The following is a 112,337-nucleotide window of genomic DNA, read 5'->3' on the forward strand; positions in this document are numbered from 1 at the left end:
GCCACATCTACCTGACCGTGGGGAACTGAGGAAGACCATGGGACAGAAAATCCATCCGACCGGCTTCCGTCTGCCTGTCACCCGCGCCTGGTCGTCGCGCTGGTACGCGAACAACCGCAACTTCGCCGGCATGCTGGCTGAAGACCTGGATGTTCGCGAGTACCTCAAGGCCAAGCTCAAGAATGCTGCGGTTTCCCGCATCCTGATCGAGCGCCCCGCCAAGAACGCCCGCATCACGATCTACTCCGCTCGTCCGGGCGTGGTGATCGGCAAGAAGGGCGAGGACATCGAGAACCTGAAGGCCGAACTGACCAAGCGTCTGGGCGTGCCGGTGGCCGTGAACATCGAAGAAGTGCGCAAGCCTGAGGTCGATGCTCAGCTGATCGCCGACTCGATCACCCAGCAGCTGGAAAAGCGCATCATGTTCCGCCGCGCCATGAAGCGTGCGATGCAGAACGCGATGCGTCTGGGCGCTCAGGGCATCAAGATCATGTCCGCCGGTCGTCTGAACGGCATCGAAATCGCCCGTACCGAGTGGTATCGCGAAGGCCGCGTGCCCCTTCACACCCTGAAGGCCGACATCGACTATGGCTTCTCTGAAGCCAAGACGACCTACGGCGTGATCGGCGTGAAGGTGTGGGTCTACCGTGGTGACCGCCTGGCCAATGGCGAGGCGCCGGTGATCAAGTCCGAGGGTCAGGAAGACGACCGCCGCAACCGTCGCGGTCCGCGTCCTGGTGCTCCCGCTGGCCGTGGCCGTCCGGCCGGTGAGCGTGGCGCTCCGCGTGGCGACAAGCCTGCCGCTCCTGGTGCCGCGCCCCGCGTGCGCAAGGCCGTGCCGGCTGAAGGCAAAGGAGAATAAGCATGTTGCAACCCAATCGTCGCAAGTTCCGCAAGGAACAGAAGGGCCGCAACACTGGCGTGGCCACCCGCGGCGCTCAGGTGTCGTTTGGTGAGTTCGGTCTGAAGGCGACCGAGCGCGGTCGTCTGACCGCCCGCCAGATCGAGGCCGCACGTCGTGCGATCTCGCGTCACATCAAGCGTGGCGGCCGGATCTTCATCCGCATCTTCCCGGACAAGCCGATCTCCCAGAAGCCTGCTGAAGTCCGTATGGGTAACGGTAAGGGCAACCCCGAGTACTACGTGGCTGAGATCCAGCCGGGCAAGGTGCTCTACGAGATCAATGGCGTGCCGGAAGCCCTGGCCCGTGAGGCGTTCACGCTGGCCGCTGCCAAGCTGCCCCTGCGTTGCACCTTCGTGGCTCGCCAGATCGGCGCCTGAAGGAAGGACACACCATGAAAGCATCTGAACTGCGCGCCAAGGATGTGGCGGCCCTCGAAAAGGAAGTCACCGACCTCCTGAAGGCCCACTTCAAGCTGCGCATGCAAAAGGGCACCCAGCAACTGGCCGATTCGTCGCAGCTGGGCAAGACCCGCCGTGACATCGCTCGCGTCAAGACCATCCTGGCCGAGAAGAAGAAGGGAGCTGCGTGATGACCGACGCTCAACAACCCGCGAAGAACCGTCGCACCCTGATTGGCCGCGTTGTCAGCGACAAACGCGCCAAGACGGTGACTGTGCTGGTCGAAAACCGCGTCAAGCACGCTCTGTACGGCAAGTTCGTGGCGCAGTCCCGCAAGTACCACGCGCACGACGAGAACGGTGAATTCAAGATGGGTGACACCGTCGAGATCGCCGAGAGCCGTCCGCTGTCCAAGACCAAGAACTGGGTGGTCACCCGTCTGGTCGAGAAGGCCCGCCTGGTCTGATCCCCGGAACCCCCCTCCCGCGGAGGGGCTTACCGCGTACTCCTCACGGCAAGAAGCCGGACGCCAGACACTGGCGCCCGGCTTTTTTCATTCCGGCCAGCGGCCCCCCCGGGCGGGGTCGTGGCCTTTCATCAAGGAACTTTCCAATGTGGCAGGTGGGTGATCGTCTCCCCGAAGTGGTGCTGACCGAGTTCATCGACGAAGGCGGTGAAGGCTGCCCGGTCGGGCCGCAGGCCGTGGGCCTGGTCGAGGCTGCGGCGGGCAAGCGGGTCGTGATCGTGGGCGTTCCGGGGGCTTTCACGCCGACGTGTTCGGCCAAGCACCTGCCCGGTTATGTCGAGCTGGCCTCGGCGCTGCGCGCCGCGGGTGTAGACGAGGTGTGGTGTGTGGCCGTCAATGATGCCTTCGTCATGGGGGCCTGGGGTCGTGAGCAGAGGGTAGCCGGTGCGGTGCGAATGCTCGCTGACGGCTCTGCCGACTTCGCGCGTGCGGCCGGCCTGACCCTTGACTTGGCCGCACGGGGTCTGGGGCTGCGGTGTCAGCGCTTTGCGGCCATCGTCCAAGATGGGGTCCTGCTCGACCTGGCGGTGGAGCCTGCAGGGCAACTGGGCGTGTCCACGGCGGCTTCGGTGCTGGAGCGGGTGAAGGCTTTGAAGGCCTGACACTTGACACGCCGCACTGCGGCGGGTGATACTGGCAAGCTTCGCCGGATTAGCCGGTCGAGGATGGCTTTCGGGGTCCGCAAGGTCCGATGCCTGCGCCTCGACTGGCGTTCGGTTTCTGCCCAAGCAGTCGTGTGCGCAAGCAAGCGACTGGCGGGCCCAAGACTGACCGCTGATGCCTGCCGTGGGGTGGGGTCAGAGGGAGCAAGTTGGGGAATTGACATGATCCAAATGCAATCGCGGCTTGACGTCGCGGACAACACCGGCGCGAAGTCCGTCATGTGCATCAAGGTGCTCGGCGGTTCCAAGCGTCGTTACGCCGGCATCGGCGACATCATCAAGGTCAGCATCAAAGAAGCTGCGCCGCGTGGCCGCGTCAAAAAAGGCGAGGTCTACAGCGCGGTTGTCGTGCGCACTGCCAAGGGCGTGCGTCGGCAGGATGGCTCGCTGGTCAAGTTTGATGGCAATGCGGCTGTGCTGCTCAACAGCAAGCTCGAGCCCATCGGCACTCGTATCTTCGGCCCGGTGACGCGTGAACTGCGTTCCGAGCGTTTCATGAAGATCGTGTCGCTGGCGCCGGAAGTGCTCTGACCTGGCGCGCAGAAGCTAAAGGAAACGCGATGAACAAGATTCGCAAGGGCGATCAGGTCGTGGTGCTTGCCGGTCGCGACAAAGGCAAGCGTGGCACGGTGTCGGCTCGTATCGACGCCGACCATGTGGTCGTTGATGGCGTGAACGTGGTCAAGAAGCACGTCAAGCCGAACCCCCTCAAGGGCACCACGGGTGGTGTGGTCGACAAGACCATGCCGATCCACCAGTCCAATATCGCCATCTGGAATGGCGCCACGGGCAAGGCGGATCGCGTGGGTGTGAAGGTGCAGGCCGACGGCAAGAAGGTCCGCGTCTTCAAGTCCACCGGTGAAGAGATCAAGGCCTGAGGGGTGCATCGATGACTGAAGTGCAAAAGGCTGCCGTCACGGCGCGTCTGCAGGCTTACTACCAGGAAAAGGTGGTTCCCGACATGATGGCCAAGTTTGGCTACAAGTCGGTGATGGAAGTGCCTCGTCTGGTGAAGATCACCCTGAACATGGGTGTGAGCGAAGCCGTGGCAGACAAGAAGGTCATGGACCACGCTGTGGGCGACCTGACCAAGATCGCCGGTCAAAAGCCCGTGGTCACCAAGAGCCGCAAGGCCATCGCGGGTTTCAAGATCCGCGAGAACGTGCCCATCGGCTGCATGGTGACCCTGCGCGGCGCCCGCATGTTTGAATTCCTGGACCGTTTCGTGACCGTGGCCCTGCCGCGTGTGCGTGACTTCCGCGGTATCTCCGGCCGTTCGTTCGATGGTCGTGGCAACTACAACATCGGCGTCAAGGAACAGATCATCTTCCCGGAAATCGAGTACGACAAGATCGACGCGATCCGTGGCATGAACATTTCCTTCACGACCAGCGCCAAGACCGACGAAGAGTGCAAGGCCCTGCTGGCGGCCTTCCGCTTCCCGTTCAAGAACTGAGGTGAGCCGTGGCAAAAGTTTCTCTGAAGCAACGCGAAGAAAAGCGCGAAAAGCTGGTTGCCAAGTACGCCAAGAAGTACGCGGAGCTGAAGGCGATCATCGACAACGCCAAGAAGTCTGATGAAGAGCGCTATGCGGCCCGTCTGGAGCTGCAGCAGCTGCCCCGCAATGCCAACCCGACCCGTCTGCGCAACCGTTGCGAACTGACCGGTCGCCCCCGTGGCACCTTCCGCACCTTCGGCCTGGCTCGCGGCAAGATCCGTGACCTCGCCTTCAAGGGTGACATCCCTGGCGTGATCAAGGCCAGCTGGTAATCAAGGCGAATTGGAGAAGACGCTATGAGCATGAGTGATCCCATCGCCGACATGCTGACCCGCATCCGCAATGCCCAGGCTGTTGAGAAGGCGACCGTGTCGGTTCCTTCCTCGAAGCTGAAGCTGGCGATTGCGCAAGTTCTGAAGGACGAAGGCTATATCGACGCTTTCGCCGTGAAGAACGAGGGTGGCAAGGCTGAGCTCGAGATCTCCCTGAAGTATTACGCGGGTCGTCCGGTGATCGAGCGCATCGAGCGCGTGAGCCGCCCCGGCCTGCGCATCTACCGTGGCTGCGGCGCCATTCCTCAGGTCATGAATGGCCTGGGCGTGGCCATCGTCACCACGCCCAAGGGCGTGATGACCGACCGCAAGGCCCGCGCTGCCGGTGTCGGCGGCGAAGTCCTGTGCTACGTCGCGTAAGCGGAAGGAGTCGAGTCAATGTCCCGCGTTGGAAAATTGCCGGTCTCCGTCCCGCAAGGCGTGGATGTGAAGATCGTGGATGACCAGATCACTGTCAAGGGTGCCAATGGCTCCCTGAGCCGTGTGATCAACCCGCTGGTGACCGTTCAGGTCGACGGCGGCAAGGTGCAGGTGGCCCCGGTCAACGAAACCGCTGAGGCTGATGCCATGAGCGGCACCATGCGCGCGCTGCTGGCCAACATGGTCAATGGTGTGAGCAAGGGCTTCGAGCGCAAGCTGAACCTGGTGGGCGTGGGTTTCCGTGCCCAGGCTCAAGGTCAGAAGCTCAACCTGCAGATCGGTTTCTCTCACCCTGTGGTCAAGGAAATGCCCGCCGGCATCACCGTGACGACGCCTACCCAGACCGAGATCCTGGTCAAGGGCGCTGATCGGCAGGTGGTGGGCCAGGTGGCTGCGGAGATCCGCGCCTTCCGTCCGCCCGAGCCGTACAAGGGCAAGGGGATCCGCTACGCCGATGAGCGTGTGGTCCTCAAGGAAACCAAGAAGAAGTAAGGGGCGACAACATGCTGAACAAGAAAGAACAGCGTCTGCGTCGTTCGCGTCAGACGCGCGAGCGCATCGCCAAGCAAGGCGTCGCCCGTCTGACCGTCTTCCGTTCCAACCTGCACATCTACGCCAGCGTGATTTCTGGCTGTGGCGCCAAGGTGCTGGCAACGGCATCTACGGCCGAGAAGGAAGTGCGCGAAACCCTGTCCGGCAAGGGCGGCAATGCCGCCGCTGCCGTGGTGGTGGGCAAGCGCATCGCCGAGAAGGCCAAGGCTGCTGGTGTCGAGAAGGTGGCTTTCGACCGTGCTGGCTTTGCCTATCACGGCCGTGTCAAGGCTCTGGCAGACGCAGCCCGCGAAGCGGGTCTGCAGTTCTGATGGCTGCGCTTTAAAGGACTACAGAAATGGCAAAGCTTCAAGCGCGCGCCCAGGCCGAGGGCAATGACGACGGCCTGAAGGAAAAGATGATTGCCGTGAACCGCGTCACCAAGGTGGTGAAGGGCGGTCGCACCCTGAGCTTCGCGGCTCTGACGGTGGTCGGCGATGGCGATGGTCGCATCGGCATGGGTAAGGGCAAGGCCAAGGAAGTGCCGGTTTCGGTGCAGAAGGCCATGGACTCCGCACGCCGCAACATGTTCAAGGTCAGCCTGAAGAACGGCACCATCCACCACCGCGTGGTGGGTGAGCACGGTGCTGCCCGCGTGCTGATGATGCCGGCCCCCGCGGGTACTGGCATCATCGCCGGCGGCCCGATGCGCGCCGTCTTCGAGGTGATGGGCATCACGGACATCGTGGCTAAGAGCCATGGTTCCACCAATGCCTACAACATGGTCCGCGCCACGCTGGACGCCCTGAAGCACTGCTCGACCCCCGCCGAGATCGCTGCCAAGCGCGGCAAGTCGGTGGAAGAGCTGTTCAGCTGAGCCGCACGGGAGAGACACGATGACTGATGCCAAGAAGACCTTGACGGTCAAGCTGGTTCGGAGCCCGATCGGCTGCAAGGATTCCCACCGCGCCACCGTGCGTGGCCTGGGCCTGCGCAAGCTCAACAGCCAGAGCGTGCTGGAGGACACTCCGGCTGTCCGCGGCATGATCAACAAGATCGCCTACCTGGTGCAGGTGCTCTGAGCGCCGCATCGACGAGGAATCGAAACATGCAACTCAATTCCATCAAGCCGGCCGACGGTTCCAAGCACGCCAAGCGTCGCGTGGGCCGTGGCATCGGTTCGGGTCTGGGCAAGACCTGCGGCCGTGGCCACAAGGGTCAGAAGTCGCGTGCGGGTGGCTACCACAAGGTGGGCTTCGAAGGCGGTCAGATGCCGCTGCAGCGTCGCCTGCCCAAGCGTGGCTTCAAGTCCGCTCAACTGAAGTTTGCGGCCGAGGTGACTCTGGCTGAGCTCCAGCTGCTGGAAGCCGCCGAAATCGACGTGTCCCTGCTGAAGGCCGCTGGCCTGGTCAAGCAGCTGGCCAAGTCGGTGAAGGTGATCAAGTCCGGTGAACTGACCAAGGCAGTGGTGCTCAAGGGCATCGGCGCCACGGCCGGTGCCAAGGCTGCCATCGAGGCGGCCGGCGGCTCGCTGGCCTGAGTCTGACGACCCAACGAAGAACACGTTCTCTCGTGGCAAGCACTCCTTCTCAACTCGCCAAGTCGGGCAAGTTCGGCGACCTTCAGAGGCGGCTGGTCTTCCTGCTGCTTGCGCTGGTGGTCTACCGTATTGGTGCCCACATCCCGGTCCCCGGGATCAATCCGCAGCAGCTGCAGTCTCTGTTCGAGAGCCAGCAGGGCGGCATCCTGAACCTGTTCAACATGTTCTCGGGTGGCGCCATGTCGCGCTTCGCGGTCTTCGCGCTGGGCATCACGCCATACATCTCGGCGTCGATCATCATGCAGCTGATGAGCTACGTGGTGCCGAGCCTGGAAGCGTTGAAGAAGGAGGGTGAGTCCGGGCGTCGCAAGATCACCCAGTACACCCGTTACGGAACACTCGCGTTGGCCATCTTCCAGTCGCTGGGCATTGCCTTGGCACTGGAGAGTTCGGCCGGTCTCGTGCTCAGTCCCGGGCTTGGCTTTCGCCTGACGGCGGTGGTCAGCTTGGTGGCAGGTACGATGTTCCTGATGTGGCTCGGCGAGCAGATCACTGAACGTGGTTTGGGCAACGGGATCTCGATCCTGATCTTCAGTGGTATCGCGGCTGGTTTGCCGACGGCCATCGGTGGTCTGTTCGAGCTGGTGCGCACCGGCGCCATGAGCATCATCGCCTGTCTGTTCATCATCGCTCTGGTGGTGGGTGTGACTTATGCGGTGGTCTTTGTGGAGCGGGGCCAGCGCAAGATCTTGGTGAACTACGCCAAGCGTCAGGTGGGCAACCGGGTGTACGGTGGGCAGTCGTCCCACCTGCCTCTGAAGCTCAACATGTCGGGCGTGATTCCACCGATCTTTGCGTCGTCGATCATCCTGTTGCCGGCAACGGTCGTGGGCTGGTTTGCCACCGGTGAAGGCATGCGCTGGCTGAAGGACATCTCGTCGGCCTTGTCGCCTGGGCAACCGATCTACGTGATGCTGTACGCCGCGATGATCGTGTTCTTCTGCTTCTTCTACACCGCCCTGGTGTTCAACAGCCGGGAAACGGCTGAGAACCTGAAGAAGAGCGGGGCGTTCATTCCTGGCATCCGTCCGGGGGAGAACACGGCCCGTCACATCGACAAGATCCTGGCGCGGCTGACGCTGGCGGGCGCGGTCTACATCACCTTGGTGTGTCTGCTTCCCGAGTTCCTGGTGCTCAAGTACAACGTTCCGTTCTATTTCGGTGGGACGTCGCTCTTGATCATCGTGGTGGTCACCATGGACTTCTGGGCCCAGGTCCAGTCCTACGTGATGAGCCAGCAGTACGAGTCGCTGCTGAAGAAGGCGAACTTCAAGGGTTGAGCGTGGGCCGCTGCCTCCGGGCGTCGTCCTCAAGAGTTTGAAACAGTGATGCATCCGTTGCCTGGTCGGCGGGTGCGGTCCGGCCTCTTCCGGGAGACCGGTGATAGAAGAGGTCTAGGAGAAGATCATGAAAGTCGCAGCATCTGTGAAGAAGATGTGCCGCAATTGCAAGATCATCCGCCGCAACGGCGTCGTGCGGGTGATTTGCACCGACCCGCGTCACAAGCAACGGCAAGGCTGATCGGCCTGTACTGACAGCGCATCCGAGGAAGCAACATGGCACGTATTGCTGGTATCAACATTCCGCCGCACAAGCACGCGGAGATCGGTCTGACCTACATCTACGGCATTGGCCGCACCACCGCACAGAAGATCTGTGACGCCGTGGGCATCCCTTGCTCCAAGAAGGTCAAGGACCTGACCGACTCGGATCTGGAAAAGATCCGGGAAGAAGTGGGCAAGCTCACCATCGAAGGCGATCTGCGCCGCGAGCAGTCCATCAACATCAAGCGTCTGATGGACCTGGGCTGCTACCGCGGCTTCCGCCATCGTCGTGGCCTGCCGATGCGCGGCCAGCGCACCCGCACCAATGCCCGCACCCGCAAGGGTCCGCGCAAGGGCGCCGCGGCGCTGAAGAAGTAAGCAGCGGTCTGCAACTGTCTTAGAGTCTCAAAAATGGCCAAAGCACCTGCCAACTCCGCTGCACGTCGCGTCAGCAAGAAGGTCCGCAAGAACGTTGCCGATGGCATCGCGCACGTTCACGCGTCCTTCAACAACACCATCATCACGATCACCGATCGTCAAGGTGGCGCTCTGTCCTGGGCCTCTTCGGGTGGCCAGGGCTTCAAGGGTTCCCGCAAGTCCACGCCTTTCGCTGCCCAGGTGGCTGCTGAAGTGGCGGGTCGTGCCGCCCAAGAGCAGGGCATCAAGAACCTGGACGTCCGGATCAAGGGCCCCGGCCCTGGTCGTGAATCGTCGGTGCGCGCCCTGGCTTCGCTGGGCATCCGCATCACCTCGATCTCTGATGTGACGCCGGTGCCGCACAACGGCTGCCGTCCGCAAAAGCGTCGTCGCATCTGATGTTGTGCGAACACCGTAAGGTGTTCGTATAATCGAGAGTTCTGCTGCCGGCAACGCGCACGCGTGTTGCCGGCTTGTTTCATCACACAAGCCCACCGTTGGTCGCCGCGTGTGCGGACGCCAACCTGTGGCGGGTTTCGGAGTGCCCAAGCGAGGCATGTCCGGGGCGTGCCGCCACAGTCCAACCTGAGGAAAGAACGTGGCACGTTACCTGGGCCCCAAGGCCAAACTGTCCCGCCGCGAAGGCACCGACCTGTTCCTGAAGAGCGCCCGTCGCGCCATCTCGGACAAGGCCAAGTTCGACACCAAGCCGGGCCAGCATGGCCGTACTTCCGGTGCACGCACCTCTGACTTCGGTCTGCAGTTGCGCGAAAAGCAGAAGGTCAAGCGCATGTATGGCGTGCTGGAGCGTCAGTTCCGCCGCTACTTTGCTGAGGCCGACCGTCGCAAGGGCAGCACTGGCGCCAACCTGCTGACGATCCTCGAATCGCGTCTGGACAACGTGGTCTACCGCATGGGCTTCGGCTCCACCCGCGCTGAAGCACGTCAGCTCGTGTCGCACAAGGCCCTGACCGTGAACGGTCAAGTGGTGAACATCCCTTCCTTCCAGGTGAAGGCGGGTGACGTGGTGGCTGTGCGTGAGAAGGCCAAGAAGCAGACCCGTATCGCTGAAGCGCTGAAGCTGGCCGAATCCATCGGTCTGCCGGCCTGGGTGCAGGTCGACGCGAGCAAGCTTGAAGGCGTCTTCAAGAAGGCTCCGGACCGCGATGAATTCGGTGCCGAGATCAACGAGTCGCTGATCGTCGAACTGTACTCGCGTTGATGACGAGGGGGCCCTCTGGGCATCCCTTTCAGATTCTCCCGCTGCGGCATGCCGGTTCCGCAGCGGGTTTTCGCTTTCCGGCGTGGTCCGTCAGCCTTATCGGTGTAACGAGCCGAGGGTATTGAGAGGAACAGGACTTACATGCAAACCAATCTGCTGAAACCCAAGGCAATCGTGGCCGAGCCCCTGGGCGGGCATCGCGCCAAGGTGACGCTGGAGCCGTTCGAGCGTGGCTACGGCCATACGCTGGGCAACGCGCTGCGCCGGGTCCTCCTGTCGTCGATGGTGGGCTATGCCCCGACGGAAGTGACGATCGCGGGTGTGCTGCACGAGTACTCCACCGTGGATGGGGTGGCGGAAGATGTGGTTCACATCATGCTCAATCTCAAGGGCGTGGTGTTCCGTCTCCACAACCGCGACGAGGTGACCCTCGTGCTGCGCAAGGAAGGCGAAGGCGCGGTCACGGCGGCTGACATCCAGACGCCTCATGACGTCGAGATTGTCAATCCCGAGCATGTGATTGCCCACCTGGCCCAGGGTGGCAAGCTCGACATGCAGATCAAGGTCGAAAAGGGTCGTGGTTATGTGCCTGGCAATATGCGGCGCTACGGCGATGAGCCCACCAAAGCCATCGGCCGCATCGTGCTGGACGCCTCCTTTTCCCCGGTCAAGCGCGTGAGCTATGCGGTAGAAAATGCTCGCGTGGAGCAGCGTACCGATCTGGACAAGCTGGTGATGGAGATCGAGACCAACGGTGCGATCTCTCCGGAGGAGGCCATTCGCGCCTCCGCCAAGATCCTGGTGGAGCAGCTGGCTGTCTTCGCGCAGCTCGATGCCGGCGAAATCATCGACATCACCTCTGGCAGCAGCGGTGGCAAGGGCGCCAGCGGTGCGGTCTTTGATCCGATCCTGCTGCGTCCGGTGGACGAGCTCGAGCTGACCGTGCGCTCCGCCAACTGCCTGAAGGCTGAGAACATCTATTACATCGGCGATCTGATTCAGCGCACCGAGACCGAGCTGCTGAAGACGCCGAACCTGGGCCGCAAGTCGCTCAACGAGATCAAGGAAGTGCTTGCTTCCCGCGGTCTGACGCTGGGTGCGCGGCTGGAGAACTGGCCGCCTCAAGGCCTGGACAAGCGCTGAGCTTGTCCTGGAGCGCGGGGTGACCCGCCTCCGGTGCAACCGCCAGTACCTGATACGGCTGGCGGTATGAAACAAGGAAAGAAAGGAAAGCACCATGCGTCATCGTCACGGTCTGCGTAAGCTGAACCGCACCTCTGAGCACCGCGCCGCCATGCTGCGCAACATGTCCGTGTCCCTGCTGCAGCACGAGGCCATCAAGACCACCGTGCCCAAGGCCAAGGAACTGCGTCGCGTCGTCGAGCCCCTCATCACCCTGGCCAAGGTGGATTCCGTGGCCAACCGTCGTCTGGCTTTTGCCCGCCTGCGTGACCGCGATGTGGTCACCAAGCTCTTCAATGAGCTTGGCAAGCGCTATGCCGAGCGTCCGGGCGGCTACACCCGCATCCTGAAGATGGGTTTCCGTGTTGGCGACAACGCGCCCATGGCTTTTGTCGAGCTGGTGGACCGCGCGGAGGCTGTTGAGGCCCCCGCTGAGGCTGCTGCCGAATAATTTTGAAAAATGTGTCGACAGGTGCTTGACGAAGCCTCTAAATCGACACATAATAGAATTCTTCTGTCGCGGGGTGGAGCAGTCTGGTAGCTCGTTGGGCTCATAACCCAAAGGTCGCAGGTTCAAATCCTGCCCCCGCAACCAAGGATCTAAAAAAACCGCGCGCCGCGCGGTTTTTTTTCGTCCCTACGGTGCGTACCGCGCGAACGCGGGCCTCGGATAGCCGCATCTGCTGCGTTCACGGACAGGTCCTCAGCGCCTGCCGGCGCTGTGAATGTGGCGCGGCGGCGGTCCGCTTCGCATCCGCATATTGACCCCGCTGGGGCCGGCGCCTCGCCGGGTTGTGCCGATGTGGCGGCTGGGCTCCTAGAATGGCGCCCCGGTGTGCGGGCTCACAGCTTCCCGTCTCCGTATGCGCCCGGCGTGGGCGCGATTGTCTAGAGGTGATTCAGTGTTCATTTCCAATGCCTATGCCCAGTCCGCGGACGCCGCAGCCGCGGGCCCCATGGGGACCCTCGGTAGCCTGCTGCCGCTGGTGCTGATGTTCGTGGTGCTCTACTTCATCATGATCCGGCCCCAGATGAAGCGGCAGAAGGAGCACAAGGCCATGGTGGATGCCCTGGCCAAGGGAGATGAGGTGGTGGTGGCGGGCGGCCTGCTGGGCCGTATCGCCAAGGTGTCCGAGTCCGTGCTGCACGTCGAGGTGGCCAAGGACGTAGAGATCCAGGTGCAACGCGCCTCGGTGGTCCAGGTGTTGCCAAAGGGCACGCTGAAGTAAATCCGATGGGGCTTGCGAGCCCCTTTTTCACGTTTCGTCCTGCGAAGGTCCAGCCGCTGGCGCGGTGGGTGGCTTCATGAATCGATATCCGCTCTGGAAATACCTGCTGCTGTTGTGCAGTCTGGTGGTGGGCCTGGTCTATTCCCTGCCCAATCTGTTTGGTGAGGCGCCTGCGGTGCAGGTGTCCAGTGGCAAGGTGACTGTAAAAGTGGATGCTGGGTTGCGCGACCGCGTCGAGGCGGCGTTGGCGGCCCAGGGCATTGAAGCGGTCTACGTGCAACTCGATGGGCAGTCGGTGCGCGCCCGTTTTGCGGACACCGACACCCAGATCAAGGCCAAGGATGCGATCGCCAAGGCGATCAACCCTGATGCGGCCGATCCGGCCTACATCGTGGCGCTCAACCTGGTGCCGCGCTCTCCAGCCTGGCTGGCGGCGTTGCATGCCCAACCGATGTTTCTGGGACTCGACCTGCGGGGTGGGGTGCACTTTCTGATGCAGGTGGACATGAAGTCCGCGCTCACCAAGCGGGCTGAGAGCGTGGCCGGTGATGTGCGCGCGACGCTTCGCGACAAGAACATCCGCCATGCCGGCATCCAGCGCGATGGTGAGCAGGTGCAGATTGCCTTCCGGGAGGTGGCGGTGCGTGAGCAGGCGCTCACCTTGCTGCGTGACGTGCAGCCGGACATGGTCTGGACCCCCGGTACGAATGGCCAAGGCGACCCGTCGCTGGTGGGCGCCCTCTCGCCTCAGGCGGCCGTGCGCGTGCAAGAGGCCGCGCTCAAGCAGAACATCACCACGCTGCATAACCGCGTCAATGAGCTCGGCGTCGCTGAGCCGGTGATTCAGCAGCAGGGCCTGGACCGTGTGGTGGTGCAACTGCCAGGGGTGCAGGACACGGCCAAGGCCAAGGACATCATTGGCCGTACCGCGACGTTGGAGATCCGCTTGGTGGATGATTCCGCCGAAGCTGCTGCGGCAGCGGTGGGCGGGGCACCGGTGCCGTTTGGCACGGAGCGCTATGTGGAGCGCGGGGGTGGACCGCTGATCGTCAAGCGCCAGGTGGTGCTCACGGGTGAGAACCTCACCGATGCCCAGGCAGGTTTTGACGACCACCAGCAGCCGGCGGTTCATTTGACGCTGGACGCCAAGGGGGCGCGGATCTTCCGCGACGTGACCCGCGAGAACATCAACAAGCGCATGGCCATCCTGCTTTTTGAGAAGGGCAAGGGTGAGGTGGTCACTGCGCCGGTGATCCGAGCCGAGATCGGTGGCGGCCGGGTGCAGATCTCCGGGCGGATGACCACCCAGGAGGCGAACGACCAGGCGCTGCTGCTGCGTGCCGGCTCACTGGCCGCGCCGATGGAGATCATCGAGGAGCGCACCATCGGTCCGAGCCTGGGTGCGGAGAACATCGCCAAAGGCTTCAACAGCGTGATCTGGGGCTTTGCCGCCATCGCGGTGTTCATGTGCGTCTACTACGCCTTGTTCGGCCTTTTCTCCACGCTGGCCCTGGGCTTCAACCTGCTGCTGTTGGTGGCGGTGCTGTCTATGCTGCAGGCCACCCTGTCGCTGCCCGGCATCGCGGCCATCGCGCTGGCCCTGGGCATGGCAATTGACGCCAATGTGCTGATCAATGAACGGGTGCGCGAGGAGCTGCGCGTAGGGGCCAGCCCGCAGGCGGCCATCCATGCCGGCTATGAGCGCGCCTGGGCCACGATTCTCGACTCCAACATCACCACGCTGATCGCGGGCGTGGCCTTGCTGGCTTTCGGGTCTGGTCCCATCAAGGGTTTTGCGGTGGTGCATTGCCTGGGCATCCTCACCTCCATGTTCTCGGCGGTGATGTTCTCGCGCGGTCTCGTCAACCTCTGGTATGGCCAGCGTCGCAAGCTCAAGTCGGTGTCCATCGGGCAGGTCTGGCGCCCTGTCGACACGCCTGCGCCGTGAGTCCTGTCGGGGCACGTCCGCAGCTTCAACCCATCTAGAGTTGGTTCATGGAATTTTTCCGCATCCGTCGCGACATTCCGTTCATGCGCCACGCCCTGGTGTTCAACGCCATCTCGGCGTTGACCTTTGTGGCGGCCGTGTTCTTCCTGGTCACCCGTGGCCTGCATTTCTCCATCGAGTTCACCGGCGGCACGGTGCTCGAAGTGGCCTACGCCGAGTCTGCTGACCTGGAAAAGGTCCGGCAGACCGTCGAGGCCATGAACCTGGGCGAGGTCCAGGTGCAGAACTTCGGCACCTCGCGGGACGTGCTCATCCGCATGCCGGTGCGGGCCGGCCAAAAGCAGTCCGAGTTGGCGGGGCAGGTGTTCGGCCAGCTCTGCACTGCGGAGCAGGGTCAGGTGCAGGTGCGGCAGGAGACCACCGCGCAAGGGGAATCCATTTCCCGACCCGCCTGCCTGAAGGAGGCTCAGGAGCCGCTGCGCCTGTCCCGCACCGAGTTTGTCGGTCCGTCGGTGGGCGAGGAACTCGCGCTGGACGGCGCCAAGGCCCTCGCCTTTGTCGTGATCGGCATCATGGTGTATTTGGCGATCCGCTTCGAATGGAAGTTCGCGGTGGCCGCCATCGTCGCCAACCTGCACGATGTGATCATCATCCTGGGGTTTTTCGCCTTCTTTCAGTGGGAGTTCTCGCTGTCGGTGCTGGCGGCGGTGTTGGCCGTGCTGGGTTATTCGGTCAACGAGTCGGTGGTGATCTTTGACCGGATCCGTGAGGCCTTCCGCAAATACCGCAAGCTCAGCACGACGGAGGTGATTGACCACGCCATCACCTCGACGATGAGCCGCACGGTCATCACCCACGGATCCACGCAGATGATGGTGCTGTCCATGCTGCTTTTCGGCGGTCCGACCCTGCATTACTTTGCTGTGGCGTTGACCATCGGCATCCTGTTTGGCATCTACTCGTCCGTGTTCGTGGCTGCGGCGATCGCCATGTGGCTGGGGGTGCGCCGCGAGGACCTGATCAAGGGGGGTGTGCCCACCCGGGACAAGGACGACCCGTCCGATCCCAACGCGGGCGCGGTGGTGTAGTCGGCAGCGCCTTCCCTGGCCCGGCTGAATCCGACGCTCCAACAGGAATCTTCGCCACATGCCCCCTAACGCCTCCCGCCCCCAGGCCGCTGCGCAGCATTTGGTGGACCAGGCCCGCTCTTGGTTCGTGGAGCAGTTCCTGACGGATCTGGAGGCGCTTCGCGACCAGGCGCTGGAAGCCCTGCACACTTTGGTGGGCCAGCCCGCCGAGCGTGGCGTGGCCCAGCAGCGGCAGGATGCCTTGCGGGAGATGACCCAGAACGGTGATCGCTGGCCGGAACGGGTGCGCCAGGCCATCCGCGCCTGGCCGGAGCGCGGTGCGGGTGCTGCCACCGGTTCCTCGCTCAGTGTGTTGAGTCAGGGCGACGGGCAGTACGAGCTGGTGGACGATGACACCATCCAACGCACCATCCTGACCTCCCGCCTGTCCTTGGCCCTGCTCGATCAGGCGACCTGGGAGTTTGCCGACCTGCGTGCGCGGGTGACGCAACCGTTGGGGCAGTCGGATCTGGATGCGGAGGACATCTTTCGCCCGCAGGTCCTGGCCCGCTGTCTGTTGTGGGGCTGGACCGAGTCCGATTTGCCGCTGAGTCTCTGGCGCGCCCTGGAAGCGCCGATGCACAAGGCCTGTGCGGGGCATGCCCAGCGCTGCTACCAATCCACCAATCGGTGGATCGTGGAGAACGGCGGACTCCAGGAGATCGACCTGCGGGCCTTCATTCGCCGTGCTGACGGCGGGGGGCCGGCTTCCGCGGCGGCGCCGGCACCGCAGGCCCCTGCGGCGGAGGCACCGCCCGAGACGACGCACGCAGCGCCGGCTCCGAGCAGCGGCTTGGCCGTGGCCGGTGGGGTCATGGGGGGACTGGCGATGGCGGGCGCCGTCCCGTCAGGGGCGCCGGGGGCGGCCTTGCCGGGTGGCGGCGCGGCGGAGGCCGTTGGAGAAGCGTCCGCTTCGGGCCCCGGTGGAGAGCGATCGCCGGGTGGCCTGCAAGGCCTGGGGGCGGCGCTGGGCGCCTTGATCACGCGGGCTTGGCCCGCCTCGCTCTCGGCGCGGGGCGCCGCAGGGCGCGCTGGCCGTGGTGCAAGCACGGGCGCCGCGGGTGGTGCCAGTGAGGGCGGTGCAGGCGCTGAGGCATTTGGCGGGTGGGCGGGCCCGGGTGGAGAAGGCGGTGGACCGGGCTCAACCGGTGGCGGACGTTCGGGCGGCGGCTTGGGTGGCATCGTGCTGCCGGCGCGCTGGGCGGCCGCGGCTGCGGCGCACCTGACGCCGGGTCAGGCCCAGGCCATGGGGGAAGAGACCCGGATGATGACCCGGCAGCCGGATCCCGCCTCCATGCCGGGCGAATTGGTGGTGCAGCACCTGAGTGACCTGGTGGAGCGTCAGGTCCCCGGCTTCCGGGACGGAGGGGAAAAGGCCGGTAAGGCGCCTTCCCAGCGCCTGGTGCGGGCCATGGCGCAGGTGCAGCAGCGCCTGGAGCAGCAGGCCACGCAGCCCATGGACCAGGCGGACCCCGTCGGTCCCATGGTGCGGGAGTTTGCCGAGCAGACCCGGGCGCTCAAGCAGGCGGCGGAGTCGCCCAACGAGCGGGCCACCATCGAGCTGGTGGCCCTGATGTTCCAGAACATCCTGACCGAGGAGCGCATTCCGCCGACGATCCGCATCTGGTTTGCCCGGCTGCAGATGCCCACGCTGCGTGTGGCCTTGGCGGAGCCCGAGTTCTTCACCAGCACCGAGCATCCCGCACGGCGCCTGATCGACCGCATGGGCGGCTGTGTCATGGGCTTCGAGGGTGGCGGGCAGGTGATTGGAGCGCCCCTGGAGGCGGAGATCCGTCGTATCGTGCAGGTCATCGAGGCCTTCCCGGACACGGGACGGCGGGTGTTCAAGACGGTGCTCAAGGAGTTTGAGCGCTTTCTCGAGAAGTACTTTCGCGAGCAGAACGAGGCGTCGCGGGCGGGCGTTTCACTGGCGCAGCAGATTGAGCAGCGTGAAACCCTGGCCATCCAGTACACGATCGAGCTGCGCAAGATGCTGGCGGACGTGCCTGCGCCGGACGAGGTGCGGGACTTCATGTTCCACGTCTGGGCGGATGTGCTGGCCACGCATGCGGTCCGCCAGGGGCCGCAGAGCGACGATGTGCGACGGGCGCGTGATCTGGCCTTGGACCTGATCAGCCTGTCGGCTTCCAAGACCATGGTGGCGGAGCGCGAGGAGATGGTGCGCAAGGTGCCGGGGGTGTTGGCGGGCTTGCGTCATGGCATGGCCCTCGCCGGTTTGGACAGGGAGCGGCAGACCCAGGTGGTGGAGACGCTGACCGAAACCCTCGCCACCGCCTTCAGCGCCCGTGCGCCCAGCCTGGGGGCGGATCAGTTGGAGCAGCTCAAGCATCGCCTGGCCACCATCGAAGACTTGTTGCCCGATGAGGGCCTGGACCTGGACGACAGCTGGGTGCTAGACGAGGCCAGCCACCAGCAGGAAGGTCTGGAGATCGTCGCTGACGGCGGCTCCATGCCCGCGCCGGCCCAGATCAAGATGGCGGCGGAGCTGGAGCTGGGCAGTGGCTTCCAGCTCCAGTACAAGGGCCGGCGTGATTTTGTCCGGCTGGCTTGGCAGGGCATGCACCGGCAGCTCAGCCTGTTCGTCACCACACAGGGTTTGTGCCTGCTGTTCCAGAAGGCCCGGTTGGCGGCCTACCTGCAGGCCGGTCTGCTGGTGCCGACCGAGGATGAACCCCTCACCGCCAGCGCCTCGCGGCGCGCCATGCATCAGTTGCAGGCGCATCCGGAGCGCTTGGTGCAGTGATCGGCCGCGGTGTGATTGGGCGCGGTGCGCCGGGAAGGCGCAGGCCGCCCCAGTCTCAGTGGAACAGCCTATCCTCAGGCGAGACAAACAGCTCGTCCAGCACCAGGGAATCGGGTTCCTTGCCCAGGCTCCAAAACACCATCAGCACGATGACCTTGAAGTCCTCCAGACTGATGGGATGGATGCCGATGGCGCTGGCCCGGTCGATGACCAGTTCCCGCATGGCGGGCGAGAGCACCCCGGCGGATTCCAGGAAGCACAGGAAGCCCACTGACGCTTCGCCCAGCAGCTCCTGCTCCTGAGGCAGGTAGACCCGCATGCTGGGGCGTGCGCTGGACGGCTCGTCCACCAGCTCGCGCTGGGCGGACAGGTCCCGCAGCCAGCTCAGGGCTTCTCGGATTTCCTCGGCCTCGAAACCGACGGCAGACAGCTTTCTGGCCAGCTGGACGTCATCCGGGCAGGCCTCCGGCCGCCAGTAGTTCTCGTACAGATAGACCAGCACATCAAACATGCGGGGGACTATACCCGAGGCCTTCCCGCGCGCCGGCGGGGTGGGCGTGCCCCCAAGCCGCGTGCGGTGCGCCCGGCGCGTCAGCCTGCGCGGACCACCCGGCCATCCTCGTGGCGGCACAGGTGCCCTTCCAGCTCCAGTGTCAGCAGCTCGACGAGCAACTCGGCGGCTGGCCGGCCGGAGCGCAGGCAGAGGGTGTCCAGGTCCACGGGGTCATGACCCACCCATTGCAGCAGGTCCTGGGCGGCCGGCGGCGCGGCGTCCATGGCTGGCGCTGTGGAGCGTGCCACGTCTGGCGCACGGCCGCTCCAGCCCAGGTTGTCCAGCACCTCGGCAGGGTCCTCCACCAGCAAGGCGCCTTGCTTGATGAGCTGGTGACAGCCACGGGACTGCGGGTTGTGGATGGACCCCGGGATGGCCATGACGTCGCGGTTGGCCTCCAGAGCCAGCCGGGCCGTGATCAGCGAGCCGCTCTGGAGGTCCGCTTCGACCACCAGGGTGCCCAGGCTCAGCCCGGCGATGATGCGGTTGCGCCGGGGGAAATGCGGAGCCAGGGGTGGCGCGCCCGGCGGCAATTCACTCAGCAGCAGGCCGTCTGCGGCGATCTGGTGGGCCAGTGGTTTGTGGCGCGCGGGGTAGACGCGGTCCAGGCCTGTGCCGACGACCGCGATGGTGGGGGCGCCACCGGTGGCTTGTCCGGCCAGGGCGCCTTCATGGGCGGCCGCGTCGATGCCCAGTGCCAAACCCGAGACGATGGTGATGCCGGCCTCGGAGAGGGCCTTGGCGAAACGGTGCGCCGTCTCTTTGCCGGCCGGCGTGCAACGGCGCGAGCCGACGATCGCCAGGCAAGGGGTGGCGAGCGCGGGCAGGGCGCCCTGGGCGAACAGCAGGGGCGGTGCGTCAGGGCTCTGGCGCAGCAACTCCGGGTAGGTGGCCTCGTCCCAGCCCAGCACATGGCGTTGGGTGGGAGCGCCGTCGAGCCACTGCTGAATGCGCTTCAACCGCGTGCCCAGGTCCTCTTGCGTTGCCCTCAGGCCACGGGTGGCGGCAGGTCCCGCCAACTCCAGCAAGGTGGCCTCAGGGGCTTGCAGCGCTGCCTCGGCCGAACCCAGGGCCTGTACCAGGCGGCGGGCGGTGGCCGCCCCGACGCTCGGCGCCCCCAGCAGCCGCAGCCAAGCCAGCAGCGTGGCGGGCGTCATGCCGTCCCGGCGCTCAGGGTTGGCTGAAGGTGTCGCCTGGCGACACAGGTTGCTGGACGTTGACGATCAGGGCGTAGGACATCTTGCGGAACACCCGGAAGACGAACAGCAGACCGTGTTTCTCATGGGGCACCACCACCTGGGCCCGGTCTTCAGAGGTGCGGTCGGTCCATTTGGCGCCCGCACGCCACAGGCTCAGCACGTGGCCGCGTTCCAGGCCGTGTTCGGTACCGCGGTTGAGCGTCACGATCTGGTTCTGGCCTGCAGTCAAGGCGTCCCCATAGATGCCGACCACCTTGCCGGAGAGCGGTTGATTCGGCGCATGGGGCATATAGCCTTCCAGATCGCGCGCAGGCTGTGGTGCCAGACGATCGCCGACGCCGGCCTCCTCGCGCAGATAGGTCACCGAAATGGTGGAGGGAATCACCACCGATTGCTTGCCTCCCTGCTGCGAGTCGCCCTGGGCGATGACTTCGGCTGAGCCGACGTAGCGGGCCTCATAGCCGAGCAGCTCCCGGGTGTCGGGGTCCAGCAAGGGGCGCGCCTCACGGTACAGGGACCAGTTGCGGGCCTTGTCCACGGCGCCGCGCACGTAGGCGCTTTCGCCCCGGGAGACCATCATGCGCCCGGCCTGGGTGGCCACGATGCGGGGGGCCTGCTCCATTTGGTCGGCCTCGAGGATGACGGCCTCATTCAGGAAGGGACCGATCAGCCGCAGCGACACGGCGGCCACGGCCTCCTCGGCCAGCGCGCTCTCACGCACCCGCGGGCCCAGTGTGCGGGTCTGGGTGTCCTGGGACATCCCGGCCCCCACCGGGCGCGCCACGGCCAGTCGGGCCATGCCGTCGGCCTTGATGAGGACCAGGTGCTGACCGGGGTAGATCAGGTGGGGGTTGCGGATCTGCTCCAGGTTCATGCCCCACAGCTCGGGCCACCGCCAAGGAGAGCGCAGAAACAGTTTGGAGATGTCCCAAAGCGTGTCGCCGCGCTTGACTGTGTAGCTGTCGGGCGCGTCTGGCGCGAGTTCGGACAGGGGCACCCCCGCGGTCGCTACGCGTTGGGCCGTGTCCCGTTGTGCCGTTGTGACGGGGAAATCGGTGGCGCCGGCCTGGGCAGGCAGCAGGGCGGCAGACATCAGCAAGCCCCAGCCCAGGGCAAGACGGGCGGTGCAGACGGAGGGAACAGGACGCATCAGCAGGATCTCCGGGACGCCGGGGGGGCAATGCAGTGGTGCAACAATCCGGGGCGGTGCCGGAGGCTGGGAGTCCGGTGAAGGAATGTGTCCAGCCTCAACCGGACGCACCTCAGGGGCCGAACCTAGAAAATGCAGGAAATTCTGCCCCTAAACCCTTGATGCCGCAAACAAACTGCGCGCTTCAAAATGTACCGAACGGACCGCCGGCGGCCCCGGGCGTTGTGCCCGGTCCACAGCGGTCATGTCCAGCGCTCCCACGTCGCCCGTCTGCCCATGGCCCTGCTTCCCATCCTCCGCTATCCCGATCCCCGTCTGCACACCGTGGCCACTCCCGTGGCGGAGGTGGATGATGCCGTCCGTCGCTTGGTCGACGACATGCTGGAGACCATGTACGAGGCCGAGGGCGTGGGCCTGGCCGCCACGCAGGTCAACGTCCACCAGCGCGTCATCGTCATGGACACCTCCGAGGACCGCAAGCAGCCCAAGGTGCTGATCAATCCCGAGTTGGTGGCGACCAGTGCCGAGACGCGGCGCGGTGATGAAGGTTGCCTGTCGGTGCCGACGATCTATGACGAGGTCGAGCGCCATGTCCGTGTCACGGTCCGCGCGCTGGGTCGTGACGGTCAGCCCTACCAGTTTGAGGCCGAGGGCCTGGAGGCGGTGTGCGTGCAGCACGAGATGGACCACCTTGCCGGCAAGGTGTTCGTCGAGTACCTCAGTCCCCTCAAGCGTGAGCGCATCAAGACCAAGATGCTCAAGAAGACCCGAGAAGAGCAGCCGCGTCGGCGCTGAGCGGGGGTGAACATGCACGCACCTGATGCCTTGCCGGCCCTGTCCGCCCCGCTGCGCGTCGGTTTTGCCGGCACGCCCGAGTTCGCGGCCGTGGCCCTGCAGGCCCTGCTGGAGGCCGGCTTCACCGTCCCCTTGGTGCTGACCCAACCCGATCGGCCTGCCGGGCGGGGCATGAAGCTCAGCCCGTCGCCGGTCAAGCAGCTGGCGCTCTCCCGGGGGATTGCCGTGAGCCAGCCTCGCAGCCTCCGCCTGGATGGCCGCTGGCCCGAGGAGGCGGCATGCGGCCGCGAGGCCCTGGAGGCTGCCGGCTGTGATGTGCTGGTGGTGGCTGCCTACGGGCTCATCCTGCCGGCCTGGGTGCTGACGCATCCCCGGCTCGGCTGCCTCAACATCCACGCCTCGCTGCTGCCGCGCTGGCGGGGGGCCGCGCCCATCCACCGGGCCATCGAGGCCGGTGACGAGCGTACGGGCATCGCCATCATGCAGATGGATGAGGGCCTGGACACCGGGGCGGTCATCACCGCCGAGACGCAGCCCATCGGGCCGCAGGACACCACCGCCAGCCTGCACGACCGGCTTGCCGCCCAAGGGGGCAGGCTGATCGTGTCCGTGCTGCAGCGTGCGGCCCAAGGCCAGCCATTGGCGGCCCAGCCACAGCCGGCGCAAGGCGTGTGCTATGCCCACAAGATCGAGAAGGGCGAGGCGCACATCGACTGGCGTCTGCCGGCCGACCAGCTCGAGCGTCGGGTCCGTGCCTTTGATCCCTTTCCCGGCGCGTCCTTTGCCTGCCGCGGCGAGGTGGTCAAGGTCTGGCAGGCGCGTGTGCTGCCCGGGGTGGGCGCTGAGCCGGGCACCGTGGTGCAGGCCGAAGCCGGGACCGTCGTGGTGGCCTGCGGGTCGGGCGCATTGGCCCTGGAGACGGTGCAGCGGCCGGGAGGCCGGCGCATGCCGGTCCAGGCCTGGCTGCACGCCCTGGAGCAGGGGGGGGCCGCCCTGCGGGGCGAATGCCTGACGGGGGCTTGAAACTTCCCGGCCGGGGTGCCATCTCAAGGGGGGCGGGCGTCCGCTGGCGTCTGCGCCTGATTTGGAAGGAACGCTGATGTTCAACCTCATGAAGACCGCCGTGCTGATGGCGGGCATCACCGCCTTGTTTATGGCCCTGGGGTCCCTGCTCGGCGGCCAGACCGGCATGGTGCTGGCGTTGGTGGTGGCGCTGGGCATGAACTTCTTCAGCTACTGGTTCTCCGACCAGATGGTGCTGAAGATGTACAACGCCCAGGAGGTGGATGCGCAGAGTGCCCCCCAGTTCCACCGCATGGTGGCGGATCTGGCGCAGCGCGCCGAGCTGCCCATGCCGCGCGTCTACATCATTGACGAAGCGGCGCCCAATGCCTTCGCCACCGGCCGCAACCCCACGCATGCGGCCGTGGCCGCCACCACGGGCCTGCTGCGCGCCCTCAGCGAACGTGAGGTCCGGGGCGTGATGGCCCATGAACTGGCCCATGTGAAGCACCGTGACATCCTCATCTCGACCATCAGCGCCACCATGGCCGGTGCCATTGGCATGCTGGCCAACTTCGGCATGATGTTCAGCGCGCGTGACAGCGAGGGCCGGCCCACCAACCCCATCGCCGGTTTGTTGGTGGCGCTGCTGGCGCCGCTGGCCGCCAGCCTCATCCAGATGGCCATCAGCCGTGCCCGTGAGTTCGAAGCCGACCGCGGCGGCGCGGAGATCTCCGGCGACCCGGCGGCCCTGGCCTCGGCCCTGCAAAAGATCCAGCGCCTGGCGCAGGGGTTGCCGCTCGAAGCCGCGGAGCGGCATCCCGAGACGGCACAGATGATGATCATGAATCCGCTGTCGGGAGGTGGCCTGCGTGGGCTGTTCTCCACCCACCCGGCCACGGAGGAGCGCGTGGCCCGTCTGCAGGCCATGGCCTACGGGCCGCGGGGCTGAACAGCACGCGGCGACGGTGCGCCGCGCTCAAGCCGAGCACCGCGGCGGCCGATATCCGCGCATGGCCTCCCGTTCCGTTTCCGATCCTCCCGTTGTGCCTGGGCCCGGGGCCGGCGTTCCTGCCGGCTGGCGCCGGGGGGCCGCCTGGGCGGCGGGCCTGACTCTGGCGCTGGGACTGGCAGGCTGCGACATGCTGGGCATCGACACCCCCGAAAAGAAGCAGGCGGATGGCAAGGCCATCGGTGCCGCTTGCCGCCATGCCGGCCGCGCGATCGAGGACTGCTACACCCTCAATGCCAAGGGCGACAAGGCCGCCATCTACGCCGGCTGGCGTGAGATGGACGACTACATGCGCGAGAACAAGATCGAGCCGGTCGCACCGGTCATCAAGCCCGAGGACCTGCTGCCCAAGCCCAAGCCCCCCAAGCCCAAGGCCAAGCCCAAGCCTGAGGCCGCCGAAGGTGGAGCCGTGGAAGGCGGCGCCGACGGTGCGGCGCAAGACGAGGGCGCCAGCAAGCGCGCCAAGCCCACGCACTGAAGGCGCGCCGAGGCGCCCCCGGCAGGGCGAGGGCGCTCCACGGTGGTCCCCGTAGGACAATGGCGGAATGCGTGTTTTCCCGCCCGACTGGCGAGACCCCCACTTCCGCCTCGGGGCCCGTGACATGGCGCCCGCCGCCCTGGGCATCGGCGCCTGGGGGCTGGTCACCGGGGTGGCCATGGTCAAGAGCGGCCTGGGCCTGTGGCTCTCGCTGTGGATGAGTCTGGTGGTCTATGCGGGCAGTGCCCAGCTGGCCTCGCTGCCCCTGATCGCCACGGGCGCGCCGCTTTGGGTGATCTGGGCCACCTCTGCCTGCGTCAACCTGCGGTTTGTGATCTTCAGCGCAGGTTGGCGTCCGTACCTGGCCCCGCTGCCGCGTGGGCAGCGCCTGCTGCTGTCCTACCTGACCACCGACCTCAACAACGTGGTGTTCATGCGGCGCTTTCCGGCCCCGGTGCCGGCGCCGGAGCAGGTGCCCTACCTCTGGGGCGGCGTGCTGACCAACTGGGTGGCCTGGCAGCTGATGTCGGTCCTCGGCATCGTGCTGGCCGATGTCATCCCCACTGCCTGGGGCCTGGGCTTTGCCGGCACCCTGGCCCTGCTGGGCCTCACCGGGTCCTTGCTGTCCAGCCGTGCCACCTGGATTGCGGCCATGGTGGCCGCCTGTGCCTCGGTGGCCGCCTACGCGCTGCCGCTCAAGCTCAACATCGTGGTGGCCATTGCCGCCGCCCTGGCCGTGGGGGTGCTCATGGAGCACCTGCCCGGCCCCGGTCGCCCACCGGCCGGCACGGACGTCTGACCTTTTCTGTCCATGGCCACTTCCGACCCCTGGCTTGCTGCCCTGGCCATCGCCGGCATGGCGGTGATCACCCTGCTGACCCGTGCCTTCTTCCTGCTGCCGGAGCGCGAGCTGCCCATTCCCGCCTGGCTGCGCGAGGCCCTGCGCTACGCCCCGATGGCGGCCCTGGTGGCGGTGGTCGCCCCCGAGATCGTGCTCACCCAGGGGCAGTTCCTGCCCACCTGGCAGGACGCCAAGCTGTATGCGGCGGCGGCCGGTGCCCTCTGGTTCTGGTGGCGGCGGGGCATCCTGGGCACCATCGTCTGTGGCACGCTGGTGTTGCTGGGCCTGCGCCTGGGCCTGGGCTGGTGAGCCCCCGCGGCCCCGCCGGCCGCGAACCCTGAAATTCCTTCCAAACCACTGCAAGAGAGACGACAGACATGAACGTGATCCGCTTCTCCGACCTCATCGCCCAGGGCCAGGTGGCCGGCAAGCGCGTTTTCATCCGCGCCGACCTGAACGTGCCGCAAGATGACGCTGGCCACATCACCGAAGACACCCGTGTGCGTGCCTCCGCCCCGTGCGTGAAGATGGCCCTGGACGCCGGTGCTGCCGTGATGGTCACCAGCCACCTGGGCCGCCCGACCGAGGGTGAGTTCAAGCCCGAGGACACCCTGGCCCCTGTGGCCGCACGCCTGGGCGAACTGCTGGGCCGCGAGGTCAAGCTGGTGCAGAACTGGGTGGACGGCGTGGACGTGGCGCCCGGCGAAGTGGTGCTGCTCGAGAACTGCCGCGTCAACAAGGGCGAGAAGAAGAACAAGGAAGACCTGGCCCGCAAGATGGCCGCCCTGTGCGACATCTTCGTGCACGACGCCTTCGGCACCGCCCACCGCGCCGAAGCCTCCACCTACGGCATTGCCCAATTCGCTCCGGTGGCCTGCGCCGGCCCGTTGCTGGCCGCCGAGATCGACGCCATCTCCAAGGCCCTGGCCAACCCCAAGCGCCCGCTGGTGGCCATCGTGGCCGGCTCCAAGGTGAGCACCAAGCTGACCATCCTGCAATCGCTGTCCAAGAACGTGGACGGCCTGATCGTGGGCGGTGGCATCGCCAACACCTTCATGCTGGCCGCCGGCCTGAAGATCGGCAAGAGCCTGGCCGAGCCGGACCTAGTGGCAGAGGCCAAGGCCGTGATCGAAGCCATGGCTGCCCGTGGCGCGGCCGTGCCCATCCCGGTGGATGTGGTCTGCGCCAAGACCTTTGCCGCCGACGCCCCGGCCACCGTCAAGGCCGCCACCGAGGTGGCCGACGACGACCTGATCCTGGACATTGGCCCGCAAACCGCCGCCCAGCTGGCCGAGCAGCTCAAGGCCGCCGGCACCATCGTCTGGAACGGCCCGGTGGGCGTGTTCGAGTTCGACGCCTTTGCCCACGGCACCGAAACCCTGGCCCGCGCCATCGCCGAATCGGAGGCCTTCAGCATCGCCGGCGGCGGCGACACCCTGGCGGCCATCGCCAAGTACGGCATCGAGAAGCAGGTGGGCTACATCTCCACCGGCGGCGGCGCCTTCCTGGAAGTGCTGGAAGGCAAGACCCTGCCGGCCTTCGAGATCCTGAGCCAGCGCGCCGCCGGCTGATCGTCTGCCCCCATATGGGGCACCAGGCTGGTGCCACCCCGGGCTGGCACCGGTCGGCCGGGGTGTTTGCACCGCCCTGGCGCGGCCCGGTTCCGGGCTGCGCACCACGCTGGCGTGGCTGAAAAGCCGCTGAACATCGGTCCATGCAAGTTTTGCATGGTGCGCAAAGTTCCCACGATGCGGAAGAGGCGGCGAAGTAACCTCGCCGTCCCTTCTCATCCACGCGACCTTCGCCGCCATGTCCCTGCACGACCTCACCCCCGCCGAACAGGCCCTGCGCGACGCCGCGCTGGAGTACCACCGCGCCCCCACGCGCGGCAAGATCGCGGTCACCCCGACCAAGCCCCTGTCCAACCAGCGCGACCTGAGCCTGGCCTACTCGCCCGGCGTGGCCTACGCCTGCCTGGCCATCGAGCAGGATCCGTCCAAGGCCGCCGATTACACCAGCCGCGCCAACCTGGTGGGTGTGGTGACCAACGGCACCGCCGTGCTGGGCCTGGGCAATATCGGCCCCCTGGCCGGCAAGCCGGTGATGGAAGGCAAGGGCTGCCTGTTCAAGAAGTTCGCCGGTGTGGACGTGTTCGACATCGAGCTGGCCGAGAACGATCCGGACAAGCTGGTCGAGATCATTGCCGCCATGGAGCCCACGCTGGGCGGCGTGAACCTGGAGGACATCAAAGCGCCCGAGTGCTTCTACATCGAGAAGAAGCTGCGCGAGCGCATGAACATTCCCGTGTTCCACGACGACCAGCACGGCACCGCCATCATCTCCAGCGCCGCCCTGATCAATGGCCTGGAACTGGTGGGCAAGCAGATCGGTGAGGTCAAGGTGGCCGTGTCGGGCGCTGGTGCGGCCGCCATTGCCTGCCTGGACCTGATGGTCAGCCTGGGTGTGAAGGTGGAGAACGTCTTCGTCTGCGACTCCAAGGGCCTGATCCAGAGCGAGCGCGCCGACGCGCTGGCCGGCAAGCTCGATGAATCCAAGCAGCGCTATTGCCAGAAGACCGCCGGCCGCACCCTGGCCGACGCGGTGAACGGCGCCGACGTGTTCCTGGGCTGCTCCACCGCCGGCGTGCTGACCGGCGAGATGGTCAAGACCATGGCCCGCCAGCCCATCATCTTGGCGTTGGCCAACCCCGAGCCCGAGATCCGTCCCGAACTGGCCAAGGCCGCGCGTCCGGACTGCATCATCGCCACCGGCCGCTCGGACTACCCGAACCAGGTCAACAACGTCCTGTGCTTCCCGTACATCTTCCGCGGGGCGCTGGATTGCGGCGCCACCCGCATCACCGAGGCCATGAAGGTGGCCTGCGTGTACGAGATCGCCGCGCTGGCCAAGGCTGAGGCCTCGGACGAGGTGGCCGCCGCCTACGCCGGCAAGGACCTGAAGTTCGGGCCGGACTACCTGATCCCGACCCCCTTTGACGCGCGGCTGATCCTGCGCATTGCCCCGGCCGTGGCCAAGGCCGCCGCGGAGAGCGGCGTGGCCACCCGACCCATTGCCGACCTGGAGGCCTACCGCCAGAGCCTGGGCACCTATGTCTACCAGACCGGCATGTTCATGCGGCCGGTCTTTGCCGCCGCCAAGGCCCAGCCCGCCCGCGTGATCTACGCCGAAGGTGAGGATGAGCGCGTGCTGCGCGCCGTGCAGGCGGTGCTGGACGAAGGCCTGGCCAAGCCCATCCTGGTGGGTCGCCCCGAGGTCATCGCCATGCGCACCGAGCGTGCCGGCCTGCGCCTGAAGCCGGGCGTGGACTTCGAGGTCGTCAACCCCGAGGACGATCCGCGCTTCCGCGAGTGCTGGGAAACCTACCACGGCATCATGGGCCGCGACGGCGTCTCGCCCGAGGCCGCCAAGGCCGCGGTGCGCCGCTCCACCACGCTGATCTCCACGCTGCTGCTCAAGCAGGGCCATGCCGACGCCATGCTGTGCGGCCTGCACGGCCGCTTTGACACGCACTTCGACTATGTGGAGCGGGTCATCGGCAAGAAGGCCGGCGCCGCCACCATGGCCACCATGAACGCGCTGATGCTGGAGCAGCACACCCTGTTCATCGCCGACACCTTCGTCAACGAGGTGCCCAGTGCCGAGGAACTGGCCGAGATCGCGCTGATGGCCGCCGACGAAGTGCGCCGATTTGGCGTGCCGCCCAAGGTGGCTTTCCTGAGCCACTCCATGTTCGGCTCCTCCAGCCGCCCCAGCGCCAAGCGCATGCGCGCCGCCCGCGACCTGTTCGTGCAGCGGGCCCCGGACATCGAGTGCGACGGCGAGATGCACGGGGATGCCGCGCTGTCGGAGTCCATCCGCACCGCCATCCTGCCCGAGACCTCGCTCAAGGGCTCGGCCAACCTGCTGGTGCTGCCCAACATCGACGCCGCGAACATCCTGTTCAACGTGCTGAAGGTCACCGGCGGCCACAACGTGACGGTGGGCCCCATCCTCTTGGGAGCGGCCAAGCCGGCGCACATCCTCACGCCCTCGGCCACCATGCGCCGAGTGGTCAACATGACCGCACTGGCTGTGGCCGACGCCGCCGCCGCCCGCAAGGCCTGAGCGGCCGCGCGTCCCGGCGCGCCCCCTGGGGGTCGCCGGGCGCGGGCAGCATGGGCGATGTGGCGCGATGTGATGCGGTCCTTGCCAGCCGCGTCCCTACAATCGCGGATTGCCCTCCAACCGGCCCCCGCTGCGGGGGCCCGACCCGCGTCCCGACATGACTGCCGCCCTGCACGAAAGCTCCCTCCACACCCTGCCCCTGCTGGCCCGCGGCAAGGTGCGTGACAACTACGCCGTCGGTGAGGACCGCCTCCTCATGATCGCCAGCGACCGGCTGTCGGCCTTCGACGTGGTCATGGGCGAGCCCATTCCCGGCAAGGGCGCGCTGCTGACCAAGATGGCGCTGTTCTGGTTCGACAAGCTGGGCCATGTGGTGCCCAACCACCTCACGGGTGAGGACCCGCTGTCCGTGGTGGCCGAGGACGAGAAGGCCCAGGTGCGCGACCGTGCCATGCTGGTCAAGCGCCTCAAGCCCTTGCCGGTTGAGGCCGTGGTGCGCGGCTACCTGGCCGGCTCCGGCTGGAAGGAATACCAGGAGAGCCAATCGGTGTGCGGCGAGGCCCTGCCCGCCGGCCTGAAGAACGCCTCCAAGCTGCCGGCCCCCATCTTCACCCCGGCCACCAAGGCCGAGATGGGCGAGCACGACGAGAACATCTCCTTTGCCCGCATGGGCGACATCGTTGGCACCGAGCTGGCCGAGAAGGTGCGCGAGGTGTCCATCCGCCTCTACACCGAGGCCGCCGCCTTCGCCCTGACCAAGGGCATCATCATCGCCGACACCAAGTTTGAGTTCGGCCTGGACGAGGCCGGCACGCTCACCCTGATGGACGAGGTGCTGACGCCGGATTCCTCGCGCTACTGGCCCGTGGAAGGCTACCAAGAAGGCCTCAACCCGCCCAGTTACGACAAGCAGTTCGTGCGCGACTGGCTGGAGCAGGCCACGGTGGACGGCCAGCCCTGGGGCAAGACCGCGCCGGCCCCGGCCCTGCCGGCCGACGTGGTGGAGCGCACCGCCCAGAAGTACCGCGAAGCGCTGGACCGCCTGACGGCCTGAGTCGTAGCCGCAGGCAAGGAGCCGGAGCATGGCCTTCCGTCTGATCGAGCGCCTGGACCAGGACATCGTCCATTGCACCGATCCTGAAACGCAGGAGTGCCTCAAGGCCGAGCGGGCCGGGGCCCTGGCCCGGCACGGCCTGATCCAGGAGGCGCGCTTTGCGCTCTCCGGCGTGCGCACCCAGAACCAGCGACTGCGCTCGACCCGCGTGGCCACCTGGATCGCGCTGGTCGAAGGCCTCATCCAGCACTCCGACACCCTTTCGCCCGAGGCAGCGGACAAGTTCCAGCGGGCGGTGGACCTGGCGGTGCAGGCGGCAGAGCCGGGGCTGCAGGCCCTGGCGCTGGCCTGGCTGGCCACCGTCAACTTCAACCGCTCCGAACTGGTGGACATGGCCCGCCAGCTCAGCCAGGCCGTGGCGCTGGCGCCGCTGGACCACCACGCCGCCTGGGCCCGCATCGGGCTGGTCCTGGCCGACACCTGCCGCTTCGCCGGTGCCGATGACCTTTCGCGCCAGTGGTACCAGCGGGCGCGGCTGGCCGCAGGACACCAGGGCGATGCCTCCATGATGGGCGCGCTGTTGCACAACTTCGCCACCATGCGCGCCGCCCGTATCGGCCTGCAGGATGCCTTCGGGCAGGCTGACGCCGAAGAGGCGCGGCTGGCGCTGGTGGAGGCCGAGTCCTCGGGCAACTACGACGACAGTTCAGGCTCCCAGGCCCTGACCGCCATGCTGCCCCTGCTGCGTGCGCAACTGCTGGTGGTGCTGCGCCGCCACGATGAGGCGGTTTCGCTCTTTGGCGCCCACCTGGCGGTGGCGCGCGCCGAGGGCATGGCGCACCGGGAAGCCCGTTTCTTGGCGGATCGGGCCTGGTGCCATGCCAACACCCTGCGCCAGCATGACGCCGTGCGCGACGCCCAGGCTGCTGTGCGGCTGCTGCCCGAGCTGCTGGACGCCGACGACCAGGCCGCCGTCCACGGCCGTCTGGCCCAGACCTGGACCCGGCTGGGCCGCCCGGAACTGGCCGCGGAGCAGCAGCCGCAGGCCCAGGCCGCACTGGCCGAGCACCAAGCTCAGCAGGCGCGCCTGCGCAGCATCCTGGAGCGTGCGGGCCTGGGCCGGCCGCCCATGCCGCCTGTGGCGGCCCGTCCCGCCCTGCGTCCGGTCGCCTGAGCGGGTGCCGGGCGGTTGGCGCCGCTGTCGCCCTCACGCTTCCTGTGGAGGTGAGAGGCGCCAGTCGACGCCCTGCGCCTCAGCGCGTCAGCTGTTCCAGACCATCGACAGCTTGCGGCGGTAGCTGTCCAGCACCGGATCGCTGGGGGCCACCGCGGCCTTGCCGGTCAGCTCGAGCTTGCCCTTGCCCGGCTCTTCGGCGGCGGGCTTGGGCGCCGGTTTGGTCATCAGTTCCAGGATGGCCACATAGGTCTTGCGCGCGGCCTGCTCGTTCCAGGCCTTGTCGCGCATGAGGATCTCCAGCAGCTCGTCCATGGCCTCGGTCAGCTGGCCGGCCATGAACAGGCACTGGGCCTTCTCGAAGCGGGCGGCAAAGTCGCGCCGGTTGGTGGCGATGGCGGCCTCCAGCTCGGCCAGCGGGCGGGCCTGCAGGCTGGCCTCCGCGGCCTTGAGCCAATGCTCGATCGCGGCATAGCGGCTGTCGGCCAGCGCGCGTGCAGCCACCTGGCCAAAGGCGGCGCGGGCTTGTGCCACGCGGGCCGGCTCGGTGCGGGCCAGGCCCAGCAGCACCTTCAGGTAATCGAGCCAGGCCACGTCGCTGGAAGGGTCGGCCTCCACCGCGGCGGCGAGCTTGTCCACCGCGTCCTGGGGATCGGCGCCCTCGGCGACCTGCGCCTCGACTTCTTCCACGGCCTCCTCGGCCGCCTGCTCCGCCGGGCCGGTCACATGCTTGGCCAGGAATTCGCGGATCTGGGACTCGGGGATCGCGCCGACAAAACCGTCCACCGGCTGGCCCTGCGAGAACATCACGCAGAACGGGATGGAGCGCACGCCGAACATCTGGCTGAGCTGGCCGGCGATCTCGGGTTGCTCGTCGCTGTTGAGCTTGGCCAGGCGGAAGGCGCCGGCGTACTCGGTCTCCAGCTTCTCCAGGATGGGGCCCAGGCTCTTGCAGGGGCCGCACCAGGGGGCCCAGATGTCCAGCAGCACGGGCTGCTGCAGAGAGGCTTCGATCAGCTCGGCTTGCAGGTTCTGCAGGGTGATGTCGATCATGGCGGGAAGGCGAAGGGGAGGTCGATCACCCGGGCCGCCGCCCTGTGGGGGGCTGCGGCCGGGAGGGGTCGGCAGGGGCGCCGCCGACGGGCAACATGCCCGCAAGACGCTGCGGCCTAAAATCACACCCTTTGTGATCCGGAGTCCGCACGTCGTGAACAGCGCCTCGCCCGTGGTCGGCATCGTCATGGGTTCTTCCAGCGATTGGGAGACCATGAAAGCCGCTGCCCAGATTCTCGCCGAGTTCGGCGTGCCGCATGAGGCGCGCGTCGTCTCCGCGCACCGCATGCCGGACGATATGTTTGCCTACGCCGAAGCGGCCCAGAGCCGCGGTCTGACGGCCATCATCGCCGGGGCGGGGGGCGCCGCCCACCTGCCCGGCATGCTGGCGGCCAAGACCGTGGTGCCGGTGCTGGGCGTGCCGGTGGCCAGCCGGCATCTGCAGGGGGTGGATTCGCTGCACTCCATCGTCCAGATGCCCAAGGGCATTCCTGTGGCCACCTTCGCCATCGGGGTGGCGGGTGCCGCCAATGCGGCACTGTTTGCCGTGGCCATGCTGGCCACCCGTGACGAGGCCCTGCGCCAGCAGCTCGAGGCCTACCGTGCCCGCCAGACCGAGGTGGCGCGCGGCATGAGCGCCGACCTGACATGAGCGCCCATCCCGACACCCGCCGGCCCCTGCTGCCGGGCGAGGCCACCCTGGGCGTGATGGGGGGCGGCCAGCTCGGCCGCATGTTCGTGCACGCCGCCCAGACCCTGGGCTTTCGCACGGTGGTCCTCGATCCCGACGCCACCAGCCCGGCCGGCCTGGTGGCCCATGAGCACATCGCCACCGGCTACGAGGACGCCGACGGCCTGCGACGCCTGGCCGCCGTGGCCGATGCGGTGACCACCGAGTTCGAGAACGTGCCGGCCCAGGCCCTGCTGGCCCTGGCCGAACACCGCCCGGTGGCGCCGGGCGGCGCCGCCGTCGCCGTGTGCCAGGACCGTGCCGCGGAGAAGGCCCACATCCAGGCGGCTGGCGTGCCCTGCGCCCCGCATGCGGTCATCGCCACCGCCCACGACCTGGCGGCCGTGCCCGATGCGCTGCTGCCCGGCATCCTCAAGACCGCCCGCATGGGCTATGACGGCAAGGGCCAGGTCCGGGTGGCCGACCGTGCTGAATTGGCCACGGCCTGGGCTGCGCTGCAGCAGGTCACCTGCGTGCTGGAGAAGCGCTTGCCGCTGCTGCAGGAGCTCAGCGTCATCGTGGCCCGCGGCGCCGATGGCCAGCTGGTGAATTTCCCTGTGCAGCAGAACCTGCACCGCGACGGCATCCTGGCGGTCACCCAGGTGCCGGCGCCGGACGTGGCGCCAGCCTTGGCCGAGGAGGCGGTGCAATGCGCCGGCCGGATCGCGGCCGAGATGGGCTATGTCGGCGTGCTGTGCGTGGAGTTCTTCGTGGTGGCCGATCCGGCCGACGCGACGGCTGCGCGCCTGGTGGCCAACGAGATGGCGCCCCGGCCCCATAACTCGGGCCATTACAGCCTGGATGCTTGCGACCTGTCGCAGTTCGACCTGCAGGTGCGCGCCATGGCCGGCTTGCCGCTGGTGGCGCCGCGCCTGCACTCGCCCACCGTCATGCTCAACCTGCTGGGCGACCTGTGGGGCGACGGCCGTGCGCCGGGCCGCACCCCCGACTGGGCCGCGGTGATGGCCTTGCCGGGGGCGCACCTGCACCTGTACGGCAAGGCCAGTGCCCGGCCGGGCCGCAAGATGGGCCACCTGACCCTCAGCGGCGCCACCGCCGAGCAGGTGCGCGAGACCGCCTTGCGGGCCTGTGCGCTGCTGGGCCTGCCGGCCTTCTGAACCCGGTCCGCGCCGCATGACCATCCGTCCCGGAACCGATCCCGCCGCCCTGCATGAGGCGGCCCAGCACCTGGCACGGGGGGAGCTGGTGGCCTTTCCCACCGAAACCGTCTACGGCCTGGGTGCCCGTGCCGATGACGACGCTGCCGTGGCCGCGGTGTACGCCACCAAGGGCCGTCCCGCCGACCACCCGCTGATCGTGCATGTGCCCGATGTGGACAGCGCCCGGCGGTTCGCCGCGGTCTGGCCCGAGCGGGTGCAGCGCCTGGTCCAGGCTTTCTGGCCCGGTCCGGTGACCGTCATCGTCCCGAGGGCGCCGGACATGGGGGCCGCCGCCGCGGGCGGGCAGGACAGCATTGGTCTGCGCTGTCCCGCCCATCCGGTGGCTCAGGCCCTGCTGCGGGAGGCCGCCGCCCTGGGGGTGCCCGGCGTGGCTGCCCCCAGTGCCAACCGCTTCGGACGGGTCAGCCCCACCTGCGCCGCCCATGTGCTGGACGAGTTCGGCCCCGCCGTGCCGGTGCTCGACGGTGGCGAGTGTGAAGTCGGCATCGAGTCGGCCATCATCGACTGCAGCCGCGACCGCGCCGTGCTGCTGCGCCCCGGCGCCCTCAGCCGCCTGCACCTGGCGGCGGCCTTGGGGGAGCCGCTGGCCGACCGCGATGCGCAGGCGCCCCGGGCCTCGGGCACGCTGGAGTCGCACTATGCGCCCCGGGCGCGGGTACGCCTGATGTCCGCCGCCATGCTGGCGCAGGCCCTGTCGGTGCTGGGCCAGACCGCGGGCTCGCCACCGGTGGGCGTCTACGCCCGCACTGTCACCCCCGCCGCCGGCCTGCCCTGGCGGGTGATGCCGACCGATCCGGCCGGCGCCGCCCACGACCTGTTCGCCGGCCTGCGCCATCTGGACGACCAGGGCGTGCCGCTGATCTGGGTCGAAACCCCACCCGCCGATCCCGCGTGGGAAGGGGTGCTGGACCGCTTGCAGCGGGCCGCCGCCTGACCCCGCCACGCCTCCCACCTCCTCCGTTCCTGGAGACCTGATGTCCTCTTTCCTTTCCAGACGCGCCCTCGGCCTGGGTGGCCTGCTGCTCAGCCTGGTGCTGGCCCTGGCGGCCTGTGGCGGCAGCGTGTCCCGACTCGACCCCTTCGTGGCCGAGCGCATGATCGTCTTCGGGGACGAGCTGAGCCTGCTGGACGATGGCCTGAGCACCGGCAACGCCTCGCAGTACGGCCTCAATGCCGTGTCCAGCGCCGACAGCGCCACCATCAGCTGCAACGACAACGGCGGTGGCCGGCGCCGGCTGTGGGTGCAGGCGCTGGCCGACTATTACGGCCTGGTCTTCGCCCCCTGCAACCCCTCGGGCCTGCGTGCCAGCCAACTCAAGGCCTTCATGCGTGCGGGCTACGGTGCCACCGTCGCGTCCGTCGCCCTGCAGATCAAGGGCTTCCGCGAGGACCTCTACGGCGGCTTCGGCGCCCAGGACATGGTCACCGTGCTGGCTGGCCTGCACGACGTGATGCAGGTCTACGGCGACAACGACAGCTACCCCAATGACGCGGCCAAGCTGGCCGAGGTGCGGGCCCGGGGTGAGCAGCTGGGGGCACTGGTCAACGGCATCATCGACGAGGGGCCGCGGGTCATCGTCAGCCAGATCCTGGACGTGGGACTGACCCCCTACGCCCAGTCCCTGGGCAATGCCGAGGCCAAGCGCCTGACCGCCCTGACCAATGCTTTCAACGATGGTCTGCGGCTGACGGTGCGCAACGATGGCACCAAGATCGGCCTGGTGGAGATGGACACCATCGCCCGCTCGGCCCACCAGAACAGCGCCTACAACCACGTGGACCTGGCCTGTGACGAGGACCACCGCAGCAACCCCGAGGAGGCGCTGACCGGTGCCGACCAGGGCGGCTCCCTGCTGGGTTGCACCACCCAGACCCTGACCAGCGACGGCGCCGCCACCACCCACCTGTGGGCCGATGCGCTGCACCCCAATGTGTACATGATCTCGTACACGCTGGGCCTGGCGGCCGTTTCCCGGGCGCGTAACAACCCCTTCTGAGCCGGGCCCGGCGGGCCGTGGCTCAGCGCGCTGCGGCCTGGCCGCCGTCTGGCGGCGTGGCCGCGCGCTCACCCGCCGGCCCCAGGGCCCAGCGGGTCACGGCCTCCAGCACCGGGCGCGTCGGGACGGTGCCCTCGTGCTGCAGTTGCGCCACCACCACCCGCCAGCCTGTCGGCGACTGCACATAGCCGGCCACCGCAGCCACATCGCGCAGGCTGCCGGTCTTGAGTCGGGCCAGACCGGGTGGCAGGTCCCAGCGGCGCACCGTGCCGTCCAGGCCCGAGGCCGGCAGCGAAGCCAGGAATTCCGGCTGCCAAGGCCGGTGCCACAGACCCTGCAGCAGGCGCCCCAGCTGGGCCGCACTCAGGCGGGTGTCGCGTGACAGGCCCGAGCCGTTGTCCACCACCACCCCTTCGGCGCCGCCCGCACCCAGCTGGGCGCGCAACCAGCGTTCCAGGCCCGCGCGAGCGCCGGCCGGCGTGGCCGGCGGCCCGTCGGCCTGCAGGGCCACGGTCAGGGCCAGCTGCTCGGCCATCACGTTGTTGCTGAATTTGTTGATGTCGCGCACCACCTGGCCCAGGGGCGGCGACTCCACCTCGGCCAGCACCTGATGGGGGCCGTCCGGCAGCGGCGCCTCCTTGAATTCCCCTTCATGCCGGCCACCCAGTTCGGCCCACAGGCCGGCGATCAGCCGGGCATCAAAGCGCTGCGGCGCGGCATAGGCCACCGGCCACTGGCGCTCGCCGCAGGCCGCGGGGTAGCCGCCCGCAAAGCTCAGGCGCTCTGGCAGGTCCAGCCGGGCCTTCAGTCCGGCGCGCCAGTCCTCGCACGGCGTCCGGTTGAGCAGTGGCACCTGGCGGTCCACCTGCCAGCCGGCCAGCGGCGCGTCGGCCAGGACCTCGGCCACGCCGCGCTCGGCGTCGGGCACAAAGCTCAGCAGCACCGAGCGCTGGTTGAGCATCAGCGCGTCCGGTCGGACGTTGTAGGGGCGGCTGGCCTCGCCGTCAAAGCCGTCGGCCCGCGGGTCGATCTGGGCAAAGGCGCTGCGGTCCAGGTAGAAGGGGCCGCGCAGGGTGCGCAGCCCGCGTTGGCGCAGGCGGCGCAGCAGCAGCCACAGCCGCTCCAGCACCAGGGTGGGATCGCCGCTGCCGCGCAGGCCGATCCAGCCGTCGAAAACATCCCCCTTCAGCCGGCCTTGGCCCAGGCAGCGTGTGGTCCAGGTGAAGGCGGGGCCGAGCTGGTCGAGCGCCTGGGCGGTGCTCACCAGCTTGAACAGCGAGGCCGGGTTGCGTGCCTGGTGCTCTCCCCAGGCCAGGCTGGGCGCGCCGCCCTCGGCGGGTGCGACCCACACCGCCAGGGCGGATTCGGGCAGGCGGGCCTGGGCCAGCGCGGCGCGCACACCCGCGGGCAGGGGAGAGGACGGGGCGGCTGCCGCCTGGGCCCAGGCCGGCAGTGGCCGCACGGCCAGCAGCGGCCCGCCCAGGCAGCCGGCCAGCCAGCGGCGGCGGGGCAGGGCAGGGGGCATGCCGGGATGATGGCACGGCTACACTCCAGCCCCTATGGTCCAGCCCCTGCAGACCCCTGACGCTCCCTGCCTGCTGGCCCTGGATTCCGCCACCGAGCCGCTGGCCCTCGCCCTGGTGACGGGCGGGCAGTTGCGCTGCCGCGAGACCGCCGGCGGGCCCCAGGCCTCTTCCCAGCTCATACCCGCCGTGCAGGCGCTCATGGCCGAAGCCGGTTGCCACTGGTCCGACCTCCAGGGCGTGGTGGTGGGCCGCGGCCCCGGCGCCTTCACCGGCCTGCGCTCGGCCTTGGCCGTGGCCCAGGGACTGGCCCTGGGCCTGTCCTTGCCGGTGCTCACCGTCGACAGCCTGCTGCTGGTGGCCGAGGCCGCGCGCGCCGCCCTGGCGCCGGAGGCGGACGACCCCGCACCGGCCGACGAGGTGGGGCAGGGGCGGCTGTTCTGGGCCCTGGCCGACGCCCGCATGGGGGAGGTCTACGCGGCGGCCTACCGCTGGCAAGGGGCGGTTGGGGGTTGGCAGGAGACGGTGGCGCCCTTCCTGGGATCGCCCGATGCCGTGGTGCGGGCCGTGCGGCAAGCCGGCGCCGCGCCCGTGCTGGCGGGCTCGGCCCTGCCGCTGTTGGCGGACCTCACCACCGACCTGCCGGCCGTGCTGCCCGGCGCCTGGGTGCCGCATGCCTTGGGCGCGCGGGCGCCAGCCCTGGCCCGCCTGGCGCGTCAACGCTGGTCCCCCGAGGCGGCCGGTCCGCCTGAGCAGGCCCTGCCGCTCTACCTGCGGGACAAGGTGGCCCTGACCATGGCCGAGCGCGCCGGGGCCGTGCGATGAATCCCGCCTGCGGTGTGCCGGTGGTTTGCCGGCCCATGACCCTGGCCGACCTGCCCGCGGTGCTCGCGCTGGAGGCGCGTGCCCACGCCTGGCCCTGGCGGCCCGGCCATTTCAGTGACTCGCTGGCGGCCGGTCATGAAGCCTGGGTCATGGAGGAGGCTGCGGGCCTGCTGGGCTACTACGTGGCCATGTCCGGGGTGGATGAGGCACACCTGCTCAACATCACCGTGGACCCGGCGCGCCAGCGCCAAGGGTGGGGCCGCCGGCTGCTGGCCCACCTGGCCGACCGCTGCCGTGCGCTGCGGGCGGCCTGCCTGTGGCTGGAGGTGCGCGAAGGCAATCGGCCGGCGCGTGCCCTCTACGAGGCCTGGGGCTTCGAGTCGGTGGGCGTGCGGCGGCATTACTACCCGGCGGCATCGGGTCCCCGTGAGCATGCCTGTGTGATGCGCTGGCCGCTGCCCGCCGGCGAGGTGGGCGCATGAACGCACCGCTGCGCCTGTCGCCCGAGCAGGCCCGCTGTCTGCAGGCCATGGGCCTGGGTTGGCCCCAGACGGTGTTGCTGGGGCGGGCCACGCCCGCGGTCGCCCCAGCACTGGCGCCGGCCGCCGCGGGCCCGGCGCCGTCCGCATCGTCCGCGCCTGCAGCACAGGCGCCGGTGCCCCCACCGATCCGCCCACCGGCGCACTCGCTGCAGCCGCGCACCCCGCAGGCGCCGGAGCGTCCTGCCGCCGTGGTGCAGGTCGAGGCGGTGCGTTCGCCAGCACCGGCGGCCCCGGCGGCCCCGGAGGCACCCGACCTGGGGTCGCGGCCGTCCTCGGCCCTGTCGGGTCTGGACTGGCCGGCGCTGGAGGCGGCGGTGGCCGGCTGCGAGCGCTGCGGCCTGTGCCGCAGCCGCCGCCAGACCGTGTTTGGCGCCGGCGTGCGCCAGGCGAGCTGGATGCTGGTGGGCGAGGCCCCTGGCGAACAGGAGGATTTGCGCGGCGAGCCCTTCGTCGGGCCCGCCGGCGCCCTGCTGGACGCCATGCTGGCCAGCATCGGCCGCTCTCGCGAGGCCGACGCCGGCCAGCCGGTGTACATCGCCAACACCCTGAAGTGCCGCCCGCCGGGCAACCGCAACCCCACGCCCGAGGAGCTGGCGCAGTGCCGGCCCTATCTGGATCGGCAGATCGAGCTGGTCGCCCCGCGTCTGATCTTGGCGCTGGGCCGCTTTGCCGCCCAGGCCGTGCTGGGGGTGGACGAGCCCATCGGCAAGCTGCGTGGGCGGGTGCACCGGCGCGGCCAGACCCCGGTCATCGTCAGTTACCACCCGTCCTACCTGCTGCGCCAGCCCGGCGAGAAAGCCAAGGCCTGGGAAGACCTGTGCCTGGCCGCCGCCCAGGATCCGCAGGGCGACTGAAGGAGTCACGCAAGGATGGAGACGATCAAGGCCCTGGTGGCCGTGCTGGTGACCCTGTCGGTGGTCATGCTGCTGGCACCGGCCTGGTTTCCCACCCTGATCTCGCGCGACGACGCCCGCCGGCTCTTCCGCCTGATGGCGTTGACGCTGTGCGCGGCTTTCCTGCTGCCCAATTTCTGGGCCTTCATCCTGGCCATGTGCATGCTCGTGAAGATCCACGACAAGCCGCACGTCTCGGTGGAGGAGCGGGACACCTGGCGCCTGCAGATGTTCATGGCCCTGGTCTTCTCGGTGTCCTGCATGCCGGTGGAGGTCCCGACCTTCGGCATCGTGGGCCAGTTGATTTCGCTGAGCCACCAGAACTGCCTGGTCCTTCTGCTGTTGTTCATGGGGGGCAGCGAGCCGCGGCCGCCCATCCCCACGCGCGAGTCCCGCGCCTTCTGGCTGTTCCTGTGGCTCTACCTGGGCGGTTCGCTGGCCATCGAGGTGGTGGTGCTCGGCTACGAACTGACCTGGCTGCTGCGGTCCCTGGCGGGGCACTTCGTCAACGAGGTGGCCTTTCTGCTGCTCATCCTGCGCTACCACCACAGCCGCGAGCATCTGGTGCGGGTGCTCACCGTCCTGGCGGTGGTGGGGGTGTGGCTGGGGGTGCTGGCGGTGGCGGAATTCCTGCTGTCCTGGTCCATGCACCGTGTGGCGATCTTCCGCTGGGGCCTGTTCTGGCGCCTGGCCAGTGACCTGGAGCGGGATGGTTTTCTGCGGGCCAAGGGCACCATGGGCCAGCCACTGGCGCTGGCGGGGCTGTCGCTGGTCCTGTCCCCCTTGGCCGCAGGTCTGCGCCATGTCGTGAAGGCGCGGCTGCATCAGGTGGCGTCCCTGGTGGGGGGCAACCTGGCCATGCTCATGGCCAGCCTGTCCCGCGGTGGCATGCTGATCATGGGGGGGCAGGTCCTGCTGCAGGGCTGGCTGGGTCGGCACCGCTGGCGCAACGTCTTCCTGATCAGCCTGGCCGCGCTGGTTTCGGCGGTGGGGCTGGCGGCGGTGTCCACTTCGTTCCAGCGCACGTTTGCCCGCCTGCTGGGGCAGGCCGATGCCGAAGAAGTGCGCGATTACCGCGAGATGCTGCTGGAGAGCGGCATGGCCCTGGTCCAGCAGAGTCCCTGGACCGGTGTGCCCAATTTCATGACCCAGCTGGAGCACCTGCGCCAGGGCGAGGGCATCATCGACCTGGTCAACACCTACCTGGCCATTTCGCTGAGCTACGGCATGCCGGTGGCCCTGTGCTTCCTGCTGATGACCGTCAGCCTGATGGTGTCCTTGTGGCGGCTGCGCAGCCGCCAGGGCGAGGACGGCGGCTACCGGGCGGTCACCGACGGGCTGCTGCTGGGCCTGCTGGGCCTGGCGGTGTTCCTGTACTTCATGAGCTACATGAACATGATGCAGTCGCTGCTCTTCATTTCCCTGGGGCTGGGGGTGGGCTGGATCCGTGCGCAGGGCGTGCCGCCTCCCGCCAAGCCCCGTGCGGACGACGGCGGCCTGAGGGACCGTTTCCACACCTGGTGAAGGACCGCTCCATGTCTTCTGCGTCTTCTCGACGCCCCGTGGGGCCGGCCTGGGCCCTGGCGCCCCTGTTTCTGCTGCTGGCGGCTCCCGCCGTCCAGGCCCAATGGCGGCTGGGCGCCAGCTACGGCCTCACCCGCACGGATAACTACTACAAGCAGCCGGACGCCCAGGCCGCCACCGTGCAGCAGGTGCAGCTCGACACCGGCCTGACCCTGCGCCAGGGCCGGCATGGCCTGGACCTGGGCGTGCAGGCCGGCCACCAGCGGGTGAGCCTGGGGGGGCAGGGCCTGCCCACCGTTGGCGGACAGGTCCACTGGACCTGGACCGCCCCGGGGGGCTGGTCCGGCGCGGTGGGCTGGACCCAACGCCAGTCCCGCTACGAGCCGCAGGCCAGCCAGACCGTGGTGGACCAGGACAGCGTGGTGACCAGCCGCAGCACCCAGGCCAGCCTGACCTGGGGCGCCGACCGGCTGCTGCAGGCCAGCCTGTCGGGCAGCCAGGGCAGCACCGCCTACGACCGGGCCAGCCTGTCCGGGCAGAACACCGAGGTGAGGGCACTCTCCCTGGCCCTGCGTGGCCGGTTGGGCAGTGACACCACCCTGAGCCTCACCCCGGGCACCACCTGGAACCGCAGTCCGGCCAGCGGGCAGGAGACCCGGGTGCAGGCCCTGAACCTCGCCCTGGCCTGGGGAGGCAGCGCCTGGATCTCCGGCAACGCCTCGCTGGGGCGTACGCTCAGCGAGCTCCAGCCCCAGGGCACCGAGGCCCGCAGCCGCGTGGGGGGGCTGGGCCTGACGCTCAAGCCTTCCGCGCGCCTGACCTCCAGCCTGCAGTGGTCCCGTCAGGTGGCGGTCAACGCCCTGGCACCGGCCAGCACCACCGGCACCGAGGTCACCACCGACTACCAGCGTGCCTCCCTCACCCAGAACCGTTCGGCCAGCGTGGATTGGCAGCTGGGCCATGCCTTGGGCCTGAGCTTGTCCACCCAGCGTGCGGACGTCTCCCCGCTGGAGGGGGACCGGCTCACGGTCCCCTACCGGCAGACCCGCCACAGCCTGGGTGCCCAGTGGGGCATTGGCCGGCAGGGCCGGCTGCAGTGCAGCCTGGCCGACGTCGCCACGACATCCAGCGCTGCCACCGCGCGCGTCTACGACGAACGCCTCACCCAATGCTCCCTGGGGTGGCAACTCCGCTGACACGCGCAGCGCGGACAATCTCCCGCAGCACCAACACCACCCGGGCCCTGCAGTGCCCGGTCGAGGACAGACAGCATGAAGATCACGGTCATCGGAACCGGCTATGTGGGCCTGGTCACGGGCGCTTGCCTGGCGGAGATGGGCAACCACGTCCTGTGCCTGGATGTGGACCCGCGCAAGATCGAGATCCTCCTGGGCGGCGGCATTCCCATCCACGAGCCGGGCCTGCTGGAGATCGTGCGCCGCAACGCCCAGGCCGGGCGCCTGGAGTTCACCACCGACATCCCGCGCAGCGTGGCCCATGGCACGCTGCAGTTCATCGCCGTGGGCACCCCGCCCGACGAGGACGGCTCGGCCGACCTGCAGTACGTGCTGGCCGCCGCCCGCAACATCGGCCGCCTGATGACCGACTACAAGGTCGTCATCGACAAGAGCACCGTCCCCGTGGGCACTGCCGACAAGGTCCGCGCCGCGGTGCGCGACGAGCTTGAACGCCGCGGCCTGGGCGACACCGCCTTCTCCGTGGTCTCCAACCCCGAGTTCCTCAAGGAAGGGGCGGCGGTGGCCGACTTCACCCGTCCCGACCGTGTCGTGGTGGGGGTGGACGACGGCGACGACCGCGCCGCCATGCTCATGCGCTCGCTCTACGCGCCTTTCGTGCGCAACCGTGACCGCCTGCTGGTCATGGACATCAAGAGCGCCGAGTTCACCAAGTACGCCGCCAACGCCATGCTGGCCACGCGCATCAGCTTCATGAACGAACTCTCGCGCCTGGCCGAGCGCCTGGGGGCGGACATCGAGGCCGTGCGCATCGGCATCGGCTCGGACCCGCGCATCGGCACTCACTTCCTGTACGCCGGCGCCGGCTACGGGGGCAGCTGCTTTCCCAAGGACGTCAAGGCCCTGGCCCGCACCGCGGCCGAGGCCGGCCTGCCCAGCCAGATGATGGGGGCCGTGGAAGCCGTCAACGAGGCGCAGAAGCTGGTGCTGGCCGCCAAGGTTGTCGCCGCCTACGGCGAGGACCTGCGCGGGCGCACCTTTGCCGTGTGGGGCCTGGCCTTCAAGCCCAACACCGACGACATGCGCGAAGCCCCCAGCCGCGTGCTGCTGGCCGAGCTGGTGCGCCGCGGCGCTCGGGTGCAGGCCTACGACCCGGTGGCCGCCGAGGAAGCTGCCCGGGTGCTGGCCCTGGACCTGGGCCAGCACCCGGCCCAGGCCGGCATCCACTTTGCCGCCTCGGCCCAGGAGGCCCTGGCCGGTGCCGACGCCCTGGTCATCGTCACCGAGTGGAAGGAATTCCGCACCCCGGACTTCGAGCAGCTGGCGGCGCGCCTGGCTGACCGCCGGGTCTTCGATGGCCGCAACCTCTATGAGCCGGCCATGATGAAGAGCTTTGGCCTGCGCTATGAGTCCATTGGCCGCCCGGCGGTCTGAGCCTGCCCGCCATGCGGCCGCCGCCCTCACCCGTGGACCAGGGCCTGGCCCCTGCCGCGCCGGACGACCTCCGCGGCTGGCCGGCCTTGGCTGCGGCCCGGCACCAGCAGCAGGCACGGGTGCCTTTCTGGGTGGGGGGGCCGGAGGAGGCCCGTCCTGTCCTGGCCGGCTCGGTGGCCCGGGCCGACCTGCCGGCCCTGGCCGACTGGCCGGCGCTCCTGGCGCTGACGCCCGAAGGGGTCCACCTGCGTTGCCCGGCCGCGGACCGCGACCCGGAGCTGGCGCGGCTGCACCAGGCCCTGCGCCAGCAGGGCCGGATCCGCGCCTGGCGTGACGAGCCTTATCCGCTGCTGGCCGAAGACGGCCGCCATCTGGCGGTGATCGAGCGCGCCGCGGCCCGCTTCTGGGGCGCCATCACCTTTGGCGTGCACTGCAACGGCTACGTGGCCGGCCCCGACGGGCGTCCCACCGGCCTGTGGATCGCCCGGCGTGCCGACCACAAGCCCACCGACCCCGGCCGGCTGGACAACCTGGTGGGTGGCGGCGTGCCCCTGGGCCAGACCCCCCGGCAGGCCCTGTGCCGCGAGGCCTGGGAGGAGGCCGGGCTGCGGACCGAGGAGCTGGTGGGCTTGCGCGCGGGCAGCGTGCTCTCGCTGACCTGCGACCTGCCCGAAGGTTTGCAGCGCGAGTGGCTCCATGTGTACGACCTGGCGCTGCCGGCGGGCCGAGAGCCCTGCAACCAGGACGGCGAGGTGGCCTGGCACCGCCTGATGCCGGTGGCCCAGGCCTTGGCCCTGGCCGCCGCCGGCGAGTTGACAGTGGACGCCAGCCTGGCCACCCTGGACTTCGCCCTGCGCCACGGCCTGTTGGCGGCAGACGCGGCGGCCCCTTTGGCCGCAGCCCTGGCGGCGCTGCGGGTGCCCCCCGAGGCGGCGGCCCGCGTGGATCCGCCGGTGGGGAAATGATTATTCAAAGTTCCTGAAGGGTTGACTTCAATCAACCTGAACTGCCACGGCTTGCAGGCCCCGCACACTGGCGGCATTGCAGATTCCACACCGGCTGTCGCCGGCAGAGAAGCCCGATGGCCACCTCATTCAAAACCACCGAACGCTACACCGGCACCGCTATCGCGCTGCATTGGGTGCTGGCCCTCCTGATCATCGGGGCGTTCGGCATGGGCCTCTACATGACCGACCTGCCCATGTCGCTGCAGCGCGTGAAGCTCTACAACTGGCACAAGTGGGCGGGCGTGTGCATCCTGGCGCTGTCGGTCCTGCGCCTGCTCTGGCGCCTGACCCACCGTCCGCCGGCCGACGTGCCCGGCCCGCGCTGGCAGCAATGGGCCGCGCATGCGGTGCACCATGGCCTGTATGCGCTGTTCTTCGCGGTGCCGCTGGCGGGCTGGGCCTACTCCTCGGCCGCCGGTTTTCCCATCGTGCTGTTCGGCCAGATTCCGCTGCCGGACCTGGTGTCTCCCGACAAGGCCCTGGCCGAACTGATCAAGCCCTGGCACGAGCGCCTGGCCTGGCTGATGGCCCTGCTGGTCCTGGCCCACATCGGCGCCGCCCTCAAGCACCATTTCATTGACCGCGACGGCCTGCTCCACCGCATGCGTCCGGGCCGCGGCTGAAGCCGGGTCCGGTGGCGCCGTCCCCACTGTTTGCCTCCACAGGAGTTACGCCATGTCGCTGATCCACAAGTTCTCCGCCGCCGCGCTGGCGCTGGCTGCCTTTCCCGTGCTGGCCGCCGATCCGGTGGTCGTGCCCACCGGCAGCGAGCTCACCTTCACCGCCCGCCAGATGGGCGTGCCGCTGGAGGGCCGCTTCAAGCAGTGGAGCGCCCAGCTGGCCTTTGACCCCAAGAAGCCCGAGGCCGGCAAGGTCGCCTTCACCCTGCAGATGGGCAGCGCCAGCTTCGGCGCCAAGGAGACCGATGCCGAAGTGCCCAAGGCCGAGTGGTTCAACGTCGCGCGCTTTCCCACCGCCACGTTCCAGTCCAGCGCCATCAAGGGCCTGGGTGGCGGCAAGTTCGAGGTCAGCGGCAAGCTCGCCATCAAGGGCAGCACCCGCGATGTGGTGGTGCCCGTGGCCCTGACCCAGTCCGGCGGCCAGACCACCGCCACCGGCAGCTTCGCCCTCAAGCGCCTGGACTTCAAGATCGGTGAAGGCGAGTGGACCGACACCTCCATCGTCGCCAACGACGTCACCGTCAAGTTCCGCCTGGCCATCACCGGCATGGCGCCGCTGTGAGGCGGCCCGGGCCGCATTCCGTTCCCCTTCCTCCCCACCCCGTTCCCTGATTTCTTAGGAGCCTCACCATGTCCTTCGCCAAGCTGTTCGCCGTCGCCGCCCTGGCTGCCTCTGTCGCCGCCCCGGCCCTGGCCGCCCCGGTCACCTACAACATCGACCCGACGCACACCTTCCCGCGCTTCTCCTACAACCACCTGGGCATGTCCACCCAGCTGAGCAAGTTCAACAAAGTCACCGGCACCGTGGTGTACGACGCCGCCGCCAAGACCGGCGCGGTGGACGTGACCATCGACATGACCTCGGTGGACACCGGCTCCACCGTGTTCAACGGCCACATCCAGGGCGAGGACTTCCTGGACACCGCCAAGTTCCCGACCGCCACCTTCAAGTCCACCAAGGTGGTCTTCGAGGGTGACAAGCCCGCGGCCATCGAAGGCAACCTGACGATCAAGGGCGTGACCAAGCCCGTCACCCTGAAGGTCAGCCACTTCGTCAGCCAGGCCCACCCGATGATGAAGGTGCCTGCCATCGGCGCCGACGCCGCCACCGTCATCAAGCGCACCGAGTTCAACGCCGGCAAGTACGCCCCCTACGTGGGCGACGAGGTGACCATCTCCCTGTCGCTGGAAGCGGTGTCGCCCGCCAAGTGAGCCATGGCGGGCCTGGGGCCCGCCCGCCATCGCGGCCAGCCGCCTGGCCGCGCGCCGCAAAAAAGGGGACCATCTGGTCCCCTTTGTCCTTGGGTCGCGAGCCGGTCTGTCCGGCCGTCCGTGCTCAGGACTTGGCCACCAGCTCGAAGTGCTCCACCGCCGGCGGGGCGGCGAAGAACGGGCCCACGATGGCGCGCCATTCGGCGAAGGCCGGGGACTGGCGGAAGCCCACCGTGTGGTCCTCCAGCGTGTCCCAGAAGATCTGCAGCACGTAGCGCTCGGGGCTTTCGATGCCCTTGTTCACCTTGAAGCCGCGAAAGCCCTGGGCGTGGGCGATCACGGTGTTCAGGCCACGCTGGATGGCCTCGTCGAAGGCGGCCTGCTGGCCCGGCTGGATGCGGATGTCGGCGAGTTCGAGGATCATGTTTCGCTCATGGAGGGGGAGGGGGCGGCGCCCGGTGGGAGCGGGCGCCGGGCGGGCAGTGTGCCACCAGGCCACGGCCTGACAGCTTCATGCCATGGGGGCCGCCTATGATCGCGCCCGCGACCGGCAGGGTGGCGGGCCGACCGGCCCGCGCACCGCAGCGCCGGCCACGGACTGACCTGGAACCCACACCATGACCCGACCCGACGACTGGCGCCGCGACCACGAGGTTGGCGGCCAGAGCGACCTGCCGCCCGCCACCCACGACACCACCCGAGTGGACGACCTGCGCATCGGCGCGGTGCGTCCGCTCATCTCGCCGGCCCTGCTGCTGGACGAGCTGCCCGCGCCCGAGGCCTCCCAGGCGCTGGTGGAGCAGGCCCGCAGCGCGATGTCGCGCATCCTGCACGGCCAGGACGACCGGCTGATCGTGGTGGTGGGGCCCTGCTCCATCCACGACCATGCCCAGGCCATGGACTACGCCCGCCGCTTGAAGGTGGAGGCCGACGCCCTGGCCGGCGAGCTGCTGGTGGTCATGCGGGTGTACTTCGAGAAACCGCGCACCACCGTGGGCTGGAAGGGCTACATCAACGACCCGCGCCTGGACGGCAGCTTCCGCATCAACGAGGGCCTGCGCAAGGCCCGCGAGCTGCTGCTGGACGTGACCTCGCTGGGCCTGCCCACGGCCACCGAATTCCTGGACTTGCTCAGCCCGCAATACGTGGCCGACCTCATCGCCTGGGGCGCCATCGGTGCGCGTACCACCGAGAGCCAGAGCCACCGCCAGCTGGCCTCCGGCCTGTCTTGCCCGGTGGGTTTCAAGAACGGCACCGACGGTGGTGTGAAGGTGGCGGCCGACGCCATCGTCGCCGCCCAGGCGCCGCATGCCTTCATGGGCATGACCAAGATGGGCCAGGCGGCCATCTTCGAGACCCGCGGCAATGCCGACTGCCACGTCATCTTGCGCGGCGGCAAGGCCCCCAACTACAGCGCGGCCGATGTGCAGGCCGCCTGCGCGGCGCTGGCCAAGTCAGGCCTGCGCGAGCAGGTGATGATCGACTTCTCGCATGCCAACTCCGAGAAGCAGCACCGTCGCCAGCTGGCGGTGGGGGCCGACGTGGCGGGACAGATCGCCGGCGGCGAGCACCGCATCACCGGCGTGATGATCGAGAGCCACCTCAGCGAAGGCCGCCAGGACCTGGTGGCCGGTCAGCGCCCGGCCTACGGCGTGTCCGTCACCGACGCCTGCATCGGCTGGGAGGACACCGCCGGCCTGCTGCGGCAGCTGGCGCAGGCCGTCGCCGCCCGCCGCCGCTGAGGCCCTGGCGGGGACGCCGCCCCGGCGCCTCACAGCGGCGCCGGCTGGGCGGCCTGCTCGTCGAACAGCGAGGGGCGGAACATCGCCTCCCCGGGCCGGGCCCAGTCCTCCATGGCCCACAGGCCCAGCTTGAGGGCCGACATGGGCTTGGCGAACAGATGGCCCTGCATCTCCTGGCAGCCCAGGGCCAGCAGGGCGTGGCGCTGGCCCTCGGTCTCCACGCCTTCGGCCACCACGCGCAGCTCCAGGGCGTGGGCCATGCGCACGATGGCGTCCACCACCGCGCGGGCGTCCGGGCTGTGCTCGATGTCCAAGAACAGCGCCCGGTCGATCTTGATCTGGGCGATGTCAAGCCGGCGCAGCAGCGAGAAGTTGCAGTAGCCCATGCCGAAGTCGTCGATAGCCAGCTTCACCCCGGTGGCCGCCAGCCGGCGCATGCGCTCCAGCGACTGCTCGTCCATCAGCGCCGTCTCGACGATCTCCAGGGTCAGCTGCGCCGGGTCGATGCCCTGCTGCTCCACCGTCTGGCGCACCAGCGTGTGCAGGTCCCCCTGCTGCAGTTGCAGGGCGGAGACGTTGATGGACAGCCGCATGCGCAGGCCCTGCGTGCGCCAGCGCCGCAGCTGGCCGCAGGCCTGCTGCACCACCCAGCGCGCCAGCCGCCCCGACAGCCCGGCCTGCTCGGCCAGCGGCAGGAAGGTGGCGGGCATCACCAGGCCGCGCTGCGGATGGTTCCAGCGCAGCAGCGCCTCGGCCCCGGTGATCTGGCCACTGCGGCCGTCCACCTTGGGCTGGTAGACCAGCTCCAGCTCGTCTTGCTCCACGGCGCTCATCAGGTCCTGGCGCAGGTCGAACTGCTCGCGGCCTTCCGGGTCCATGCCCGGCTCGTAGAACATGTAGCCATGGCCGCCCTGGCGTTTGGTGGCGTACATGGCGGCGTCGGCCGCGGCCACCAGGCGGCGTCCGGGCACCATGTCCGGACTGATGGCGATGCCGATGGAGCAGCCCAGGGTGGCGGTGCCGCCGGCGGCCAGGCGGTAGGGCTGGCCGATCAGGTCCATGAGTTGGCGGGCGGTGGCCGCGGCCCCGGCCCGCCCGCCGGGCGACTCCGCCAGCAGCAGGAACTCGTCGCCGCCGATGCGCGCCACCTCGTCGCCCACCTTGCGCAGGCCGCGCAGGCGCCGTCCCATCTCGCGCAGCAGCGCGTCGCCGGTGGCGTGGCCGTAGGTGTCGTTGACCGGCTTGAAACCGTCCAGGTCGATGAACATCACCGCCACATGGCCCTGGCGCGCTTCGGCCCGGCTCAGGGCCTGCAGCAGCCGCTCCTCAAACCAGGCGCGGTTGGGCAGGCCGGTGAGCGGGTCGAGCTGGGCGTTCTCCTGCAGGCGGCGCTTGGCCTCGCCCAGCGAGCGTTGGGTGACGGCCAGCTGGTGGTCCAGGCGCAGCTGGTGGCGCGCGGCGCCGGCCATCAGCCACAGGCTCAGCAGGGCCAGGCCCAGGCCGGCGGCGCTGGCCAGGCGCTCGGTGCCGCTGCTGGCCAGTGCCGCGGCCGGGGCCAGGGCGGTGCACAGGCCCAGCGCCAGGCACTGGGCCAGCACCAGGGGCAGGGCCTGCAGCGCATCGGCCCAGCCGCGGGTGGCCGGGTGGCGCATCAGCCCCAGGGACAGGCCCCAGCCCAGCAGCTGCAGCGCCCACACCCCCGCCAGCAAGCCCAGCCCGGGCGCCTGCCCGCCGTGGCCCACCGCCGCGGCGGCGGTCCAGAGCGTGGCCATCACCACGGCCTCCCAGGCGGTCTGGCGCCAGGCCGGCGCGGCCGGCAGCGCGGCCAGGGGCAGCAGCCACAGCACGGCCACGCCCAGGCCGGCCACCCCGGCGGCGGCCAGACCGCTGCCCGGCGTCAGGCCGTCCAGGCCGGTCAGCGTCAGCAGCCAGGCGCTGGTGGACAGGCTCAGGCCCACGGTGAGCCCCAGGCCCTGGGCCCATTCCCAGCGTCGTCGGGTATCGGTCTGCCCCAGCTGCTGGGCGCCGGAGTGCACCAGGCTCAGGGTGAGCCAGGCCAGGCTGGCCGCCAGCACGGCGGCCAGCCCCCAGCTCAGCAGGTGGAGTAGGGGCGGCAGGGGCAGGGCGGCATTGGACATGGCCCCTGGGCTATCGGCGCCGCAGGGCGCCGGCTTGAGCCCGCTGCGCCCGGCGGCTCAGTGCAGGGTCGGCACGACATCGCCCAGGTGGGCGTAGCGGGCCACCAGCTCGGCCAGGCCTTCCTGGTCGTCGGCCTGCGCCAGGTCCAGCGCGGCGTGGTGGAAGGCCTCGGCCACCGCCCCGCTCATGTAAAGCGAGTGGTAGGTCTGGCGGTGGTGGATCTCGAACCCCAGGGGCGCCGACGGACCGGCCGCATCGCCGGCGGGTCCGTCGGCCAGGTCGATCTGCAGGACCAGGTAGGGGCCGGATTCGCAGAACAGACGCATGACACGACTCCTTCAAACGGAAGGAGCAGGTGGGGATGCGGGCCGGACCTTTCAAGGCCCGGCCGGGCCGGCGTCAGGCCATCACGCTCAGGGCGCTGCTGCGCTCGCCGTCATGGGTGCTGGCGCTGGCGGAGGTGCCGCCATAGGCCTGTTCCAGGGCCTGCTGCAGCTGGCTGATGAACTCGCCCAGCTCGCTCTGGCTGAGCTGGCCGCTGGCGTCGCTGTCGATCTGGTCGAACAGCGCTTGCAGCGCGTCCTCGCTGTCCCCGCTGCTGGCGCTGTCGCCGGACGGCGGCTCCCCGGGGGGCGGCCCCGGCGGCGGGCCCTGGGGCCGCTCCGCCTCGAAGGCGCTGATTTCCTCGCTGGCCAGGCTGCCGTCGCCGTCGCTGTCCACGGCCTGGAACAGGGCCTGCGCCTGCGCATCGGCGCCGTCCAGGCCGAACTCCTCGCCGCTGACGGTGCCGTCGCCGTCGCTGTCCAAGTCGCCCAGCGCCGGCGGCCCGGAGGCCGCCAGGCCCTGGGTGCTCTGGCCCAGGCCCCAGGCCGCCGGAGGCGGCCCGGGCGGGGGCTCGGGCGGGCTGCCGCGGGCCGCCCCGGTGCTGCTGCTGGACGAGGCGGTTTCACCGTCCACCGCGAAGTTGGCCGTGGTGGCCCCCGTCGCGCTGGTGGCGCTGGAGGCGGTGGAGGCGCCCCGCTGCGATTGGGTCAGGCTCCACAAGGCGGCCGCCAGGCCGCCGCCGCTGCTGCTGGATACGTGCATGCTCAACTCCCCGGGCGGGCGCAGGAGGGGCCGGCCCTCGGGCCCGCCACGCGGCCGGACCCCACCCCATGCCACCGTCCGCGCAGCCCAGAGACTAGGCCGATGGCTCAGGGTCAACCCGTACTGGAAGCCCGCCACCGGCCCGCAGATCGTGCCCGGGTACACCGGGCAGCAACATTGCCGCGCCGTGTGTGACGCCTGCCGCACCCTGGCCGCGCCCTGCTCAGCGCCGGAAGCGTCCGCCCTCGTCCACGATGGCCAGGTCGGCGTAGTCCAGGCCGCTGTGGTCGGTGGGGCTGAAGCTCACCTCCAGGCCGCCAATGTCCACGGCGCGGAAGGTCTCCAGCGCCGCGCGCAGCGCTTCGCGCGTGGGCGACTTGCCGGCGCGGCGCAGGCCCTCCACCAGCACCTTGGCCGCGGCAAAGCCCTCGACCATGGCGGGGGTGAGCTCGCCCTGCCCCCCCTGGGCCTTGAGCAGGTCGCGCGCCTCCTTGATCATCAGGCTGGCCATGGACCGCTCATAGGGGAACACCTGGGCCACCACCATGCCGCGCGCATGCTCGCCCAGGCTTTTGATGAAACCGGCCGAGGCGTTGTTGGACAGCGTCACCCCCTGCGCCTTGGAGCCCGCGGCGCGCAGCTGCTTCATGCCGTCGGCCACCATGGCGCCCGAGCCGATGAAGAACACCGCCTGCGCGTCGGTCTTCACCACCTTGGCGATGACGGGCGCCAGGTCCGGCTTGTCGCGGTTGAACTTCTCATGCGCCACCGGCTTGCGGCCCACGGCCTCAAAACCGCGCATGGCGCCGGTGGCCGCGTCCTCGCCAAAGCTGTCGTCCACCTGGACCAGGGCCACGCGCTCCACGCCCAGCAGGCTCAGGTGGCGGATGGCGCGCTCGGCCTCGCGCTGGTAGCTGGCGCGCACGTTGAACACCCAGGGGTGGACCGGCTGGTGCAGCGCCATGGCGCCGGTGGACGGGCCCACCAGCGGCACCTTGGCCTGCGCCAGCAGCGGCAGGATGGCCTGGGTGTGGGGCGTGCCGCGGGTCAGGAACAAGGCGGTCACCCCCTGGTCGATCAGCTGCCGGGCGTTTTCGGCGGCCAGGGCGGGCTGGAACTTGTCGTCCAGCGAGACCAGCTCCACGGTCTGGCCGTTCACCCCGCCGGCGCGGTTGACCGCGTCCAGGTAGAGCTTGGCCCCGTCGGTGGTCTCCTTGACACCTGCCGCCACCGCGCCCGAGAAGCCGGCCGTCTGGCCGATGCGGATCTGGGCGGCGGCCGGCAGGCCGGCCAGCAAGGCCAGGCCCAGCAGGCTCAGGCGCGTCAACCGGCCCAGGCCGGTGTGCAGGGGTCTCGTCAGCATCGTGTCTCCTCAAGGATGGGACGGACCCATTCTGGCCAGCGCAGCCCGCGCCGGCGTCCGCGTTGACGCGGATGGGGGCAACCCTGAGTGCCGGGCGGGGCTTGCCGGCCGGTGCCGCCCCGGGGGCGGGCCCGCCGTGCCAACATAGCCGGTTCCCCCGCGCTCCACCCCCAGCAGAGACACGCACGCCATGTCCTCCGGCCTCATCCACATCCGCGGCGCCCGCCAGCACAACCTCAAGAACCTCGACCTGGACCTTCGCACCGGCGAGCTGACGGTGGTCACCGGGCCCAGCGGCTCGGGCAAGTCCAGCCTGGTGTTTGACACGCTGTATGCCGAAGGCCAGCGGCGCTACGTGGAGACCTTCAGCGCCTACGCCCGGCAGTTCCTGGACCGCATGGACCGGCCGGCGGTGGATCAGGTGGACGGCGTGCCGCCGGCCATCGCCATCGACCAGACCAACCCGGTGCGCACCAGCCGCTCCACCGTGGGGACGATGACGGAGCTGAACGACCACCTCAAGCTGCTCTACGCCCGCGCCGCCCAGCTGTTTGACCGGCAGACCGCACTGCCGGTGCGCCACGACACGCCCGACACCATTGCCGACGATCTGCGGGCCCGTGCCGAGGCCGTGGGGGACCCGCGCCTGGTCCTCACCTTCCCGGTGGAATTGCCGGCCAACACCACGCCCGAGCAGCTGGCGCAGTGGCTGGAGGCCAGCGGTTTCTCGCGGGTGCAGGCCGAGCGCGAGCACGAAGGCAAGAAGCTGCTGGACGTGGTGGCTGACCGTTTCCGCCTGGGCGGCGCCGAGCGCGCACGGCTGATGGAGGCCATTGAGCTGTCGCTCAAGCGCGGCGGCGGCCGCATGACGGTCTATGCCCTGCAAGAGGCCGGCGAGCCGCTGCTGTGGCGCTACTCCACCGGCCTGCACTGCCCCGAGAGCGACCTGCGCTACGGCGAGCCGCAGCCGGCGTTGTTCAGCTTCAACTCCGCCTACGGCGCCTGCGAGACCTGCCGCGGCTTTGGCCGGGTGATCGGGGTGGACTTCGGCCTGGTGATCCCGGACGAGCGCAAGACCCTGCGCAACGGCGCCATCAAGCCACTGCAGACCCCGGCCTGGAAAGAATGCCAGGACGACCTGATCAAGTACGCCGGCGAGGCCGGCATCCCGCGTGACACCGCCTGGAGCCAGCTGAGCGCCGAGCACCGCCACTGGGTGCTGGAGGGCTCACCCCACTGGAGTGGCAACTGGAACAAGCAGTGGTACGGCGTGCGCCGTTTCTTCGAGTACCTGGAGAGCAAGGCCTACAAGATGCACATCCGCGTGCTCTTGTCCAAGTACCGCAGCTACACCGAATGCCCATCCTGCCGCGGCGCGCGGCTCAAGACCGAGGCGCTGCAGTGGCGCCTGGGCAGCCAGGCCAATGCCGACGCGGTGCTGCCGCCCGCGCAGCGCTTCCTGCCCCAGGGCGTGGACTGGAGCCGCGCCCAGCTGGAGGCGCTGCCGGGCCTGTCGCTGCACGACCTGATGCAGCTGCCCATCGAGCGCCTGCGCCGCTTCTTTGCCGAGCTGAGCCTGCCCGACCACCTGCGTGATGAAGCCTTCAAGCTGCTGCTCGAAGAAGTGCAGCACCGCCTGAAGTACCTGTGCGACGTGGGCCTGGGCTACCTGACGCTGGACCGCCAGAGCCGCACCCTCAGCGGCGGCGAGGTGCAGCGTATCAACCTGACCACCGCGCTGGGCACCAGCCTGGTGAACACGCTGTTCGTGCTGGACGAGCCCAGCATCGGCCTGCACCCGCGCGACATGGACCGCATCAACCAGGCCATGCTGCGCCTGCGCGACGCCGGCAACACCCTGGTGGTGGTGGAGCACGACCCGGCCGTGATGCTGGCCGCCGATCGCCTGATCGACATGGGCCCCGGCCCGGGCGAGAAGGGCGGCCAGATCGTGTTTGACGGCCCGCCGGCGGCCGCCCGCGAGGCCGACACCCTGACCGGCGCCTACCTGGGCGGCCGCAAGAGCGTGGGCATGGGCTTCAAGCGCTTTGTGGACGCGAGCACGCCCCGGCTCATCCTGGAAGGCGCGCGCCAGAACAACCTGAAGAACCTGACGGTGGAGTTCCCGCTGCAGCGCCTGACGGTGGTAACCGGCGTGTCCGGCTCGGGCAAGAGCACCTTGGTGCAGGACGTGCTGGTGCCCGCGCTCTACCGCCACTTTGGCAAGACCACCGAGGCCCCCGGCGCCCACGACCGCCTGCTGGGCGCTGACTGGCTGGCCGACGTGGCCTTTGTGGACCAGTCGCCCATCGGCAAGACGGCGCGCTCCAACCCGGCCAGCTACGTGGGCGCGTTTGACGAGATCCGCAAGCTCTTCGCCAACGCGACGCTGGCGCAGGAGCGCGGCTACGCCGCCGGCATGTTCAGCTTCAACGCCGGCGACGGGCGCTGCCCCAGCTGCGGTGGCTCGGGCTTTGAGCATGTGGAGATGCAGTTCCTCTCCGACGTGTACCTGCGCTGCCCCGACTGCGACGGCCGCCGCTACCGCGCCGAGATCCTGGACGTGAAGATCGAGCGCGTCGGCCGCCAGCTCTCCGTGAGCGATGTGCTGGAGCTGACGGTGAGCGAGGCCGTGCAAGCCTTCGCTAAAGACCGTGAGGTGCTGCGCAGCCTGCAGCCCATCGTGGACGTGGGCCTCGATTACGTGCGCCTGGGTCAGCCGGTGCCCACCCTCTCCGGCGGTGAGGCCCAGCGCCTGAAGCTGGCCGGCTTTTTGGCCGAGGCCGCCGGCCAGCCACGCCAGGCCGTGGCCAAAAAGGGCACGCTGTTCATCTTTGACGAGCCCACCACCGGCCTGCACTTTGACGACATCGCCAAGCTCATGCGCGCCCTGCGCAAGCTGCTGGAGGCCGGCCACTCGCTGCTGGTGATCGAGCACAACCTGGACGTCATCCGCTCGGCCGACTGGCTCATTGACCTGGGCCCCGAAGGGGGTGACGCCGGCGGCGCCGTGGTGGCCCAGGGCACGCCGGAAGAACTGCGCGCCCATCCCACCTCCCACACCGGCCGCGCCCTGGCCGACTACGAGGGGGCCATCGTGCTGCCCGGGCAGGCGGCAGCCAAGAAGGCTGTGGACAAGTCTGTGGGCAAGGCCAAAGGGAAGTCCCCGGCCCTGGTGGCCGAAGAGGCGGCCGGCAGCTACCTGGCCACACGGGTGCGCCAGCAACGCGCCGCGGCGGACGAGGCCATCCGCATCGAGAACTTGACCCATGACGAGGCCATCCGCATCGTCAATGCCCGCGAGCACAACTTGAAGAGCCTGAACGTGGACATCCCACGCGGCAAGTTCACCGTGGTCACGGGCGTCTCCGGCTCGGGCAAGAGCACCCTGGCCTTTGACATCCTGTTCAACGAAGGCCAGCGCCGCTACCTGGAGAGCCTGAACGCCTACGCCCGCTCCATCGTGCAGCCCGCCGGCCGGCCCGAGGTGGACGCGGTCTGGGGCATTCCGCCCACCGTGGCCATTGAGCAGCGCCTCTCGCGCGGCGGCCGCAAGAGCACCGTGGCCACCACCACCGAGGTCTGGCACTTCCTGCGCCTGCTGTGGGTCAAGCTGGGCACCCAGCACTGCGTGCACGACGGCGCCCCGGTCAAGCCGCAAAGCGCCGAGAGCATCCTGGCGCAGATCCTGCGCGACCACAAAGGCCAGCACATCGGCCTGCTCGCCCCCTTGGTGGTGGCGCGCAAGGGCATCTACAACGACCTGGCCAAATGGGCCCGCAACCGGGGCCACAGCCACCTGCGGGTGGACGGCGAGTTCCTGCCCACCGAGGGCTGGCCCAAGCTGGACCGCTTCAAGGAGCACACCCTGGAGCTGCCGGTGGGCGACCTGATCGTCAAGCCGGAGAACGAGGCCGAGCTGCGCCGCCTGCTGACCGAGGCGCTGGACGCCGGCAAGGGCGTGCTGCACCTGCTGGCCCCGCTGGACGGCCTGGCCGAGCGGCTGGAGAACGGCGAGCCCACGCTGGGCATCGGCAGCATCAAGGTCTTCTCCACCCGCCGCGCCTGCCCGCAATGCGGCACCAGCTACCCCGAGCTGGACCCGCGCCTGTTCAGCTACAACAGCAAGCACGGCTGGTGCACCGGTTGCGTGGGCACCGGCCTGGCCCTGAGCCGCGAGCAGCGCAAGGCCCTGGACGACAGCGTCAAGGACGACGAGAACAAGGGCCGCGAACAGAGCTTTGCCGCCGAAGAGCCCGAGGTCGAAGGCCTCACGCAGGAACCCTGCCCCGAGTGCCACGGCGCCCGCCTCAACCCCCAGGCCCGCCAGGTGCGCTTTGCCCAGCACGGCATCCACGAAGTGGCGCAGTGGAGCGTGGCCGACACCCGCCGCTGGGTGGAGACGCTGGAGAACGCCGGCGAGCTGTCAGACCGCGAAACCGGCATCGCCCGCGACGTGATCACCGAGATCAAGAGCCGCCTGCAGTTTCTGGAGGAGGTGGGCCTGGGCTACCTGACGCTGGACCGCGCCGCCCCCACCCTGAGCGGCGGCGAGGCCCAGCGCATCCGCCTGGCCGCCCAGCTGGGCAGCCACCTGCAGGGCGTGTGCTACGTGCTGGACGAGCCCACCATCGGCCTGCACCCGCGCGACAACGGCATCCTGCTGGGCGCGCTGGAAAAGCTGGGCGCCAGCGGCAACACCCTGGTGGTGGTGGAGCATGACGAGGACACCATCCGCCGCGCCGACCATGTGATCGACATCGGCCCCGGCGCCGGCCGCCGGGGCGGCCAGCTGGTGGCCCAAGGCACGCCGGCGCAGATCCAGGCTGCCGAAGGCTCGCTCACCGGCCAGTGCCTGGCCCAGCCCATGCGGCACCCGCTGCAGCCGCGCCGTGCCCTCGCGGCCGACGGCCCGGCCCTGCAGCTGCGCGGCGCCGCCCTGCACAACCTGCAGCAGGTGGATGTGGACGTGCCGCTGGCCCGCTTGGTGGCGGTGACCGGTGTCTCCGGCTCCGGCAAGAGCACCTTGGCGCGCGACGTGCTGCTGGCCAACGTGGCCGCGCTGGTGGCCGCCCAAGGCCAGGGCAAGCAGCGCAAGGGCGAGGCCGAGGTGCTGGCCAGCCAGCCCCTGCTGGGCTGCCGCACCCTGACCGGCTGGAGCGCCGTGGACCGCGTGCTGGAGGTGGACCAGACCCCCATCGGCAAGACCCCGCGCTCCTGCCCCGCCACCTACATCGGCTTCTGGGACGCCATCCGCAAGCTCTTTGCCGAGACGCTGGAGGCCAAGGCCCGTGGTTACACGGCCGCGCGCTTTTCCTTCAACACCGGCCCGGGCCGCTGCCATGCCTGCGAAGGCCAGGGCCTGCGCACCATCGAGATGAGCTTCCTGCCCGACGTGAAGGTGCCCTGCGACGTGTGCCACGGCCAGCGTTTCAACAGCGAAACCCTCTCGGCCACCTGGCGCGGCAAGAGCATCGGCGAGGTGCTGGACATGGCGGTGGACGAGGCGGTGGACTTCTTCGCCAGCATGCCCAGCATCGCCCACCCGCTGAAGCTGCTGCAGGACGTGGGCCTGGGCTACCTCACCCTGGGCCAGCCCAGCCCCACCCTGAGCGGCGGCGAGGCCCAGCGCATCAAACTCGTCACCGAACTCACCAAGGTGCGCGACGACGTGGGCCGCCGTGGCCAGAAGGCCCCGCACACCCTCTACGTGCTGGACGAGCCCACCGTGGGCCTGCACATGGCCGACGTCGGCAAGCTCATCCGCGTGCTGCACCGCCTGGTGGACGCCGGCCACAGCGTGGTGGTCATCGAGCACGACCTCGACGTCATCGCCGAAGCCGACTGGGTGATCGACCTGGGGCCCGACGGCGGCACCGGCGGTGGCCGCCTGGCCTGCGTGGGCACGCCCGAGCAGGTGGTGGCCGCCGGCACCCACACCGGCGTGGCGCTGGCGCCGGTGTTGGGGCGGTGAGCCGCCACAATGCCCGTCCCATGAAGTACTCGATCTGCACCCTGGTCACCCGGCCGCAGGAATACGCGGAGATGCGGCAGTCTTTCGAGGCCCGAGGCTTTGCCGGGCCGGACTGCGAGTACCTGCAGGTGGACAACAGCGCGGGCAACACCCGCACCGCCTACGACGGGCTGAACCACCTGATCAGCCAGTCCCGCGGGGAGTACTTGGTGCTTTGCCATCAGGACGTGCTGTTGCATGCCGACGGCCGTGCCGAGCTGGACGCCGCGCTGGCGGCGCTGACCGCGGCAGCGCCGGCCTGGGGCGTGTGCGGCAACGCGGGGGCCCTGGCCGACGGGCGGATTGCCCTGCGCATGAGCGATCCGCATGGGGCCGACCGCTCACTGGGCACGCTGCCGGCGCAGGTGCAGAGCCTGGACGAGAACTTTCTGGTGCTGCGCCGCGCGGCCAACCTGGGTTTCAGCCACGACCTCCAGGGCTTCCACCTCTACGGCACCGACATCTGCCTGGTGGCCCGGGTGCTGGGGCGCACAGCGCATGTGATCGACTTCCACCTGCACCACAAGAGCGGTGGGCGCCTGTCGCCCGATTTCTGGGTGGAGCGTGAGCGCTTTGTGGACAAGTGGTGCCGGTTGCTGCCGCCCCAGTGTGTCTACACCACCTGCACGCAGATGTACCTGTCGCCCCACCGGTGGCTGCGGCGCTGGCTGGCGGGGCCGCGGGCCCAGGCGCGCCGCTGGCGCCGGCTGCGCCCGGCCACCGGGCGTCCGGCCTGAGCCGGCGCCCGGCAGGCCCTCATTGGAACGCCACCTCGGCAAAGCCGCGCAGCTTGCGGCTGTGCAGCTGGCCGTGGCCGCCCTGGCCCAGCAGCTCCACGGCGCGGATGCCGATGCGCAGGTGCTGGTCCACCCGCTCGCGGTAGAAGTGGTTGGCCATGCCGGGCAGCTTGATCTCGCCGTGCAGGGGCTTGTCGCTCACGCACAGCAGGGTGCCGTAGGGCACGCGGAAGCGGAAGCCATTGGCGGCGATGGTGGCGCTCTCCATGTCCAGGGCGATGGCCCGGCTCTGGCTGAAGCGGCGTTCAGGGCCGCCGTCGCGGCTCTGCGGCAGCAGCTCCCAGTTGCGGTTGTCGGTGCTGGCCACGGTACCGGTGCGCAGGATCTTCTTGAGCTCGTAGCCGCTGAGCTGGGTGACCTCGGCCACGGCCTGCTCCAGTGCCAATTGCACCTCCGCCAGGGGCGGGATGGGCACCCACAGGGGCAGTTCCTCGTCCAGCACATGGTCCTCGCGCACATAGCCATGGGCCAGCACATAGTCGCCCAGCTGCTGGCTGTTGCGCAGGCCGGCGCAATGGCCCAGCATCAACCAGGCGTGCGGGCGCAGCACGGCAATGTGGTCGGTGATGTTCTTGGCGTTGGCCGGGCCCACCCCGATGTTGACCATGGTGATGCCGGCGTGGCCGGGGCGCACCAGGTGGTAGGCCGGCATCTGCGGCAGGCGCGGCGGCGCGCTGCCGCCGGCGGCCAGGGGGCTGCCCACGCGTGGTGTGACCACGTTGCCAGGCTCCACAAAGCACTCGTAGCCGCTGTCCGGGTCGGCCATCAGACGGTGGCCCAGGGCGATGAACTCGTCGATGTAGAACTGGTAGTTGGTGAACAGCACAAAGTTCTGGAAGTGCTCGGGCACCGTGCCGGTGTAGTGGCGCAGGCGGTGCAGCGAATAGTCCACCCGTGGCGCGGTGAACAGCGCCAGCGGCTGCGGGTCACGCGGGCCAGGCTCGTAGGTGCCGTTGGCAATGCCATCGTCCATGGCCGCCAGGTCGGGCAGGTCGAAATGGTCACGCAGGCGCAGGCGCTGCTCGGCGGTGAGGGAGCCTTCGATGTGGTCGCCTTCGGCCAGCGAAAAGTGCACCGGGATGGGCTGGTGGCCGATGCCGACCTCCAGCGCCACGCCATGGTTCTTGAGCAGCAGCTCGAACTGCTCGCGGTAGTAGCTGTCGAACAGGTCCGGTCGGGTGAGGGTGGTCTCGTAGGTGCCGGGGCCCGCCACAAAACCGAAGGACAGCCGGGTGTCCGTCAAGGTCACGGTCTCGGTCTGCACCCGCACGCTGGGGTAGCAGGCACGCACCCGGCCCGGCCCCAGCTGGCCGCTCACGTAGGCCTGCAGCCGCTCGCGCAGGTGCTGGGTCTGCAGCTGGTAGATCTGCCGCACCCGGTCCAGGGCGGCCTGCGCATCGGTGAAGCGCTCGCGGGGGAGGAAGGGGGCTTGTTGCATCGGCCGATTGTGGGGGCGCCGCCGGTCACCCCGAGCGTTTCCGGGGGACGTAAACGCACAGAAAAGCTGGCCGCGGTGGCGGTGCTGGGCATAACATCCCTTCCAGTTGTCCATACCCCACCATGTGCCCGCCCGATCTATTGACCGCCTTGCTGGCACAGGAGCCCGGCCCCTTGGCGGGCCCTCCCGGGGGCGCCCTGCCCACGGGGGGCGGCCTGCTCGACGGGGGGCGCCAGGGCGAGACCCCCGCCCGGGTGGACGAATGCCTGGCCCAGGCCCGCGCCTTGCGCGCCACCGACCCGCAGCAGGCCCTGGCGCTGTGCCGCCAGGCCGGTGAGATCGCCTTGCGCCTGGACTACCAGGGTGGACTGGCCTGGAGCCTGCTGCAGGCGGGGCAGTGCCTGCCCCCCGGCGGGCTGGCGGACGCCACGCCCTCGGCCCTGATGCTGCAGGCGCTCAGCCTTTTTGAAGGACTGGGTGACCGGCGGGCGCAGGCCGAGGCCCTGCTGGCCCTGGCCTGCGACCAGGCTCGCCGGGGTGAGCAGGCGGCCGCCCTGGCCCACGGCCGGCGCGGCCTGGCGCTGCGCCAGGAGCTGGGTGATCTGGGCGGGCAGGCCGATGCCTTGATCCGTCTGGGCGCGGTGCTGCGCGACATGGGCCGCCTGGCCGATGCCCTGGAGTGGCTGCATCAGGCGCTGGACCTGGCCCTGCGCGCGGCCGAGCCCGTGCTGCAGGGGCAGGCCCACAGCCACATTGGCCTGGTGCTGGCCGAGCTGGGCGAGTTGCCCCTGGGCGAAGACCACCACCGGCGGGCCTTGGCCTTGCTGACCCCGGCCGTGGCGCCGGCGGCCCGGGTGGAGGCGCTGCTGGCCCATGCCGAGCTGCTGGGCCGACCGGGCAGCGCCAGCTTCGAGGCCGCCCAGGTCCTGCTGGTCGAGGCCCGGCAGCTGGCTGGCACGCTGGGGCAGGCGGCGCTCAATGCCCGGGTGTTGCTGGCCCAGGGCCGCTGGCGGCAGACCGCTGGCGAGGTGCTGGCCGCCGCGCAGTTGCTGGTGGAGGCGCTGGCCGTGGCCCGGCGCCTGGACGAGCCGGCGCTGGAGGCCGAGGTGCTGCTGGCGCTGGGCCGCAACCGCTGGCTGCAGGGCGAGCCGCAGGCGGCTGTCACCCTGCTGGCGGCGGCGCTGCAGACCCCCTCGGTGCAGGGGGCCGACCGCTTGGCGGCACCGCTGCACGAGCTGCTGTCCACCCTGCTGGAAGCCCAGCAACAGTGGCGCGAGGCCCTGCACCACTACAAGGCCTGGGACGCCTGCCGCCAACGCCTGCTGGACCAGGACAACCAGCGCCGCATCCGCCAGTTGCTGCAACAGGCCGACCTGGAGCGGGTGCGCCGCGATGCCGAGACCGCGCGCGAGCAGGCGCGTCAGCTGGGCTCCGAGCTCCATGCCGCCCGGGAGGCCGAGCGCCAAAAGCAGGCCCTGCTGGAACAGCTGGAGCGCCAGTCCGAGCTGCTGCGCCAGCTCTCCCGCGAGGACGGGCTGACCGGCCTGGCCAACCGCCGCTGGCTGGATGCCCAGCTCACCCGCGAGCGTGAGCGGGCGCGCCGCTACCGCCACCCGCTGGCGGTGGCCATGGTGGACCTGGACCACTTCAAGCGCATCAACGACCGCTGTTCCCACCCGGTGGGCGACGAGGTGCTGCGCCGGGTGGGCCTGTTGCTGCGCGACGCCTGCCGCTCCGGCGACATCGTGGGCCGCTACGGGGGCGAGGAGTTCATGGTGGTGCTGGTGGAGACGCCGCTCAGTGGCGCCCACGTGCTGTGCGAGAAGCTGCGCCAGCGCATTGCCGCGCTGGACTTCACCGACCTGCATCCGTCCCTCAGCCGGGTGACCGCCAGCATCGGCGTGAGCGGCGATGCCCAGGACCCGGTGGCGGCCGACCTGGTGCGGCGCGCCGACCAGGCCCTCTACCAGGCCAAGGCGACCGGCCGCAACCGCGTCTGCGTGCTGCCGGCCGAGTGAGGGCGCCGGCCGCGGCGGGGCCGCGGCCGTGCGGTCAGCAGCGCTCGAAGATCGCCGCGATGCCCTGGCCGCCGCCGATGCACATCGTCACCAGCGCATAGCGGCCGCCGGTGCGCTGCAGCTCATAGAGGGCCTTGGTGGTGATGATGGCGCCGGTGGCGCCGATGGGGTGGCCCAGCGAGATGCCCGAGCCATTGGGGTTGACCTTGGCCGGGTCCAGCTCCAGGGACTTGACCACCGCGCATGCCTGGGCGGCGAAGGCCTCGTTGGACTCGATCACGTCCAGGTCCTGCACGCCCAGGCCAGCCTTCTTCAGCGCCAGGCGGGTGGCCGGCACCGGGCCGATGCCCATGATGGTGGGCTCGACGCCGGCGTGGGCGTAGGCCACCAGGCGGGCCAGGGGCTTGAGGCCGCGGGCCTGGACCGCCTCGCCGCTGGCCAGCACCACGGCGCCGGCGCCGTCGTTGATGCCCGAGGCATTGCCGGCAGTGACCGTGCCGTCCTTCTTGAAGGCGGCGCGCATCTTGGCCAGGGTCTCCACCGTGGTGCCGGCCTTCACATGCTCGTCGGTGTCGAAGACGATGTCGCCCTTCTTGCCGGCCGTCACCACCGGGACGATCTGGTCCTTGAAGTAGCCGGCGGCGATGGCCGCGGCGGCGCGGCGGTGGCTCTCGGCGGCCAGGGCGTCCATCTGCTCGCGGCTGATGCCGAACTGCTCGGCCACGTTTTCAGCCGTCACACCCATGTGGATCTTGTGGAACGGGTCGTGCAGCGCGCCGACCACAAAGTCCAGCATCTGCGCGTCGCCCATGCGCGCACCCCAGCGGGCCTGCGGCAGCAGGTAGGCGCCACGGCTCATGTTCTCGGCGCCAGCGCCCACGGCGATGTCACAGTCGCCCAGCAGGATGGACTGGCTGGCCGACACGATGGCCTGCAGGCCCGAACCGCACAGGCGGTTGACGTTGAAGGCCGGCGTCTCCTTGGGGATGCCGGCGTTCACCGCCGCCACACGGCTGAGGTAGGCGTCGCGCGGCTCGGTGGTCACCACGGTGCCCATGGCCAGGTGGCCCACGTGCTCGGCGCCCACGCCGGAGCGCTCGACGGCGGTCTTGACCGCCAGGGTGGCGATGTCGGCCAGGGGCACGTCCTTCAGGCTGCCGCCATAGGTGCCGATGGCGGTGCGGGCAGCGCCGACCACGAAGACGTCACGGGTGTTGCTCATGGGGTCTCACTCCAGTTGGGGGGATGCACAGCGTAGGCGCCCTGGTTTGCGACCCGCTGACACCGGGGCCTGCGCCGGGTCCTGCAGATCGGGGTCGGCCGCATTGTCCGGGCCGGTGTTGCGGGCGCAGAATCGTCGCTTCGCCTTCCGGGGCGGTCGGTCGCCCAGGCGACCGCTGCTGCGGCGCCGCCGCAACGCCCGGGGTCAGCGCGCCGCCAGGCGGCGCCGAACAGGGAGACACCGCGCCCATGAAGCGTCGCACCGCATGGATCACCGCCACCGGTCTGGTGGGCCTGGGCGCCGGCGTTGGCGTCGGCGCCTGGGGCTGGCACCGGTGGCAGGCGCAGGCCCTGCTGCGGCGCGCACGCCAGCCCGGCGGTTTGCGGCTGGGCTATGCGGTGGAGCCGCCGTACGTGGACGTGGACGCGCAGGGGCGGGTCGGCGGCCTGATGCCCGAGCTGGCCCAGCTGGTGGCGCAGGCCCTGGCCGTGCCCCGGCTGGACTGGGTGCAGACCGATTTGGCCCGGCTCATCCCGGACCTGCTGGACGGCCGGTTCGACGTGATCGCCGCCGGACTCTTCATCACCCCGGCGCGCAGGCGGCAGGTGCTGTGCTCCGCGCCGGTGCTGCGGGTGCGCAGTGCCTTGCTGTTGCGGGCCGATCGCCATGCCCTGGTGCGCGACCTGCCGGCGCTATTGGCCGTGCCGGGGGGCCGGGTGGCGGTACTGGCGGGGTCGGTGGAGGCCAGCTGGCTGTTGCAGCGCGGCACTGCGCCTGAGCGCCTGCTCACCGTGCCCGACGCCCAGGCCGGCGCGGCGGCGGTGGAGGCGGGGCAGGCGGAGGCGCTGCTGCTGTCCCTGCCTTCGCTCACCGTGCTGGCCTCCGGGCGGCCTGAGGGCTGGCGCCTGCTGCCCCTGCGGGCGGTGGCCGACCAGTCGCCCCCCACCGGCTGGGTCGCCTTCCAGTTCCCGCCCGGCCAGGTGGGGCTGCAGACGGCTTGGGACGCGGCGCAGGCCGGCCTGTCCGGCACCGCCGCCTACCGCGACTGGCTGCAGCGTCACAGCCTGGGGGCAGAAGACCTGCCGCCGCCGGCGGGAGCCCCGGCATGACCGCCGGCGCGCGCCCCCGTTGGCGAGCCTGGCTGCAGGACCTGCCCCGCTGGAGCCTGCTCACGCTGCTGGCTGCGGTGCTGGTGGTGGGCCTGCTGGCCTGGCTGCACGCCGGCCAGCGCCAAGCTTGGCAGGAGGCGGTGCAGCCCGTGCGCGAGCTGCGCCAGGCGCGGCTGGACCTGGCCAGCGGCTTCCTGCACCTGTCCCTGTCCGACCGCCCGGAGGCGCCCTGGCGTGCCGAACAGGGCCAGGCCCTGCTGCGCCAGGCCCTGCTGGCCCTGCGCGGCAGCCTGGCTGCAGGGCGGGCCGCCGACCTGGGGCCCGAGTTCACCGGCCTGGAGCGGGAGTTGGACCAGTTTGGCGCCCTGATCCACGCCCCGGCCGAGGCCCGGGAGACGCCCGCCGGGCGCGTGGCCCTGCGCCTGGGCCTCTTCACCCTGGACCAGGCCGCCATCCAGGTGGATGCCCGCCTGACCGGGCAGCTCCGGGCGTTGGAGCGGCGCCAGGCCGGACAGTTCCAGCGGGCGCTGGCCCTCAGCCTGGGGCTGTTGGGCCTGGTCTGCGCGGGCATGCTGCTGACCGAGCGGGCCCGACAGCGCACCGCAGGCGATCTGCAGCGCCACCAGGCCCAGCTGGAGGCCCAAGTGGCCGAGCGCACCGCGGCCCTGTCCCGGGCCATGCAGGAGCGTGCCGACTCCGAGCGCTTTGCCCGCCAGCTGGCCGAGGGTCTGCCCGGCCGGGTGGTCTACTGGGACCGCGCCGGGCGCTGCGTCTTTGCCAACGCCGCCTTCTGCGAGTGGGCGGGCCGGCCGGCGGCCGAGCTGCTGGGCCAGGGCATGGAGACCCTGCTGGGCCCGGCGCTGGCCCAGGCCCGCCAGCCCTTGCTGGAGGCCGCCCTGCGCGGCGAGCCCCAGGCCTTTGAGCGCGAGGACCGCCAGGCCGATGGCGAGCTGCGCTACAGCGCCGTGCGCTTTTGCCCCGACTGGCGGGAGGGCCAGGTGCAGGGCGTGCTGGTGCTGGCCACCGACGTCACCGCCCTGCGCCGCGCGGAGCAGGACCAGCGCCGCCTGAACGCCGAACTGGCCCAGGCCCTGCAGCAGGCCCGCGCGGCCAGCCAGGCCAAGAGCGTCTTCCTGGCCAACATGAGCCACGAGATCCGCACGCCCTTGTCGGCCATCATTGGCCTGACCTACCTGCTGCAGCGCAGCCTGCAGGCCCCGCTGGAGCAAGAGCGCCTGGCCCGCATCCAGGACGCCGGCCACCACCTGCTGCAGGTGCTCAACGACATCCTCGACCTCTCCAAGATTGAGGCGGGCAAGCTGCAGCTGGAGTGCACCGACTTCTCGCTGGATGCGCTGCTCTCGCGCACCTGCTCGCTGGTGGCCGAGCGGGCCCATGCCAAGGGGCTGGAGCTGGTGCTCGACACCGACCACATGCCCGACCGCCTGCATGGTGACCCCACCCGGCTCTCGCAGATCCTGCTCAACCTCCTGAGCAACGCCGTCAAGTTCACCGACGGGGGCAGTGTGGTGCTGCGCGCCGAGCGGCTGGCCGAGGACGCGCAGGGGGGGCTGACGGTGCGCGTCGAGGTGCGCGACACCGGCATCGGCATGAACGACGAGCAGCGCGCGCGGGTGTTTGAGGACTTTGAGCAGGCCGACGGCAGCACCACCCGGCGCTACGGCGGCACCGGCCTGGGCCTGGCCATCACCCGGCGCCTGGTGGCGTTGATGGGCGGCACCCTCGGCGTGGACAGCCAGCCCGGAGTCGGCAGCACCTTCTGGATGCAGCTCCCCCTGCAGCGGGGTCGGGCCGGCGGGCCCGACCTGCGGCGCCTGCCGGCGCTGCGGGGGCGCTCGGTGCTGCTGGTGGACGACCTGCCCGATGCCCGCGCCGCCATGGCCGACATGCTGCGCCTGCTGGGCCTGCAGGTGGACCTGGCCAGCGGTGGCGGCGAGGCCGTGGCTCAGGCCCTGCGCGCCCGCGACCAGGGCCATCCCCACGACCTGCTGCTGCTGGACTGGCTCATGCCGGGGCAGGACGGCTTTGACACCCTGCGGGCGTTGCGGGCGCACCTGGCGGGGGACCTGCCGCCGGCCGTGCTGGTCAGCGCCAGCGACCAGCCCGACCTGCGCGAGCGCGCCCGGCAGGCCGGCTTTGCCGACCTCATGCACAAGCCGGTCACCCCTTCCTTGCTGCACGACCACCTGATCCAGGTGCTGGGCACCGAGGAGCGCGCCCTGGGCGAGAGCCCGCAGGCGGCCGGGCTGGAGGCCGAACTGCGTGGCCGCCACCAGGGGGCCCGGGTTCTGGTGGCCGAGGACAACCCCGTCAACCAGGAGGTGGTGGGCGAGTTGCTGCGCGCCGCCGGCCTGCAGGTGGACCTGGCCGACGACGGGGCGGCCGCCCTGCGGCAGGTCACCGAGGAGGACTACCGCCTGGTGCTCATGGACATGCAGATGCCCGGCATGGACGGCCTGCAGGCCAGCCGTGCCATCCGCAGCCTGCCCGGCCGCGTGGCCCTGCCCATCATCGCCATGACCGCCAATGTGTTCGGCGAGGACCGCCAGGCCTGCCGCGAAGCCGGCATGGACGACCACCTGGGCAAGCCCCTGGAGCCCGCCGCGCTCTACCGCTGCCTGCTGCGCTGGCTGCCCGGACGCCTGGCGGGCCAGCAGGGTTGAGCCCGGCCGGGGCAGCCCGCATTGACGCCTTGTTACCCAACCGTTCCACTCGGGGATCCTGAGGGCGCCGGCTTGGGCGCCACGCCAGCCGATCCTCCATGTCGCTTGCCCTGCCGCCGTCCTCCACGCCGCCTTCGCGCGGCTTTGCGCCCACTTCGCTGCGCTGGCCGCTGGCGCTGGTGACCCTGGTCATCGGGGGGGTGGCGGGGCTGGCCGCCTGGACCCAGGGGCAACAGTCCATGGCCCGGGAGGCCGAGCGGGTGGAGTCGGTGGCCCGCTGGCAGGCCGCCCGCACCGCCGGTTGGCTGCTGCGCCTGGAGCGGATGGGGCGGCTGCTGGGCCGCAGTCCGGGGCTGGAGGCCGACTTCCTGCGCTGGCAGGCCGGCGACGCGGCCGCCGGGGCCGACCTGCTGGAGCGTCTGAACGAATTCCGCCGGGTGCAGGAGCTTGACGAGGTCATGGTGCTCGACCCCGAGGGCCGGCCGCTGCTGGCCCAGTCCGGCGCCGACACCCGGCTGGAGCCGGCCACCCGGCAGGCACTGCACGAGGCCCTGGCCAGTGGCGACCTGGCCCGCACCGAGATCGTGCCCACCTCCCACGGCGACCCGCCGCTGCGACTGGACCTGCTGGTGCCCTTTCCCGGCGGACGGGCCCTGTTCCTGCTGCGCACCCACCCGGCCCAGAGCCTGCTGCCAGAGCTGACCGCCTTGCCCACTGCCAGCCAGAGTGCCGAGGTGCTGCTGGTGCGCCAGCAGTGGAACCAGCTGCTGCCGCTGACGCCGGGGCGTCTGGCCGCCCACCTGCCCGGGGGGGGGCCGCTGCCGGTGGACCGGCCGGAGCTGCTGACCACCCGGCTCTTTGGCAACGAGGTGGCACCCGGGCGGGTGCTGACCGGCGAGGACTGGCACGGCCAGACCGTCTTTGGTGCCATGCAGCCGGTACCCGACAGCGAGTGGCGGGTGATAGCCAAGATCGACCGGCGCGAGCTGGCCTGGCGTGCCGCGCGCGAGGCCGCCTGGATCCTGGCGCTGGCGGGCGTGGGGTGGGGCCTGGCCGCCGCCGGACTGGTCCAGTACCGCCAGCGGCAGTGGTTGCGCCAGAGCCGCGCCGCCCAGCGGCAGGAGGAGGAGCGCCTGCGCGTGCTGCGCCTGCTGGAGTCCATCGCCGACGCTTCGCCCGACCCCATCTTCGCCAAGGACTTGGCGGGCCGCTACGTGCTCATCAACCGGGCGGCGGCCGCGACCATCGGCGAGCCCGCCGAGGCGGTGCTGGGCCAGCCAGCGGGCTTCTTCCTGCCGCCCGCCCAGGCCGCAGGGGTGCGCGAGCGCGACGCCCAGGTGCTGCAGGCCGGCCATCCGATGGTGTTCGAGGAGGCGCTGGCCCTGCCCACCGGCCTGCGCCTGTTCCAGTCGGTGCGCGGGCCGCTGCGTGACGCCCAGGGCACGGTGGTGGGCCTGTTCGGCGTGTCCCACGACATCACCGAGCGCCACACCCTGGAGGCCGACCTGCGCCGCCACCAAGAGCGGCTGGAGGAGCAGGTGGCCCAGCGCACCGAGGCGCTGGCGGCGGCCAACCAGGCGCTGGCCGCCGCCGCGCAGCGGGCCGACAGCGCCAACCGCGCCAAGTCTGCCTTCCTGGCCAACATGAGCCATGAGATCCGCACCCCGCTCAACGCCATCCTGGGCCTGACCCACCTGCTGCTGCGCGAGCTGGGCAGCGGCCCGCAGGGTGAGCGCCTGGCCAAGGTGGACCAGGCGGGGCAACACCTGCTGCAACTCGTCAACGACGTGCTGGACCTCTCCAAGATCGAGTCCGGCCACATGCAGCTCAGCGAGCAGGACTTCTCGCTGGACCTGCTGGTCACCCAGGCCTGCAACCTGGTGGCCCCGCGCCTGCGCGCCAAGGCCCTGCGCCTGTCGGTGGACGTTGATGCGGTGCCCGACGCCCTGCACGGTGACGGCACCCGACTGCTGCAGGTGCTGGTCAACCTGCTCGGCAATGCGGTCAAGTTCACCGCCCGGGGCGGGGTGAGCCTGCTGGCCCGTCCGCTGCCGGCAGCCGCGGACGGCGCGCTGTGCCTGCGCTTTGAGGTGCAGGACACCGGGCCCGGCATCGATGCGGCCTTGCGTGAGCGACTGTTCCAGCCCTTCCAGCAGGCCGATGCGTCCTCCACCCGGGTGCATGGCGGCACCGGGCTGGGCCTGGCCATCTCGCGGCGCCTGGTGGAGCTGATGGGCGGGGAGATCGGTGTGAGCACGCCGGCCGTCGGCGGGAGCTGCTTCTGGTTTACCGTGCGCCTGCGCCCGGGCGCCCCGACGGCGGGGGCCGTGCGGCGTGAAGGCGGCATGGCCCCCGCGGGGCGGGCGGACTGGGAGGAGGGCGCGTTGCGCCGGCTCTTCCGCGGTGCCCGGGTGCTGCTGGTGGAGGACCATCCCGTCAACCAGGAGGTGGCCCGGGCCCTGTTGGAACTGCAGGGCCTGCAGGTGGGGGTGGTGGCCGATGGCGAGCAGGCGCTGGCCGCCGTGGTCCGCGAGTCCTGGGACCTGGTGCTGATGGACGTGCAGATGCCGCGCATGGACGGGCTGGAAGCCACCCGCCTGCTGCGCGCCCTGCCGCAAGGCCGCCACCTGCCCATCATCGCCATGACCGCCAGCGCCTTCAGCGACGACCGCCAGGCCTGCACCGCCGCCGGCATGGACGACCACCTCTCCAAACCCATCGAGCCCGCGCGCCTGCACGCGGTGCTGCTGCACTGGCTCACCCTGGCCCGCACCCGGGCGCAGGACACCGACGCGCCGGCGGCGGACTCAACTCCTGCCAAGGCCGGCCGATAGAGTCCGAGCCGCCGCGAAAGGCCCTGAAGCGACGGGGGTTGAGCCCGGGTCAAGGCCCGCAAGGGGCCGATGTGGCGGGGCTTTCGCCTGTTTCCTCAGCGCTTTGGGGCAGGGGGGGCTCCCTAAACTGGCCCGCATGATCTCGATGCAGGGTGTCCCGTCGGTGCTGATTGCCAAGAACCAGAGCTGGGTGCGCAAGCAGGCCCAGGCCCTGATTCGTCATCTGCCGGCGAATGTGGAGCGGGCTGACCTCATCCAGGTCGGCCTGATTGCGGTGGCCCAGGCGGCCGTGACCTTCCAGTGGGAGGGGGACCGGGACACGCCAGAGGCGCAGGAAGCCTTTGTGCGCTATGCCCGAATGCGGGTCAAGGGCGCCATGCTCGACGAGCTGCGGCAGATGGATTTCCTCACCCGGGGCGAGCGCCGCAAGATCAAGGTCATCCAGATCGCCCGCGAGCGGCTGCGCTCCACCCATGGCCGCGAGCCCAGCTACAGCCTGCTGGCCGTCACCACCGGCATGACGGCCGAGGAAATCAGCGCCCTGCTGCAGGCCGACCAGATGGGCCGCCACCAGGTGACCATGGAGGACGACGACCCGGAGCACGGCGGCCACCTGCACCATCCCGCCACCCCGCAGGAGGAGGTGGAGGCCCGGGTGGACACGGGCATCGTGCTGCGCCGGCTGGAGCAGTTCTTCGCCGAGCTGCCCGAGCGCGAGCGCATGGTCATCGACGCCTACCTGGGTGTGGGCCTGACCCCGGTGGAGGTGGCCCGCTCGCTCAAGGTGACGCCCTCGCGGGTGTCCCAGATCTACCACGGCGTGGTGCGCCGCGTGGCCTCCCACTTCGGGCATGGTCCTGCCCCTGGCAAGCGCGCCACCGACCGCCAGCGCCAGGAGGACCGCGAGGCCTTCGAGCGGCTCATGCGCGAGCGTGAAGCCCAACTGGCCCAGGGCGGGCAACCGGCCTGGAGCGCGCTCATGGAGAAGGTGCTCAAGGGCACCGGCCCGGCGGAGGACGCCCCGCCCGTGCCGGCCACCGGCCCGCAGGAGGCGCCGGACATGCCCACGGTCTCTGCGCTGCCATCCGGCGCCGCGGCTGCGCCGGTCCGGTCGGCGCGCGTCACGCCCAAGCCACGCCGCCGCGCGGCCGGGCCGGCCACGCCCGACGCTGTGCCGGCCACCGCCGTGCCCGCCGTGCCCGCCGGGCAGTCGCCCGACTGGACGCCCGGCATGGGCCGGGTCGGCGAGCCCGAGGACGAGGTGTTGCAGGTGGGGGCGGGCACACGCTGGGGTTGAGCGGTCCGACGCCACGGCTGGGGGACAATCGCGGACTGCGCACGGGACCGCCTCCGAGCGGCGGGGGCTCCGCCGCCCCAAGGCCCGGCGTTCCTCCGAGAGTCCCCATGAAAACAGCGCTGTTTGTCGACTTCGACAACGTCTACACCGGGCTGCGCAAGCTCGATCCTGCTTTTGCTGAGCGTTTCGGGCGCCAGCCTTCGCGGTGGATCGACTGGATGCACCGGCACCTGCCCAATCCCGACCATGTGGCGCCCGACGCCCGCCGGCGCATGCTGGTGCGTCGCGTCTACCTCAACCCGCAGGTCTACCAGGGCTACCGCTCCAGCTTCAACCATGCCGGCTTCGAGATCATCGACTGCCCGGCCATGACCACGCAGGGCAAGACCAGCACCGACATCCACATGGTGCTGGACATCGTGGAGTTGCTGCAGCACGAGGTGCACTACGACGAGTTCATCGTCTTCTCGGCCGATGCCGACTTCACCCCCGTGCTGCGCAAGTTGCGGCGCTTCGACCGCCGCACCACGGTGCTGGCGGTGGGTTTCCCCTCCGCCGCGTACCGCGCCTCGGCCGACTTGCTGATCGATCCCGACGTGTTCGTGCGCGAGGCCATGGGCTTTGACGATCCCTCCCTGGACGAGATGCCCGAAGGGCGGGTCTTGTCCGCGGCGCTGGGGGCACTGCCCGCGGCCCTGCCCACGGCCGCGCCGGCGGTGGAGGTGGTCGAAGGCGTGGGCACGCTCAGCGTCAACCTGCCACCCCCCGCCTTCGACCTGGCGCTCATCACCCAGCGCTTGCGCGACGAAGTGGCCGCCTCCGAGCTGCCGGTGCCCTGCGCCCGTCTGGCCCTGCGGCTGGGCCAGGAGTTCCCGGGGCTGGCGCCCGACTGGTGCGGCTACCTGAGTTTCCGCCGCTTTGCCGAGTCCTTGAGCCTGCTGCCCCTGGTGTTCGACTGGAGCAATTCCGGCGGCTACCTGCTGGACCCGTCCCGGCATGAGCTCAAACCGTTGAGCTTCAGTCCGCAGCTGCCCGACAACGGCTGGGGCCTGGACCGCGCCACCATGAACCTGATCCGCCAGGTGCATGAGGCCACCGGCGTACCCCTGCTGTCGCCACGCGACTTCCGCGGCCTGTTCATGGCCATCGAGTTGGACGTGGGCCAGCACCCCTTCCAGCTGGGCGAGACCGGCAAGCGGGTGCGCGACATCTGCCGCGAGGCGGGCCTGAGCATCAGCCGCGAGGATGTGAACTGGGTGCTGCGGGGCCTGTTGCTTTCGGGCCACGAGTTTGGCCAGGGCTGCGACGACCTGCGCACCATGTCCTATCGCCTGGTGGGCAATCTCCTCAACCTGTGCCGACGTGAACAGGTGATCATGGACGAGACCGGTCCGCCGGCGCTGCACCGTTGGGTCAGCGGCCGCGTGCAGGACGAGGCCGGCCCCGGCCGCTGACGGCGGGCGAGCGGCTCAAGGGCAGGCGGGCTCAACACCGCCCGGTGTTGGCCGATAGCGGGGGGCGGCCAGCCCCTGTGCGGTGATCCATGCCCGGCCTGCCGTCGCGCGTGCCGGCGCTTGCTAGGCGCCAAGCGCGGCGTGGGCCTGTCTTGGCGCGCGGCTGGGGCGCCGCGCTTTTCTGGAGCCCCGCCCCATGTCCCTGCGTCGCGCACTGGTCCCGTTGTCTCCGGCTCTGGCCTTGTTTGGGTCTCTGGGAGTGCTGGCGCTGCTGGCCGCAGGCGGCTCCGCTCAGGCCCAGACCGCCCCCCGGCTGCAGTCCTGGGGTGTGCAGGTCAGCGCCGCAGATCTGGTGGCGCAGCGGGTTTCGCTGACGGTGATGGACGGCCAGGCAGATGCGCCCGTGCGCTCCACCACGCTGGTGCCCTTGTGGGAAGGTCAGGTGCCCGCCGTGGTGACCAGCGCCCATGAGGCGATGTCCGCCACCCAGCAGCGGCGCTTGGGTGACGCCCAACTGCTGTACTTGAAGGGCGGCAAGATTTGGCGCCGTGATCTTCGGGCCGATGCCCCTCAAGGGGCAGGGCAGGTGGGCAGCCTGGCCGACGCGTGCTCCCTGCAGTTGTTGGGAGACCGGTCCCTGCACGGCCGCAGCAGTCTGCTGCTGGTGCGCCGTAAGGCGGGGGCCGCAGACTGCACCGAACCCCGCCGCGTGGCCCTGGTGGCCAGCAACGACGCGTCCACCACCGCGGCCCGCACCCTGTCCGCCGACAGGGTCCTGGTGGAGGCCCTGCGGGGCTCCAATGGCTTGTTGCAGCATCTGCTGTTGTGGTCGAGCCAGACGCAGACCCTCTCCTTACATGACCTGCAGCTGAACTGGCTGGCCGATGTGGCGCAGGGGCTTACGGTGCCGCCCACCCCGCTGCAGGTGGTGAGCGGCAGCGTTTCCTACTACCAAGATGGCACCAAACTGCGTCGCCTGACCCGCACGGCCCAGGGCGGCGTCTGGTCTGGGGCTCTGGCTACAGGGACGGTGAAGGCAGCCGCCGCCCGGGGGGGGCAGTTGTTTTATGCCCTGAGCCGCAGCGTCTACCGGGTGAGCCCGCAGGGCACGCCCACGCTCCTGGCCACCCTGACAGGGTCGATCACCGACCTGCGCGCAGGTACCTCTCGGCTGGCGGTGGCGGTCTATGCCGCGGGTGAGGTGCTGTGGCACGGTTTGCCGCAAAGTGGGGGGGGCGCGGTGCGCCTGCTGCCGGCGGTCGCCGCGCCGGTCCAGGTTCTGGGGCTGGACGGAGACAGCCTTTACCTGGCGGCTGGCAATGCCGGACTCAGCGTGCCATGGGACGACACCTCGGTCCACCGGGCGCCGCTGTCGGGCGCGTCACCGGTGAAGGTCGTGTCCGGGGTGGGGGCGGTGGGTCTGGTGCAGGACCCGGTGCGAACCCTCTGGCAAGCGGACCGGCTGGCGGGCTTGACGTACTGCGTGCCCTGGCAGGTGGGCCAGCCGTGCAACATTGGCACCGTGCGGGAGAGGCGGTGGGGCGTGAGCGGCTCGACCCTGTTGGGTCAGATCGACCAGCCGGCCAGCAGTGGGCTGGGCGGCGGCACCTACTGGGCGGACCAGCCCCTGGTGATGCCCCTGTATGGCGGCGCGGGCCAACAAGACCTGTGGTTGGGGCATTCCGGCGTGGCCGGTAGCTTGCAGCGCATCACGCACCACGTGCCCTGACGGCGGGCAAGGGCAGGGTGCCGCGGACAGCGCTCACATGCTGCGCCGGTACTGACCCCCCACCTCAAACAACGCGCGGGTGATCTGGCCCAGGCTGCAGCAGCGCACGGCGTCCATCAGCACCTCGAACACGTTGCGGTTGTCGATGACGGCCTGCTGCAGGCGCGCCAGCTGCACCGGGGCCTCGGCGGCGTGGCGGGTGTGGAAGTCGTTCAGGCGGGCCAGCTGACCCTGCTTCTCGTCCTCGGTGGAGCGGGCCAGCTCGATGCTCTCCGGCACGGTATCGCCATGCGGGCTGCGGAAGGTGTTGACACCGATGATGGGGTACTCGCCGGTGTGCTTGAGCATCTCGTAGTGCATGCTCTCTTCCTGGATCTTGCTGCGCTGGTAGCCGGTTTCCATGGCACCCAGCACGCCGCCGCGGTCGGCGATCTTCTCGAATTCGGCCAGCACCGCCTCCTCCACCAGTTCGGTCAGCTCGTCGATGATGAAGGCGCCCTGGTTCGGGTTCTCGTTCTTGGCCAGGCCCCACTCGCGGTTGATGATGAGCTGGATGGCCATGGCGCGGCGCACCGACTCCTCGGTGGGCGTGGTGATCGCCTCGTCAAACGCGTTGGTGTGCAGGCTGTTGCAGTTGTCGTAGACCGCGATCAGGGCCTGCAGCGTGGTGCGGATGTCGTTGAACTGGATCTCCTGCGCGTGCAGGCTGCGGCCGCTGGTCTGGATGTGGTACTTGAGCTTCTGGCTGCGGTCGTTGGCGCCGTACTTCTCCTTCATGGCCACGGCCCAGATGCGCCGTGCCACCCGGCCCAGCACCGTGTACTCCGGGTCCATGCCGTTGCTGAAGAAGAAGCTCAGGTTGGGCGCGAAGTCGTCGATGTGCATGCCGCGCGCGAGGTACGCCTCCACAAAGGTGAAGCCGTTGCTGAGCGTGAAGGCCAGCTGGCTGATGGGGTTGGCCCCGGCCTCGGCGATGTGATAGCCCGAGATGCTCACCGAGTAGAAGTTGCGCACGTCGTGGTGCACGAAGTACTCGGCGATGTCGCCCATCACCTTCAGTGAGAACTCGGTCGAGAAGATGCAGGTGTTCTGGCCCTGGTCTTCCTTCAGGATGTCGGCCTGCACCGTGCCGCGCACATGGGCCAGCACCCAGGCGCGGATCTTGGCGGCCTCGTCGGCCGTGGGCTCGCGGCCGTTGTCGGTCTGGAACTTGGCCAGCTGCTGGTCGATGGCCGTGTTCATGAACATGGCCAGGATGCTGGGCGCCGGGCCGTTGATCGTCATGCTGACGCTGGTGCTCGGGCTGCACAGGTCAAAGCCGTCGTAGAGCACCTTCAGGTCGTCCAGGGTGGCGATGGACACGCCGGAGTTGCCCACCTTGCCGTAAATGTCCGGGCGCGGATCGGGGTCGGCGCCGTAGAGCGTGACCGAATCGAAGGCCGTGGACAGTCGCTTGGCGGGCATGCCCTCGCTCACCAGCTTGAAGCGGCGGTTGGTGCGGAAGGCGTCGCCTTCGCCGGCGAACATGCGGGTGGGGTCCTCGCCCTCGCGCTTGAAGGCAAACACGCCGGCGGTGAAGGGGTAGCTGCCGGGCACGTTCTCCAGCATCAGCCACTTGAGGATCTCGCCATGGTCCTCGTAGGCGGGCAGGGCCACCTTGCGGATGGTGTTGCCGCTGAGGGTGGTGTGGACCAATTGGGTGCGGATTTCCTTGTCGCGGATCTTCACCACGTACTCGTCGCCCGCATAGGCCTTCTGCAGGTCCGGCCACTGCGCCAGCAGCTTGCGGGCACCGGGCTCCAGGCGAGCCTCGCGCTCGCCGGCCAGGGCCAGCACGGTGGCGCGGGCGCCGTTCTTCTCGGGGTCGGCCTCGTGCAGCATGCGGGCGCTCTCGCGCAGCTGCTGCACCTCGCGCGCCAGGCGCGCCTGGGCGCGGGCGCGGGCCTTGTAGCCGCGCACGGTGTCGGCAATCTCAGCCAGGTAACGGGTGCGCGCCGGCGGCACGATGGGGGTCTGGTGGGTGCTGTGGCGGGTGTCCACCGGCGGCAGGCGCCCTTCGGCCAACGTCAGGCCCAGGGCGGCCAGGCGGGGCTTGAGCGCCTGGTAGAGCGCGGTCACGCCGTCGTCGTTGAAGCGGCTGGCCATGGTGCCGAAGACCGGCATCTGGTCGGGCATCACCGTGAAGGCCTCGCGGTTGCGCTGCACCTGCTTGGCCACGTCGCGCAGCGCATCGGCCGCGCCCTTGCGGTCGAACTTGTTGATGGCCACGAACTCGGCAAAGTCCAGCATGTCGATCTTCTCGAGCTGGCTGGCGGCGCCGAACTCCGGCGTCATCACGTACAGCGGGATGTCCACATGCGGCACGATGGCCGCGTCGCCCTGGCCGATGCCCGAGGTCTCGACGATGATCAGGTCAAAGCCGGCGGCTTGCGTGGCGTCCAGCACTTCAGGCAGGGCTGCGGAGATCTCGCTGCCCGTGTCGCGTGTGGCCAGGGAGCGCATGAAGACTTGCTGCCCGGCCTTCCAGGGGCCGATCGCATTCATGCGGATGCGGTCACCCAGCAGGGCGCCACCGCTCTTGCGCCGGCTGGGGTCGATGCTGATGACGGCGATACGCAGCGCGTCATCCTGGTCCAGGCGCAGGCGTCGGATCAGCTCGTCGGTCAGGCTGCTCTTGCCGGCGCCGCCGGTGCCGGTGATGCCGATGACCGGGGCCCGGCGCGGGGCCTGTCCAGCACGCAGGGCCTCGACCAAGGCAGGGTCGGCCTGGCCGTTCTCGAGCGCGGTGATCAGCTGCGCCAGGCGGCGCCAGGCGGCGGGCGTGCACCCCCGGACCTCATCGAGCGTGGTGGGGGCCAGCGCCGACAGGTCGCGGTCGCAGCGCATCAGCATCTCGCCGATCATGCCCTGCAGGCCCATGCGCTGCCCGTCCTCGGGGCTGAAGATGCGCACCTGGTGCTGCGCCAGGTCGCGGATCTCGGCCGGCACGATGACCCCGCCGCCGCCACCGAAGACCTGGATGTGCTCGCCGCCGCGTTCGCGCAGCAGCGCCACCATGTACTTGAAGTACTCGACATGGCCGCCCTGGTAGGAGCTGACGGCGATGCCCTGCACATCTTCCTGCAGGGCCGCCGTCACCACCTCCTCCACGCTGCGGTTGTGGCCCAGGTGGATCACCTCGGCCCCCATGCCCTGCAGGATGCGGCGCATGATGTTGATGGACGCGTCATGCCCGTCGAACAGGCTGGCGGCGGTGACAAAGCGCACCTTGTGGCGCGGGCGGTAGCTGGCCAGGGCGTTGAGTTCGGCGGACAGGTCGGTCATGGCGTCGTCTGGAGAGGGGTCATGATTGACGTTGACGTAAACGTCAATCATCGATCTTGCCATGTCGCTGTGGGCCCTGGCTGACACTTCCGGGTTCCGGAGCGTCGGTGTTTTCCCGTGGTCAACCGAAGTGCCGGAACGGGCTGTTACGCTGCGCCCATGAGTTTTCTGGCCATCGACATCGGCAACACCCGCCTGAAGTGGGCGCAGTACGCCTCACCGCAGCCTGGGGCGGCGGTGCTGGCGCACGGCGCCGTCTTTCTGGAGACCATCGACGAGCTGGCCGAGCAGGAGTGGCGCCACCTGGCCCACCCGGGCAGCATGCTGGGCTGCGTGGTGGCCGGCGAGGCGGTGCGCCGCCGTGTGGAGCAGCAGCTGGAGCTGTGGGACATCCCGGCGCGCTGGGTGGTGTCCAGTGCCCACGAGGCCGGCGTCGTCAATGGCTACGACCACCCGGGCCGCCTGGGCTCGGACCGCTGGGTGGCGCTCATTGGCGCCCGCGGCCATGTGCGGGCCCGTGGCCCGGCCAGGCCGGTGCTGGTGGTGATGATCGGCACGGCGGTGACGGTGGACGCGCTGGACCGGGAGGGCCGCTTTCTGGGCGGCCTGATCCTGCCGGGCCACGGCATCATGCTGCGCGCCCTGGAGAGCGGCACCGCCGGCCTGCGGGTGCCCACCGGCGAGGTGGTGCCCTTTCCGGCCAACACCTCGGATGCGCTGACCAGCGGTGGCACCTACGCCATCACCGGGGCCATCGAGCGCATGCGCCGCCATCTGGCTGAGCGCAGCGGTGGCGAGCAGCCGCTGGTGCTGATCACCGGCGGCGCGGGCTGGAAGGTGTCGCCCTACCTTGACATGCCCCATGAGCTGGTTGAGACCCTGATCTTCGACGGCCTGCTGCAGATCCAGGCCCATCGGCTGGCGCTGTAGGCCGGCGCCTGCAGGCGCCGGGGCTCAGCCGGGCGGTGCTCAGCAGCTCGGCGTAGAACGCGGGCACCGTGCACAGCAGCACCAGCATGGTGGGCCAGCGCCAGTGTCGTTCCGCCCGCGCCGCACGCAGGTTGTCGCGGGGCACGGGGGACAGCCCCCAACCGGCCGCCCGGCGCATGAAAGTCTGGGTGTCAAGACGAGCAAAGGCCATCCGGGCAGGCTAGGTGCGGTCTGCGGCCACTGTCTTGATGCGGCTCAAGGCAGGGCGCCGCCCCCAGCCGTCAGAGGATGTAGCGTGAGAGGTCTTCGTTGCGCGAGAGCTCGCCCAGCTTGGCCGACACGGCAGCGGCATCCAGGCGCACGGTCTGTCCTGCACGGTTCGGGGCGTCGAAGCTGACCTCGTCGAGCAGGCGCTCCATCACCGTGGCCAGCCGCCGGGCGCCGATGTTCTCGGTGCGCTCGTTGACCTCGAAGGCCACCTCCGCCAGCCGGCGGATGCCGTCCTCGGTGATCTCCAGGGTCACGCCCTCGGTGGCCAGCAGCGCCTGGTATTGGCGGATCAGGTTGGCATGCGTGCTGCCCAGGATGGCTTCGAAGTCCTCCACGCGCAGGGCCTGCAGCTCCACCCGGATGGGAAAGCGGCCCTGCAGCTCGGGAATAAGGTCCGAAGGCTTGGCCAGGTGGAAGGCACCGGAGGCGATGAACAGGATGTGGTCGGTCTTCACCATGCCGTACTTGGTCTGCACGGTCGTGCCCTCCACCAGCGGCAGCAGGTCGCGCTGCACCCCTTGGCGCGAGACGTCCGCCCCCTGGGCTTGGCCGCGGGCAGCCACCTTGTCGATCTCGTCGATGAAGACGATGCCGTTCTGCTCGGCGTTGGCCACCGCGGCGCTGCGGATCTCCTCTTCGTTGAGGAGCTTGCCGGCCTCTTCATCGGCCAGCTGCCGCAGGGCCTCGCGGATCTTGAGCTTGCGCTGGGTCTTGCGGCCCTGGCCCATCTGGCTGAACAGGCCCTTGAGCTGCTCGGCCATCTCCTCCATGCCCGGCGGGGTCATGATGTCCACGTTGGCCTTGGGCTCGGCCAGTTCCAGCTCGATCTCCTTGTCGTCCAGTGCCCCCTCGCGCAGGCGCTTGCGCATGACCTGGCGGGCGGTGTTGTCGGGCGCGGGGGTCGGGGCCGGCGCGGCGGCGCTGCCAAAGCCGAACAGGTTGCCGCTGTCGGTGGCGGCGCTGCGCGGGGGCGGCACCAGGATGTCGAGCACGCGGTCCTCGGCGGCGTCCTCGGCCCGGGCACGGGCGCGCTTGAGGGCGGCCTCGCGTTCTTGCTTGACGGCCGACTCGATCAGGTCGCGCACGATGGTGTCCACATCCTTGCCCACATAGCCCACCTCGGTGAACTTGGTGGCCTCCACCTTGATGAAGGGCGCGTCGGCCAGCTTGGCCAGGCGGCGGGCGATCTCGGTCTTGCCCACGCCGGTGGGGCCAATCATCAAGATGTTCTTGGGTGTGATCTCGGCGCGCAGCTTCTCATCGACCTGTTGGCGGCGCCAGCGGTTACGCAGGGCAATGGCCACGGCACGCTTGGCGGCGTTCTGGCCCACGATGTGGCGGTCGAGTTCGGAGACGATTTCCTGGGGTGTCATCGACATGGTGGTAGCGCTCAGTCCAGCGTCTCGATGGTGTGGTTCTGGTTGGTGTAGATGCAGATGTCGCCGGCGATCTCCAGCGAGCGTTTGACCACCTCCTGGGCGCTGAGCTCGGAGTGGGCCAGCAGCGCGCGGGCGGCCGCCTGGGCATAGGCCCCGCCCGAGCCGATGGCCACCAGGCCGAGCTCGGGCTCCAGGACGTCGCCGTTGCCGGTGATGATGAGCGAATGCTCGCGGTCGGCCACGGCCAGCATGGCTTCCAGGTTGCGCAGCACCTTGTCAGTGCGCCAGTCGCGGGTCAGCTCGATGGCGGCGCGCACCAGGTGGCCGGAGTGCTTCTCCAGCTTGGCCTCAAAGCGCTCGAACAGGGTGAAGGCGTCGGCGGTGGCGCCGGCAAAGCCGGCCAACACCTTTTCGTGGTGTAGCTTGCGCACCTTGCGGGCGCTGGCCTTGACGACGATATGGCCCAGGGTGACCTGGCCATCACCGCCCAGGGCCACCTGCCAGCCGGTGGGGGTCTGGCGGCGCACGCTGACGATGGTGGTGCCGTGATACGAATCCATGCGGTTCTGCGGAGAAGGGAAAGGGGGACGGAAAGGCGCGCACCGTCCGGGCGCACCGGCTGCATGCCCGCTTGGACGGGCCCGCAGGCGCTTGGTGTGCAGCCGCTCAGCTCAGGCGCAGGCGAACGGTGGCGTGCTCGGCGATGCCCATGGCCCCGAACATCAGCGCCACCAGGCGGTGCACCTCGGTGAAGCTGATATGGCGGCCTTCGGCCCGTTTTGCAATGACCCAGTTGAGCAGATCGCCAGCGGCGATGAAGTCCACCCGGATCAGCAGGGCACAGGAGATGTGCAGCACGGTGGATTCGCCCAGCCGGCTGTCGAGCACGGCCAGCACCGCGCTGATGTCACCCGAGAGCTGTCCCGAGAGCTCCAGGGTGGTGATGGCGTGGAGGTCGCCGGTGAGGGCACTCTCCAGCAGCGAGGTGACCGGGTCGCCGATGACCGACAACGGCGCCGAATGGGTGTCCACCTTGGAGTCGCCCAGCCGCACCGTGCACTTGGCCGGCTCCCAGCTGGGGGGCGAGACCTCGTAGGTCACGCAGTAGTCGATGGCCACCTCGTCAAACTGGTCGGCCCGGTTGGCCAGGCGCAGGGCCTCCAGCCGGGACAGCCAGTAGGCCGGGTCCACATCGCGCACGCCCACCGGGGTGGACTCCTGCATCACCGACAGCAGGCGGTCACTGTTGAGCCAGCGCATTTCCACCGTCTGCCGGGCCCACTGGGCAAAGAGCTCCTGCAGCCGGCTGGCGGTGTCGGCCTCGATGAGCATCAGCAGCCGCCAATCAAGCACCCAGGGTTGAGGCAGCTGCATCAGCTTGGAGTTGAGCTGCGCCAGGCCCTCCTGATCCAGCCGAGACGGGCAGACCCAGCCCACCTCGCCGTTGCCGTCGGCCCGCTGCTGGCCTTGCTGGGCAGAGGCCTCCATGACCAGCTTGGGCAGGGAGAACCACTGCGGCGTGGACCGCTGGAACTGCTGGGTGTAGTCGCCGCTGAGGGTGTCGAACCGCGCCTGCTGGCCGGTGGCGCGGTAAAAGTCGAACAGCACCAGCCAGGTGTCGACGTGGGTGTGGCGGGTGCCGTTGCGCGAGATCAGCTGCACCATGAGCCGCTCGCAATGCGCGAAGTCGGCATTGGCGAAGGCGATGACGGGTTCGTCGAGCTCGTGGTCGTGGGCGATCTCGCTGACCTCGATCTCCGACACCCCGGTCTGACTGAACAGCAGCTGGCCGGATTTGGCCGCCGCGGCGGCGGAGGTGGGCGTCAGGGCGCGCTCGGGCTGCAGCGTGGGCGGCGCCATGCCCGGGGCGGGCCGGGCGCTGGCGTGGACGGCCGCGGGCTTGGGGCTGGGGGCGGGCGGCGCCGACACCACGGGGTGGGTGTCGCCGAATTCCATCGGCCGGGTGCTGCCCACCATTTCGCCGCCGACGATGAACTCCGCCGGCAAGGTGGATGGCAGCGCCATGGGGCGGGTGGGGGCCAGGCTGGCGTCGGCCGCCGGCAGAGGCGGGCGCGGCGACGCCGCGGCAGCCGCCTGGGCCCGTGGCATGCCGCCACCAGGCATCGGGGGCCGCATCACCTCCGGGCGGGAGGTGTGCGGCATGGGGGCCGTGGGGGCCCCGCCCACCATCTGCTTCTCGATGGCGTCGATCTTGGCCTTGACGCTGCGCAGCATGCTGTCAGGCAGCTGCGTGGGCTTGATCTCCGGGTCGTCCAGACGGGAGTTGGTGTCCAGCAGGGGGACCTGGTCCCCGGTCAAGCCTTCACGCCGGATGCGCCGCAACATGTCGAACTCACGCTTGCGCACGAAGTCGTTGCGCCGCTTGCGTTCGATCATGGCCTTGAGTTCGGCCTTCTCGACGGAGGCGAACTGGCTGGCGCCGGCGTCCTGCGGCAAGCCGGTCTCCCGGGGCGGCGCATTGCCGGCCACCAGACTCACCATGCGCCGGAGCATGCCGCCACTGCCGTTGTCGCTGGACATCAGGTTCCTGGTCGGGTTTGGAGGAAAACAGCTGTTTTAACTCAATCCCCAAACATTTTCTGCTTCATCTCGCGCCGCTGCTGCGCTTCCAGCGACAGCGTGGCGGTCGGGCGGGCCAGCAGGCGGCCCAGGCCGATGGGCTCGCCCGTCTCGTCGCAGAAACCGTAGTCGCCGCCGTCGATCTTGGCCAGCGCCTGGGAGATCTTCTTGAGCAATTTGCGTTCGCGGTCGCGGGTGCGCAGCTCCAGTGCGTGTTCTTCCTCGATGGTGGCGCGGTCGGCCGGGTCGGGCACGATCGAGGTGTCCTCGCGCAGGTGCTCGGTGGTCTCGCCGGCATTGGACAGCAGGGAGTCCTTCTGGCCTTGCAGCCGGGCCCGGAAGAACGCCAGCTGCTTGTCGTTCATGTACTCGGCGTCCGGCATGGCCAGCAGCTCGGCCTCGGTCAGTTCATGGCCGGCCTTGGTCTTCCAGGCATTGGCCAGTTTGGGGTCTGGCTTGGCGGCGGGCTTGGGGGCAATCATGGGTTCGGGGTTCGTGTTCGTCGAGGTCGACTTCGGGGAGAAGCGGTCCTTGAAGCTCGCTGTGGACCGGGGGGCCGCTTCGGTGGCCCGGGGCGGGGCGGGCGGGGTGACCAGGTTGCCCGCCCGGGTGGGCGGCGGACTGGCCAGCAAAGTGGTGCTCGTACCAGCCTTGTCTGGGGTGCCTGGGGCTGCCGGGGGCTTGTTCACGGTGTCTCTCCTCGAACGCTGAGGGCCTGCTGACCCAAGCAAGATCCTGACCGCCATGCCCCTGGGCGCCATCTGACCGGATGGTCAGCACTTCAGGGCGCGCGGATTGTAGCCACGCCCCCGAGGCCTTCCCGGGTCAAAAAAACGTCAGGCCAGGCAGCCTTCCAGACCTTTTATCAGGATGTCACGGGGCAGGTCGATCCCGATGAACACCATCTTGCTCACCCGCGGTTCGCCGGGGGCCCATTTCGGTCCCAGGTCGCTGCCCATGAGCTGGTGCACGCCCTGGAAGATCACCTTGCGCTCGGTGCCCTTGAGGTGCAGCACGCCCTTGTAGCGCAGCATCTTGGGGCCATAGACCTGCACGATGGCGCCCAGGAAGTCCTCGAGCTTGGCGGGGGACAGCGGCTTGTCGGCCCGGAAGACGAAGGACTTCACGTCGTCGTCGTGGTGGTGGTGGTGCGCGTGGCCGTGGTGGCAGGCTTCGCCCGGGGCGTGGTCATGACCGCAGTCGTGGTCATGGTCATGGCCGTGGTGGGCGTGGCCGTCCTCGGTCAGGAAGTCCGGGTCGATGTCGAGCTTGGCGTTGAGGTTGAAGCCCTTGAGGTCAAAGACCTCGGCGATGGCCACCTCGCCGAAGTGAACGGTGCGCTGCGGCGCGCGCGGGTTCATGTGCTTGAGGCGGTGTTGCAGCGCGGCCAGGGCCGGCGCCTCTACCAGGTCGCTCTTGCTGATGAAGATCTGGTCGGCAAAGCCCACCTGGCGCTGCGCCTCCACGCGGTTGTCCAGTTGCTCCTGGGCGTGCTTGGCGTCCACCAGGGTCAGGATGGAGTCCAGCAGGTAAGCCTCGGCCACCTCGTCGTCCATGAAGAAGGTCTGCGCGACGGGGCCCGGGTCGGCCAGGCCGGTGGTCTCGATCACCACGCGTTCGAAGTCCAGTTCGCCGCGGCGCTTGCGGGCGGCCAGGTCGGCCAGGGTGGCGCGCAGGTCTTCACGGATGGTGCAGCAGACGCAGCCGTTGCTCATCTGGATGACCTGCTCATGGGTGTCGCTCACCAAGATGTCGTTGTCGATGTTCTCCTCGCCGAACTCGTTCTCGATCACGGCGATCTTCTGGCCGTGGGCCTCGGTGAGCACGCGCTTGAGCAGGGTGGTCTTGCCCGAGCCGAGGAAGCCGGTGAGGATGGTGGCGGGGATGAGGGCCATGGTGATGTTCTGCAAGGGGAGGGGCGCCATGCTGCGGCCGGAGGGCCGCGGCGGCGTGGCACAGGGGCCCGGACTCTGTGGCAGCGTCCCTGGCCCTGTCAAGCGGATCGGGTATTCTGCGCGCACCTCCACTTCCGGCACAGCAGTCGTGTCCGAACCCCAGTCTGGCCGCCCGCCGCGTGGCGGGCCTTCCTTGGCGGCGCGCGGCGGCGTCACCGCGCACCCCGGCGACCGTCGCACGCTGTTCGAGCGCCTGGTGGAGTTCATCTCGCCCGGGCCCGACTCCAAAGACGAGCTGATTGAGACCCTGGCCGAGGCGGAGCAGCGTTCGCTGATCGAGCCCGAGTCCCGTGCCATGCTTGAAGGCGTCCTGCGCATGGCCGACATGGCCGCCGGCGACGTGATGGTGGCCGCACCGCGCATGGACGTGCTGGAGATCGAGGCCGACTATGAGGACCTGCTGGCCACGGTCATCGAGACCGGCCACTCGCGTTTCCCCGTCACCGAGGGGGGGCGCGAGAACATCATCGGCATCCTGATGGCCAAGGACCTGCTCAAGCTGCAGCGCGCGCCCGAGCTGAACCTGCGCACCCTGCTGCGCCCGGCGGTGTTCGTGCCCGAGAGCAAGAACCTCAACGAGTTGCTGCGCGATTTCCGCAGCAATCGCAACCATTTGGCCATCGTCATCGACGAGTTCGGCAATACCGCCGGCCTGATCACCATCGAGGACGTGCTCGAGGAGATCGTCGGCGAGATCGAGGATGAATTTGACGAGGCCGATCTGAGCGCCGGGGTCTACACCTTGGCCGACGGCAGCTACCGTGTGGCCGGCGATGCCGACATCGCCACCGTCAACGCCGCCTTCGGGGTGCAGTTCGCCCAGGACCAGTTCGACACCATCGGCGGCCTGCTGGCCGACCGCCTGGGGCATGTGCCGCGGCGCGGCGAGTCCCTGGACCACGGCCCGCTGAGCTTCACCGTGATGCTCACCCGGGGCGGGGCGGTGCGCTGGTTCAAGGTGCGGCGTCTGCCACCGCCCGGTCCCACGCCCGAGGCGCAGGGCGGATGAGCCCCGCGCTCCTGCGCGCGGGCCGGCTGCTGGCCGCCGCGCTGGCCGGTGGTCTGCACACCCTGGCCTTTGCGCCCTGGGAGCTGTGGCCGCTGCAGGTGCTGTCCATCGCGGCGTTGGTGGCACTGCTGCAGGGGCAGGGGGCCCGCGGGGCCGCCGCGCTGGGCGTGGCCTATGCCAGCGCCTGGTTCACCAGCGGGCTGTGGTGGCTCTACATCAGCATGCACGACTATGGCGGCGTGCCGGCGGTCCTGGCCGCCTTGGCGGTGCTGCTGCTGGCGCTCTTCCTGTCCCTGCACCTGGCCGTGGCCTTGGCGCTGTGGGCCCGTTGGCGCCCGGCCCGGCCCGCCGCCGCCGCCGGGGGCTTTGCCCTGGTCTGGCTGGCGGCCGAGCTGGCGCGTGCGCAGGCCTTCACCGGCTTTCCCTGGATGGCTTCGGGCTATGTCCACAGCAGCGGGCCCCTGCAGCCCTGGGCGCCTTGGGTGGGGGTCTACGGGCTGGGGGCGCTGGCGGCCTGGTGTGTGGCCGCGGCGGTGCTGGCCTGGTGGCCCGCGGGCCGGGCGCCACGCGCGGGGCGGCGGTGGCTGGTGGCCGGCGCGCCGGCCGCGCTGGTGGTCGGCCTGGGCCAGATCCTGCCCCAGGACTTCACCGAGCCCGCCGGCACCCTGCGGGTCAGCCTGCTGCAGCCCAGCGTGCCGCAGGACGTGAAGTTCGACCCGGACCGCATCGTGGGCAACCTGGCGGCGTTGTCGTCCATGCTGGTGCAGGCGCAGGGTCAGCTGGTGGTGACGCCCGAGTCGGTGGTGCCGCTGAGCTTGGACCAGTTGCCCGAGGGCGCTTGGGAAGCCATGACCGCCCCGTTCCAGGCCCCCGGCCGGGCGGTGCTTGTCGGGCTGTTCACGGGGGACACGGAGCAGGGCTTCGTCAACTCCCTGCTGGGCGCAGGCGCGGGTGCGTCACCGGCCGGCTATGTGTACGGCAAGCGTCACCTGCTGCCCTTTGGCGAGTTCGTGCCGCCAGGCTTCCGATGGTTTGTCGAAGCCATGGGCATACCCATGGCCGATCAAGCCAGCGGCCGGCAAGAGGCGCCGCTGGCGGTGGGCGGGCAGCGGGTGCGTCCGCTGATCTGCTACGAAGACCTTTTCGGCGAGGACTTCGCCGGCGTCTTCCTGCGTGAGGACGCACCCACGCTGCTGGCCAACGTCAGCAACCTGGCCTGGTTTGGCCGCTCCATGATCCAGGAGCAGCATCTGCAGTTCTCTCGCCTGCGGGCGCTGGAGTTCCAGCGGCCTTTGGTGCGCGCCACCAACACCGGCGCCACCGGGGTGGTGGACCACCAGGGGCGCTGGGTACAGGCCCTGCCGGCCTGGACACCCGGTGTGCTGGAGGCCACCGTCACCGGCCGCACCGGCACCACGCCTTATGCCCACTGGTTGGGCCGCCTGGGCCTCTGGCCCTTGTGGGGCGTGGTGCTGGTCGGGGCGGCGGTCCTGTTGCGCCCGGGCCGTGGTCAGCCTTGAAGGCCGCCGTGCCCGCGGCGCTGACGCCTGCAGGCACCCTTTGCGCGTCATTCCGAGCGGGAACCCCCCTCTTAGAATGATGGATTCGTCCGGTTCATTGACACGCCCCGTCCCATGATCACCTTCCAGGATCTGATTCTTCGCCTCCAGGACTACTGGGGCCGCCAGGGTTGCGCCCTGCTGCAGCCTTACGACATGGAGGTCGGCGCGGGCACCAGCCACACCGCCACATTCCTGCGCGCCATCGGCCCCGAGCCGTGGAAGGCCGCCTATGTGCAGCCCAGCCGCCGCCCCAAGGACGGCCGCTATGGCCAGAACCCCAACCGTCTGCAGCACTACTACCAGTACCAGGTGGTGCTCAAGCCCGCGCCGGCCAACATCCTCGAGCTCTACCTGGGCTCGCTGGAGGCCCTGGGCTTTGACCTCAAGAAGAACGATGTGCGCTTCGTCGAGGACGACTGGGAGAACCCCACGCTGGGCTGCTGGGGCTTGGGCTGGGAGGTCTGGCTCAACGGCATGGAAGTGACCCAGTTCACCTATTTCCAGCAGGTGGGCGGCATCGACTGCAAGCCCGTCACCGGCGAGATCACCTACGGCCTAGAGCGCCTGGCCATGTACCTGCAGGGCGTGGAGAACGTCTACGACCTGGTGTTCACCGAAGGCCTGAAATACGGCGACGTGTTCCTGCAGAACGAGGTGGAGCAGTCCACCTACAACTTCGAGCACTCCGATGTGGACTTCCTGCTCACCGCGTTCACCGCGCATGAGAAGCAGAGCAAGTACCTGATGGAGCAGCGTCTGGCATTGCCGGCCTACGAGCAGCTGCTCAAGGCCGGCCACACCTTCAACCTGCTGGACGCCCGTGGGGCCATCTCGGTGACCGAGCGCGCCGCCTACATCGGCCGCATCCGCACCCTGGCCCGTGCGGTGGCGCAGAGCTACCTGGACAGCCGCGCCCGCCTGGGCTTCCCCATGGCCCCCAAGGCCTGGGGCGAGGAGGTGGCCGCCAAGCTGGCTGCCGAGGCCCTGAAGAACGACGCCAAGAACGAGAAAAAGGCCGCCTGATCATGACCACGAAGACCCTGCTCGTTGAACTCTTCGTCGAGGAACTGCCGCCCAAGGCCTTGAAGAAGCTGGGCGATTCCTTCGCCGGCGTGCTGGCCGACAGCCTCAAGGCCCAAGGCCTGGCTGCCGCCGACGCGGCCGTCACCGCCTTTGCCTCCCCGCGCCGCCTGGGGGTACAGGTCAGCGCCGTGGCCGACCGCGCCGCCGACCGTGCCCAGCGCCTGAAGCTCATGCCGGTGGCCGTGGCCCTGACCGCCGACGGCCAGCCCACCCCGGCCTTGCTCAAGAAGCTGGCCGCCGTGGGGGCCGACGCCTCCGTGGTGCCAGGCCTGCAACGCGCCCCCGATGGCAAGGCCGAGGCCCTGTTCTGGGATTCCACCGTGGCCGGCGCCAGCTTGGCCGAGGGCCTGCAGAAGGCCCTGGACGAGACCCTGGCCAAGCTGCCGATTCCCAAGGTCATGACCTACCAGCTGGCCGATGGCTGGAGCGACGTCAAGTTTGTGCGCCCAGCCCATGGCCTGATCGCCCTGCACGGCGCCGATGTGGTGCCCATCCAGACCCTGGGCCTGAGCGCCGGCCGCAGCACCCGCGGCCACCGGTTCGAGGCCGCGCAGGCGGTGGTCACGGTCGAGAGCGCCGAGTCCTACGCCGGCCAGCTGCGTGAGCAAGGCGCCGTCATCGCCAGCTTTGCCGAGCGCCGCGCCGAGATCGTGCGCCAGCTCACCGAGGCCGCTGCCAAGGAAGGCTTGAAGCCCATCGACGACGAGGCCCTGCTGGACGAGGTGACCGCGCTGGTCGAGCGCCCCAACGTGCTCACCTGTCAGTTCGAGCCCGAATTCCTGGGCGTGCCGCAGGAGTGCCTCATCCTCACGATGAAGGCCAACCAGAAGTACTTCCCGCTGCTGGACAGCCACGGCAAGCTCACCCACAAGTTCCTGATTGTCAGCAACATCGCCCCGGTCGACGCCAGTGCAGTGATCCAGGGCAATGAGCGTGTGGTGCGACCGCGCTTGGCCGACGCCAAGTTTTTCTTTGACCAAGACCGCAAGAAAACGCTCGAGAGCCGCGTGCCAGGCCTGGCCAAGGTGGTGTATCACGGCAAGCTGGGCACCCAGGGCGAGCGCGCCGAGCGCGTCAAGTCCATCGCCCACGCCATCGTCAACCAGCTGCGCATGGCCACCGTGCCCTACACGGTCGAGGCCAAGGACGAGTTCGAGGTGCTCGACAGCAAGGTGGCCCAGGCCGCGCTGCTGGCCAAGACCGACCTGCTGACCGACATGGTCGGCGAGTTCCCGGAGCTGCAGGGCATCATGGGCGCGTACTACGCCCGCCATGAAGGCCTGCGCGACGGGGTGGCCATCGCCATCGAAGACCACTACAAGCCGCGCTTTGCCGGTGATGCCCTGCCGCGCAACCACACCGGCACCGTGCTGGCCCTGGCCGACAAGCTGGAGACCCTGGTGGGCCTGTTTGGCATCGGCCAACTGCCCACTGGTGACAAGGATCCGTTTGCCCTGCGCCGTCATGCCCTGGGCGTGATCCGCATCCTGGTCGAGAAGAACCTGCCGCTGGATCTGCCGGAGCTGCTCAAGTCGGCTGTGCCGGCCTTTGGCGAGCTGATCGCCGACCCCAGCGTCGCCCTGCTGGGCTTCTTCCAGGACCGTCTGGCCGTGGCGCTGCGCGAGCAGGGCTACACCGCGCAGGAGGTGGACGCTGTGCTGGCGCTGGCGCCGGCCCGCCTGGGTGACGTGCCTAAGCGCCTGGAGGCCGTGCGTGCCTTCGCGGCGCTGCCTGAGGCGGCTTCGCTGGCCGCCGCCAACAAGCGCGTGGGCAACATCCTGAAAAAGGTGGAGGGCACGCTGCCCACCGAGGTGCAGCCGGCCCTGCTGGCTGAGGCCGCCGAGCAGGCCCTGGCCGCGGCGCTGGCCGAGGTGCAGCCGCAAGCCGACCGCCTGTTCGAGCTGCACGACTACGCGGGCTCGCTGCAGGCGCTGGCCGTGCTCAAGGCCCCGGTGGACGCCTTCTTCGACGGTGTGATGGTCAATGCCGAGGACCCGGCGCTGCGCGCCAACCGCCTGGCCCTGCTCAACCGCCTGCACGGCGCCATGAACCGGGTGGCCGACCTGGCCCGCCTGGCGGCCTGAGCAGCGCCCCGCCAGCCTCCGATCGCCCCGCCTTGGAGTTGTCATGGTCCAGCACCGCGCCCAGCAAGCCATCAAGCTGATCATCCTCGGCCGCGATGGCATCCTCAACCGCTTCCGTGAGGACCACGTCAAGGAGCCGGCGGAGTGGGAGCCCCTGCCCGGGGCACTGGAGGCGGTGGCACGCCTCAACCATGCAGGCTGGCATGTGGTGCTGGCCACCAACCAGGGCGGCATCGGCCGCGGCCTGACCGACATGGCCAGCCTGAATGCGGTCCATGTGCACATGATGAAGGCGCTGGCGGCCAAGGGCGGCCGCCTGGACGCCGTCTTCCTGTGCCCCCATGCACCCGAGGAGCACTGCGACTGCCGCAAGCCGCTGCCAGGCATGATGCGGGACATTGCCAGCCGCTATGGCGTGGACTTGAAGGCCGTGCCCATGGTGGCCGATACCCTGCGCGACCTGGAAGCCGCCCGTGCGGCAGGCTGTCCCGCCCATCTGGTGCTGACCGGCCGTGCCGCCCTGGTGGACCCGGCCGAGGTGGCCCAGTGGCTGGCTGCGGTGCCGGGCACCCGGGTCCATGCCGACCTGGCCGCGTTCGCCAACCATCTCCTTCACCCGGATGAGCCCGGCGCAGACCTGCTGCCCGGTGCCCCCAACCCCTGAACCTCTCCCATGTACAAGCTGCTCTGCGGCCTGCGCTCAGCGCTGTTTCTGCTCTGGCTGGCCGTCACCGTGATCCCCTGGGCCACCGTGGTGGTCCTGCTGTCGCCGCTGGTCAACAGCACGCGGCTCTACTGGATCTGCGTGGGCTGGCTCAACACCGCCGTCTGGGGCGCCCGCGTCCTCTGCGGGGTCCGTTACCGCGTCAGCGGCCTGGAGCATGTGCCGACGGCGGCCGATGGCCGGGCCGCCGTGCTGCTGGCGCCCAAGCACCAGAGCACCTGGGAAACCTTCGCCCTGCCGGGGATCATGCCCCACCCTCTGGCCTATGTGTTCAAGCGTGAGCTGCTGTGGATCCCTTTCTTTGGCTGGGCCATCGGCAGCTTGGACATGATCCACATCGACCGCGGTCGCCGCAGCGAGGCCTGGCGCAAGGTGGCCGAGCAGGGCCAGCGCATCATGGGCCTGGGCCACTGGGTCATCATGTTCCCCGAGGGCACCCGCACTCCGCGTGGTGCCCAGGGGGAATACAAGAGCGGCGCCTCGCGTCTGGCCATCACGGTGGGAGTACCCATCGTGCCCATCGCCGTCAGTTCAGCCAAGTGCTGGCCGCGCAAGAGTTTTCTGCTGCGCCCGGGTGTCATCGACGTGTCCATCGGCCCGCCCATCGTCTCGGCTGGCCGGCGGCCCGATGAGCTGATGCGTGAGGTGGAGGGGTGGATCGAGACCGAAATGCGCCGCATCGACCCCGAAGCCTACGCTGCCGGCGGCCCCCAGGCCGTCTGAACGGTTGCGGCCTGCACCCCGCCTCAGGCCATGCCGCGTCCCGCCCGCGTGTCCCCGGTGGCTGGCGCCCCGCCCGACCAGCTTTCGCTGTTCGACCGCCTCGACCAAGCCTTTCCCGGGGCGCGTCCCACCCTGCCGAAGCGGCCTATGCCCGTGGCGGCCACGGCCGCGGGCCTGGTGCATCCCCAAGCCACCCACCGGCTGCAGCTCGGGCCGTTGCTGCTGGGCTACCAGCTCAAGCGCGCCGCCCGGCGCTCCATCGGTTTTGTGGTGAGGCCCGAGGGCCTGAGCGTGACTGCGCCGCGCTGGGTGCGTCAGGCCGATATTGAGGATGCCCTGCGCCACAAGGCCGACTGGGTACTGCGCAAGTTGCAGGAGCAGCAGGAGCGCCTGCGGCGCCAGGGCCAGGCCCGGGTGGCCTGGGGCGAAGGGGCCGAACTGCCGTACCTGGGCGCGCCCCTTCGGCTTCGGCTGGATGCGGGGCTCCACGGTGTCCGCTGGCTGCCGGCGCTGCTGGCGGGCCAGGCGCCGCAGCTGTGCCTGGGCCTGCCGGCCGACACCCCGGCCAAGCGCCTGCGTGAAGTGGTCCAGGCCTGGTTGCAACAGCAGGCCTTGGCGTTGTTCCACCAGCGCTGCGCGCAGTTCGCCCCGCAGCTGGGGGTGCAGCCGCGGCGGGTCCGTCTGAGTGCGGCGCGGACCCGATGGGGCAGTGCCAGTGCCGATGGCAATATCCGGCTGAACTGGCGCCTGATCCACTTGCCGCTGGATGTGATCGACTATGTGGTGGTGCATGAACTGGCCCACCTGCGCGAGATGAACCACAGCCCGGCCTTCTGGGCCCTGGTGCAGGCCGTGCTGCCGGATATGCAGGCTCGCCGCGCCGCCCTGCGTCACCCGGTGCTGCCGCCGTGGGACGACGATGCGCCGGGTCCTCAGGACGCCGACGAGTAGCTGGCTTGTCAAGGGGGGCGGGGCGCATCCCCCCTATGGTGGATGCACAGGGCGCCCGTGGGGCGGCACAGTCAGGGTGTTGCTGTCATCACCAGGGTTACTTCCGACACAAGGAAGTTGAAACCGGCGGGCGCCTTGTGGGCCTGCCGGTTTTTTTATGGTCTGTCCGCCGCCTGTGGCGCTGACCGGCAGGGGGGGCTGGCGTGGCGGGGTCAGGACGGTGGCGGGCCGGGTGGGCGCGGCGGCAGGTACAGGCGGTCCGACCAGGTGGCCAGCCACTCGGGCCGCAAGGCGACGAATATGGCGGCAAACATGCCGGTGAGGAAAGCGTCCCCCCAGGCCGAGAGCCAACGGCCGATCATCACGTCGGTGGTCTCCTGCCCGGGCGGCGTGCCGGTCAGGGCCAGGTGTGCCCAGCCGGTCAGGGCCAGCGACAGCACCGAGACCAGGAAGGCGCGCCCCAGGATGTAGGTGAAGGGTTGCGGTGGCAGCCAGCGGCGGATGGCCAGTCCCAGGCCCATGGCCAGCGTACCGGGCAGCAGACCCTGCCAGACCAGCCGCGACAGGGCCGTCTCCCAGCCCATCTGGCCCAGCCATGCCGACAGTGCGGCCACCCCCAGCATGGCCAGCACCGCCAGGGGCCAGCCTGCCAGCAGCACCAGCAGGCAGGCGCCTGACAGCGGCTGGATCAGCGGCACGTGGACCAGGTGGTCGGCGCTCCAGAACAGCGGCATGACAGCGCACCAGACCAGCCACGGCCAGGGCGGTCCGGCCGGCCCCACCGCACGCCACGGGCGCAGGGCCAGGGCCAGGGCGCTGGCCAGGGCGGTGAGCAACAGGTCGAGGGTCAGCATGCCGGCATGCTAGGGCCGAGGTCGCACGCTGGCGTGCGATGGGTCAAGCCCGACGGGACAGGTGCCCGCTGGCGATGCCGCTGAACGCGATCAAGGCCATGCCCAACCAGGCCAGTGCAGCGGGGGCCTGACCCAGCCACCACCAGCCCGCCAGGGCGGCAAAGACCAGTTGCGTGTAGAGCAAGGGGGCCACCGTGGCGGCGCGGGCGTGGCGGTACGCCTGCAACAGACAGACCTGGCCGGTGGCGTTGAACAGGGCCACACCGGCCAGCAGTGCCCAGGCGCCGGGAGACAGCGGCTGCCAGCCGCCGTGCAGCACCGCCAGGCCGGAGAGGACGGTGCCGATGCCCGCGGTCCACAGGTTGGTGGTGCCGGGGGCGTCGGTCGCTGCGGCGCGTGCGGTCAGCAGTTGGAACACGGTGCCCGCCGCCAGCGTGCCCAGCGGCAGCAGCAGGGTCCAGCCCAGGGTGGCCCCCTGGCCGGGGCGTACCACCAGCAGCACGCCGGCAAAGCCGCTGGCCATCAGCACCCAGCCTAGGCCCGGCACCTGTTCGCGCCAGAAGAGGGCGGCCACCAGGGTCATCGCCATGGGCGTGAGCATGACGATGGCGGTGAATTGGCCCACCGGGATGTGCTGCAGGCTCATCACGGCGAAGAGGTTGGTCAGGGCCAAGGCGAGGGCGCGGCCCACCTGCAGGCCCGGCCGCCGCGCACGAAAGAGTGACAACCCCCGCTGCGGCAGGTCGGTCGCTAAGTGCAGCAGACTCTGCACCAGGTAGCGGGCGAACAGCATCATGGCCACCGTGGCGCTGGAGGCCAGCAGCTGGGTCAGGGTGTCCAGCGCGGCGAAGGAGGCGGTGGTGGCCAGGGCGAAGGCCATGCCCACGGACGGGCGGGGGTTGGTAGGGGTCAAGGGCGGGCAGGGAGGGAGGGCCGGGGCCCGGCCGCGCGTGGCGCGTATCCGGCATGCCTGCGGCCCAGGGGGAAACCCGGATTGTCCGTCAGCCGCCCCATCTCCCTGGGGCATGCCCGGGTACGGTGGGGTTACATCTCCGCCTGGGGCGGTGGTGCGCGACGTCCCCGGGGCCGAACCCGCCACAGCAGCAGGCCCGCCAGCAGCAGCGTGTAGACGCCCACTTCAGCCAGGTTGTTCTTGCCCGCGCGCATCCACCAGAAGTGCAGCAGCGCCAGGGGCGCGAGCAGGTAGCACAGACGGTGCAGGCGGCGCCAGGCGGCTCCACCGAGCCGGCGGACGGCCGCATCGACCGAGGTGGCGGCCAGCGGCACCATGGTCAGCCAGGCTGCCGTGCCCACCAGGATGAAGGGCCGTTTGGCCACGTCCGTCCACAGGGCGTGCAGGTCCAGGCCCTGGTCGAGCCATGCATAGGCCAGCCAGTGCAGGCTGCCATAGGCGAAGGTGGCCACGCCGGCGGCCCGCCGGAAGCGGGCCAGCGCGGTCCAGCCCAGGGCCTGACGCAGAGGGGTGATCGCCAAGGTCAGGCACAGGGCGCGCAGCGTCCAGTCGCCCAGCTGGCGGATCAGGGCTTCCGCGGGATTGGGACCCAGGCCATCCCCCAGGGCCAGGGCCAGCAGGCCGAGCGCCGGGCTGGCCAGCAGCAGCCAACAGGCTGGCCGGGCCAGGGGATGCAGCAGCAGGCGGTTCACCGGGGGGGCTCAGAACTGGCGCCGCAGGTCCATGCCCGCGTAGAGCTGGCCCACTTGCGGCTCGTAACCGTTGAACATCAAGGTCGGTCGCTTCTTGGTGAACAGGCCGTCCTCGCCGATGCGGCGCTCGGTGGCCTGGCTCCAGCGCGGATGGTCCACCTGGGGGTTCACGTTGCTGTAGAAGCCGTACTCCTGGGGGTTGGCCCGCTCCCAGCTGGCGACCGGCTGCTTGTCCAGCAGGCGGATGTGGACGATGGATTTGGCGCTCTTGAACCCGTACTTCCAGGGCACCACCAAGCGCAGCGGGGCGCCGTTCTGGTGGGGCAGCACCTCGCCGTACAGACCGAAGGCCAGCAGGGTCAGGGGGTGCAGCGCCTCGTCCAGGCGCAGGCCTTCGCGGTATGGCCAGTCCAGCACCGAGGAGCGCACCCCGGGCATCTGCGCCTTGTCGGCCAGGCTGATGAACTCCACGTAGCGGGCATTGCCCGTGGGCTCCACCCGGCGGATCAACTCTGCCAGCGAATAGCCCACCCAGGGAATGACCATGGACCAGCCTTCCACGCAGCGCAGGCGGTAGAGCCGGTCTTCCATGGGGGCCAGGCTCAGCAGTTCCTCCAGCCCGAAGCGGCGCGGCTTGGCGCAGGCACCGTCCACCATGACGGTCCAGGGACGGGGACGCAGGGTGTGGGCCAGCCGGGCGGGATCGGCCTTGTCGGTGCCGAACTCGTAGAAGTTGTTGTAGCCGGTGACGTCGGCATAGGCGGTGGGCTTGTCCATGACCAGGGCACCGGCCACGCCGCTGCGCTGCGCCGGCAGGGCGGGCAGGCGGCCGGGTGGGGTGGCGGCCCGGGCGCTGGCGCCCAGGCCCGCCAGGCCCAGGCTGGCCGCTTGCAGCAGCTGGCGGCGTTGCCGCCAGACCTCGCGTGGCGTGATCTCGGAGGGCAGGGGCTGGCCCGCAGGGGGCAAGGACAGGAGGGGCATGACGGCGTCTCGGGGCGGAGCGGGCGGGGCCCGCGGGCAGAAGGCGGTACGGGTTGCGCACCGCCACAGGCCTGTGTCGCGTGACAGGCTGCCGACCTTACAGCCCGGCGCCCGGGCCGCGTGGCCGTGGGGGTTTGCGTGAGGCGCCCCGGTGCGGCCCAGTGAGGGCCCGCCCCGCCGTCATGGCGTTCAGCGATCCGCCGTGGCCAGGTGCCGCCCCAGGAAGTCCAGGGTACGGTCCCAGGCCAGGGCAGCAGCTGCCGGGTCGTAGGCGTTGGTGGGGGGGCAGTGGGGCGGCACCGCCAGCTCGTTGGCAAACGCGTGCTTGGCTTCGTAGCGGTGGCACTCGAAGCGCACGCCAGCCTGGGCCATCAAGGCTTCCAGCTCGGCCACCTGGGCCACGGGGAAGTAGGCGTCCTGGGTCGCGAAATGGCCCAGCAGCGGCGCCCGGATGCGTGCCGGATCCAGGTAGGCCAGGGGCGGGAAGCCATACCAGGCGGCGGCGGCATCCGCTTCGGGGCAGAAGACGGTGGACAACAAGGTCAGCGCACCACCCATGCAGTAGCCCGTGACGCCCACACGGGGGCTGCCCCCGGCCTGCAGCCACTGCAGCGCGCCGCGCACGTCCTGGCTGGCGGCATCGGCGAAGTCCAGCCCCGTCATCAGGTGCTCGGCCTCCTGGGCATCCAGGGTGCAGCGGCCGCGGTAGAGGTCGGGCACCAGGACCCGGTAGCCGGCCTCGGCGTAGCGGTGGGCCACCCCCTTGATCTGGTCGTTGAGGCCCCACCACTCCTGGATGACGACCAGGCCGGGCGCGCTGGCGGAGTCGCCTGCCGGGGTCTCCAGCCAGCCTTGCGCGGTCTGGCCATCGGGACGGGTGAAGGGGATCAGGCTGCCCATGGACGGTCTCCGAAAGTGGGGGGAGGGAGGCGCGGGCACCGGAGGTCCCGGAGCCGGTGACGGGCGGGCTTCAGAGCTCGCCGTAGGAGTGCAGTCCCGACAGGAACATGTTGACGCCCAGGAAGGCGAAAGTGGTGACCACCAGGCCCACCAGCGACCACCAGGCCGCCGGCACGCCGCGCAGGCCCTTCATCAGCCGCATATGCAGCCAGGCGGCGTAGTTGAGCCACACGATCAGGGCCCAGGTTTCCTTGGGGTCCCAGCTCCAATAGCCGCCCCAGGCCTCGGCGGCCCAGAAGGCGCCCAGCACGGTGGCGATGGTGAAAAAGGCAAAGCCGACCGCGATGGCCTTGTACATCACGTCGTCCATCAGCTCCAGCGAGGGCGAGCGCGGGTTGATCCGTTCGCGCAGGGCGATCATGAGGGCGAAGAACACCGTGGTGCCGCCGACCATCCGCATGGCCTTGGCCAGCGCCGCGGCGTTGCCCGCACCCTCGCCGGCCACCAGCCAGGCCAGGGCCACGGCCACGAAGACGGCGCCGGGCACCGCCACCAGGCCAATCCACAGGCTGCGCGGGGTGGCGGCCTTGAGCAGGTAGGCCAGGGCGACCATGGCCGACAGCGCGAAGGTGCCGTAGCCCACGAAGTTGGCTGGCACGTGCAACTTCATCCACCAGCTCTGCAGCGCGGGCACCAGGGGCTGGATCTCGTGGGCCTCACGGGCCACCGCGTACCAGAGCAGGAAGCCCACCGCGGCGCTCACCACCAGCATCACGAAACCGCCCAGGGCGCGGGCCTTGAACTGGGCTTCGTAGTACAGGTAGAAGAGGGCCGTCATCCAGCAGAACAGGACGAACACTTCGTAGAGGTTGCTCACCGGGATGTGGCCGATGTCCGGGCCGATCTGGTGGCTCTCGAACCACCGCACCATGGTGCCGGTCAGTGCCATGAAGACCGCCGCCCAGGCCAGGCCCGAGCCCAGTCGCAGGCCTACGGCGTCATTGCCGCGGCCCGAGAAGAAGCCGATCCAGTAAAACAGCGTGCTCATGAAGAACAGCGTGCTCATCCAGAGGATGGCGCTCTGGCTGGACAGCAGGTACTTGAGCAGGAACACCTGATCGGCCGCCGCGAGGTCGGCGCCAAAGCCGTCGCTCTGGCGCAGGTACAGCGCGATGGCGGCCAGGGTGGCCGCGCCCACGCCCAGGCTCAGGCCGCGCAGCGGCGCCCAGAACCAGCCCAGGGCGATGAGCGAAGGCACGCTGCCCACCAGGATGGCCTTCTCATAGCCGTCCATGGCGACGCCGTAGCGCTGGAAGGCGTAGCCTGCACCCAGCACGATGAGCAGGGCGAAGGCCCAGTCCATCGGGCTGCGCCCGCTGAACCAGCCGGCTCGGCCGATCTCCAGGGTGGTGGTGGTCGTGTTCATCGCGTTGTGTCTCCAGGGGCGCCCGTGGGGGTCGGGCCGAGGACGGCCTGACGCAGGGTCTCGAACTCGAGGTCGGCGTCGCGCAGCTTGCGCGGGGTGGACAGGGCCATGAGCACCCGGGTGCTTCCGGCCCCGGCGGATGGATCCCCACCGGCGGCTGCAGGTTCCGTGACGGCGGGCGCCAACCAGATCCACAGCCGGCGCTCCCGCACGTAGAGCATGGCGAACACACCGATGATCAGCAGCACGGCGCCCAGGTAGACCAGGTTCTTGCCTGGGCTACGGGTGACTTGGAACACGCTGGCCTGCACCTGCTTGAAGTCTTCCAGCATCAGCAGGAACGGGGCAGGGTAGAAGAAGCTGTCGGACAGGGCCAGCACGGCCTGCGTCATGAACTGGCGCGCGCCCTCGTCGGTGGCCAGCGGGGGCAGGCCGGCCTGCTCCCGCGCCAATTGGTTGAGTTCGAAGAGGTTGCCGTTGAGGATGCGCAGCAGCACCTCGGCCACACGCTCGCGGTCATCGGTGGGCACCGAGGCGTCGATGAACTGGCTCAGGGCGGCCAGCCCACCCGGGGCCGGCTTGTCGGAGGTCGCCGCCTCCAGGCCGGCGAACAGGCCCAGGGTGCGCAGGCCGGTCACCCGCAGCTGTTCGGCCATCTCGGGTTTACCCGGCGGTGTGGCCAGTGCGGCGTAGCGGGTGGCGGCCTTCTCGCGCAGGGCCGCATCCTGCAGGGCCACGCGCAGGCGCTGCCAGCCCTGCAGCCCGCCCTGCTCGTCGGCGGGGATGCGCAGGTAGCGGAAGGCCTCGGCCGGCGTCTCGCGCGCGCCCACCAAGAAGACGGGGGCCCCGCCGTCCTCCAGCACCATCGGCGCCATGTAGCTGTGGTACTCCCTGGCTTGCCCGGCCGCGTCCCGCAGCTTGTAGGTGATCGCCGGTCCGACGTTGCGCATCGTCTTGGCCTTGTCTCCCTTGGCGCCGCTGCCCAGGTGCTTGTCCAGGGCGCTGCCCAGGTTGACTGCGCGCACGTCGGTGGCCTCGGTGGCGCCGGCCCCCAGGTTCTCGACGTTGATGACCTTGAGCCCGGTCAGCTCCAGGGTCAGCGTCTCGGTGCCCCGCGTCAGGCGGCTGCTGCCGCCCACCACGCCGCCCACCTCAAAGGGCTCGCCGCCCCGGCTCAGCGGCAGGCCCCGCAGCCGGACCTCGGAGCCGCCGTCGTCAAAGCTGCTCTGGTAGATCGCCACACCGCGGTGGATGAAGGGCTCGTTGACCTTGATGGTGGCCTCGTGACGCTGGCCGGTGTCGCGGTCATGCACCACCACTTCGCTGGCGAAGAGCTTGGGCATGCCGGTGTCGTAGTACTCCACGATGAACTTGCGCAGTTCCACCTCGAAGGGCAGGTCCTGCAGCACCACGCCGTCATTGAGGGCCAGGATGGCGGTGCCGCTGCGACCCCCTTCGGGCACCTGCAGGTTGCCCCGGTAGGTAGGATTGGCGGTCGAGAGCCGATGCTGGGCCGGCACGTCCTTGATGAAGCCGCCGCCGGTGTAGACCTCCTTGCCGCCAAACCAAAGCTGGGCGCGTACGACGAGGTCTCCGTCGAAGAGGCCCCCCAAGCAGATCAGCACGATGGCGCCATGGGCCGCCAGGTAGCCGAGCTTGTTGGCCCGTCCGGCGCGGGCGGCCACCATGGTGCCCTGGCCGGCGCGCTCCTGCACCCGTGCCTGCCAGCCCTTAGAGGCCAGGGCGGCGGCGATGCGACCGATCACCTGGTCCCGGCTGGCGGGCAGCTCCGCCTCGGCATGGTGGTGGAAGGCGCGCAGCGAGCGCTCTTGCACATGCTCCTTGAAGCTCCGCAGGTCCTGAAGGATCTTGGGGGTGTTGCGGGCGATGCACAGGCTGGTGGAGATCACCAGGAAGCCCAGGATGAGCAGGAACCACGGGCTGCTGTAGATCGCGAAGAGTCCAGCGCGCTCGAATACCTCAGCCCAGAACGGACCGAACTGGTTGATGTAGTTGTTGTACGGCTGTCCTTGCTGGATGACGGTGCCGATGATCGAGGCGATGCAGATCACGCTGAGCAGCGCGATCGCGAAGCGCATGGAGGACAGCAGTTCCATCCAGGCCTGCGGCCAGCGGGTGCGGCGGGCGGGCGAGGAGGGCAGACCGGGAGCAGCGGACGACATGGCGCGCATTATCCTGAGAGGGGGGCGCACAAGGACAAAGGGCCGGTCAAAGACCGGCCCCTTGAGCTGTGATAAGACTGGCTTCAGCAGCCGGGACTGCCGCTGCCGCCGGCGGCTTAGCGCAGGCCGGCGATGTAGTCGGTGACCGCCTGGATTTCCTTGTCGCTCATCTTGGCGGCAATGGTCATCATCTGCGGGCTGTTGGCGCGGGTGCCCGCGCGGAAGGCGTTCATCTGCGCGTCCAGATATTCGACATGCTGGCCGCCCAGGCGCGGGTACTGGGCCGGGATGCCGGCGCCGTTGGGGCTGTGGCAGCCGGCGCAGGCGGGTACGCCCTTGGCCGCGATGCCACCGCGGTAGATCTTCTCGCCCAGGGCGATGGTGTCCTTGTTCTTGGACGCGCCGGCCAGGGCCGGCTTGCTGGCGAAGAAGGCGGCGACGTTGCGCACGTCCTCATCGGTGGCCAGCGTGGCCGCCATGCCCTGCATCACGCCGTTGGCGCGCTTGCCGGACTTGAACTCATGCAGCTGCTTGACCAGGTAGTCGGCATGCTGCCCTTGCAGGATGGGGTTGGCCGACAGGCCGCGGGTGCCGTCGGAGGTGTGGCAGGCCGCGCAGACCGTGGTGGCGATTTCCTGACCGCGGGCCAGATCCGGCTTGGCCGGTGCCTTGGCGCCTTCGGCGAAGGAGGAGGAGGCCGAGAGGGCCAGCATGGCGGCCAGCAGGGCGGATTGGGCGACGGCAACAGGAGACTTCATGTCCAAGGGCCTCAGGGATTGTGGGTATTCTGGCGGGTGCACCGTGTCGGCTCGGGCCTGTCTGCCACCTGTCCGCAGGCGCAGTGCCAATCCGACCAAACCCGCGGATTTTACAATGCTCCATGGTTGAAACTTCAGGATTGGCCCCCGCGCCGCAGTCGGACGCTGTTCGCGAAGCGTTGGCTTGGGCCCACACCGCGCGCTTCTTCACCACAGCCAGTCAGCTTAACCAGCTGCCGGCCGGTGACTTGCCTGAGCTGGCCTTCGTCGGCCGCAGCAATGCAGGCAAGAGCTCGTCCATCAATTGCCTGGCGCAACGTCGCCAGCTTGCCTTCGCGTCCAAGACGCCGGGGCGCACTCAACACATCAACCTTTTCGCGCTGGGCCCCAAGGACACGCCCGACGCCTACCTGGCCGACTTGCCGGGCTATGGCTACGCCAGCGTCGAGCGTGGCGCCAAGCTGCGCTGGCAGAAAGTCATGGCCGACTACCTGGAGGTGCGGCGCAACCTGGCGGGCGTGGTGCTACTGGTGGACAGCCGTCTGGGCTTCACCGCCCTGGACGAGCGGCTGCTGCAGTTCATCCAGCCCCGGGTGGTCAACGGTGAGGTCCGTCTGCTGGTGCTGCTGACCAAGGCCGACAAGCTCAATCGCCGCGAGCAGCAGGCGGCGCTGGACGGTGCGCAGGAGCGCCTGGGGGCCCTGGCCTCCGAGGCGGCGGACATCGGGGTGCTGCTGTTCTCCGCCCCCAAGGCCCAGGGCCTGGGCGATCTGGCCGAAACGGTGCGCAGCTGGATTCGGCCGTCGGCCGGGGAGGGCAGCCCGGCGAGCACGCCAGACGCGGAACCGGACGCCGGGGGGCACTGATTGGGGGGGGCCGTCATGACGGCCTCGGCCCTGGTGGAGGGCAAGGGCTGGCTCAGCGCCGTCACCCTGGCCGGTGCGGCCTTGGCCGCAGCACGCCTCAGCGCGGATGTACCGTCAAGCGGATGCCCAGGTCTGAGCGCAGGGTGAGGCGCGCCACCGGCTGCGGCTGGTGGCCGGGAATGGGGCGAAACTCAAACTCCCTCAGCAGGCAGGCGAGCACCAGATTGGCCTCCTGCAAGGCGAAGCCGGCGCCCACACACACCCGCGGCCCCAGGCTGAAGGGCAGGAAGGCCTGGGCGCTGGCCGCGCGGCCGGCATCGTCCAGGTAGCGGTCGGGGTCGAACTCGTCAGGCCGCTCCCAGTAGCGGCGGTGGCGGTGGATGAGCCAGGGCGAAATGACTACGCTGTCGCCGGGTCGCACCGGTGTCTGGCGCAGGCTGCAGGCCTGGGTGGCCTCGCGCACGAAGAACGACAGCGGCGGATACAGCCGCAGGGTTTCGCGGAAGATGCGCCGGATCAGATCGACTTTGCGCAACCGCTCCAGGCTGGCCGGACCCTCGCCCAGCACCTGCCGGGCCTCGTCGTGGGCCTGACGCTGGATGTCGGGGGTGCGCGCCAGCAAGTCCAGGCACCAGGCCAGGGTGCCGGCCGAGGTCTCGTGGCCGGCCAGGAAGATCACGGCCACCTCGTCCACCACCTCGTCCAGCGACCACGGCTTGCCGGTGTCGGGATCGCGCGCTTGGAGCAGCGAGGCCAGGATGTCCTGCTGCGGACCGGGTTCTCCGGCCACGGCGGCGGCATGCCGGGGGCGCACTTGGCGGTAAAGCGCCTCGCGGATGGCCTGTGCCGCCGCGTCTGCTCGCCGGGCGGCACCGCCCCAGCGTGGCAGCCAGCGATGCTGGTACTGCGGCATGGTGGCGGCGGGCGCCTCCTGCTGAAAGGTGACGAAGGCATCGTAGATGGCGCGGGCCTCATCGCCGGACAGGGGCTGGCTGAACAGGGCGCGCAGGATGATGTCGGCGGTCACCCAAGTCGTCTCGTGGTCGATGTCGACCTCGGTGCCGGGGGGCAGGGCGCGTAGCCGGGCGCACGCATCCTCCACCGCTTCGCGCATGGCGCCAAAGGCATGCTCCATGCGGGTGAGTTCGAACGCGGGCTCCATCATCCGGCGCTGGCGTGTCCAGGTCGCCCCGTTGGAGGTGAAGATGCTCACGCCGACCAGCCTGCGCAGCAGGTCATCCATGAAGCGGTGCTTGGGAAACTGCCGGTGCTCGCTGACCAGCACCTGCCGAACGGCCTCGGGATCGTTGACCATGAAGATGCCCTGGCCGGCCACCTGGCTGTGGCCCATTTGCATCTGGTAGGCGCGTTCGGTGAGCTGCGCCAGCAGGTTGTCCTGCCCGGTGAGGTGGCCGACGAGCTGGCGCCAGCGGCGTGCCCAGGTGGTGCGGGCCGGGCGGGGATAGGCGGGGCAGAACTTGCTCACGGTCGGGCTCTCGGTCGAGCGATAGGGCCTGGAGGGGCCCGCAGGGTACGCCATGGCAACGCGCTGCGGCCTGACGCGCGTTCGACCGCCCCAAGAAAAAGGGCCGCCTGGCGGCGGCCCTTTCGGCTCAGGCTGAGGGACTCAGGCCTGGACTTACATGTCCATGCCCATGCCGCCCATGCCACCCATGCCGCCGCCCGGCATGGCCGGAGCGTCTTCCTTGGGGGCCTCGGCCACCATGCACTCGGTGGTCAGCATCAGCGACGCCACGGAGGCGGCGTTCTGCAGGGCGGTACGGGTCACCTTGGTCGGGTCCAGGATGCCCATTTCGATCATGTCGCCGTAGGTGTCGTTGGCGGCGTTGAAGCCGAAGTTGCCAGCGCCTTCCAGCACGCGGTTGATGACCACGCTGGGCTCGCCACCGGCGTTGCCCACGATCTCGCGCAGCGGGGCTTCGATGGCCTTGAGCACCAGCTTGATGCCGGCGTCTTGGTCAGCGTTGTCGCCCACGATGGCGCCAGCGGCTTGGCGGGCACGCAGCAGGGCCACGCCGCCGCCAGCCACGATGCCTTCTTCCACGGCAGCGCGGGTGGCGTGCAGGGCGTCTTCCACGCGCGCCTTCTTTTCCTTCATCTCGACCTCGGTGGCAGCGCCGACCTTGATCACGGCCACGCCGCCGGCCAGCTTGGCCACGCGCTCTTGCAGCTTCTCGCGGTCGTAGTCGGAGGTGGCTTCCTCGATCTGGATGCGGATCTGCTTGACGCGGGCTTCGATGTCGGCAGCGGCACCGGCGCCATCGATGATGGTGGTGTTTTCCTTGCCCACTTCGACGCGCTTGGCTTGGCCCAGGTCAGCCAGGGTGACCTTTTCCAGGCTCAGGCCGACTTCTTCGGCGATGACCTTGCCACCGGTCAGGATGGCGATGTCTTCCAGCATGGCCTTGCGACGGTCGCCGAAGCCCGGAGCCTTGACGGCCACGACCTTCAGGATGCCGCGGATGGTGTTGACCACCAGGGTGGCCAGCGCTTCGCCATCGACTTCTTCAGCGATGATCAGCAGCGGGCGGCCGGCCTTGGCCACGGCTTCCAGCGTGGGCAGCAGGTCGCGGATGTTGCTGATCTTCTTGTCGAACAGCAGGACAAACGGGTTGTCCAGCAGGGCGGCCTGCTTCTCGGGGTTGTTGATGAAGTAGGGCGACAGGTAGCCGCGGTCGAACTGCATGCCTTCGACGACGTCCAGCTCGTTGTTCAGGCTCTTGCCGTCTTCAACGGTGATCACGCCTTCCTTGCCCACCTTGTCCATCGCCTCGGCGATGATGCCGCCGACGTCGGCGTCAGAGTTGGCGGAGATGGTGCCGACCTGGGCGATCTCCTTGGAGGTCGTGGTGGCCTTGGAGGCGTTCTTCAGCTCGACGATCAGGGCGGCAACCGCCTTGTCGATGCCGCGCTTGAGGTCCATCGGGTTCATGCCGGCGGCCACGTACTTCATGCCTTCGCGCACGATGGCCTGGGCCAGCACGGTAGCGGTGGTGGTGCCGTCACCGGCGTTGTCAGAGGTCTTGGAAGCGACTTCCTTGACCATCTGGGCGCCCATGTTCTGCAGCTTGTCCTTGAGCTCGATTTCCTTGGCCACGGACACACCGTCCTTGGTCACGGTGGGGGCGCCGAAGGAGCGCTCGAGCACCACGTTGCGGCCCTTGGGGCCCAGGGTGACCTTGACCGCGTTGGCCAGGATGTTCACGCCTTCGACCATGCGGGCGCGGGCGTCAGAGCCGAAGACGACGTCTTTTGCTGCCATGTGATTTCTCCGAATTCAGTTCAGTCAGTGCTTGGGACGGGCTGGGGCAGGAGTTACTTCTGCACCACAGCGAAGAGGTCTTCTTCGCGCATCACCAGCAGCTCCTCGCCATCGACCTTGACGGTCTGGCCGGAATACTTGCCGAACAGCACGCGGTCGCCCACAGCGACGTTCAGGGCGACGAAGTCACCCTTGTCGTTGCGCTTGCCCGGACCCACGGCCAGCACTTCACCCTGGTCGGGCTTCTCAGCGGCGTTGTCGGGGATGATGATGCCCAGCGCGGTCTTGGTTTCGTTTTCCAGACGCTTGACGATCACGCGATCGTGCAGAGGACGAAGTTTCATTGCATCTCCTAGTGCGGTTGCAGTGAGGTTCTAGACAAAGAAGGGTGGACTGCCGGCGGAAGGCCCGCCTGCGGCCCGTCACCGACCCGCCGTACCCACAGGGCGCCCAGCGTGAAGACCGGGTTGCCTGGGTTGTTAGCACTCATGCGGGTCGAGTGCTAACAAACATTATATGGACGGCTCCGGCCCTTTCAAGACCCGGGGAAACCGCCGTCCTCGCGGCGTGATGTAAGCCCTTGTGAACGGCTTCACCAGGTCGGCGTCGGCTGAGCCAGTCGGGCGCGAAGGGTCGGCAGCGGCGGCATGGGCGGCATGAGCACGTCGTCAAGCCCCACTAAGGTACCGGCCTGGGCGTCCCAAGTGAACAGCAGGCCGATGCGCTGGCCCACCGCCTGCGGGCAGGGGGCCGGGTTCAGGTGCTGGGGTTCCGCCTGGGCGGCGCACCAGGACGCCACATGCACCAGGCAGGACAGGGTGGCGTCGGCGCCGCCTTCTGTGGGGTGGGGCACATGCGCCGCGGCGTGGGCCAGGTGTTCGCCCACCCCCCAGGCGCGCAGCAGGGCGGCGGCGCGTTCGGCATCCCGGCCGTCGGGGTGCGGGCCGCCACCCAGCTGCAGGCGCACCCAGCCGCCCAGGGCGTGGAGCAGGCCGCAGGCATGGGCTTGCACCGGGTCTTCCTCGGCCACGCCCGCCAGCCAGTGTGCGGCTGCGGCGGTGTTCTGGCTGAAGCGCCAGAAGGCTTGGTTGTCGCGTCCCGCGGGCCAGGGCAGCAGGCGTGTCAGGCCGGTGGCCAGCACCAGGTTGCGCAGCATGCCGGGGTCCAGCTGCTCGCGCAGGGTCTGGAGGGTGGGGCTTTGTGTCTCCGTCAGCAGGGCGTCCGTCCAGGCGGCGTCGGTTTGCAAGGGCGCCAGCACGTCGTCCAGCGCGATGTCGAGGTCCAGTCCGGCGAGCGACTGCAGCGCGGGGCGCAGGGCCGCGGGCGGCGCCAGGCGTTGAGGGTCGATTTCGGGAAGGGGAGCGGGGGTCATGGGGTCTCCTGACGTCGTGACGGCCGGCATGGTCCCCCCACGTGGGTACGGACTGCCTTGATGCATCACAAGTCCAGTGGCGCGCGCAGGCAGGCCCCGGCTGGCCGGGGTCGCAGAGTCCCCGGCGGGCGCGTCGCCTTCAGGCCGCCAGGTCGAAGACCAGGACCTCGGCCTGCATGCCGTGGCTGAGCGACAGCAGGGGCTCGTCCCACAGCGCCAGACCGTCGCCCGCAGCCAGGGTGTGCCCCTGGGCCCGCAACTGGCCCCGCAGCACCTGCACCCAGGCCCGACGACCGGCCGCCAAGGGCAAGGTGGCCGTGGCCTCGCCGTCCAGCGTCCCCAGGTAGAGCGAGGCATCGGCATTGAGCTGCAGGGCGTCGCCTGCGCCCTGGGGGCTTGCCACGCAGTGCAAGCGGCCGCGCACGGCCTGCGGGTCCACCGCCCGCTGGTCGTAGCCCGGGGTCAGCCCGCGTGCGGCGGGCAGCAGCCAGATCTGCAGGAAGTGGGTTTCCTCGCCAGGGGCATGGTTGAACTCGCTGTGCCGCACGCCGGTGCCGGCGGTCATGCGCTGGATCTCGCCCGGGCGGATGACGGTGCGGTGGCCCAGGCTGTCCTGGTGGCTCAATTCGCCGGCAAGCACCACGCTGACGATTTCCATGTCACGGTGGCCATGGGTGCCGAAGCCGGTGCCCGGGGCGATGCGGTCCTCATTGATCACCCGCAGGTTGCCGAAGCCCATGTGGGCTGGGTCGTGGTAATCGGCGAACGAGAAGGTGTGAAAACTTTTGAGCCATCCGTGGTCGGCGAGGCCACGGTCCTGGGCGCGTCGCAGTTGCAGCATGGCGTAGGACTCCGGGAATGGAAGCGAGAGGATGGAGATGTCACTGTAGGGCGACCGGCTTCTGGCGGGGCGTGGGGTGCTTGACGCCATCTTTCAAATAACATGAATGTCCCCTCGGATGCCGGGTCTTCCGGCTCGGTATCCCCTGGCCCGCAGCGCCGTCCGCCCCTCCGCCAGCCCGCTCCATGACACCACGCCGAAACGCCCTGACGCCCGAATCCCTGGCCATGATGGACACCATCGCGCGGACCGGCAGCTTTGCCGCGGCGGCGCGGGAGCTGGGTAAGGTGCCCTCGGCCCTGACCTATTCGGTGCGGCAGCTGGAGGATGCGCTGGATGTGCTGCTGTTTGACCGCCGCTCGCGCCAGGCGCGCCTGACCGCTGCCGGCGAGGAGCTGCTGGCCGAAGGGCGCCGCCTGCTGGCCGAAATGGATGCGGTGGCCAATCGCGTGCGGCGCGTGGCCTGCGGATGGGAAACCCAGCTGACCATCGCCGCCGACGGGTTGGTTTCGCGCCTGACCCTGCTGGAGTTGTGCGAGGCCTTCTATGGCCTGCGGCCCGATGGCCTGGAAGGCGGGCCCGGGACCCGCCTGCGTCTGCGCACCGAGGTGCTCAACGGCACCTGGGAGGCCTTGGTGACGGGCCAGGCCGACCTGGCCATCGGGGTGCCGATGGACGCCGCCACGTCGGCCGGCATCGACGTGCGTCCGTTGGGCGAGGTGAACTTCGTGTTTGCGGTGGCGCCGCATCACCCGCTGGCGCAGGTGGCCGAGCCGCTGGACGATGCCGACATCGTGCGCCACCGCGCCATCGCCGTGGCCGATTCGGCGCAGCGCCTGGCGCCGCTGACCGTGAACTTGTTGCCGGGCCAGGACGTGCTGACCGTGCCCAGCATGCAGGCCAAGATCGAGGCCCAACTGCGCGGGTTGGGGTGCGGTTTTGTGCCTGAGCCTCTGGTGCGTGACCACCTGCGCCTGGGCCGGCTGGTGCCGCGGGAGGTCCGGCGTCAGCGCCAAAAGGGGCGCTTTGCCTATGCATGGCGCAGTGCGGCATTGGGCTCTCCCCGCAAGGCCCCCCAGGGCCTGGCCCTGAGGTGGTGGCTGGAACAGCTGGAGAGTCCCGCCACCCGCGCGGCGTTGATGGACCGGTTTCCTGCCGGTGCCGTGCCTTCCGCGGTGGATTGAGTCCGGGTATGGCCGCCTCACGTCCTTACGTCGGGCGTTTTGCGCCGTCGCCCACCGGCCCGCTGCATGCCGGATCGCTCGTGGCGGCCCTGGCCAGCTGGCTGGATGCCCGTGCCCACGGTGGGCGATGGCTGGTGCGGGTGGAGGATGTGGATGGGCCGCGCTGCCCGCCCGGCACCGGTGAGCTGCAGCTGCGGCAGCTGGCCCGGTGCGGCCTGCTGGCGGATGCCCCGCCTTGGTGGCAGTCCGACCGGGATGCCGCGTACCAGGAAGCACTGGCGCGTTTGGTCGCCGCCGGGCTGGCCTATCCCTGCCATTGCAGCCGCAGGGCCATCGAGCAGGCCTTGCAAGCGCGCGGCTGGCAGCCCACCCGGCACGGGGGCACTCCCTATCCCGGCACCTGCCGCCCCGGCTCCCCGGGCGTGGTGGCGGCGTTGGGCAAGGGGGAGGCGGGCGCGGCGCGTATCCCGGCCTGGCGGTTGCGCACCGACCGGCTGCAGCCGGCAGATGGCCTGCTGCACTGGCAAGATCGCCGCCTGGGGTCGCAGCACCAGGACTTGGCCCTGGCCGTGGGCGATGTCGTGCTGCGCCGTGCCGACGGCCTGTGGGCCTATCAGCTGGCGGTGGTGGTGGACGATGGGGCCCAGGGCGTGACCGATGTGGTGCGTGGCGAGGACCTGGCCGACAACACCCCGCGCCAGATCCACCTGCAGCATTGCCTGGGCCTGCCGCTGCCGCGCTATCTGCACACCCCGTTGGTCCTGGCGGCCGACGGCCAGAAGCTGAGCAAGCAGAACGGCGCCCAGGCGCTGGACTTGGATCGCCCGCTGCTGGCGCTGCGCCAGGCTGCAGCGGTCCTGGGCTTGCAGGGTTTGCCGACCGGAGAACTGCCGCTGGCCGACTGGCTGGCCGCCGCGGTGCAGGCCTGGCCCTGGCGGCCGGTGGCATGATCGCGGCCTTTGGCCGACCCGCAGGGTCGGTCCCGCCCCCTGACGAAAGGTTCTCCCCATGAGCGGATTGATCATCGACGACGTGGTGCCC

At 69.6% G+C, this 112,337-nt stretch carries 103 protein-coding genes, 1 tRNA gene and 1 pseudogene (2 of these 105 running past the window's edge); 74 read left to right on the forward strand and 31 right to left on the reverse strand.

Annotated features, from left to right (window positions below):
• The 28 genes from rplV to G3A44_RS24050 form a co-directional block, all read left to right on the forward strand.
• Window positions 1–29: the end of a 50S ribosomal protein L22 gene (gene rplV / locus G3A44_RS07850; RefSeq protein WP_163456960.1), read on the forward strand. The gene continues 301 nt to the left of window position 1, outside the view; 29 of the gene's 330 nt are visible here — the last part of the coding sequence; its start codon lies off the left edge, out of view; it ends in the stop codon at window positions 27–29.
• Between the two features lie 8 nt (window positions 30–37).
• Window positions 38–862, forward strand: a complete 825-nt coding sequence (gene rpsC, locus G3A44_RS07855; protein WP_163456961.1) for a 30S ribosomal protein S3 — start codon at window positions 38–40, stop codon at window positions 860–862.
• 2 nt (window positions 863–864) lie between these two features.
• Window positions 865–1,281, forward strand: coding sequence for a 50S ribosomal protein L16 (rplP, locus tag G3A44_RS07860; protein WP_163456962.1), 417 nt, complete (start codon window positions 865–867; stop codon window positions 1,279–1,281).
• A gap of 14 nt (window positions 1,282–1,295) precedes the next feature.
• The gene (gene rpmC, locus G3A44_RS07865; RefSeq protein ID WP_163456963.1) at window positions 1,296–1,493 is read left to right on the forward strand and encodes a 50S ribosomal protein L29; all 198 of its coding nucleotides are present in this window, start codon (window positions 1,296–1,298) and stop codon (window positions 1,491–1,493) included.
• Complete coding sequence (rpsQ, locus tag G3A44_RS07870; RefSeq protein WP_163456964.1) at window positions 1,493–1,768, forward strand: 30S ribosomal protein S17; 276 nt, start codon at window positions 1,493–1,495, stop codon at window positions 1,766–1,768. The genes rpmC and rpsQ overlap by 1 nt, the downstream gene beginning before the upstream one ends.
• Before the next feature lie 146 nt (window positions 1,769–1,914).
• Window positions 1,915–2,430, forward strand: coding sequence for a peroxiredoxin (locus tag G3A44_RS07875; RefSeq protein WP_163456965.1), 516 nt, complete (start codon window positions 1,915–1,917; stop codon window positions 2,428–2,430).
• A 222-nt stretch (window positions 2,431–2,652) separates the two neighbouring features.
• The gene (gene rplN, locus G3A44_RS07880) at window positions 2,653–3,021 is read left to right on the forward strand and encodes a 50S ribosomal protein L14 (protein ID WP_163456966.1); all 369 of its coding nucleotides are present in this window, start codon (window positions 2,653–2,655) and stop codon (window positions 3,019–3,021) included.
• 29 nt (window positions 3,022–3,050) lie between these two features.
• Complete coding sequence (gene rplX, locus G3A44_RS07885; protein ID WP_163456967.1) at window positions 3,051–3,368, forward strand: 50S ribosomal protein L24; 318 nt, start codon at window positions 3,051–3,053, stop codon at window positions 3,366–3,368.
• Between the two features lie 11 nt (window positions 3,369–3,379).
• Entirely contained in the window at window positions 3,380–3,946 is a 567-nt protein-coding gene (gene rplE / locus G3A44_RS07890; RefSeq protein ID WP_163456968.1) for a 50S ribosomal protein L5, read from the forward strand.
• 8 nt (window positions 3,947–3,954) lie between these two features.
• Window positions 3,955–4,260, forward strand: coding sequence for a 30S ribosomal protein S14 (gene rpsN / locus G3A44_RS07895; protein WP_163456969.1), 306 nt, complete (start codon window positions 3,955–3,957; stop codon window positions 4,258–4,260).
• Window positions 4,261–4,284: 24 nt separating this feature from the next.
• Window positions 4,285–4,680, forward strand: a complete 396-nt coding sequence (rpsH, locus tag G3A44_RS07900) for a 30S ribosomal protein S8 (RefSeq protein WP_163456970.1) — start codon at window positions 4,285–4,287, stop codon at window positions 4,678–4,680.
• Between the two features lie 18 nt (window positions 4,681–4,698).
• The gene (gene rplF / locus G3A44_RS07905) at window positions 4,699–5,232 is read left to right on the forward strand and encodes a 50S ribosomal protein L6 (RefSeq protein WP_163456971.1); all 534 of its coding nucleotides are present in this window, start codon (window positions 4,699–4,701) and stop codon (window positions 5,230–5,232) included.
• 11 nt (window positions 5,233–5,243) lie between these two features.
• A complete protein-coding gene (gene rplR, locus G3A44_RS07910; RefSeq protein WP_163456972.1) occupies window positions 5,244–5,603 on the forward strand; it encodes a 50S ribosomal protein L18 in 360 nt (119 codons plus the stop codon).
• A gap of 26 nt (window positions 5,604–5,629) precedes the next feature.
• On the forward strand, window positions 5,630–6,148 hold the full coding sequence (gene rpsE, locus G3A44_RS07915) for a 30S ribosomal protein S5 (protein ID WP_163456973.1): 519 nt from the start codon (window positions 5,630–5,632) through the stop codon (window positions 6,146–6,148).
• Between the two features lie 19 nt (window positions 6,149–6,167).
• A complete protein-coding gene (gene rpmD, locus G3A44_RS07920; protein ID WP_163456974.1) occupies window positions 6,168–6,353 on the forward strand; it encodes a 50S ribosomal protein L30 in 186 nt (61 codons plus the stop codon).
• Between the two features lie 26 nt (window positions 6,354–6,379).
• The gene (rplO, locus tag G3A44_RS07925; protein WP_163456975.1) at window positions 6,380–6,811 is read left to right on the forward strand and encodes a 50S ribosomal protein L15; all 432 of its coding nucleotides are present in this window, start codon (window positions 6,380–6,382) and stop codon (window positions 6,809–6,811) included.
• 32 nt (window positions 6,812–6,843) lie between these two features.
• Complete coding sequence (gene secY / locus G3A44_RS07930; RefSeq protein ID WP_163456976.1) at window positions 6,844–8,151, forward strand: preprotein translocase subunit SecY; 1,308 nt, start codon at window positions 6,844–6,846, stop codon at window positions 8,149–8,151.
• 127 nt (window positions 8,152–8,278) lie between these two features.
• A complete protein-coding gene (rpmJ, locus tag G3A44_RS07935) occupies window positions 8,279–8,392 on the forward strand; it encodes a 50S ribosomal protein L36 (RefSeq protein WP_028997278.1) in 114 nt (37 codons plus the stop codon).
• 35 nt (window positions 8,393–8,427) lie between these two features.
• A complete protein-coding gene (rpsM, locus tag G3A44_RS07940) occupies window positions 8,428–8,793 on the forward strand; it encodes a 30S ribosomal protein S13 (RefSeq protein WP_163456977.1) in 366 nt (121 codons plus the stop codon).
• A 33-nt stretch (window positions 8,794–8,826) separates the two neighbouring features.
• Window positions 8,827–9,231 (forward strand): 30S ribosomal protein S11, encoded by a 405-nt coding sequence (gene rpsK, locus G3A44_RS07945; RefSeq protein ID WP_163456978.1) that lies wholly within the window; start codon window positions 8,827–8,829, stop codon window positions 9,229–9,231.
• Between the two features lie 199 nt (window positions 9,232–9,430).
• Window positions 9,431–10,054, forward strand: a complete 624-nt coding sequence (rpsD, locus tag G3A44_RS07950) for a 30S ribosomal protein S4 (RefSeq protein ID WP_163456979.1) — start codon at window positions 9,431–9,433, stop codon at window positions 10,052–10,054.
• Between the two features lie 141 nt (window positions 10,055–10,195).
• Entirely contained in the window at window positions 10,196–11,197 is a 1,002-nt protein-coding gene (locus tag G3A44_RS07955) for a DNA-directed RNA polymerase subunit alpha (RefSeq protein WP_163456980.1), read from the forward strand.
• Between the two features lie 94 nt (window positions 11,198–11,291).
• Window positions 11,292–11,687, forward strand: coding sequence for a 50S ribosomal protein L17 (gene rplQ, locus G3A44_RS07960; protein WP_163456981.1), 396 nt, complete (start codon window positions 11,292–11,294; stop codon window positions 11,685–11,687).
• A 67-nt stretch (window positions 11,688–11,754) separates the two neighbouring features.
• Window positions 11,755–11,831: transfer RNA gene (locus tag G3A44_RS07965), tRNA-Met, on the forward strand.
• A gap of 307 nt (window positions 11,832–12,138) precedes the next feature.
• Window positions 12,139–12,465, forward strand: a complete 327-nt coding sequence (gene yajC / locus G3A44_RS07970; protein WP_163456982.1) for a preprotein translocase subunit YajC — start codon at window positions 12,139–12,141, stop codon at window positions 12,463–12,465.
• A gap of 76 nt (window positions 12,466–12,541) precedes the next feature.
• Window positions 12,542–14,413 (forward strand): protein translocase subunit SecD, encoded by a 1,872-nt coding sequence (gene secD, locus G3A44_RS07975; RefSeq protein WP_163456983.1) that lies wholly within the window; start codon window positions 12,542–12,544, stop codon window positions 14,411–14,413.
• A gap of 47 nt (window positions 14,414–14,460) precedes the next feature.
• Window positions 14,461–15,501: a protein translocase subunit SecF gene (gene secF / locus G3A44_RS07980; protein ID WP_163456984.1), complete on the forward strand. Its 1,041-nt coding sequence runs from the start codon at window positions 14,461–14,463 to the stop codon at window positions 15,499–15,501.
• Between the two features lie 58 nt (window positions 15,502–15,559).
• Entirely contained in the window at window positions 15,560–18,304 is a 2,745-nt protein-coding gene (locus tag G3A44_RS24050; protein ID WP_163456985.1) for a DUF1631 family protein, read from the forward strand.
• Window positions 18,305–18,359: 55 nt separating this feature from the next.
• Here the strand turns inward: G3A44_RS24050 and G3A44_RS07990 are convergent, their stop codons facing one another.
• The 3 genes from G3A44_RS07990 to G3A44_RS08000 all read right to left on the reverse strand — a co-directional run bounded on the left by G3A44_RS07990 (window position 18,360) and on the right by G3A44_RS08000 (window position 21,206).
• The gene (locus G3A44_RS07990; protein WP_163456986.1) at window positions 18,360–18,815 is read right to left on the reverse strand and encodes a Smg family protein; all 456 of its coding nucleotides are present in this window, start codon (window positions 18,813–18,815) and stop codon (window positions 18,360–18,362) included.
• 80 nt (window positions 18,816–18,895) lie between these two features.
• Window positions 18,896–20,014 (reverse strand): DNA-processing protein DprA, encoded by a 1,119-nt coding sequence (gene dprA / locus G3A44_RS07995; RefSeq protein ID WP_163456987.1) that lies wholly within the window; start codon window positions 20,012–20,014, stop codon window positions 18,896–18,898.
• Between the two features lie 13 nt (window positions 20,015–20,027).
• Entirely contained in the window at window positions 20,028–21,206 is a 1,179-nt protein-coding gene (locus tag G3A44_RS08000; RefSeq protein WP_163456988.1) for a LysM peptidoglycan-binding domain-containing protein, read from the reverse strand.
• Window positions 21,207–21,482: 276 nt separating this feature from the next.
• Between G3A44_RS08000 and def the strand changes: the two genes are divergently transcribed.
• From def to G3A44_RS08050, 10 genes are all read left to right on the forward strand, one after another.
• The gene (gene def, locus G3A44_RS08005; RefSeq protein WP_163456989.1) at window positions 21,483–22,001 is read left to right on the forward strand and encodes a peptide deformylase; all 519 of its coding nucleotides are present in this window, start codon (window positions 21,483–21,485) and stop codon (window positions 21,999–22,001) included.
• Window positions 22,002–22,052: 51 nt separating this feature from the next.
• Complete coding sequence (fmt, locus tag G3A44_RS08010) at window positions 22,053–23,024, forward strand: methionyl-tRNA formyltransferase (RefSeq protein ID WP_163457067.1); 972 nt, start codon at window positions 22,053–22,055, stop codon at window positions 23,022–23,024.
• Between the two features lie 76 nt (window positions 23,025–23,100).
• Complete coding sequence (gene htpX, locus G3A44_RS08015; protein WP_163456990.1) at window positions 23,101–23,955, forward strand: zinc metalloprotease HtpX; 855 nt, start codon at window positions 23,101–23,103, stop codon at window positions 23,953–23,955.
• Between the two features lie 190 nt (window positions 23,956–24,145).
• On the forward strand, window positions 24,146–24,493 hold the full coding sequence (locus G3A44_RS08020; protein ID WP_239061756.1) for a hypothetical protein: 348 nt from the start codon (window positions 24,146–24,148) through the stop codon (window positions 24,491–24,493).
• 67 nt (window positions 24,494–24,560) lie between these two features.
• Window positions 24,561–25,292: an AzlC family ABC transporter permease gene (locus G3A44_RS08025; RefSeq protein ID WP_163456991.1), complete on the forward strand. Its 732-nt coding sequence runs from the start codon at window positions 24,561–24,563 to the stop codon at window positions 25,290–25,292.
• Between the two features lie 12 nt (window positions 25,293–25,304).
• Window positions 25,305–25,643 carry a branched-chain amino acid transport AzlD family protein gene (locus G3A44_RS08030; protein WP_163456992.1) on the forward strand — a complete coding sequence of 113 codons (339 nt, stop codon included), beginning with the start codon at window positions 25,305–25,307 and terminating at the stop codon, window positions 25,641–25,643.
• 68 nt (window positions 25,644–25,711) lie between these two features.
• Window positions 25,712–26,905, forward strand: coding sequence for a phosphoglycerate kinase (locus tag G3A44_RS08035; RefSeq protein ID WP_163456993.1), 1,194 nt, complete (start codon window positions 25,712–25,714; stop codon window positions 26,903–26,905).
• Between the two features lie 238 nt (window positions 26,906–27,143).
• A complete protein-coding gene (locus G3A44_RS08040; RefSeq protein WP_163456994.1) occupies window positions 27,144–29,459 on the forward strand; it encodes an NADP-dependent malic enzyme in 2,316 nt (771 codons plus the stop codon).
• 157 nt (window positions 29,460–29,616) lie between these two features.
• Window positions 29,617–30,513, forward strand: a complete 897-nt coding sequence (locus G3A44_RS08045) for a phosphoribosylaminoimidazolesuccinocarboxamide synthase (protein ID WP_163456995.1) — start codon at window positions 29,617–29,619, stop codon at window positions 30,511–30,513.
• 28 nt (window positions 30,514–30,541) lie between these two features.
• Entirely contained in the window at window positions 30,542–31,687 is a 1,146-nt protein-coding gene (locus G3A44_RS08050; protein ID WP_163456996.1) for a hypothetical protein, read from the forward strand.
• Window positions 31,688–31,774: 87 nt separating this feature from the next.
• Here G3A44_RS08050 and G3A44_RS08055 read toward each other — a convergent pair whose 3' ends face one another.
• Window positions 31,775–32,740, reverse strand: coding sequence for a tetratricopeptide repeat protein (locus tag G3A44_RS08055; RefSeq protein ID WP_163456997.1), 966 nt, complete (start codon window positions 32,738–32,740; stop codon window positions 31,775–31,777).
• 187 nt (window positions 32,741–32,927) lie between these two features.
• On the opposite strand from G3A44_RS08055, the gene purE reads away from it, so the two are divergent.
• The 4 genes from purE to G3A44_RS08075 are packed head-to-tail and all read left to right on the forward strand — an operon-like array spanning window position 32,928 to window position 36,648.
• Complete coding sequence (gene purE, locus G3A44_RS08060) at window positions 32,928–33,392, forward strand: 5-(carboxyamino)imidazole ribonucleotide mutase (protein ID WP_163457069.1); 465 nt, start codon at window positions 32,928–32,930, stop codon at window positions 33,390–33,392.
• Window positions 33,389–34,588: a 5-(carboxyamino)imidazole ribonucleotide synthase gene (locus G3A44_RS08065; RefSeq protein WP_163456998.1), complete on the forward strand. Its 1,200-nt coding sequence runs from the start codon at window positions 33,389–33,391 to the stop codon at window positions 34,586–34,588. The genes purE and G3A44_RS08065 overlap by 4 nt, the downstream gene beginning before the upstream one ends.
• Before the next feature lie 16 nt (window positions 34,589–34,604).
• Window positions 34,605–35,585 (forward strand): L-threonylcarbamoyladenylate synthase, encoded by a 981-nt coding sequence (locus G3A44_RS08070; protein WP_163456999.1) that lies wholly within the window; start codon window positions 34,605–34,607, stop codon window positions 35,583–35,585.
• Window positions 35,586–35,625: 40 nt separating this feature from the next.
• Window positions 35,626–36,648, forward strand: a complete 1,023-nt coding sequence (locus G3A44_RS08075; RefSeq protein ID WP_163457000.1) for a hypothetical protein — start codon at window positions 35,626–35,628, stop codon at window positions 36,646–36,648.
• Window positions 36,649–36,670: 22 nt separating this feature from the next.
• Here G3A44_RS08075 and dacB read toward each other — a convergent pair whose 3' ends face one another.
• Complete coding sequence (gene dacB, locus G3A44_RS08080; RefSeq protein ID WP_163457001.1) at window positions 36,671–38,173, reverse strand: D-alanyl-D-alanine carboxypeptidase/D-alanyl-D-alanine endopeptidase; 1,503 nt, start codon at window positions 38,171–38,173, stop codon at window positions 36,671–36,673.
• A 34-nt stretch (window positions 38,174–38,207) separates the two neighbouring features.
• Here dacB and tsaB point away from each other — a divergent pair, with 34 nt between their 5' ends.
• The 10 genes from tsaB (at window position 38,208) to G3A44_RS08130 (ending at window position 47,484) form a co-directional block, all read left to right on the forward strand.
• Window positions 38,208–38,996, forward strand: coding sequence for a tRNA (adenosine(37)-N6)-threonylcarbamoyltransferase complex dimerization subunit type 1 TsaB (gene tsaB / locus G3A44_RS08085; protein ID WP_163457002.1), 789 nt, complete (start codon window positions 38,208–38,210; stop codon window positions 38,994–38,996).
• 35 nt (window positions 38,997–39,031) lie between these two features.
• Window positions 39,032–39,478, forward strand: a complete 447-nt coding sequence (gene rimI / locus G3A44_RS08090; protein WP_239061757.1) for a ribosomal protein S18-alanine N-acetyltransferase — start codon at window positions 39,032–39,034, stop codon at window positions 39,476–39,478.
• Window positions 39,475–40,392 carry a uracil-DNA glycosylase gene (locus G3A44_RS08095; RefSeq protein WP_239061758.1) on the forward strand — a complete coding sequence of 306 codons (918 nt, stop codon included), beginning with the start codon at window positions 39,475–39,477 and terminating at the stop codon, window positions 40,390–40,392. Before rimI ends, G3A44_RS08095 begins: the two co-directional genes overlap by 4 nt.
• A 15-nt stretch (window positions 40,393–40,407) precedes the next feature.
• A complete protein-coding gene (locus G3A44_RS08100; RefSeq protein WP_163457004.1) occupies window positions 40,408–41,955 on the forward strand; it encodes an O-antigen ligase family protein in 1,548 nt (515 codons plus the stop codon).
• Window positions 41,956–41,966: 11 nt separating this feature from the next.
• Window positions 41,967–43,151 (forward strand): hypothetical protein, encoded by a 1,185-nt coding sequence (locus G3A44_RS08105; RefSeq protein WP_163457005.1) that lies wholly within the window; start codon window positions 41,967–41,969, stop codon window positions 43,149–43,151.
• A gap of 75 nt (window positions 43,152–43,226) precedes the next feature.
• A complete protein-coding gene (locus tag G3A44_RS08110; RefSeq protein ID WP_163457006.1) occupies window positions 43,227–44,585 on the forward strand; it encodes a UDP-glucose dehydrogenase family protein in 1,359 nt (452 codons plus the stop codon).
• Between the two features lie 11 nt (window positions 44,586–44,596).
• Window positions 44,597–45,550, forward strand: coding sequence for an NUDIX hydrolase (locus tag G3A44_RS08115; RefSeq protein ID WP_163457007.1), 954 nt, complete (start codon window positions 44,597–44,599; stop codon window positions 45,548–45,550).
• 116 nt (window positions 45,551–45,666) lie between these two features.
• Window positions 45,667–46,215: a cytochrome b gene (locus G3A44_RS08120; protein WP_163457008.1), complete on the forward strand. Its 549-nt coding sequence runs from the start codon at window positions 45,667–45,669 to the stop codon at window positions 46,213–46,215.
• A gap of 52 nt (window positions 46,216–46,267) precedes the next feature.
• On the forward strand, window positions 46,268–46,834 hold the full coding sequence (locus G3A44_RS08125) for a YceI family protein (RefSeq protein WP_163457009.1): 567 nt from the start codon (window positions 46,268–46,270) through the stop codon (window positions 46,832–46,834).
• Window positions 46,835–46,902: 68 nt separating this feature from the next.
• Window positions 46,903–47,484 carry a YceI family protein gene (locus G3A44_RS08130; protein WP_163457010.1) on the forward strand — a complete coding sequence of 194 codons (582 nt, stop codon included), beginning with the start codon at window positions 46,903–46,905 and terminating at the stop codon, window positions 47,482–47,484.
• A 124-nt stretch (window positions 47,485–47,608) separates the two neighbouring features.
• Here G3A44_RS08130 and G3A44_RS08135 read toward each other — a convergent pair whose 3' ends face one another.
• Window positions 47,609–47,908, reverse strand: coding sequence for an antibiotic biosynthesis monooxygenase family protein (locus G3A44_RS08135; protein WP_163457011.1), 300 nt, complete (start codon window positions 47,906–47,908; stop codon window positions 47,609–47,611).
• 193 nt (window positions 47,909–48,101) lie between these two features.
• On the opposite strand from G3A44_RS08135, the gene G3A44_RS08140 reads away from it, so the two are divergent.
• Window positions 48,102–49,226 (forward strand): 3-deoxy-7-phosphoheptulonate synthase, encoded by a 1,125-nt coding sequence (locus G3A44_RS08140; RefSeq protein ID WP_163457012.1) that lies wholly within the window; start codon window positions 48,102–48,104, stop codon window positions 49,224–49,226.
• Window positions 49,227–49,255: 29 nt separating this feature from the next.
• Here G3A44_RS08140 and G3A44_RS08145 read toward each other — a convergent pair whose 3' ends face one another.
• The 4 genes from G3A44_RS08145 to G3A44_RS08160 form a co-directional block, all read right to left on the reverse strand.
• Entirely contained in the window at window positions 49,256–51,364 is a 2,109-nt protein-coding gene (locus tag G3A44_RS08145) for a putative bifunctional diguanylate cyclase/phosphodiesterase (RefSeq protein WP_163457013.1), read from the reverse strand.
• A 57-nt stretch (window positions 51,365–51,421) separates the two neighbouring features.
• On the reverse strand, window positions 51,422–51,691 hold the full coding sequence (locus tag G3A44_RS08150; RefSeq protein ID WP_163457014.1) for a DUF3567 family protein: 270 nt from the start codon (window positions 51,689–51,691) through the stop codon (window positions 51,422–51,424).
• 73 nt (window positions 51,692–51,764) lie between these two features.
• On the reverse strand, window positions 51,765–52,451 hold the full coding sequence (locus G3A44_RS08155; RefSeq protein ID WP_163457015.1) for an EF-hand domain-containing protein: 687 nt from the start codon (window positions 52,449–52,451) through the stop codon (window positions 51,765–51,767).
• Between the two features lie 223 nt (window positions 52,452–52,674).
• Window positions 52,675–53,814 carry an ABC transporter substrate-binding protein gene (locus tag G3A44_RS08160; RefSeq protein WP_163457016.1) on the reverse strand — a complete coding sequence of 380 codons (1,140 nt, stop codon included), beginning with the start codon at window positions 53,812–53,814 and terminating at the stop codon, window positions 52,675–52,677.
• 190 nt (window positions 53,815–54,004) lie between these two features.
• Between G3A44_RS08160 and uvrA the strand changes: the two genes are divergently transcribed.
• Both uvrA and G3A44_RS08170 read left to right on the forward strand, forming a co-directional pair.
• Window positions 54,005–59,788: an excinuclease ABC subunit UvrA gene (gene uvrA, locus G3A44_RS08165; protein ID WP_163457017.1), complete on the forward strand. Its 5,784-nt coding sequence runs from the start codon at window positions 54,005–54,007 to the stop codon at window positions 59,786–59,788.
• Between the two features lie 20 nt (window positions 59,789–59,808).
• Window positions 59,809–60,564, forward strand: a complete 756-nt coding sequence (locus G3A44_RS08170) for an acyl esterase (RefSeq protein ID WP_163457018.1) — start codon at window positions 59,809–59,811, stop codon at window positions 60,562–60,564.
• Window positions 60,565–60,583: 19 nt separating this feature from the next.
• Here G3A44_RS08170 and G3A44_RS08175 read toward each other — a convergent pair whose 3' ends face one another.
• Window positions 60,584–62,062, reverse strand: a complete 1,479-nt coding sequence (locus G3A44_RS08175) for an AMP nucleosidase (protein WP_163457019.1) — start codon at window positions 62,060–62,062, stop codon at window positions 60,584–60,586.
• 173 nt (window positions 62,063–62,235) lie between these two features.
• On the opposite strand from G3A44_RS08175, the gene G3A44_RS08180 reads away from it, so the two are divergent.
• Window positions 62,236–64,080 (forward strand): tetratricopeptide repeat-containing diguanylate cyclase, encoded by a 1,845-nt coding sequence (locus G3A44_RS08180; protein WP_163457020.1) that lies wholly within the window; start codon window positions 62,236–62,238, stop codon window positions 64,078–64,080.
• 34 nt (window positions 64,081–64,114) lie between these two features.
• Here G3A44_RS08180 and G3A44_RS08185 read toward each other — a convergent pair whose 3' ends face one another.
• A complete protein-coding gene (locus tag G3A44_RS08185) occupies window positions 64,115–65,302 on the reverse strand; it encodes an acetyl-CoA C-acyltransferase family protein (RefSeq protein ID WP_163457021.1) in 1,188 nt (395 codons plus the stop codon).
• A 248-nt stretch (window positions 65,303–65,550) separates the two neighbouring features.
• Between G3A44_RS08185 and G3A44_RS08190 the strand changes: the two genes are divergently transcribed.
• From G3A44_RS08190 to G3A44_RS08215, 6 genes are all read left to right on the forward strand, one after another.
• Window positions 65,551–66,411 (forward strand): transporter substrate-binding domain-containing protein, encoded by an 861-nt coding sequence (locus G3A44_RS08190; RefSeq protein WP_163457022.1) that lies wholly within the window; start codon window positions 65,551–65,553, stop codon window positions 66,409–66,411.
• A complete protein-coding gene (locus G3A44_RS08195; protein ID WP_163457023.1) occupies window positions 66,408–69,095 on the forward strand; it encodes a hybrid sensor histidine kinase/response regulator in 2,688 nt (895 codons plus the stop codon). The genes G3A44_RS08190 and G3A44_RS08195 overlap by 4 nt, the downstream gene beginning before the upstream one ends.
• 98 nt (window positions 69,096–69,193) lie before the next feature.
• A complete protein-coding gene (locus G3A44_RS08200) occupies window positions 69,194–71,929 on the forward strand; it encodes a PAS domain-containing hybrid sensor histidine kinase/response regulator (protein ID WP_163457024.1) in 2,736 nt (911 codons plus the stop codon).
• Between the two features lie 136 nt (window positions 71,930–72,065).
• A complete protein-coding gene (locus tag G3A44_RS08205; RefSeq protein ID WP_163457025.1) occupies window positions 72,066–73,226 on the forward strand; it encodes a sigma-70 family RNA polymerase sigma factor in 1,161 nt (386 codons plus the stop codon).
• Between the two features lie 107 nt (window positions 73,227–73,333).
• Window positions 73,334–74,680 (forward strand): NYN domain-containing protein, encoded by a 1,347-nt coding sequence (locus G3A44_RS08210; RefSeq protein ID WP_163457026.1) that lies wholly within the window; start codon window positions 73,334–73,336, stop codon window positions 74,678–74,680.
• A gap of 196 nt (window positions 74,681–74,876) precedes the next feature.
• A complete protein-coding gene (locus G3A44_RS08215; RefSeq protein WP_163457027.1) occupies window positions 74,877–76,409 on the forward strand; it encodes a hypothetical protein in 1,533 nt (510 codons plus the stop codon).
• 33 nt (window positions 76,410–76,442) lie between these two features.
• Here the strand turns inward: G3A44_RS08215 and icmF are convergent, their stop codons facing one another.
• Window positions 76,443–79,733, reverse strand: a complete 3,291-nt coding sequence (gene icmF, locus G3A44_RS08220) for a fused isobutyryl-CoA mutase/GTPase IcmF (RefSeq protein WP_163457071.1) — start codon at window positions 79,731–79,733, stop codon at window positions 76,443–76,445.
• A 159-nt stretch (window positions 79,734–79,892) separates the two neighbouring features.
• Here icmF and G3A44_RS08225 point away from each other — a divergent pair, with 159 nt between their 5' ends.
• Entirely contained in the window at window positions 79,893–80,663 is a 771-nt protein-coding gene (locus tag G3A44_RS08225) for a type III pantothenate kinase (protein ID WP_163457028.1), read from the forward strand.
• 281 nt (window positions 80,664–80,944) lie between these two features.
• Here G3A44_RS08225 and hslU read toward each other — a convergent pair whose 3' ends face one another.
• The 5 genes from hslU to G3A44_RS08250 all read right to left on the reverse strand — a co-directional run bounded on the left by hslU (window position 80,945) and on the right by G3A44_RS08250 (window position 86,787).
• Window positions 80,945–82,312: an ATP-dependent protease ATPase subunit HslU gene (gene hslU, locus G3A44_RS08230; RefSeq protein ID WP_163457029.1), complete on the reverse strand. Its 1,368-nt coding sequence runs from the start codon at window positions 82,310–82,312 to the stop codon at window positions 80,945–80,947.
• A gap of 11 nt (window positions 82,313–82,323) precedes the next feature.
• Window positions 82,324–82,872: an ATP-dependent protease subunit HslV gene (gene hslV / locus G3A44_RS08235; RefSeq protein ID WP_163457030.1), complete on the reverse strand. Its 549-nt coding sequence runs from the start codon at window positions 82,870–82,872 to the stop codon at window positions 82,324–82,326.
• A gap of 106 nt (window positions 82,873–82,978) precedes the next feature.
• Entirely contained in the window at window positions 82,979–84,853 is a 1,875-nt protein-coding gene (locus tag G3A44_RS08240; RefSeq protein WP_163457031.1) for an STAS domain-containing protein, read from the reverse strand.
• 41 nt (window positions 84,854–84,894) lie between these two features.
• On the reverse strand, window positions 84,895–85,581 hold the full coding sequence (gene dksA, locus G3A44_RS08245; RefSeq protein ID WP_310734344.1) for an RNA polymerase-binding protein DksA: 687 nt from the start codon (window positions 85,579–85,581) through the stop codon (window positions 84,895–84,897).
• A gap of 147 nt (window positions 85,582–85,728) precedes the next feature.
• The gene (locus G3A44_RS08250) at window positions 85,729–86,787 is read right to left on the reverse strand and encodes a CobW family GTP-binding protein (RefSeq protein WP_163457073.1); all 1,059 of its coding nucleotides are present in this window, start codon (window positions 86,785–86,787) and stop codon (window positions 85,729–85,731) included.
• Between the two features lie 148 nt (window positions 86,788–86,935).
• Here G3A44_RS08250 and G3A44_RS08255 point away from each other — a divergent pair, with 148 nt between their 5' ends.
• The 7 genes from G3A44_RS08255 (at window position 86,936) to G3A44_RS08285 (ending at window position 94,983) form a co-directional block, all read left to right on the forward strand.
• Window positions 86,936–87,856, forward strand: coding sequence for a CorC family transporter (locus tag G3A44_RS08255; protein ID WP_375138640.1), 921 nt, complete (start codon window positions 86,936–86,938; stop codon window positions 87,854–87,856).
• A complete protein-coding gene (lnt, locus tag G3A44_RS08260) occupies window positions 87,853–89,376 on the forward strand; it encodes an apolipoprotein N-acyltransferase (protein ID WP_163457032.1) in 1,524 nt (507 codons plus the stop codon). The genes G3A44_RS08255 and lnt overlap by 4 nt, the downstream gene beginning before the upstream one ends.
• A 114-nt stretch (window positions 89,377–89,490) precedes the next feature.
• On the forward strand, window positions 89,491–90,441 hold the full coding sequence (glyQ, locus tag G3A44_RS08265; RefSeq protein WP_163457033.1) for a glycine--tRNA ligase subunit alpha: 951 nt from the start codon (window positions 89,491–89,493) through the stop codon (window positions 90,439–90,441).
• 2 nt (window positions 90,442–90,443) lie between these two features.
• The gene (gene glyS, locus G3A44_RS08270) at window positions 90,444–92,585 is read left to right on the forward strand and encodes a glycine--tRNA ligase subunit beta (protein WP_163457034.1); all 2,142 of its coding nucleotides are present in this window, start codon (window positions 90,444–90,446) and stop codon (window positions 92,583–92,585) included.
• Window positions 92,586–92,628: 43 nt separating this feature from the next.
• Window positions 92,629–93,249 carry a D-glycero-beta-D-manno-heptose 1,7-bisphosphate 7-phosphatase gene (gene gmhB, locus G3A44_RS08275; protein WP_163457035.1) on the forward strand — a complete coding sequence of 207 codons (621 nt, stop codon included), beginning with the start codon at window positions 92,629–92,631 and terminating at the stop codon, window positions 93,247–93,249.
• A gap of 9 nt (window positions 93,250–93,258) precedes the next feature.
• Window positions 93,259–94,032, forward strand: a complete 774-nt coding sequence (locus G3A44_RS08280) for a lysophospholipid acyltransferase family protein (RefSeq protein WP_163457036.1) — start codon at window positions 93,259–93,261, stop codon at window positions 94,030–94,032.
• A gap of 30 nt (window positions 94,033–94,062) precedes the next feature.
• Entirely contained in the window at window positions 94,063–94,983 is a 921-nt protein-coding gene (locus G3A44_RS08285; RefSeq protein ID WP_163457037.1) for a M48 family metallopeptidase, read from the forward strand.
• Between the two features lie 212 nt (window positions 94,984–95,195).
• Here G3A44_RS08285 and G3A44_RS08290 read toward each other — a convergent pair whose 3' ends face one another.
• The 8 genes from G3A44_RS08290 to G3A44_RS08325 form a co-directional block, all read right to left on the reverse strand.
• Window positions 95,196–95,837 (reverse strand): hypothetical protein, encoded by a 642-nt coding sequence (locus G3A44_RS08290; protein ID WP_163457038.1) that lies wholly within the window; start codon window positions 95,835–95,837, stop codon window positions 95,196–95,198.
• Between the two features lie 43 nt (window positions 95,838–95,880).
• Window positions 95,881–96,750 carry a DMT family transporter gene (locus G3A44_RS08295; RefSeq protein WP_163457039.1) on the reverse strand — a complete coding sequence of 290 codons (870 nt, stop codon included), beginning with the start codon at window positions 96,748–96,750 and terminating at the stop codon, window positions 95,881–95,883.
• Window positions 96,751–96,881: 131 nt separating this feature from the next.
• Window positions 96,882–97,502 (reverse strand): protein-methionine-sulfoxide reductase heme-binding subunit MsrQ, encoded by a 621-nt coding sequence (gene msrQ, locus G3A44_RS08300; protein WP_163457040.1) that lies wholly within the window; start codon window positions 97,500–97,502, stop codon window positions 96,882–96,884.
• Window positions 97,503–97,511: 9 nt separating this feature from the next.
• Complete coding sequence (gene msrP / locus G3A44_RS08305) at window positions 97,512–98,483, reverse strand: protein-methionine-sulfoxide reductase catalytic subunit MsrP (RefSeq protein ID WP_163457041.1); 972 nt, start codon at window positions 98,481–98,483, stop codon at window positions 97,512–97,514.
• Between the two features lie 189 nt (window positions 98,484–98,672).
• The gene (locus G3A44_RS08310) at window positions 98,673–99,383 is read right to left on the reverse strand and encodes a dienelactone hydrolase family protein (RefSeq protein WP_163457042.1); all 711 of its coding nucleotides are present in this window, start codon (window positions 99,381–99,383) and stop codon (window positions 98,673–98,675) included.
• A 70-nt stretch (window positions 99,384–99,453) separates the two neighbouring features.
• Window positions 99,454–100,809: a c-type cytochrome biogenesis protein CcsB gene (ccsB, locus tag G3A44_RS08315; protein ID WP_163457043.1), complete on the reverse strand. Its 1,356-nt coding sequence runs from the start codon at window positions 100,807–100,809 to the stop codon at window positions 99,454–99,456.
• Entirely contained in the window at window positions 100,806–102,992 is a 2,187-nt protein-coding gene (locus tag G3A44_RS08320) for a cytochrome c biogenesis protein ResB (protein WP_163457044.1), read from the reverse strand. Before G3A44_RS08320 ends, ccsB begins: the two co-directional genes overlap by 4 nt.
• Window positions 102,993–103,108: 116 nt before the next feature.
• On the reverse strand, window positions 103,109–103,750 hold the full coding sequence (locus G3A44_RS08325; protein ID WP_163457045.1) for a c-type cytochrome: 642 nt from the start codon (window positions 103,748–103,750) through the stop codon (window positions 103,109–103,111).
• A 122-nt stretch (window positions 103,751–103,872) separates the two neighbouring features.
• On the opposite strand from G3A44_RS08325, the gene yihA reads away from it, so the two are divergent.
• A complete protein-coding gene (yihA, locus tag G3A44_RS08330; RefSeq protein ID WP_163457046.1) occupies window positions 103,873–104,616 on the forward strand; it encodes a ribosome biogenesis GTP-binding protein YihA/YsxC in 744 nt (247 codons plus the stop codon).
• A 97-nt stretch (window positions 104,617–104,713) separates the two neighbouring features.
• Here yihA and G3A44_RS08335 read toward each other — a convergent pair whose 3' ends face one another.
• The 5 genes from G3A44_RS08335 to G3A44_RS08355 all read right to left on the reverse strand — a co-directional run bounded on the left by G3A44_RS08335 (window position 104,714) and on the right by G3A44_RS08355 (window position 110,112).
• Window positions 104,714–106,102 (reverse strand): cytochrome P450, encoded by a 1,389-nt coding sequence (locus G3A44_RS08335; RefSeq protein ID WP_163457047.1) that lies wholly within the window; start codon window positions 106,100–106,102, stop codon window positions 104,714–104,716.
• Window positions 106,103–106,255: 153 nt separating this feature from the next.
• Window positions 106,256–107,899 carry a chaperonin GroEL gene (groL, locus tag G3A44_RS08340; RefSeq protein WP_163457048.1) on the reverse strand — a complete coding sequence of 548 codons (1,644 nt, stop codon included), beginning with the start codon at window positions 107,897–107,899 and terminating at the stop codon, window positions 106,256–106,258.
• A 53-nt stretch (window positions 107,900–107,952) separates the two neighbouring features.
• Window positions 107,953–108,243 (reverse strand): co-chaperone GroES, encoded by a 291-nt coding sequence (locus G3A44_RS08345; RefSeq protein ID WP_163457049.1) that lies wholly within the window; start codon window positions 108,241–108,243, stop codon window positions 107,953–107,955.
• 248 nt (window positions 108,244–108,491) lie between these two features.
• Window positions 108,492–109,271, reverse strand: coding sequence for an HDOD domain-containing protein (locus G3A44_RS08350; RefSeq protein ID WP_163457050.1), 780 nt, complete (start codon window positions 109,269–109,271; stop codon window positions 108,492–108,494).
• A gap of 139 nt (window positions 109,272–109,410) precedes the next feature.
• Entirely contained in the window at window positions 109,411–110,112 is a 702-nt protein-coding gene (locus G3A44_RS08355) for a pirin family protein (protein WP_163457051.1), read from the reverse strand.
• Window positions 110,113–110,297: 185 nt separating this feature from the next.
• Between G3A44_RS08355 and G3A44_RS08360 the strand changes: the two genes are divergently transcribed.
• The 3 genes and pseudogenes from G3A44_RS08360 to G3A44_RS23435 form a co-directional block, all read left to right on the forward strand.
• Window positions 110,298–111,296, forward strand: a complete 999-nt coding sequence (locus G3A44_RS08360) for a LysR family transcriptional regulator (protein WP_163457052.1) — start codon at window positions 110,298–110,300, stop codon at window positions 111,294–111,296.
• A gap of 8 nt (window positions 111,297–111,304) precedes the next feature.
• Complete coding sequence (gluQRS, locus tag G3A44_RS08365) at window positions 111,305–112,246, forward strand: tRNA glutamyl-Q(34) synthetase GluQRS (RefSeq protein WP_163457053.1); 942 nt, start codon at window positions 111,305–111,307, stop codon at window positions 112,244–112,246.
• 58 nt (window positions 112,247–112,304) lie between these two features.
• Window positions 112,305–112,337: pseudogene (locus G3A44_RS23435) on the forward strand (FKBP-type peptidyl-prolyl cis-trans isomerase) (its annotated part continues 303 nt past the right edge of the window); the annotation flags it as partial.

The sequence above is a fragment of the Ideonella livida genome (assembly GCF_010499455.1).
In the GTDB taxonomy this organism is placed as follows: Bacteria; Pseudomonadota; Gammaproteobacteria; order Burkholderiales; family Burkholderiaceae_C; genus Ideonella; species Ideonella livida.

Excerpts from the sequence above, each read along its gene's own strand:
- G3A44_RS08280 (WP_163457036.1), top strand. The coding sequence starts at position 93,259 with ATGTACAAGCTGCTCTGCGGCCTGCGCTCAGCGCTGTTTCTGCTCTGG.
- gluQRS (WP_163457053.1), top strand. The coding sequence starts at position 111,305 with ATGGCCGCCTCACGTCCTTACGTCGGGCGTTTTGCGCCGTCGCCCACC.
- G3A44_RS08045 (WP_163456995.1), top strand. The coding sequence starts at position 29,617 with ATGACTGCCGCCCTGCACGAAAGCTCCCTCCACACCCTGCCCCTGCTG.
- rplX (WP_163456967.1), top strand. The coding sequence starts at position 3,051 with ATGAACAAGATTCGCAAGGGCGATCAGGTCGTGGTGCTTGCCGGTCGC.
- rplO (WP_163456975.1), top strand. The coding sequence starts at position 6,380 with ATGCAACTCAATTCCATCAAGCCGGCCGACGGTTCCAAGCACGCCAAG.
- rplE (WP_163456968.1), top strand. The coding sequence starts at position 3,380 with ATGACTGAAGTGCAAAAGGCTGCCGTCACGGCGCGTCTGCAGGCTTAC.
- G3A44_RS08025 (WP_163456991.1), top strand. The coding sequence starts at position 24,561 with ATGCGTGTTTTCCCGCCCGACTGGCGAGACCCCCACTTCCGCCTCGGG.
- G3A44_RS08105 (WP_163457005.1), top strand. The coding sequence starts at position 41,967 with ATGTCTTCTGCGTCTTCTCGACGCCCCGTGGGGCCGGCCTGGGCCCTG.
- G3A44_RS08195 (WP_163457023.1), top strand. The coding sequence starts at position 66,408 with ATGACCGCCGGCGCGCGCCCCCGTTGGCGAGCCTGGCTGCAGGACCTG.
- G3A44_RS08030 (WP_163456992.1), top strand. The coding sequence starts at position 25,305 with ATGGCCACTTCCGACCCCTGGCTTGCTGCCCTGGCCATCGCCGGCATG.
- G3A44_RS08095 (WP_239061758.1), top strand. The coding sequence starts at position 39,475 with ATGAACGCACCGCTGCGCCTGTCGCCCGAGCAGGCCCGCTGTCTGCAG.
- G3A44_RS08065 (WP_163456998.1), top strand. The coding sequence starts at position 33,389 with ATGAGCGCCCATCCCGACACCCGCCGGCCCCTGCTGCCGGGCGAGGCC.
- G3A44_RS08125 (WP_163457009.1), top strand. The coding sequence starts at position 46,268 with ATGTCGCTGATCCACAAGTTCTCCGCCGCCGCGCTGGCGCTGGCTGCC.
- G3A44_RS08150 (WP_163457014.1), bottom strand. The coding sequence starts at position 51,691 with ATGCGTCTGTTCTGCGAATCCGGCCCCTACCTGGTCCTGCAGATCGAC.
- G3A44_RS08140 (WP_163457012.1), top strand. The coding sequence starts at position 48,102 with ATGACCCGACCCGACGACTGGCGCCGCGACCACGAGGTTGGCGGCCAG.
- G3A44_RS08240 (WP_163457031.1), bottom strand. The coding sequence starts at position 84,853 with ATGTCCAGCGACAACGGCAGTGGCGGCATGCTCCGGCGCATGGTGAGT.
- G3A44_RS08145 (WP_163457013.1), bottom strand. The coding sequence starts at position 51,364 with ATGTCCAATGCCGCCCTGCCCCTGCCGCCCCTACTCCACCTGCTGAGC.
- yihA (WP_163457046.1), top strand. The coding sequence starts at position 103,873 with ATGGTTGAAACTTCAGGATTGGCCCCCGCGCCGCAGTCGGACGCTGTT.
- ccsB (WP_163457043.1), bottom strand. The coding sequence starts at position 100,809 with ATGAACACGACCACCACCACCCTGGAGATCGGCCGAGCCGGCTGGTTC.
- purE (WP_163457069.1), top strand. The coding sequence starts at position 32,928 with ATGGGTTCTTCCAGCGATTGGGAGACCATGAAAGCCGCTGCCCAGATT.
- uvrA (WP_163457017.1), top strand. The coding sequence starts at position 54,005 with ATGTCCTCCGGCCTCATCCACATCCGCGGCGCCCGCCAGCACAACCTC.
- G3A44_RS08185 (WP_163457021.1), bottom strand. The coding sequence starts at position 65,302 with ATGAGCAACACCCGTGACGTCTTCGTGGTCGGCGCTGCCCGCACCGCC.
- G3A44_RS08345 (WP_163457049.1), bottom strand. The coding sequence starts at position 108,243 with ATGAAACTTCGTCCTCTGCACGATCGCGTGATCGTCAAGCGTCTGGAA.
- G3A44_RS08325 (WP_163457045.1), bottom strand. The coding sequence starts at position 103,750 with ATGAAGTCTCCTGTTGCCGTCGCCCAATCCGCCCTGCTGGCCGCCATG.
- G3A44_RS08050 (WP_163456996.1), top strand. The coding sequence starts at position 30,542 with ATGGCCTTCCGTCTGATCGAGCGCCTGGACCAGGACATCGTCCATTGC.
- G3A44_RS08000 (WP_163456988.1), bottom strand. The coding sequence starts at position 21,206 with ATGCGTCCTGTTCCCTCCGTCTGCACCGCCCGTCTTGCCCTGGGCTGG.
- G3A44_RS08205 (WP_163457025.1), top strand. The coding sequence starts at position 72,066 with ATGATCTCGATGCAGGGTGTCCCGTCGGTGCTGATTGCCAAGAACCAG.
- rplR (WP_163456972.1), top strand. The coding sequence starts at position 5,244 with ATGCTGAACAAGAAAGAACAGCGTCTGCGTCGTTCGCGTCAGACGCGC.
- hslV (WP_163457030.1), bottom strand. The coding sequence starts at position 82,872 with ATGGATTCGTATCACGGCACCACCATCGTCAGCGTGCGCCGCCAGACC.
- G3A44_RS08100 (WP_163457004.1), top strand. The coding sequence starts at position 40,408 with ATGGAGACGATCAAGGCCCTGGTGGCCGTGCTGGTGACCCTGTCGGTG.
- G3A44_RS08210 (WP_163457026.1), top strand. The coding sequence starts at position 73,334 with ATGAAAACAGCGCTGTTTGTCGACTTCGACAACGTCTACACCGGGCTG.
- G3A44_RS08190 (WP_163457022.1), top strand. The coding sequence starts at position 65,551 with ATGAAGCGTCGCACCGCATGGATCACCGCCACCGGTCTGGTGGGCCTG.
- rpsC (WP_163456961.1), top strand. The coding sequence starts at position 38 with ATGGGACAGAAAATCCATCCGACCGGCTTCCGTCTGCCTGTCACCCGC.
- G3A44_RS07955 (WP_163456980.1), top strand. The coding sequence starts at position 10,196 with ATGCAAACCAATCTGCTGAAACCCAAGGCAATCGTGGCCGAGCCCCTG.
- glyQ (WP_163457033.1), top strand. The coding sequence starts at position 89,491 with ATGATCACCTTCCAGGATCTGATTCTTCGCCTCCAGGACTACTGGGGC.
- hslU (WP_163457029.1), bottom strand. The coding sequence starts at position 82,312 with ATGTCGATGACACCCCAGGAAATCGTCTCCGAACTCGACCGCCACATC.
- rpsH (WP_163456970.1), top strand. The coding sequence starts at position 4,285 with ATGAGCATGAGTGATCCCATCGCCGACATGCTGACCCGCATCCGCAAT.
- G3A44_RS08055 (WP_163456997.1), bottom strand. The coding sequence starts at position 32,740 with ATGATCGACATCACCCTGCAGAACCTGCAAGCCGAGCTGATCGAAGCC.
- G3A44_RS08250 (WP_163457073.1), bottom strand. The coding sequence starts at position 86,787 with ATGGCCCTCATCCCCGCCACCATCCTCACCGGCTTCCTCGGCTCGGGC.
- rpmC (WP_163456963.1), top strand. The coding sequence starts at position 1,296 with ATGAAAGCATCTGAACTGCGCGCCAAGGATGTGGCGGCCCTCGAAAAG.
- rimI (WP_239061757.1), top strand. The coding sequence starts at position 39,032 with ATGACCCTGGCCGACCTGCCCGCGGTGCTCGCGCTGGAGGCGCGTGCC.
- htpX (WP_163456990.1), top strand. The coding sequence starts at position 23,101 with ATGTTCAACCTCATGAAGACCGCCGTGCTGATGGCGGGCATCACCGCC.
- G3A44_RS08320 (WP_163457044.1), bottom strand. The coding sequence starts at position 102,992 with ATGTCGTCCGCTGCTCCCGGTCTGCCCTCCTCGCCCGCCCGCCGCACC.
- G3A44_RS08075 (WP_163457000.1), top strand. The coding sequence starts at position 35,626 with ATGTCCTCTTTCCTTTCCAGACGCGCCCTCGGCCTGGGTGGCCTGCTG.
- G3A44_RS08360 (WP_163457052.1), top strand. The coding sequence starts at position 110,298 with ATGACACCACGCCGAAACGCCCTGACGCCCGAATCCCTGGCCATGATG.
- G3A44_RS08200 (WP_163457024.1), top strand. The coding sequence starts at position 69,194 with ATGTCGCTTGCCCTGCCGCCGTCCTCCACGCCGCCTTCGCGCGGCTTT.
- rpmJ (WP_028997278.1), top strand. The coding sequence starts at position 8,279 with ATGAAAGTCGCAGCATCTGTGAAGAAGATGTGCCGCAATTGCAAGATC.
- G3A44_RS08355 (WP_163457051.1), bottom strand. The coding sequence starts at position 110,112 with ATGCTGCAACTGCGACGCGCCCAGGACCGTGGCCTCGCCGACCACGGA.
- G3A44_RS08310 (WP_163457042.1), bottom strand. The coding sequence starts at position 99,383 with ATGGGCAGCCTGATCCCCTTCACCCGTCCCGATGGCCAGACCGCGCAA.
- G3A44_RS08175 (WP_163457019.1), bottom strand. The coding sequence starts at position 62,062 with ATGCAACAAGCCCCCTTCCTCCCCCGCGAGCGCTTCACCGATGCGCAG.
- tsaB (WP_163457002.1), top strand. The coding sequence starts at position 38,208 with ATGGTCCAGCCCCTGCAGACCCCTGACGCTCCCTGCCTGCTGGCCCTG.
- G3A44_RS08020 (WP_239061756.1), top strand. The coding sequence starts at position 24,146 with ATGCTGGGCATCGACACCCCCGAAAAGAAGCAGGCGGATGGCAAGGCC.
- rpmD (WP_163456974.1), top strand. The coding sequence starts at position 6,168 with ATGACTGATGCCAAGAAGACCTTGACGGTCAAGCTGGTTCGGAGCCCG.
- glyS (WP_163457034.1), top strand. The coding sequence starts at position 90,444 with ATGACCACGAAGACCCTGCTCGTTGAACTCTTCGTCGAGGAACTGCCG.
- G3A44_RS08130 (WP_163457010.1), top strand. The coding sequence starts at position 46,903 with ATGTCCTTCGCCAAGCTGTTCGCCGTCGCCGCCCTGGCTGCCTCTGTC.
- dprA (WP_163456987.1), bottom strand. The coding sequence starts at position 20,014 with ATGACGCCCGCCACGCTGCTGGCTTGGCTGCGGCTGCTGGGGGCGCCG.
- G3A44_RS08215 (WP_163457027.1), top strand. The coding sequence starts at position 74,877 with ATGTCCCTGCGTCGCGCACTGGTCCCGTTGTCTCCGGCTCTGGCCTTG.
- G3A44_RS08115 (WP_163457007.1), top strand. The coding sequence starts at position 44,597 with ATGCGGCCGCCGCCCTCACCCGTGGACCAGGGCCTGGCCCCTGCCGCG.
- rpsK (WP_163456978.1), top strand. The coding sequence starts at position 8,827 with ATGGCCAAAGCACCTGCCAACTCCGCTGCACGTCGCGTCAGCAAGAAG.
- rpsQ (WP_163456964.1), top strand. The coding sequence starts at position 1,493 with ATGACCGACGCTCAACAACCCGCGAAGAACCGTCGCACCCTGATTGGC.
- G3A44_RS08040 (WP_163456994.1), top strand. The coding sequence starts at position 27,144 with ATGTCCCTGCACGACCTCACCCCCGCCGAACAGGCCCTGCGCGACGCC.
- lnt (WP_163457032.1), top strand. The coding sequence starts at position 87,853 with ATGAGCCCCGCGCTCCTGCGCGCGGGCCGGCTGCTGGCCGCCGCGCTG.
- G3A44_RS08110 (WP_163457006.1), top strand. The coding sequence starts at position 43,227 with ATGAAGATCACGGTCATCGGAACCGGCTATGTGGGCCTGGTCACGGGC.
- secF (WP_163456984.1), top strand. The coding sequence starts at position 14,461 with ATGGAATTTTTCCGCATCCGTCGCGACATTCCGTTCATGCGCCACGCC.
- rplP (WP_163456962.1), top strand. The coding sequence starts at position 865 with ATGTTGCAACCCAATCGTCGCAAGTTCCGCAAGGAACAGAAGGGCCGC.
- G3A44_RS24050 (WP_163456985.1), top strand. The coding sequence starts at position 15,560 with ATGCCCCCTAACGCCTCCCGCCCCCAGGCCGCTGCGCAGCATTTGGTG.
- rplF (WP_163456971.1), top strand. The coding sequence starts at position 4,699 with ATGTCCCGCGTTGGAAAATTGCCGGTCTCCGTCCCGCAAGGCGTGGAT.
- icmF (WP_163457071.1), bottom strand. The coding sequence starts at position 79,733 with ATGACCGACCTGTCCGCCGAACTCAACGCCCTGGCCAGCTACCGCCCG.
- G3A44_RS08285 (WP_163457037.1), top strand. The coding sequence starts at position 94,063 with ATGCCGCGTCCCGCCCGCGTGTCCCCGGTGGCTGGCGCCCCGCCCGAC.
- gmhB (WP_163457035.1), top strand. The coding sequence starts at position 92,629 with ATGGTCCAGCACCGCGCCCAGCAAGCCATCAAGCTGATCATCCTCGGC.
- G3A44_RS08225 (WP_163457028.1), top strand. The coding sequence starts at position 79,893 with ATGAGTTTTCTGGCCATCGACATCGGCAACACCCGCCTGAAGTGGGCG.
- G3A44_RS08070 (WP_163456999.1), top strand. The coding sequence starts at position 34,605 with ATGACCATCCGTCCCGGAACCGATCCCGCCGCCCTGCATGAGGCGGCC.
- G3A44_RS08170 (WP_163457018.1), top strand. The coding sequence starts at position 59,809 with ATGAAGTACTCGATCTGCACCCTGGTCACCCGGCCGCAGGAATACGCG.
- dacB (WP_163457001.1), bottom strand. The coding sequence starts at position 38,173 with ATGCCCCCTGCCCTGCCCCGCCGCCGCTGGCTGGCCGGCTGCCTGGGC.
- msrP (WP_163457041.1), bottom strand. The coding sequence starts at position 98,483 with ATGCCCCTCCTGTCCTTGCCCCCTGCGGGCCAGCCCCTGCCCTCCGAG.
- rplQ (WP_163456981.1), top strand. The coding sequence starts at position 11,292 with ATGCGTCATCGTCACGGTCTGCGTAAGCTGAACCGCACCTCTGAGCAC.
- G3A44_RS08135 (WP_163457011.1), bottom strand. The coding sequence starts at position 47,908 with ATGATCCTCGAACTCGCCGACATCCGCATCCAGCCGGGCCAGCAGGCC.
- rpsE (WP_163456973.1), top strand. The coding sequence starts at position 5,630 with ATGGCAAAGCTTCAAGCGCGCGCCCAGGCCGAGGGCAATGACGACGGC.
- def (WP_163456989.1), top strand. The coding sequence starts at position 21,483 with ATGGCCCTGCTTCCCATCCTCCGCTATCCCGATCCCCGTCTGCACACC.
- G3A44_RS08035 (WP_163456993.1), top strand. The coding sequence starts at position 25,712 with ATGAACGTGATCCGCTTCTCCGACCTCATCGCCCAGGGCCAGGTGGCC.
- G3A44_RS08350 (WP_163457050.1), bottom strand. The coding sequence starts at position 109,271 with ATGACCCCCGCTCCCCTTCCCGAAATCGACCCTCAACGCCTGGCGCCG.
- G3A44_RS08155 (WP_163457015.1), bottom strand. The coding sequence starts at position 52,451 with ATGCACGTATCCAGCAGCAGCGGCGGCGGCCTGGCGGCCGCCTTGTGG.
- G3A44_RS07990 (WP_163456986.1), bottom strand. The coding sequence starts at position 18,815 with ATGTTTGATGTGCTGGTCTATCTGTACGAGAACTACTGGCGGCCGGAG.
- G3A44_RS08160 (WP_163457016.1), bottom strand. The coding sequence starts at position 53,814 with ATGCTGACGAGACCCCTGCACACCGGCCTGGGCCGGTTGACGCGCCTG.
- secD (WP_163456983.1), top strand. The coding sequence starts at position 12,542 with ATGAATCGATATCCGCTCTGGAAATACCTGCTGCTGTTGTGCAGTCTG.
- G3A44_RS07875 (WP_163456965.1), top strand. The coding sequence starts at position 1,915 with ATGTGGCAGGTGGGTGATCGTCTCCCCGAAGTGGTGCTGACCGAGTTC.
- rplN (WP_163456966.1), top strand. The coding sequence starts at position 2,653 with ATGATCCAAATGCAATCGCGGCTTGACGTCGCGGACAACACCGGCGCG.
- groL (WP_163457048.1), bottom strand. The coding sequence starts at position 107,899 with ATGGCAGCAAAAGACGTCGTCTTCGGCTCTGACGCCCGCGCCCGCATG.
- G3A44_RS08120 (WP_163457008.1), top strand. The coding sequence starts at position 45,667 with ATGGCCACCTCATTCAAAACCACCGAACGCTACACCGGCACCGCTATC.
- rpsM (WP_163456977.1), top strand. The coding sequence starts at position 8,428 with ATGGCACGTATTGCTGGTATCAACATTCCGCCGCACAAGCACGCGGAG.
- G3A44_RS08290 (WP_163457038.1), bottom strand. The coding sequence starts at position 95,837 with ATGCTGACCCTCGACCTGTTGCTCACCGCCCTGGCCAGCGCCCTGGCC.